Source organism: Pseudomonas sp. PAMC 29040 (genome assembly GCF_003994535.1).
Classification (GTDB): Bacteria; Pseudomonadota; Gammaproteobacteria; order Pseudomonadales; family Pseudomonadaceae; genus Aquipseudomonas; species Aquipseudomonas paraversuta.
The window spans coordinates 227583-342476 of sequence record NZ_RZAA01000004.1 but is presented as its reverse complement, the minus strand read 5'-3'; the positions used below and the strand labels follow the sequence as shown (position 1 = coordinate 342476).

The window sequence follows — 114894 nt, the reverse complement described above, 5'->3', positions numbered from 1 at the left end:
GACAGCGGCCAACGAAGACGTTCATCAAGGAGCAACAAATCAACGTCAGGGTAAATCTGGGGGAGAGTCGAGTTGACTCAATCCGTGTGACCGGCAGCCGTGCCGGAAAGTTCGATAAGAATAATGGCTGTCTTGTTATGGAGTAAGGCCGCTTTTCGACAATCTCTGTTACCGCTTCGGCAATAGTCGAAAGCCGAACCAGGCGCCACAGTTATACCGCGGCAGGCGTTGTTAACCCGGTTGATAACCCATCCGCCAGCTGATGGCCGTGCTCGCTTCCAGCAGCCGCTTGGCTGCGGGGCCGTTTTCATCGGCATGGAACAGCGACGCCGGCCCGACCACGGTCAGTACGCCAGCCACATGACCGGTGGCATCAAACACCGGTGCCGATAATGCATCGACCCCGGGCATCAGCAAGCCATGGACAAAATGCAATCCCCGTTCACGGATCTGTACACCGGTTGCGGCGTAGGTTTCAGGTTTTTTCAGCGGATGAATTTTATCGGTTTGCAACTCCAGCTCGCGCAATGTGGCGGTTTCCCGGTCAGGCAGAAAGGCATTGAACACCAGCCCCGTGGACGAACTCAGCAGGGGCAGCACCGAACCCAGTTTGGTCACCACCGTGACTGCGCGAACCGCGGCTTCAATATGCACCACGGTTGCCCCCTGATTGCCCCACACCGCCAGAAAGCAGGTTTCATTCAAGTCATCGCGCAGTTCGGCCATGGGCAGGGCGGCGACTTTCAGCACATCCATGCTGTTGAGTGCGGCCAGCCCCACACGTAACGCCTCACGCCCCAGTCCGTAATGATTGGTGGCTGCATTCTGCTCGGCAAAACCACTGGCGATTAATGCCTGCAAGTAGCGATGCACCTTGCTCGCCGGCATTTGCACGTGCTCGGCCAGACGCGACAGGGAAGTGGAAGGTGACAGCTCGGCCAGGGCCTTGAGGATGTCAGTGCCGACTTCGGCGGAGCGCACTTTCTGTTTGCCAGTGCTGTCGTTACTGCTGCGTGGCTTTTCCATGGGCTGCTGGGATCTCGGGACGAATGGGCGTCTTTATAGCTTGACGCTTAATACCAATCAAATTACGTTATGCGTAATTGAATTACGATAAAAATAACGCAGCGACGCGCAAGCTGTTTTCGGGCCGGGCGCAGTCAGCTGTATTCTCCACACTGGAGGCGCCATGAACCTCGACTCGTCTTTGTCCGATCTCGTGTATCAATCCGGGTTTGGCAATGAATTCAGCAGCGAAGCATTGCCCGGCGCGTTGCCGGTCGGCCAGAACTCCCCGCAACAAGTCCCCTACGGCCTGTACACCGAGTTGTTGTCGGGTACCGCGTTCACCATGGCGCGCAGCGAATCGCGCCGCACCTGGATGTACCGGATCAAGCCATCAGCCAACCACCCGGCATTCGTCAAGCTCGGGCGGCAACTGGGCGGCGGCGGATTGGGGCCGGTAACCCCCAATCGCCTGCGCTGGAACCCGCTGCCAATCCCGGATGAGGCCACAGACTTCATTGACGGCCTGGTGGCTATGGCGGCCAATGGCGCTGCGGACAAACCTGCGGGTATCAGCATTTACAGCTACTGCGCGAACACCTCGATGCGGCGCGTGTTTTTCAATGCCGACGGTGAATTGCTGCTGGTGCCCGAGCAGGGCCGTCTACGGATTGCGACCGAGTTGGGGGTGCTGGAGCTTGAGCCTCTGGAGATTGCCGTGATCCCCCGTGGCCTCAAGTTCCGTGTTGAACTGCTCGACCCGCAAGCCCGTGGCTACGTGGCCGAAAACCATGGTGCGCCGCTGCGCCTGCCGGATCTGGGCCCCATTGGCAGCAATGGCCTGGCCAATCCCAGGGATTTTCTGGCCCCGGTGGCCCACTACGAACATAACGGGCAACCGACCCCTCTGGTGCAAAAATTCCTCGGTGAGCTGTGGGGTTGCGAGCTGGATCACTCGCCACTCAACGTGGTCGCCTGGCATGGCAATAACGTGCCGTACAAATATGACCTGCGGCGCTTCAACACCATTGGCACCGTCAGCTTCGATCATCCCGACCCCTCGATCTTCACGGTATTGACCTCGCCCACCAGCGTGCCGGGTCTGGCCAACCTCGACTTCGTGATCTTCCCGCCGCGCTGGATGGTGGCTGAAAACACCTTCCGGCCGCCATGGTTCCACCGCAACCTGATGAACGAGTTCATGGGCCTGATCCAGGGCAGTTACGACGCCAAGGCCGAGGGGTTCCTGCCCGGCGGTGCTTCGCTGCACAGCTGCATGAGCGCCCATGGCCCGGACGCCGAAACCTGTACCAACGCCATTGCAGCAGAGCTGCAACCGAGCAAAATCGATAACACCATGGCCTTTATGTTTGAGACCAGCCAAGTGTTGCGCCCCAGCCGGTTCGCCCTTGAATGCCCGCAGTTGCAATCCAGTTACGACGCTTGCTGGGCTTCGCTGCCCACAACCTTCAACCCGAATCGGAGATAAACATGACCCAGTCCACATTTACCCGCAGCTGGATCGCCTCCGCCAACGGCCACAGTGATTTCCCGTTGCAAAACTTGCCCATGGGGATCTTCAGCCTTAATGGCTCGGCGCCCCGTAGCGGTATCGCCATCGGCGAGCACATTTTTGATCTTGAGGCGGCGCTGGCTGCCGGTTTGTTTGAAGGTCAGGCCAAGGTCGCGGTGGAAGCCTCGCTGGGCGGCGCCTTGAATACCTATTTTGCGTTGGGCCGCAGTGCCCGGGTAGCCCTGCGCGAACGCTTGCTGGAGCTGCTGGGCGAGGGCAGCACCCTGCGGGGCAAGATCGAAGCCCAGGGTGCGAAACTGCTACCGCTGGCGGCGGATTGCCAATTACACCTGCCGGCCAAAATCGGTGACTACACCGATTTTTATGTCGGCATCGAACACGCGAAAAACGTCGGCAAACTGTTTCGCCCTGACAATCCTTTGCTGCCCAACTACAAGTACGTGCCAATCGGCTACCACGGCCGCGCTTCCACCATTCGCGCATCGGGTGCCGAGGTGCGTCGTCCTAAAGGACAAACCTTGCCCGCCGGTCAGACCGAGCCGACTTTTGGGCCCTGTGCACGTCTGGATTACGAACTGGAACTGGGTATCTGGATTGGCCAGGGCAATGACCTGGGGGATGCCATCCCGGTCAGCGAAGCGGGCGAACACATTGCCGGTTTCTGCCTGCTCAACGACTGGTCGGCGCGTGATATCCAGGCCTGGGAATACCAGCCGCTGGGGCCGTTCCTGTCCAAAAGCTTCATCACCAGCATTTCCCCGTGGGTGGTGACGGCCGAAGCGCTGGAGCCGTTCCGCCGCGCGCAGCCGGCCCGTCCTGAAGGCGACCCGCAGCCCCTGGCGTACTTGCTCGATCCCAAGGATCAGGGCCAGGGCGCGTTGGACATCGAGCTCGAAGTGCTACTGCTGACCCAGGGGATGCGTGAACAAAATCTGCCGGCCCATCGACTGGGCTTGAGCAACAGTCTGAACATGTACTGGACTGCCGCGCAGCTGGTGGCTCACCACAGTGTCAACGGTTGCCAGCTGCAGTCGGGCGACCTGTTCGGTTCGGGCACCCTGTCGGGCCCTGACCGCTCGCAACTGGGCAGCCTGCTGGAAATCACCGAGGGCGGTAAACACCCGATCGAACTGGCGTCGGGCGAGGTTCGCAAGTTCCTTGAGGACGGCGACGAAATCATCCTGCGTGCCCGTTGCACCCGTGAAGGGTATGCCTCCATCGGTTTTGGCGAATGCCGGGGCAAGGTCGTCGCTGCGCGCTAAAGGAGCGAGCCATGCAACTCTTTACCTACTACCGCTCGACCTCGTCCTACCGGGTGAGGATCGCGCTGGCGCTCAAAGGTCTGGATTATCAGGCGGTGCCGGTCAACCTGATTGCCGCTGGCGGCGGCGAGCACCGCCAGCCGGCGTATCTGGCGATCAATCCCCAAGGCCGGGTACCGGCCTTGCGTACGGAGGAGGGCAGGGTGCTGACCCAGTCCCCGGCGATTATCGAATACCTCGAGGAGCGGTATCCGCAGGTGGCGTTGCTGTCCGAAGATCTGGACACCCGTGCCCGCGAACGTGCGGTGGCAGCCCTGGTGGCCTGTGATATTCATCCGCTGCACAACGCCAGCGTGCTCAATCAACTGCGCCAGACGGGGCAGACCGAAGAGCAGGTCATGCAATGGATAGGTCACTGGGTCAGCCAGGGCCTGGCGGCCATTGAACAACTGATTGGCGATAGCGGCTATTGCTTCGGCCCGGAGCCCGGGCTGGCGGATGTGTACCTGATCCCGCAGCTGTATGCGGCTGAGCGCTTCAAGGTATCGCTGGTGCCATACCCGCGGATCGCCCGGGTTGCGGCATTGGCAGAGCAGCACCCCGCGTTTGTCGCTGCACACCCCGCGCGGCAACCGGATACACCCGCCTAGCGGCACACAAGACAATGGCCGGGCCGGGGTTCAGACGCACAAACTGTAGCCCCGGCAGGTTATGTCTGAAACCCTGAAAACAGCTCAGACTTATTCCTGCGCACTTCAACGATTTTTCTGGCGCCACCTATACTGGCGTTTACCTTTTATCGTTCGAGGGCTGGTTAATGTTTGCTCTCATGCAAAGTGCTCATGTGGAGTCGTTGCACCTCAGTGTCGATCCTGTCACCGGGCTCAAGGCAGTGATTGCCATTCATAGCAGTCGTCTGGGCCCCGCCCTGGGTGGCTGCCGTTATCTGGCGTATCCCAACGATGAAAGTGCAGTCAACGATGCCATCCGCCTGGCCCAGGACATGAGCTATAAAGCGGCGCTGGCCGGTTTGGCGGTGGGCGGCGCCAAGGCAGTCGTCATGCGGGCGGCCCATGTCGAAAGTCGCGCGGCGCTGTTTGAAGCATTCGGTCGCTGTGTCGAGCAACTCGATGGACGCTATATCACCGCGATCGACAGCGGCACCTCTACCGCCGATATGGATTGCATTGCCCAGAGCACCCGCCACGTAACCAGTACCACTGCGGCAGGCGACCCGTCACCGCATACGGCGATGGGGGTGTTTGCCGGTATTCGCAGCACTGCGTCGTCGCGTCTGGGCAGTGACAACCTGGAAGGGTTGCGGGTTGCCGTGCAGGGGCTGGGCAAGGTCGGTTACGCCCTGGCCGAGCAACTGCATGCGGCAGGTGCCGAGTTGCTGGTGTGCGATACCGATCCCGGTAAAGTTCGCCTGGCCATGGATCAGCTTGGCGCCCATCCGGTTGCCTGTGAAGCCTTGCTCAGCACCCCCTGTGACATTCTTGCACCCTGCGGCCTGGGCGGCGTGCTGAACTGGCACAGCGTGGCGCAACTGCGTTGCTCGGCAGTGGCCGGCTGTGCGAACAACCAGCTGACCAACCTGCAAGTTGCCGATCAGCTCGAACGTCGGGGGATATTGTATGCGCCTGACTATGTGATCAATTCAGGCGGTCTGATTTACATGGCGCTGACCCATGAAGGGGCGACCCCCGAGGCCATTAACCAGCAGTTGTTGCGTATCAGTCAGCGCCTGACGGGCATCTACGCCCACGCCCAGGCCGAGAAGCGTTCACCGGCACGGGTTTCCGATGAGCTGGCGCAGCGGTTGTTGTACCCCAAAAGCACTGCGACCTCATCGTAGGCGCAGGCTTGCCCAGGAAGCTGATCAAGCCGAACAGCCAGACCTTCAGGCCATTGCCAGCAATCGAGCATCCACCGGCTGCTCCAGCAGGTTGCTTGCCTGACAGGATTGATCAGCGGCCAAAAAACGGGTCTCGAATGCGACCAGCCCGGCATGCTGGTTGTGCAGGGCCTGGATCTGATCCAGCACTGACTGTTTTTTGTCGGTGATGGCGTTTCGCACCACATCCCATGGCAGTGCCTGCCCGTGGTGCTCATCAAGAATCGCCAGCATTTCCTTCAGTTTGAAGCCCAGTTGCTGGGCGCACTTTATGAACATCAGCCGCTCGACACTCTGCTCGCTGTAGACGCGATAGTTGCCACGGCGCTGCGGCGGCGGCAACAGGCCGATGTCTTCATAGTGACGAATGCTTTTGATGGTGGTGCCCGATCGTTGGGCGGCTTTGCCGATGTACATGAAAAGTCCTTTTTAATGGCCGCCCGCATATTGGAGCCTTACCTGGCAGCGAGTTTGCGGATTTGCCCGAGCCAAATGTCCCGCTGCCTGGCGGTTGAATCCAGAATCGGGCCGAATGTCAGGGTCACGAGGGGTTTTATGCCACAAAAGGCCAGAGTGGTCCTGCGCATTTGATGCAATGCCGGCATGCAGTACACCCATTTGTAATACCAGGGCGGGGTGTCCATGGTCACCAGCAGACAGGCGCTGCGTCCTGACAACAGTTTCTCTGGAAAAGCTTTGCCCTTGCGGTAGCTAAAGGCGAAGCCGGGTAGCAGGATGCGCTCGAGAAAGCCTTTGAGCAAAGCCGGAACCCCGCCCCACCAGACCGGAAACACCAGTACCAGATGCTCCGCCCAGGTGATGTCAGCCTGGGCCTTGAGCAAGTCCGGCTCCAGCGGCTGGATCTGTTTATAACCCTCGTGCAGCACCGGATCGAAACACAGGGCTGCGAGATGCAACACGCGGACATCCTGACCGGCGCCAATGGCCGTTTCGACATAGCGCTCGGCCAGGGCTGCACAAAAACTGTCGGTAGAGGGATGTCCCAGAATTACCAGTACTCGCTTGCTCATCATTACACCAACCTGAAAGACGGCCTTTCAGGATAGGGTCTGCCCCAAGGGGGAGAGTCAAGCGAGGGCTCGGTGCTGTTACTCGCTTTCGACCAGCAACTCGGACAGGGCGTCCGGCTGGCTCTTGAAGGCCTTGGCAAACACATCGCGGTTTTTCGCCATGTAAATGCCGGCTTCTTCGACCTGCTGCTCGCTCAGCGACGGCACGGCTTTTTGCAATACTTCAGCCAGCAACTCTGCAAGTTCCAGCATTTTGTCATGACGGTCAGCTTCGGCTTTATCCATGAACAAACGCTCCAGATCTCGGCTGCTGCGGTATACCACTTCGACGGCCATTTACCACCTCATATGCCTTCACGTAAATTATCTAGCGATTACTGTATTTATATACAGCTAAAAGAATAAGCCAATCCCCGGGATTTGAATAGCGGCTTTTTTACTCTAGCCGCAATTGGTGTGCGCAGCGGGCATCCGAGGTGTCTAATAGCCGGCCGCCACCATCTCACTGGGGATGCCTGGCCTTATTTCTGCATGCAGAAAGGGCCATGTACATGCGGATGATCCGTTCGAGTCGATTCAAGGAGCTGCATCGTGAGAGTTAACAAAGCTGAAAAGCTACGTCGCCAGGTTCATGAACTGGCCGAATCGATGGGCAATCTGTTCGTCGAGACCTTCCACTATATGGCGTTGTTTGCCATTGGCGCAGTCACTGCCTGGGCGGCGGTGATGGAGTTTTTGCAGATGGTGGAGAAGGGCAATATCTCCATCGATGACATTCTGCTGCTGTTCATCTACCTCGAACTGGGCGCCATGGTCGGAATTTATTTCAAGACCAACCACATGCCGGTACGTTTCCTGATTTACGTGGCGATTACGGCCTTGACCCGCTTGCTGATCTCCAACGTCTCCCATCACAACCCGCCGGACATGGGTGTGGTGTACCTGACCGGAGCGATCTTGTTGCTGGCGCTGGCGATTCTGGTGGTGCGCTATGCATCGTCGCAGTTCCCGTCGGTGAAAATAGAGAACCCCCGGCGCAAGACCGGTGCAGGTTCAGGTGAACACCCGGAAGTGGAGAAGGGCGAGTTGTAGACGCTGTGTAAATTTGTCTCCTGCAGATTTGCGTCTCGGCAGTTTCTTGAAAGCATAAAAAAGGGCGGGCTTACCGAAGTAAGCCCGCCCTTTTTAGTACGCTCTGGGCGCTGAATCAGCTGATTTTATCGAGTTCTTTTTCTTTCTCCAAAAACTCTTCTTCAAGCAAATCATCAGCAGTCTGTTTTGGCTCTTTTTCTTCAAAGCCTTCAACGGCCAGTTTAGGGGTGTGTTTGCCACGCAGCTTGCCGAAAAGGTGCTCCAGCTTGTGCTCCAGTTTTGTCGCGGCACCTTCTACCGCTTCTGTCAGGGAATCAGCGTCGTGGGAAACGAGAAATGGCTGGTGTCCTTTAGGTCGTGCCTCCATTTTGCAACGTTTGTCTTTAGTACCTGACTTGCCACCGTTTTCATCGCTGACATGCACGATGACTCGAGTCAGGTCTTCCAAATGACGTTCGAGCGTAACTTCAACTGTCGCTGTTACCCAGTTCTGGGTACGTACGTCAACGGCGATGTTCTTATCGGAAAAGACTTCAGTTTGCATAATTCTTCCCTTATATAGCGTGCTCGTGTGAGGTCTGACGGCCTCGTGTATTCAAAGGTTCCTCGTCATCGCTCAGTTACAGTGTTTGGGCCGATGAACAAATATTTCAAGCACTATTTTCCGCAAGTCTCGCCAGCCATGACCGGCGTCAGTCTTTGATGAGACGGACAAGCCCGCGTGTGCAGGCTATGGTCGATTTATATCAAAATGCGACGACGGCTCGCCGGCTCAGATTATGTAGAACAGCATCAGGCTGCAGGAGCGAGCTTGCTCGCGAACGGTCTGCAATCATGGCTAAAAGCTCGCTCCTGCAGGGGCTGGCTCAGGTTCCGGGTTCAATCGACACCCGTAGCTGCAGGCCGTCATCTATTTTTGCATCTGATAATGTTTATCATTAGTATCGCTTTCCTTTCGACCTGTATACCGATCCCCCACCCATGACCTCTCCCGATCTCAATGAAGGCCCCGGCAGTGACACGCGTCATGGACGAGCGCATTTTCTGCAGGTGTTTTTATCTCAGCGGTTACAAATGGAAGCCCTGGTGAGCCGCCGTGTCGGATGCCGGGCTACGGCGGCCGATCTGGTTCAGGACTTGTTCCTGCGGTTTTGGCGCCGGCCCCTGGTACAGGTCGAAGAACTCAGCACTTATTTACTGCGCAGCGCCGGAAATATCGCCATCGACCATCTGCGCAGCGAAGGGGCTCGCGGGCGGATCAATCAGCACTGGCAGCCCGAGTCGGACGCCCGCAGCTGCGAGCCCCAGGCAGCACTGGAGGCGGGCAATGACTTGCGCCAGGTCGAGGCCGCCTTGCGCAGCCTGCCCGAGCGCACCCGGCATATATTTTTGCTCAACCGGATTCACGGTCGTACCTATGCCGATATCGCCAGGGTCATGGGACTGTCTCAAAGTGCCGTCGAAAAACACATGATGCGTGCCCTGGAGGCCTGCAAGGCCAGTTTGCGTGAGCCGCCAGCAGGGACCTCGTTGTGATCAATCGTCCGGATATTGCGGTCACTGCCGAACAGGAGCGCACCGCGCTGGCGTGGCTCAGTGTGTTGCACGATCAGCCCGACAGCGGTGATCAGGCCACCTTCAGCCGTTGGCTGCTGGCCGATCCCGCCCACGCCGAGGCGTACTCCCGGGCGCAAGTGATATGGGAGCTGAGCGAAGTGGCGGGCAGTACTTTGGCGGCCGAAGAGGCGCAGGTGTTGCAAGGTTACTTGTCGGCGATCAAGGCTTCCCGGCGCAGCAGAATCAAGCACTGGTCCAGTGGGCTGGCGGTTGCTGCGTGCCTGTTGTTGACGGTCGGGGTGTTCGCGGGCTGGCAGCCGATACGCTGGCTCGATAATCTTGGCGCCGATTACGTCAGCGCGCCGGGGCAGGTACGCACCGTGACCCTGGCCGATCAGTCACGGGTCACCCTGGATGCCGACAGTGCCATTGCGGTGAATTTCAGCGCTGGTGAGCGGCATGTGGAGTTGCGGCGCGGGGTTGCGTTTTTCCACGTTACCCATACCGGCGAACCCTTTGTGGTGGATGCCAGTGGTGGCGAAGCGCGAGTACTGGGCACTGAGTTTGAAGTACGGCTGCAGCCTGCCGGGGTGCAAGTTACCGTGTTATCCGGCCGGGTCGGGGTCAAGGCGGGCGAGCACGCGCCACAGCAGATTCTTGCGGCTGACCAGCAAGTGGCCTATGCCGACGGTGCTGTGAGCGACGCGGTGCAACAGGTCGACAGTCAGGCCCGACTGGCGTGGCGCAGCGGCTCGCTGAGCTACTACAAGACGCCGCTGGCCGATGTGGTGGCCGATCTGAGGCGCTACTACCCCGGGCAAATCCTGTTGCTCAATAGCCAGTTGGGCACACGCCGCATCAGCGCCAGCTTCCCCACTCAGGACCCGCAAGCAGTGCTTGCCTCCCTGCAAGGCGTGCTCGGGTTTGAACAGCACACCTTGTTCGGGCGGGTGATTGTGCTGCGTTGAGTTTCATACATGTTGATTGATCGTGGGAGCTGTCTTGCCAGCTCCCACAGGATTTTTTTCAATCAAGGGGTGAGGTAAACCCCGGGGCCATCCGTGTAGTGCTTGAAAATGCGAAAAATTCGCATTCCGTATCAGGTTGGCACACAGGTCATGAGCATGAAGTCCACGTCAGCGGCAGGCGGTTCGGTTAAACAGTGGTTGAGCGTTTCGGCTTTGATGGCCGGTCTGGTGTTAACGCCTTTGTCTGTCGCCATGGCAGCCGGTGCCACTGTGCAGCAAACCGGTGCTCTGTTTGATTTCAATCTGCCGGCCGAGCCGTTGCCCCGGGCCCTCAGCGACTTCAGCCGGCTGACCGGCCTCAGCGTGGTCTACACCGACGAAGCACCCTTCGGCCTGCAAGCCCCGGCGGTCGAAGGGCGCATGGGTGCCGAGCAGGCCTTGCAGCAGTTGCTCGCGCAGTCGGGCTTGAATGCACGGCGCACCGATGCCAGCACCTTTGCCCTCGAACCCCGACCCGAGGCCGGCGCCCTGAACCTGGGGGCCACCAGCATCACCTCCCAGGCCGTCAGTGACACCAGCTATCAGCCTCCGGCCAGTACCTCGGTGATGCGTGGCACGGGCACGTCGATGGAGATTCCGCAGACCATCAACGTGGTCGCCGCCCAGGTCATTCGCGACCAGGTGCCGCGCAATCTGGATGACGCGCTGAACAATATCAGCGGCATCACCCAGGGCAACACGCTGGGCGGGACCCAGGACTCGGTAATGAAACGTGGCTTTGGCGACAACCGCGACGGCTCGATCATGCGTGATGGCATGCCGCTGGTGCAGGGCCGGGCGCTGAATGCCGCCACCGAGCGGGTCGAAGTGCTCAAGGGGCCGGCGTCCTTGCTCTACGGAATCCAGGACCCGGGCGGGGTGGTCAACGTGGTCAGCAAAAAGCCGCAACTGCAGCAGTACAACGCACTGACGGTAAAAGGCTCCAGCTATGGTGCCGGCAAAAACGGCAGTGGCGGGACACTGGACAGCACCGGACCGCTGGGGGATTCCGGGCTGGCCTACCGGATGATCATCGATCATGAAGATGAAGATTACTGGCGCAACTTTGGCCTGCACCGCGAGACCTTGATCGCCCCTTCGCTGGCCTGGTATGGCGACAACACCCAGGTGCTGCTGGCCTACGAACATCGCGAGTTTCTGACCCCCTTTGACCGGGGCACGGCGATCAACCCGGCCACCAATCATCCGCTGGATATCCCGGCCACGCGCCGCCTCGATGAACCCTTCAACAACATGCAGGGGCGCTCGGACCTGTATCGCCTTGAAGTCGATCACGACCTCAATGACGACTGGAAAGCCCATTTCGGCTACAGCTGGAACCGCGAAACCTACGACGCCAGCCAGGTCCGGGTGACTGCCGTCGACCCGGCCAGCGGTACCCTGACCCGCAAAATGGATGGCACCCAGGGCGCCATCACCACCGACCGCTTCACCACTGCCAGCCTGCAAGGCAAGGTTCAGGTTGCGGGCATGCAGCATGATCTGGTGTTCGGGGTGGATGACGAGTACCGCAAAATCTATCGTGCGGATCTGATTCGGCAGAACAGCCAATACCCGTTCAGCTATCTCGACCCGGTATATGGTCGCGAAGTGGCGGGCACCACGGTCAGCGCCAGTGACAGCAACCAGACCGACTTGCTGCGCAGCGATTCATTGTTCGCCCAGGACTCCATCCACCTGACCGATAAATGGATTCTGGTGGCAGGCGGCCGTTTCCAGAAGTACGACCAGCTCGCGGGCAAGGGCATCCCGTTCAAGGCCAACACCGATACCAACGGCGTCAAATGGATACCGCGGGCGGGTCTGGTCTATCAATACAGCGATGAATTGTCGTTCTACGGCAGCTACACCGAATCGTTCAAGCCCAACTCCAGCATCGCTCCCCTGACCGGCGGCGTGGTGCTGGATTCGGCCATCGCCCCGGAGCAGGCCAAGTCCTGGGAACTGGGGGCCAAACTGGATATTCCGGGGCGCATCACCGCCAGCGCGGCGCTGTTCGACATCAAAAAGCGCAACGTTCTGGTATCCACCACCGTGGGTGATGACACGTTGTACTCGACGGCAGGCCAGGTCAGCTCCCGCGGCCTGGAACTGGATGTCAGCGGTCAGTTGAGCGAACAGTGGAGCCTGATCGGCAGCTATGCCTACACCGATGCCGAAGTCACCAAGGACGCCACCTACCAGGGCATGCGCTTGCAGAACGTGGCTAAAAACAGCGGCTCGCTATCGGCGGTCTATGACTTTGGCAACATTGTTGGCGGCGACAAATTGCGGGTCGGTGCCGGAGCGCGCTATGTGGGTGAGCGTGCAGGCGACGCCCTGAACGATTTCGACCTGCCGTCCTACACCGTGGCCGATGCCTTTGCCACCTACGACACCCAGCTCGAAGGGCAAAAGCTCAAAGTGCAGCTCAACGTCAAAAACCTCTTCGACCGGGTTTACTACACCTCGGCGGCGAGCCGGATGTTTGTCTCCATGGGCGATGCGCGGCAAGTGAGCGTATCCACCACCCTGGAGTTCTGACCCGCCCCCGCCCCCTGTAGGAGCGAGCTTGCCTCGCGAGCTCTTCAGCAATCTCGCAGGCAGCCCCGCCCCCTGTAGGAGCGAGCTTGCCTCGCGAGTTCTTCAGCAATCTCGCAGGCAGCCCCGCCCCCTGTAGGAGCGAGCTTGCCTCGCGATCTCTTCAGCGATCTTGCAGGCAGCCCCGCCCCCTGTAGGAACGAGCTTGCCTCGCGAGCTCTTCAGCAATCTCGCAGGCAGCCCCGCCCCCTGTAGGAGCGAGCTTGCCTCGCGAGCTCTTCAGCAATCTCGCAGGCAGCCACGCCCCCTGTAGGAGCGAGCTTGTCTCGCGAGCTCTTCAGCAATCTCGCAGATAGCCCACAGCTCGCGAGGCAAGCTCGCTCCTACAGGTTAATTTGGTTGATGTTGTGGCTTTCAAGGCCTGAACGCCGCCCGATACTCCCCCGGCGTCCCCCCCAGGGTCTGTTTGAACCGGTTGGCGAAGTGGCTGGCGCTGGCAAAGCCGCAGGCCAGTGCAATGTCACCCAGCCCTATCGCGCTGTTGCGCAGCAAATCCCGGGCGCGAGCCAGGCGGCGCGCCAGCAGATACTGGTGAGGCGGCACGCCGAAACTCTGGCGAAACATGCGGGCAAAGTGGTAAGGCGACAATGCGCAGTGCGCGGCCAGTTGGCCAATGTTCAACGGCTCGGCCAGCTGCTGCTCAATCATGTCCACCAACTGGCGTCGTTGATACGCCGCCAGCCCGCCCTTGAGTTGCAGCCCGCTGCGTATCCCCACCTGACTGAGCAACGCATGATCGAGCAACTCGCTGGCCAGGCTGCTGGTGAGCAGGCGTTCGCCGGGTTCGCTCCAGTTCAGCTGGATCAACTGATGAAAGCGCCGGGTTTGTTGTTCGTCATCGAAAAAGGTGATTTCGCGCAGTTGCAGCTCGCGAGGTTCGCGGTCGAGCAATGTCACGCAACCCAGGGCGAATTGCTCCTGGCTGACATACACATGGGCCAGGCGAATGGCGCCATTGATCACCCAGGCCGACTGATGATCGGCAGGCAGCACGCAGAGTTTGCCCGGCGCACCCGTTGCCCCCGGCTGCTCCCGGCGAAAGGTCCCGGTGCCGCCCGAGATGTAGCACGACAGGGTGTGGTGAGTCGGCGCCTGATAGTCGCGGGCATCGTGATGGTTGGTCCACAAGGCTGCGGCCATACCGTCACCGAGCTCGGCACTGTGCTCCAGACGGGCATTGGGCGAGCGGCTCATGGATTGAAAAACTTGCAGGGTATCGAATGCAGACATGGTGATTACTCCAACCCTTCGCATCCTACTCCGTCGCATCAGCGCTGCCAGCCCCGGGGCCACAAAAGCGCAAGAATCTGCAAGTGCGCCCCGGCATTGCATCGCAGACTGCAAGCCATCTCCAGGAGCTTGCCATGAACCTATCCCTGTACTTGTTGACCGTGTTGATCTGGGGCACGACCTGGATCGCCCTCAAACTGCAATTGGGGGTGGTGGCCATACCGGTGTCCATCGTCTATCGCTTTGGCCTGGCGGCACTGGTGCTGTTCGCGGTGTTGTTGCTGACGCGTCGGCTGCAAACCATGAACCGGCGCGGGCATCTGATTTGCCTGGCGCAGGGCCTGTGTCTGTTCTGCGTCAACTTCATGTGCTTTTTGACCGCCAGTCAGTGGCTGACCACAGGCTTGATCGCCGTGGTGTTTTCCACCGCCACGCTGTGGAACGCGCTGAACGCGCGGATCTTCTTCAAGCAGAAAATCGCCCGCAACGTAATCGCCGGAGGTGCACTGGGGTTGTTCGGGTTGGGGCTGCTGTTCTGGCCGGAGTTGAGCGGGCATACCGCGACCCCGCAGATCCTGCTGGGGCTGGGGCTGGCATTGATCGGCACCCTGTGTTTTTCGGCGGGCAACATGCTGTCGAGCCTGCAGCAAAAAGCCGGGCTCAAACCGCTGACCACTAACGCCTGGGGCATGCTCTATGGCGCCGGCATGCTGGCGCTGTACTGCGCCTTCAGCGGCATTGCGTTCACCATGGAATGGAACACCCGTTACATCGGCTCGTTGTTGTACCTGGTGATCCCGGGTTCGGTGATAGGTTTCACCGCCTACCTGACCCTGGTCGGGCGCATGGGCCCGGAGCGGGCAGCGTACTGCACGGTATTGTTTCCGCTGGTGGCACTCAATGTGTCGGCGTTTGCCGAGGGCTACCAGTGGACAGCCCCGGCACTGGCCGGTCTGGTACTGGTGATGCTGGGCAACGTGCTGGTGTTTCGCAAACCCCGGGTGGTACCTATGGCCGCAAAACTGGCCTGAACCTCGAACACCGCCCCCCTGTAGGAGCGAGCTTGCTCGCGAGCTGTTCCAAAAGCTCGCGAGCAAGCTCGCTCCTACAGGATCAGATCAGGATCAGATCAATGCCGTATCAGCCTTTAAAGACCTGCGGGTTCACCAGATCCTGCGGGCGTTCGCCCAGCAGGGCACTGCGCAGGTTGTCCAGGGCACGATTGGCCATGGCTTCCCGGGTTTCATGGGTCGCCGAGCCGATGTGCGGCAAGGTCACGGCGTTTTTCAACGCAAACAACGGTGACTCTGCCAGCGGCTCTTTCTCATACACATCCAGTCCCGCGCCGCGAATTGTACCGTTTTGCAGGGCTTCGATCAGCGCCGGTTCATCCACCACCGGACCACGGGAGATATTCACCAGAATTGCACTTTTCTTCATCAGCCCCAGCTCGCGCCGGCTGATCAGGTGTCTGGTTTTTTCGCTCAGCGGTACCACCAGGCACACGAAATCGGCTTCGGCCAGCAACTGGTCCAGGCTGCGGAACTGCGCCCCCAGCTCTTGCTCGACGGCAGTCTTGCGGCTGTTGCCGCTGTAGAGGATGGGCATGTTGAACCCCAGGCGACCACGACGGGCGATGGCCGCGCCGATATTGCCCATGCCCACAATGCCCAGGGTCTTGCCATGTACGTCGCTGCCAAACAACGCAGGCGGCACGCTGGCCTGCCATTGCCCGGCCTTGGTCCATGCATCCAGTTCCGCCACCCGGCGGGCGCTGCTCATGATCAGGGTGAAACCCAGGTCAGCGGTGCTTTCGGTGAGCACGTCCGGGGTGTTGGTCAGCATGATCCCGCGTTCGTTGAAGTAGTCGACATCGTAGTTGTCGTAGCCCACCGATACGCTGGAGACCACTTCCAGTTGCCTGGCGTTCTCCAGTTGCTTGCGCCCCAGCTTGCGGCCCACGCCGATCAAACCGTGGGCGTGGGGCAGGGCTTCATCGAACTGGGCATTGAGATCGCCCAGCTTGGGATCGGGCACGATGACGTTGAAATCCTGTTGCAGGCGCTCGACCATCCGGGGGGTGACACGGCTGAAGGCAAGTACGGTTTTCTTGGTGCTGGAAAGGCTCATCTGAACAAGACTCATCGGCTGTCGGGAATGTAAGCACGCTAACATTCCCGCCGTTCATCCGCCAATACCTGAAGGTTTCAACTGTCAGCTATAGGTCGCCAGCTCAGTCTGATGGGCTGCCAGAATCTCCGGCAACGACCCGCGCATGTACTCCACCCAGGTTTTGATCTTCGCATCCAGGTACTGGCGCGAGGGGTAGATGGCGTACAGGTTCAGCTCCTGGGAACGGTACTTGGGCAGCATGCGCACCAGGGTGCCGTTGCGCAGACCTTCGATGGCCGCATACACCGGCAAAATGCCGACGCCCATGCCGCTGGTAATGGCGGTTTTCATCGCATCGGCCGAGTTGACCAGAAACGGCGAGGAGTTGATCAAGACCATCTCCTGACCTTCCGGCCCTTCGAATACCCATTTATCCAGCGCGATCACCGGGCTTACCAGGCGCAGGCAGGCGTGGTTGAGCAGGTCGCCGGGCTTGTCCGCGGTGCCATTGGTTTTCACGTAGCCGGGGGAGGCGCAGACGATGCTGTAGGTGATGCCCAGACGTTGCGAAACAAACCCGGAATCCGGCAGCTCGCTGGCGAGCACGATGGACACGTCGTAGCCCTCGTTGAGCAAGTCCGGCACGCGGTTGGCCAGGGTCAGGTCGAAGGTCACATCAGGATGGGTCTTGCGATAGCGGGCGATGGCGTCGATCACATAGTGCTGACCGATGCCGGTCATGGTGTGCACCTTGAGCTGGCCGGCCGGGCGCGAGTGGGCGTCACTGGCCTCGGCTTCGGCTTCTTCGACATAGGCCAGGATCTGCTCGCAGCGCAACAAATAACGTTTGCCGGCTTCGGTCAGGGCGATGCGTCGGGTGGTGCGGTTGAGCAGGCGGGTTTGCAGGTGGGCCTCAAGGTTGGAGACCGCGCGCGAGACGTTGGCCGTGGTGGTATCCAGCATGGCAGCCGCGGCGGTGAAACTTCCGGCTTCGGCTACGCAACTGAAGGCGCGCATGTTTTGCAAAGTGTCCATGGAGTGCTCTCAAGTAGGGGCAACGACAACAAGCAGCGACAAATTGTGACACGAAGTTTCAGCGTTTACTGGCCGGTTTGCATAAGACCAACGGATTATCCCAAGAATGGTAATAAAGATTCACATTAATGCCAGCTTATCGCTGCACCTGCCAGAGCCTAGAATTGTGTTCTTCAGTTTTATCCCTCCTTTCTCCCTCAGGTATTTGCAGCAGTGCAACGTCGCATCAGCAGAGAGCTTAAAGCCCTCAGTGTTCTGGCTTTATCGTTGGCATTAAACGGCTGCATCAGCTTCGGTGGTATCGGTCCAAAAGACACGATGCTCGCCGCTAATACTCTGGTCACCGACGAGGCCATTGAAAACGCCGCGCAAGACGCCAACTGGCCCAAGGCTCAATGGTGGCACGCTTATGGCGACCCGCAACTGGATGCCTGGATCAGCCTTGCAGTGCAGGGTAGTCCAACCATGGCCATGGCTGCCGCCCGTGTGCGTCAGGCCCGGGCCATGGCCGGGATCGCCGAGTCGGCGCAGTCGCTGCAGATCAATGGCGACTCGACGCTCAAACGCCACAACTGGCCGTCTGACCAATTCTATGGCCCCGGTGAGCTGGACAATTCCACCACCTGGGACAACAACGCGGCATTGGGCTTCAGTTTTTCCCTCGACCTGTGGGGCCGCGACAGCAACACCACCGAACAGGCCGTGGACATGGCGCACATGAGCGTCGCCGAAGCGCGCCAGGCGCAACTTGAATTGCAGAACAACGTGATTCGCGCCTATATCCAGTTGTCCCTGCACTTTGCCCAGCTCGACATCATCGAGTCGACCCTGCATCAGCAAGAGCAGATCCTCGATCTGGCGCAAAAGCGTCTGGACGGCGGCATCGGCACGCATTTCGAAGTCAGCCAGGCGCAAGCCCCGCTGCCCGAAATCCATCGCCAGATCGACGCCCGGGAAGAAGAAATCGCCCTCACCCGCAACCAGCTGGCCGCCCTGGCGGGCAAAGGCCCGGGGGAGGGTGCTCGTCTCAAGCGGCCGGTGCTGGCACTCAATACCGCACTCAAACTGCCTTCCAGGCTGCCGGCCGAACTGCTGGGCCAGCGTCCGGACGTGGTGGCCAGCCGCTGGGAAGTGGCGGCCCAGGCCCGTGGCATTGACGTGGCCCATGCCGACTTCTATCCCAACGTCGACCTGGTGGCCAGTCTTGGCTTCATGGCCACCGGTGGCGGCGCCCTGGAGTTTCTGAGCGCGAAAAAACTCAACTACAACGTCGGCCCGGCGATTTCGCTGCCGATCTTGGATGGCGGCCGCCTGCGCTCGCAACTGGGTGTGGCTGCCAGCGGTTATGACATGGCCACAGCCAAGTACAACCAGACCCTGGTCACTGCGCTCAAGGGCATTTCCGATCAGTTGATCAAGCGCGAGTCCATGGACAAGCAGCAGGTGTTCGCCGCCGAGTCGGTTGCGGCAGCACAGAAAACCTATGACATCGCCATGCTTGCCTATCAGCGCGGCCTCACCGACTACCTCAACGTTCTCAACGCGCAAACCCTGCTGTTCCGTCAGCAGCAAGTGCAGCAGCAGGTCCAGGCCGCACGCCTGGTTGCCCATGCCGAGTTGGTGACAGCGCTGGGTGGCGGCCTTGGTGCCGGCAGCGATGTGCCGAAACAAGATCGTTACGTGCCCGACAAACCGCCAGCTGTCATGGCGCCGTTTGTACATTGATGCTCAACCCCGAGAGCCTGTAAATGAACCACTTGCCCGCCCCGGTACGCTGGCTGTATTCCCTGGAATGGCGCCGTGGCTTCTATGACTGGGCGCGCAGCGATGGCGTGACCTGGGTGCACATTTTCAAAGTATTGGTCGCGGCCTTTTTGACCCTGTGGCTGGCCATGCGCCTTGAGCTGCCACAGCCACGCACCGCGATGATCACCGTATTTATCGTGATGCAACCGCAAAGTGGCCAGGTGTTCGCCAAAAGTTTTTACCGGTTTTTGGGCACCCTGACCGGCTCGGCGGTGATGGTCGCGCTGATCGCTTTGTTCGCTCAGAACACCGTGTTGTTCCTTGGCTCGCTGGCGATCTGGGTCGGCATCTGCTCGGCCGGTGCGGCCCGTTGCCGTAACTTCCGGGCCTATGGTTTTGTCCTGGCCGGTTACACCGCAGCGATGGTCGGCCTGCCCGCACTGGCCCATCCCGATGGCGCCTTTATGGCCGCGGTCTGGCGAGTGCTGGAAATCTCCCTGGGCATCCTCTGTTCTACGGTGGTCAGTGCTGCGATCTTGCCCAAGACCGCAGGCGCGGCCATGCATGACGCGCTGTACAAACGCTTTGGGGTCTTCGCCGGTTTTGTGGCTGAAGGCCTGCGGGGGCAGTCCTCGCAAGAGGAGTATGAAGCCAGCAACGTGCGTTTTATCGCCGAGAGTGTTGGCCTGGAAGGCATGCGCAGCGTAACGGTGTTTGAAGACCCGCACATGCGTCGTCGCAGTGGCCGTTTGAGTCGTTTGAACAGTGAGTTCATGGCCATCACCACCCGCTTCAATGCTCTGCACCAATTGCTTGCGCGTCTTCGTAGCCGCGGTGTGGTGCAAGTGGTATCGGCCATCGAGCCGGAACTGGAATTGCTCGCGCAGTTGCTCGAGACCTACGCCGGGCGCTCGTTGACGGACAAGGACGCGGTGCTGCTGGCCGAGCAGCTGGAGACATTCAAGGCCGGCCTGCCGGGGCATGTGCGTGCACTGCGGGTGAGCTTCCTTGAAACCGATCCGGGCCCTTCGGATTTCCTGGACTTCAACACGGCCTATGAACTGTTGTTCCGCTTTGTTGACGACCTGCACAACTACGCACAGACCCACGCCTCGCTGGTTGATCACACCCACGAGCGGGAGCGTTGGGACCAACCCTTCATCTCGCAAACCAACTGGTGGTCGGCGGCCGCCTCGGGGATTCGGGCAGCGTTCATTCTGGTGGTGCTCGGCACCTACTGGGTGATGACGGCCTGGCCCAGCGGCGCCACCATGACCCTGATTGCCGCTGCTACCGTGGGGTTGTCCGCAGCCACCCCCAACCCCAAACGCATGGCGTTCCAGATGGCCTGCGGCACCTTTATCGGTGCGTTGGTGGGCTTTGTCGAAATGTTCTTCGTGCTGCCCCGCATCGACGGTTTCCCGCTGTTGTGCCTGGTACTGGCGCCGGTGATCATATTTGGCTCGTTCCTCACCTCGCGGGCCAAATACGCCGGGGTTGGCCTGGGCTTGCTGATCTTTTTCAGTACCGGCTCGGTTCCGGACAACCTGACGATCTACAACCCGTACCAGTTCATCAATGACTACATCGCGATGGTGCTGGGCATGCTGGTCTGCGCGGCAGCGGGGGCGATCATTCTGCCGCCCAACAGCCGCTGGTTATGGAGCCGTCTGGAGCAGGACCTGCGCGAGCAGGTGGTGTACGCCATCAGCGGCAAGTTGCGCGGTCTGGGTTCCAGCCTGGAAAGCCGTACCCGCGACCTGATGCACCAGGCCTATGGTCTGGCTGCCGGTCAGCCCAAGGTGCAGCGCCAATTGTTGCGCTGGATGTTTGTGGTGCTGGAAGTCGGCCACGCGATCATCGAGTTGCGCAAGGAGCAGGCAATTCTGCCTGTGCATCCGGCCTACGCCGAGTCTCAGCCATGGCGGCAGGCCATCCGGGTGATGGGCCGGGCGCTGGTGCGTCTGTTCATCGCGCCCAGTAACAGCAACCTTGAACGTGCACTGATTGCGGTTGATCACGCCATCGGCCGGGTTCAGGCCACCGATGAACCGTTCGCCCGTAACTTTGATACCTCGGCGCTGGTCCGGGTGCAGAGCTACCTGCATTTTATCCGTACCTCTCTGCTTGATCCGCAATCGCCGCTGGCGGCCTACGCCCGGCCGCAAGGAACTGAACATGCCTCGTGAAATCGCCTTCCACGGCGTCTACATGCCCAGTATGACCCTGATGTTTTTTATCGCGGCGGGGTTGGCATGGGGCTTTGACCGACTGATTTCCGGTTACGACCTGTACCGCTTCTTCTGGCACCCGGCGCTGCTGCGCCTGAGCCTGTTTGCTTGTCTTTTTGGCGCCATGGCGCTCACTGTTTACCGTTGAGACCGATCCGATGAAAAAGTTTTTCAGCCTGCTTGCCACCTTGCTGGTTCTGGCCCTTGCCATATGGATCGGCCGCACCCTCTGGGAGCATTACATGAATACCCCCTGGACCCGTGATGGTCGGGTGCGGGCCGACATTATCAACGTTGCTGCCGACGTTAACGGCTACGTGGTCGGGGTACCGGTCAAGGACAACCAGTTGGTGAAAAAGGGCGACGTTCTGCTGGAAATCGACCCCGAGCACTACCAGATCATGGTCAAGCAGGCGCAATCGCTGGTGGCGTCCCGCAAGGCCACCTGGGAGATGCGCAAGGTCAATGCCCATCGCCGGGCAGACATGGACAGCATGGTGATCTCCCGCGAGAACCGCGACGACGCCAGCAACATCGCCGACTCGGCCCTGGCCGATTACCAGCACGCCCTGGCCCAGCTGGACGCGGCGCAACTGGACCTCAAGCGGACCAAGGTACTGGCTACGGTGGACGGTTACGTGACCAACCTCAATGTGCATCGCGGTGACTATGCGCGGGTCGGCGATCCGAAAATGGCGGTGATCGACATGGACTCGTTCTGGGTTTATGGCTTCTTCGAAGAAACCAAACTGCCGCACATTCGCGTGGGCGACAAAGCCGACCTGCAGATGATGAGCGGCGAAGTATTGAAGGGCCATGTTGAAAGCATTTCCCGGGGCATCTACGACCGCGACAACCCCGAGAGCCGGGAGCTGGTGGCCGACGTTAACCCTACATTCAACTGGGTGCGCCTGGCGCAGCGGGTACCGGTGCGGATCCACATCGACGAAATCCCCGACGGCTTCCTGCTGGCAGCGGGCACCACCTGCACGGTGATCGTGCAGCAGGATGCAGCAGCGCAATAATGTTTTTTTGTGGGAGCTGGCTTGCCAGCTCCCACAGGGCCTGCCCGGGGTATCAATCCGCGCTGAAGGTCTCATGCAAATGGCGCCACAGCACCTTGGCACTGGCGTCCTTTTCAAACACCACGGTGGCGCGTCGATCGGTACGGTTGCCGTTGTGTTCCTCTTGCAACTCGCGGTAGCTGACCACCGCGCCGTCCCCATACAGGGCGATGCCCTTGAAGTCACTCAGGGTGATCTTCAGCCCCGGACGGGCACCGCGCAGCTGTTCAAACAGCGCCTCTACAGCGTTCGCATCCAGCTCTTTGCCGCTGGGCGTGATCATCGAAAACTGCTCTGAAAAACGCCCGAGCAAGGTGGGCAGCACCCCAGGCTCAAGTCCGGAAAACCAGCCTTCAATCTCGACGTGGGTTTCGGTTACAAGGTCGAAGTAGCGCGAATAGTCAGTCATCAATTTCTCTTCGGTCAGGGTGCCAGCAACGCCAGCACGCGTGGGGTATTGAGGCGTAACACTGCAAACAGCGGCAACAGGGTCAACGCGGCGCCGATGGCAAAGCATAGGGCAAAGGCGCGGGGCGTCGAGGTGAGCGCGGTCAAAGCCGCGAACAGGCCCATCATCAACGCCGGGCCGAGCAGAAAACTCAACTGCCGGTTGATATTCCACAGCGCGCTGGCATGGCCCATGCGCTGGGCACTGACATCAATAAACGCGGTGTTTTGCGCGGTACTGCTGCACAGGCTGCCGCCAAAGCCCATGAGTCCGTACAGCGCCATCGTCTGCCATGTGCTTGATGCATCCACCTGGATCAACAGCGCAATACCCGCTGCCTGGGCCGTCATGCCTAGCAGGAGCAGGGGTTTTGGCCCGAGGTGATTGAATTGATAGCGGCTCAGGCTAATGCCCAGGGCCGAGGCCAGTGCCCACGGCAGCATCAGGGCCCCGGTCTGCGCGGGGCTTAAACCCGATTGGTGAAAATACAAAATACTCACCAACTGGGTGCCGATAAAAATCCCGGGGATGAACAGATAAGTGAGCATCGCCACCCGCAACAACGGGCTTTTCAGCAAGCCCCCCATGCTCCGGGCTCCGGTTGCCAGGCTGTGGTAATTCAGCGTCGGGCGTGGGGTCGGGGGCGACTCTGATTTGAGCCAGCAGCCGGCCAGCAACAGCGCCAGTAACGCCAGCGGCAAGTTGGCATAAAACACCCAGCGCCATGACCATGCCTCCACGATCCGCCCACCCAGGGTCGGCGACAGCGCGGGCACCAACAACGCCACCAGCAAAATCACCGAGGTCAGGCGAGCCCGTTCGCGTACGGGGAAATGCCGATAGACCATGGCCTGGCCGACCGGAATCAATAACCCGCCGCCCAGCCCCTGCAGCAGGCGCCAGCCAATCAGCGCCTCAATCGAGCCTGCCTGCGCCACGCCCCATGACGCCAGGCTGAACAGCAAGAGCGAGGCCATGATCAGGCGCTTTTCGCCAAACACTGCCGCCAGCCACACGCCGGGGATGATGACCAGGGTCAGGCCGAGCATGTAGGCATTGCCGACCCAGCCCAGCTGGCTGACCGAAGCCTGCAGTTGCTGGCTGATGTCGGGGTAGGCAATGGCGGCGGCGAACATGTTCAGCAGATCCAGTGCGTAGCCCAGTAAATACACCAGGGCGATTTTGTTGCGATAGGCCATGACCGGCTCCTTGATTGCGCCGGGCACAGTAGGCTGCTTTTGCGATTGGAGGAACGGCGTCCGGGCTGCTAGATTGTCAAAATTATTTTGACAATGGGCGGTATTCAGCATGGTCAGTCTCGATCGATTCGACACCTTCAAAGCTGTGGTCGAAGCCGGTTCCCTGACCGCCGCCGCCGATTTGCTGGGCCAGACCCGCGCGGTGGTGAGCTTTAATATCAAGCGGCTGGAGGCCGAGCTGGGGGTGACTCTGCTGACGCGCAACACCCGGCGGCTGGCGCTGACCGAGGCCGGCGAGCGTTTTTATCTGCACTGCCTGAGCATGCTGGAAGCCGCGCAACTGGCGATAGACGAAGCCCGCAGCGAACACACCGAGCTCAAGGGCACATTACGCATTACCACCACTGTGGAATATGCACTGGCCAAGGTGGTGCCGGCGCTGGAGCTGTTTCGCGACCTGCACCGCGATCTCAAGGTGCAGTTGTCCACTTCATCGACCCACGCAGACTTGATCTCCGAGCGTTTTGACGTGGCCCTGCGGCTCGGCCGGGTGGTGGACTCCAGCCATCGGGCCGTGCAATTGAGTACTTTCGCTATTCTGCCCGTGGCCTCACCGGCATTTGTCGCCAGCGTGGCGCCCATCGACTCCGTGCATGCCCTTGAGCAGACCCCGTGGCTGGAGCACGGGCGGGTCGGGGAGTTGAGTATCAGCCATGTCGGCCATGCAGCGACTCAGGCCTATCAACCCAACCCCGCCAGGGCGCGGATCAAGGCCGACAATTCCTCGGTGTTACGTGCCTTTGCCCTGACCGGGCAGGGCGTGGCGATCCTGCCCGACTGGCTGATCGAAGACGACTTGCGCACCGGCCGCCTGATTCACCTGCTGCCTGAATGGCAACTGACCCGCCAGGGGGTGTACGCCCTGTACCCCGATACCCGCCATCTGCCGCTCAAAGTGCGGGTGTTTATCGATTTCATGAAACACCAGAGCTAAAAAACGGCAGGCGCGAGCCTCTAAAGCTCGCTCCTACAGGTGACAGTTCTTCAGTTCCCGGTATTTAACCCGAACCGCTTCATGAGGATTTTTTGCAGCAGGCAGCCCGGCAGCAACGCGGCCAGCAGCGGCAGGGCACGGCTGCCATTGCCGCAACGCAATAGCGCCGGCGGCCTGGTTTTTTGCGTGGCGTTGAACACCGCTTCGGCAAGCGCTGCCACCGGCGTCGGCTTGTCTTGTGAAGCCCTGGCGCGAGCGCGGATACCTTCACGCATCGGCCACCAGGGCGAATCCTGGGCAATCAGCACTTCAGCCTCGGCGCAGGCATTGCTGGCGAACGAGGTATCGATGGCGCCGGGCTGTACTTCCAGCACGCGAATGCCAAAGGGTGCCAGTTCCATGCGCAGGGCATCGCTCAGGGCGTGCACGGCGGCTTTCGAGGCGCAGTAGGCTCCGGCAAACGGAGTGACCAGCACCCCGGAAACGCTGCCTATGTTCACCACCAGTCCGTTGTTGCGGCGCAATGCCGGAAACAGGGCACGGGTGACGCCGACCACGGAAAAAACATTGGTTTCAAACTGGCGCTGCATGCCCTCGACGCCGGCATCGAGCACCGGACCCATGGCGCCATAACCGGCGTTGTTGATCAGCATGTCCAGACCGCCATCGGCCAGACGTTCGGCCAGGAGCGCCAGCGCTGGCGGATCATTCACATCCAGTTGCACCGCGTTAAACCCGGCCGTGGCCAGTCGGGCCACATCTTGCGGTTTGCGGGCACAGGCCCAGACCTCATGGCCGGCCTTGTGGAAGACATCGGCCAGCGCGCGGCCAATGCCACTGGAACAACCGGTGATCAAGACACGGGGCATCAAAAAATCCTTAGTTGGAAAAGCTGCCTTGCAGGCGCTCTGCGCGAAATTCCAGGGTCTGCGGGCGATAGCCGGCGCGCAAGGTCGGCATGGGCAAACAGTCATGCCAGCTCGCAGCGCCTTGCAGCTCGCCGGGTCCGCGATAGCGCGGGGCAGTGTAGAGGTTGTCGGCGAGGTTGACGGTATCGCCCGGAGCATAGGCCGCGATACGCCAGCTCAGCTCGATCAGCGGTACGTCATTGCCATTGCGCAGGGTAACAGAGAGGGGGCGGTCAGCCGGGCATTCGCCGGGGGCATAAGTAATGCGCAGCTCAAGCCGTGCCAGTTGCCGGGCTTCGCGGTTGTCCAGCCACGCCACTGAGGCTGCCACCAGACCCAGGCCGATCACTGCCGCCAGCGACACCGGCAAGGCCTTGGACGGATAGCGCAGCAGCAGGATGAGCCAGGTGAAGATCAGTAAAACGCCGATAAGCATGACGCTCGCCTTGACTGAAGATGAGCTGTCAGCATGAGGGGTGAAGCGCGCGGCATCAAGCACGATGCCGCTCTGCGGCACTTGTAATCGCTGCCGCAGGCTGCGAGGTCTTTTGTTCGCCGCAGAGCCGAAAGCAAGGGTCTGCGGCAGCGACTACTGGGTGATGGTCTTGATCGACACGCCACGGCCCACTGGCGTCGAGCGTCCGTATACATCTTCAAAGCGCTCGATGTCGTCTTCGCCCAGATAGCTGCCGGACTGCACTTCGATGATTTCCAGGGCGATTTTCCCCGGGTTGCGCAGGCGGTGGACCGAGGCAATCGGGATATAGGTCGACTGGTTTTCGGTGAGCAGGAACACGTTCTCGTCGCAGGTCACCTCTGCCGTGCCCGAAACCACGATCCAGTGCTCGGCGCGGTGGTGGTGCATTTGCAGCGACAGGCAGGCGCCGGGCTTGACCGAAATATGTTTGACCTGGAACCGCCCGCCCATGTCCACCGAGTCATAGGAACCCCACGGACGATAGACCTCGCAATGGTTCTGGGTTTCGCTGCGGCCTTGTTTGTTCAGGGTGTTGACCATCTGTTTGACCCCCTGAACCTTGTCCTTGTGGGCGATCATCATTGCGTCCTTGGTTTCCACCACCACAATGCTGTCCAGACCGATCACCGATACCAGTTTGCCGTTGCCGTGGATCATGCAGTTGGTACTGTCCTGAATGACCACATCGCCCTTGCAGACGTTGCCGTTGACGTCTTTTTCATTGACGTCCCACAGCGATGACCAGCAGCCCACGTCACTCCAGCCTGCGGTCAGCGGGACAACACAGGCGCGCAGGGTTTTTTCCATCACGGCATAGTCGATGGAGTTGTCCGGGCAGCAGGCGAAGGTGGCGTCGTCGATGTCGATGGTGTCGACATCCTGCTGGCTGCGCTCCAGGGTCAGCACACAGGTGTCATAGATATCCGGCTCATGCTGTTTGAGCTCTTCGAGAAAGCGGCTGGCGCGGAACAGAAACATGCCGCTGTTCCAGAAATAGCCGCCGCTTTTGACAAACTCGGCAGCGCGTTTGGCATCAGGTTTTTCGACGAAGGATGCGACCCGGCTGACGCCTTCGGGCAGTAAGCCGTCGGCTGCGGACTTGATATAGCCGTAGCCGGTTTCAGGCTTGAGGGCCGGCACGCCGAACAACACCATTTCGCCGCGCTCGGCGGCCACGGTGGCCAGGGCCAGCGCCCGTTGCAGGGCTTTCTGGTCTTCCAGTACGTGGTCGGCGGGCAGCACCAGCATCAGCTCGTCGCGGCCTTCATTGATCAGCATCATCGCCGTCAACGCCACGGCGGGCGCGGTGTTGCGCCCGAAAGGTTCCATGAGGATGCGCTGGGTCTCGAGCCTGCGGTTGGCCAATTGCTCATTGAGGATAAAACGGTGGTCTTTGTTGCACACCACGATCGGCGCCTGCATGCCTTCGAATACCAGGCGTTCGAGGGTTTGCTGGAACAGGGTCTGCTCGCCGGTCAGGGCCAGAAACTGCTTGGGAAACTGCTTGCGCGACAAAGGCCACAGACGCGAACCACTACCACCAGAAAGAATTACCGGAATCATGTTGTCTCTCCAAATCTGAAAAAGGTTTTCCCCGTAGGAGCGAGCTTGCCTCGCGATTTTTTGATTGTTGAAACAACATCAAAAGATCGCGAACAAGCTCACTCCTACAGACAAGGGCAGGCTTTTAGCGGGTCGAAACCGGGCGCTTTACCCAAGTCGGCGAGACGCTGGCGCCGCTGCCGATGACGTACAGCACGGCGGCTTCACCGCGTTCCAGGGCTACAGGCTTGAGATCGGTGATTTTTTGCTCGCCATCGAACAGCGCAAAGCTGACCTTGACCGGGTTGATCTCGCGCTCGCCCCGGCCCTTGGCGGCCACGGCCTTGACCACCTCGGTCTTGCCGTCTGCGGTTTTCAGGGTCAGGGTTTTATCGGTGAGGTTCTGCACCCGCACCAGGGACTTCTGTTTGTTCTTGAACGGTGGTTCTTCAATCAATTGCGGCTGGCCGCTGGCGCTGTTGACCAGGGTGTAATAGTGATCGGCGGCCAGTTGCACCGACAGGTTCTGACTGCCGACTTTGGCGCTGTAATCACCCTGGGGCATAAAGCTGAACTCGCTGCTGCCCTGGGCGGGCACGTCGTCGAGGGCGGTGTTGCCCACGGTGGCACTGACTTGCTGGGGGCTGGCGTTGAAAATACGCACAAAGCTCGAGCCCTTCGGCGCAACCGGGCCGTAGAGGGCGGCATCACCGCCGGCCAAGGCTTGCATTGAGAGCAGGCTCATGCCCGCAACCAGCGCGAGGGATTTGGCGAGACGACGTGGAGCAGGTGTAAACGGCATGGCTTTGAATGACATCAGTAGTACCTCTCTTTCAGTTTTGCGCCCGGTCGGGCGTCTCGGATTCAGCAGTGTTCTGTGCGACTTGCGGTTGGCGGCCGGTGGCCTGTTTCAGACTCGCGACCCACTGCGGGTCGGCGTCGCCAATCTCGTTGTCCACCGGCAGGTAACGCTCGGGGAATTCCCAGATCAGCACCTGGGGCGGGCTGTTTTTGAACCCATCGCTCTGCAGGTAAGCAAGCATCGGCAGGATCGGCCCGTGGCCGTCTGTGGAGTCATTGATCACATCACTGCGCAGCGCCTGTTTCAGGGCGCCGACAAAGTTCCAGTTGGGGTTGGCGCTGTAGCTGGTACCCACCAGCGTCACCGGCACTTCGCTGTCGGTGAACAATGAATCTTCGCTGTCAGCAGCCGATTCGGCGGGGCGGGTGCTGCGTTTTTCCAGGGGTTCGGACGGCGGCAGCAGGTTGCTGAACAACGGGTCCAGTGGCAGGAACCGCTCCAGGTCGCCGTTGTGTTGCACAACTTTTTGCGCCTGGGTCACAAACTGTTGCGGGCTGCCGCTGAGGGGGAATTGCTCGGCAATCGAAGCCCCCAGTTGTTGGGCCGCAATCAGTGCGCCGTCCGGCGTCCAGTGCGTGTCGGTACGCAAGAACACCTGGGCCCCGGCCTGCTTGGCCTGTTGCAGCGGGCCCAGCAGGTCTGGCGCCAGCACCTTGCTGGCGGCCAGGCGGGCATGGAAGTCACGGTACAGATCGGCATAAATGGCGGCCGGGCGCTGCTCACCCATATGTTCGGGATACAGGCGCACCTTGGTCGGCACCACGGCCATTACCAGTTTGATCCCGCGTTCCTCGAGGGTCCGGCGCACGCCCTCAACCAGGGCATAGTTGTCTGCCACGTGCTGCTCGGCATCGGGCCACGGCTTGAACTCCTCGTCGCTGTACAGCCATTGATCGCGGCCCAGCACCACGCCGGGGCGACCTTCGTTGAACAGGGTGAAATCCAGTGCTGCCCAGAGGTTGGTGCCCAGACGCTTGATCGGGAATTCATCGTCGTAACGGGTTTCGACGGCTTTGCTCCAGCGACCGTTGAGTACGGTGTCTTTGTCGGTGGTGTTGAAACCGATGAAGCTGCGCGTGGCCAGCAGCCCCAGGCCCACCAGCAGGCCGCAGAAGAAGGTGACGTAGAGGATGCGTAAAGTCCGGTTCATGGTCGGCTCCCCTTAGAACTGGAAGTAGAGGAACGGCGAAAAGCTTTGCGCCGAAAGTTTGAGAATCGAGGCGATGAACAGCAGCACGATCAGGCTGCGCATGGCGTAGCGCGGCCAGTCAGCGACCCAGTACGGCGGTTGCACAGTGGCCTCGGTGCCCTGGGTATAACCGGGCAGGTGCAGGCTGCCCGGCACATCGCCGGGGACGGCCTTGATCAGGCCCGGTTGCGCGGTGGCAGGGCCGTCGGCGTCTGTTTTACCGGCTGTTTTTGGCGTGTTGTACAGGTCGCGCAGGCCGAAAAAGGCCAGGGTCAGGTAGGCAACGATCAGGGTGGCAACCTGCAGGCCGGTGAGGTTGGCGCTGTTGAGTTCCGACAGTGACCACTGGCCGAAGCTGAACATGGCGCCATACATGCGAGCGGCGACGTGCAGGTTTTCGGAGCGGAAAATCACCCAGCCCAGCACCACGATGAAGAAGGTCAGTACCCAGCGGATCGGGTTCAGGGCCCGGGGATTGGTGTTCAGGCCCAGGGCTTTTTCCAGCGCCAGCCACAGCCCGTGCCAGGCCCCCCACAGGATGTAGGTGATGTTGGCGCCGTGCCACAAACCGCCGAGCAGCATGGTCAGGAACAGGTTGCGGTAGGTGGTCAGCGTGCCTTTGCGATTGCCGCCCAGGGTGATGTACAGGTAATCACGCAGCCAGGTGGACAGGCTGATGTGCCAGCGGCGCCAGAACTCGGTGATCGACTGGCTGATGTAGGGCTGCTTGAAGTTTTCCATAAAACGGAAACCCATCATCAAGCCCAGGCCGATCGCCATGTCGCTGTAACCGGAGAAGTCGAAATACAGTTGCGCGGTGTACGCCAGCGCGCCGAGCCAGGCATCACCGGTGGTCGGGTCCTGCAGGGCAAAACAGTGATCGGCGACCACTGCCAGGGTGTCGGCGATGAACACCTTCTTGATAAAGCCCTGCATGAACCGCGTGGCGCCCTCGCTGAATTTATCCAGGGTGTGGGTGCGGTTGTTGAACTGGTCGGCCAGGTCGCGAAAGCGCAGCACGGGACCGGCAATCAGGTGCGGGAAGATCGCCACAAAGGCGGCAAAGTCGATGAGGTTGCGGGTAGCGGGGGTGTCACCGCGGTACACGTCGATGATGTAGCTGATGGACTCGAAGATGTAGAACGAGATCCCTATGGGCAGCAGTACGTTGGTCAGGATAAACGGGTCGAGGCCGACCGAACTCATCATGGCGTTGATGCTGTCGACGCCAAAGTTGGCGTACTTGAAGTAGCCCAGAATCGCCAGGTCGACCACTACCCCGAGCAACAGCCAGCGCTGGGCAGGTTTGGTGCGCACCCCGGCGGCCCCGACTTTGAGGCCGATCCAGTAGTTCCAGAGGGTGACGGCGATAAACAGTGCCAGGAAATCCACCCGCCACCAGGCGTAGAACCCATAGCTGGCGAGCAGCAGCAACAGATTGCGATAGCGTTGCCCGCTCAAGTAATACAGCGCCAGAAATACTGGCAAGAACATAAACAGGAACACATTGGATGAAAAAACCATCCTGACTTCTCCGTGTTGACCAACAGTAAAGGGCCAGGCCCCCCCAAACCCCCCATGAAAAACTCGGGGGGGTAAATCGATGCAATCCCTTCTTCCCGTCTGCAGGAGCGCGCTTGCTCGCGATCTTTTGATCTTTTGATCTTTTGATCTCGAAGAGCTCGCGAGCAAGCTCGCTCCTACAGAAGGGTCAGGGTGGTGGGCTATTTGCCTTTTTCGTGGGCCGGGTCGTAGACCCTGGTCAAGTCACCACCCAGGCGAAAGGTCTTGAACGGTTGCATGCCGCGTTTCATTTCAATCACCTGCGGGGTGCAGGTGTAGAGGGTGCAGAACGGTTCGAGCCAGGCGAATTTGGCGTCGACTTTCAAGTCGGTCATGTCCTGCTTCTTGTCGTTCTTTTGTTCGAACTCATCCGGGTTCTTGACCCCGCTGAGCACGCGCTCGCCCAAGCGTTTCAGGGCCCCGTTGTTTTCGTTGCGCAGGTCCACGCCATTGACCAGGGCAAAGCTGGCGATCATCGACAGGGGCGGCAGGGCGTAGTTGTGATAGGCCAGGGCGCGTTGCTGGCGCTTGAGTTCGTTGGGCAAAAAGCCCTGGGCGTCGACTTGACTGGCGCCGACCCTGAACTCTTTCACCGACCAGTCGAACAGGTCGCGACGATTGGTGGCGATGGCGGTGGCCATCACTGACCAGGCCGACCAGTACGAGTGGTTATTGGTTTTTTCCAGCGGCAGGTTGTCCCAGTCGCTGACCACCTGATCCGCCATTTTGCTGAACCAGGCCTCGATCACCTGCGCCTGCTGTGGATGCCGGGCCAGGGGCTGCGAACTGGAGAATTTCAGGCGGATATAAGACGAGGCCATGCTGCCCAGCGCCCATTTGCGCATCGACTTGCCGGTGTGATTGAAGTCTTTGCTCATCAGCGCATCGGCCTCGGCCCAGGCAGTGAGCCAGTTCAGCGTGCATTCAAGCTGTTGCGGGCGACCGTCACGCATGAACTGCATCACCTTTTTACTGGTACTGCGTTCCAGGGTGGTGATGCCGGAGGTGGCGTCGCGGAAGGCTTTTTCCGAGTCGACATTAAGTGTCGAGCGGGCCTTGTCCGAGCCTTCGTATTTGCTGCGAAATTCCAGCTTGCCGGTATACGGCTGCGGCATGGTCCCGCAGTCGTTTTTGAAATCGCCGGTTTTAAAGGCTTCCACCGGGGCGTAATAACCCTGGGGCGGGCGCAGTGCTCCGGCGGCGTTGGCGGTGCTGGCAAACATCGCCAGCCCGAGAAGGGCGGGGGTCAGTAATGAACGTAGTGTGATCGGTGCAGTTGGCATCAGATACCTCATCGTCCGGCCTGCGCGTCGGGATGCGCAGGGGAGGGGAATACGTTGCGTTTGCAGAGTCGGGCCTCGACTTTCTGCGGCTCGGCCCCGGCTTGCGGGCCCTCGATTTCAATGGCCAGCAAGTTCTGGCTGGCCCAGTCTTCGTCAGTGCGCAGCTCGAAGGCGAAATGCCCGTCGGTGTCGGAAGTGGTCGGCTTGTCGATTTTCAGATTCTCGTGGCGTCCGTTCATGTACCAGAGGGTGGCTTGCAAGGTTTTCACCGACGGATCGGCGAAGTGGATGTCGATTTGGTGATTGGCGTTGCGCAGGTCCAGGTTGCGGCTATTGACCAGCATCTGGTTCGCGCCGGGCTTGAGCGTGGTGCTGTTGCTCAGGAGCGCGGGCTTGCCTTGGCAACCGTTGTCGAGCAGGGCCAGCATTTGCCGGTAGGTGACCTCCTGATCGAGGCGATACAGCGGCGAGAACTCCCAGATCAGCACCTTGGGCGGGGTTTTCTGGAATTCTTCGCTGCCCAGGTACTGCAGCATCGAGCCTTCAAGGCCGCCACCGGGGAAGGCGACGTTGAGCACGTCGGCACCGATGTACTGCTCCAGAAAGCCCGAGAAGTTGTAGTTCTTACCGCTGTGGCTGGTACCCACCAGGGTGATCTGCGGGTTGCCCGAATCACCGAACAGGTCGCCGTCAGCGGCTTCGCCCCTGGGCGCGGTGCTGAACTGGTCCATGTACTGCACGGCATAGCTGGTGCCGCATAACTGGCCGGCCATGTTGTGCAGGGTGCCGGTCTTGCCCATGCGCCCGGAGATTCTGGTTTCGAATTCGCGCCGGGGAATATCGGCGAAAGCGGGGATTTTTTTCACCGTGTCGGCAACGATTCTGGCGGTGCGTTCGGCGCCGTAGGGTGTCCAGTGCTGGTCGCCGCGGAAGTAGAAATCGTGGGCCTGTCTTTCGTTGGTCAAAGGCGACAGGTCAGGCACGTGGTAGCCCATTTTGGCGAAGCGCCCGAGCATGGCCTGGTAGTTTTTCAGGGCCTTGTCGTAGTCGTAGCGGTCACGCTCGGCAGGCATCAGTTTGTTGCGGTTGACCAGCCCGCGGGTCGGTTGATACACCACCACCAGTTCCACACCTTTGCTTTTGAACGCATCGTGCAGTTGCTGCATGCGTCGGTAGCCGGCAGGGGTGGTATCGAATTCGGTGCGCAGGTCTTCCTGGGTGCGGAACAGCCAGTCGCCTTCAGCCTGCACCAGGGTGGTGAAGTTTTGCTGGTAGCGGGTGGTGTAGTTTTTCGCATCGTGGGCTTGGGGGCACAGGTTGCAGCAGGGTTCTGCGTTGAACGCCGGGGCTTGAATCTCATCTGCCTGCACGCCGGCACTGACAGCGAGGATGGCGGCGGTCAGGCCCGACAAGCTTAGAAATTTGATCATTTTGGGGGGCATAACAGTCATCCTCAGTCGCGCATTTCGGTCTGGCGTTCAACGGGGTCGATCAGCACGGCTTTTTGCTGGCGCACCAGCAGGTCGAGAATCTCGCTCTGACGCTCACCCAGAATGCCGTTGAAGCTGATGCCGCTGGATTTGCTCGGGGCCAGCATCGATACCCGATACAGCTCGATGCTCAGGGGCGAGTCGATACTCAGCGGGCCGCTGCCGTTACCGGCCAGTTCGCCGCCCACCAGGATCAGTGACACCTGGGTGTCGAACGGGTCGAGGTCGATATCGCGATCGGTATCGGTCAAATCCTTGATGTGGCCGTAGATGCCGGTCAGGCCGTTGGCCAGGGCGATGTTTTCGTACAGCCGGATATTCACGCTGTTGCGCACCCGGATTCCGTGGCGACGGTTGTTGATCACCTTGTTGCCCCACAGCAGGTTGTCGCCGCTCTCGTACAGGGTGATGCCGTCGGTGTGGTTCTGGAAAATCTGGTTGTCGGCAATCAGGTTGTTGGAACTGTTGCGGTCGATCACCAGGCCCGACAACTTGTTGTCATGGCTGCGGTTGTTGAAGATGAAGCTGTCGTTCACCTCGCGGGAAATGATGATCCCGTGCTTGCGCTGGGTCCCGAATACATCGTTGTCGGCGATGATCAGCCCGCGGGAACGGTCATGGGGGTCGATGCCGTAGACGATGTTGTCGCGGTAGGTGTTGCCCTTGACTACAAAGTCGCGGGTTTCATAGCAGTAGAAGCCGTACCACATGTCCGAGAATTCGGAGCCCAGGATCCAGCCGGTGGGCTCATCGCGCTTGACCACCTTGGCCATGTTGGGTGTGTACTGAGAAATACTCACCCCGTACGACTTGCTGTTGGCGTAGCCGAAGCTGGCCATTGTGCTGTTGACGATATAAGTCTCGGTGCCACCCCAGGCCAGCAGGAACGGGCGAAACTCTTTGGCATCACGGAAGGTCGCCGGGCCGTTGGCCTTTTCGCGCCAGCCGGTAACCTTGGTGTCGCGTACGAACAGCTGGCCGTCGTTGACCATGAACGCACCGGCTTCTTCGGACAGGCGCAGCTCCCTGGTGCTGCTGTCGATGTCCAGAATGCCCTTGTGCCCGACCACGATCGGCAAGCGTGCCAGGTACACCCCCGGTGCGGTTTCGCTGAAGTATTTTTTCGGCAGGCGGCGGGCCAGATCCTTGAGGTTTACATAGCCGTCGTCGATGAAAATTGCCTGGGGGATACCGCCCTGGCGCACCACCCATTCGGCCATCTTGTTGTCGCCGCCGATGAAATCCTTGAGGGCGTTTTCCTGCATCATGCGGCGCACGCTGACCTTGCCGGCGGTGCTGCGCACTATCTTGGCCGCAACTGCTTCGGCGGTGTAGCCGCTGATGTCGGGCAGTGCCGGTTTGGCTATTTCCAGCGGCGCACTGGGGGCAGTACGCACGGTATAGGTCCTGGCCTGTTGCAGCTCTTTGGCCAGGCCCGGGCGCAGTGGCTCGACATTGCCAAAGGCGACTGAACTTGCCAGCAGCAGGGCGCCGGCCAGCAGGCTGATTGCGCCTTTATTGGCAGGATGGTTCATCTCTCGCACTCCCGTTGGCGTGGTCATCAGAAGCGCCAGATCACGTCGACAAACGCGCGGTGCATGTATGAGTCGACGCTTTTGCCGTAGGCATCGCCGGGCTTGAATACACCGCCGCGAAAGCGCACCAGCGCCGAAGGTTCATCGATGGACTGGCTGAGGGCGGCCGGCAGCAGGCCTTGTTTGAAGTACTTGGTGACCACCAGATCCATTTCCTGACCGAGGTCGTTTTTGCCGTCGACCAGCGGCAGCGAGGTGCTGGAGAGCAGGCCGCTGGTGGGGTCTTCGCTGTTTTCTACGGCATTGATACCGTTGCTGCCCACCGGTTTGCTGGCGTCGACGCGCCAGAACTTGTGATAGACCAGGCTGGCGTCGTAGTCCTCGCGCAACTGCCACGAGGTGAACAGGCTGGCGCTCTGGATGTTCTGCATCTCGCCACGGAAGGCTTCGCCGAAACGGTGGACCCGCGAGCGGGTGCCGGTGAAGCTGGAGCGGTTGCTCTCAAGCCCGGTCTGCTGGTAGTCGGCGCTGGCCCGGGAGTAGGCAGCGCCCACTTGCCAGTTCGGATCCAGGCGCAAACGTACCCCCAGGTCGGTGGCCCAGCCGTCGACGTCGTCACTGGTTTTGGCGCCGGCGAGGGTGCGTCCGTCGACCGTCGAGGTGGCCAGGGTGTCGCGCTTGCCGGTCATGCCGGTGACGCTGGCCCAGTAATTGACGGTGTTGCTGTTGCGGTAGTTGTAGGCGTCGCTGTTGGCCTCGATACCGAGCCAGGTCAGGTCGCCGTTACGGGTTTTATCCAGGGCGTCGACTTCTGCGCCTTCGTGTTTGAGCTTGCCGTCGTCGTGGCTGTGGTGGGCGCGGACGCCGACCCATTGGCCGGGCTGCCATTGCGCCGAAATGTCGCCGTACAGGTGCAACCGGTCCTGATCGTCCGGGGCCAGTTCGCTGAGGTCGGTGCGGTACTCGCTGAAGCGCTGGGCAGCACCGAGGTTGGCCTTGAGCAGGGTGGTGTCGAAGGTCCAGTTCAGGGCTTCGATATTGGTATCGCGCCACATGCCGTCATCGTTGTGCAGGCGCTGGCGTCCGAGTTTGAGCTGCTCGCCGGGGTAAGCGGTGAAGCCTTTGTAGCCGATCCAGAATTCGCGCAAAGCCAGATAGCTTTTGTCCGGTTGGCGCGCGTCATTGCCGCTGCTCGATTGCTCTTGATCGGACTGCTGCAGGGTATCGGTTTCAATAATGTCGCTGGAGGTCACGGCCTGGCCCATGGCGTAGGCGCTCCAGTTACCGCGCTCGCCATATACCCAGGGGCGCAGGTCCAGACCCACGCCGTTGACGTCGCCTCCCTCGCGGGTGCCCAGGTCGCGGTCGTCTTCGGACTGGGCGGTGACTTTCAGGTCCAGCCCGAAATTCTGCTCGTCGGTCAGGGCGGCCAGGGTCGGACACGACCACAGCAGGGCGAAAGACAGACCAATGCCGGCTTTCACAAAGGGATTCAGGGTCATAGGGCTTCCTCGCCGTTTTCTTGTTCCAGCGACTGCACGGCCAGGGCGTTCTGGCTCAGGCTGGCACGCAGCGCTTGTTCTTTTTGCAGCAGGCGCCGGGCTTGTGCGCGCTGCTCTACGGGTAACTGCTCGTCGAGTTGCGCGGCCAGTTCGTTGCCCTGCGGGGTGTCCTGGACTAAGGCCAACTGGCTGAATACATAGGCATTGAGTAGGTTGGGGCGGGTGCCCTTGCCCTGGGAGAACAGCTGGGCGATGGCGAAGTCGGCGCTGTTCTGGCCGTTGCGGGCGGCCTTGAGCAAATGATCGAGGGCTTTTTGCGGGTAGACCTGGCCCAGGTAGCCCCGGCGGTAGATCTGCCCCAGGTAGTAATCGGCGGCCACTTCTTTATCCACTGCCTGCAGGAAATGCGCCTCGGCTTTTGCCGCGTCCGGGGTCAGCCACTTGCCGTCGTAGTACAGCTTGCCCAGCAACAGTTCGGCTCGCGGCTGGTCTGCGGCCCGGCCGTTGTCCAGGTACTCCTGCAATTGCGCGACATCGCCTTGTTCCGGGAAGTCGTAGAGCAGTTGCGCGAGGCTGACCCAGGACGCCGGGTAAACCGGTGCGATGTTCTCCAGCAACGACTTGGCCGTGTCCGGGTCGGGAGTGCCAAAGGCGGTCAGCACCCGGGCGACCCCGTCGACCCGCTGGGCTGATGCCGTGCCACGGCTGTAAGCGTTTTGCAGTTGCTTGAGCAGGTGTGCCTGTTGCTCGGTTTTGCCTTGTTTCTGATAAACCGTGGCCAGCTCGACGTAGCAGCTGTCATTGCTGGCCAGCGCCTGCTTGCAGATGGATTCGACTTGATCCAGATGCTGGTCGTAGGTGTCCTGGATGCGATAGAGGGCAATTTGTGCCAGGCCCGCCTGGGGATAGCCGGCCGCGAGCCACTGGCTGATTTGTTGTTGCGGGTTGACCTCGGGGAAGCTCTGCGGGTGCTGCAAATACAGCATGGCCAAAGGCGTGAGGCTGCTGGCGTCGCCGCTGGCAAAGGCTTGCTTGAGCAAGGTTTGCGCTTCGTGCAGTTCGGCTTCGCTGGCGCCTGGCTTGGCTGCCAGCAAGCGACCCAGACGCGCCTTGGCCCGGGGCGAAGTTTTCGCCGCTGCCCGGTAGGTGGCTTCGGCTTTTTTCAATTGCCCGGCGTCGCGGCTTTGCATCCAGATATCGGCCAGGCCTACCTGGGCCTCGGTGTAGCCCAGGTCTGCCAGCACTTGGTAGTTCTGTTGCGCGGTGGCGATATCGCCGCGCTTGAGCGCTTCATTGGCCAGGCGTTGATCGGGCAGGCCGGAACAGCCGGCCAGGGCGATGGCCAGCAGACATAGCGCGGTAATCTTGTGGGAGCTGGCTTGCCAGCGATACGGTCCATGGGGTTGGCCTGCAACACCGGGGGGATGCAATCGCTGGCAAGCCAGCTCCCACAGCTGATTGGGGGTAGGGTTTGTCATGGTTAAAGACCCGCGGCCATGGCTTTGTCGATCAGCCAGTTCAGCGACGGCCCCCGGTCGCTGCTGACCTCAACCGGGCGGCCGGTGAGGGCGCTGTCGAGCGGGGCGTCCGGCTTGATTTGCACGCGGATGTCCGAGGACAGGTTGTCGCTGTCCAGGCTGGTGCTGCTGATGATCTTGCCGCTGCGCACGGCGTCTTCACCGGCCACCTGGAAGTTGACCCGGGTGCCGGGCAGTACGTTGCCAAACTGGCGATAGCTGAAGCGTGCTGCCACGTCGGCTTCACTGTTGCGCGGTACCAGTTTGAAAATCACGTCGCCCTTGCTGGCGTACTGGCCGTTGGCGACCAGTTGCTCGGCAACCACGCAGTCACAAGGCGAGGTCAGAGTGCCGGTCATTTGCTTGCCGAACAGGGTTTCGATGTTTTCGGGTTGCAGCTGGTTTTCGTCCAGATGGCCCTTGAGCACATCGAGCATGCTGGTGCTGAAGGTGGCCAGGGGCGCGCCGTTGGCCGCCAGCTGGTCATCCTTGATCAGGCTTTGCACGGTGCCGTCGCGGGGCATGGTGATGTTCAGGCCCTGCACGCTGACCAGTGCCGACTGGGCTTGGGTCACGAAGTACAGGCCGTAGACCGATTTGGCCACGAAGCCGAAGGCCAGCAGGCCGACGACAAAAATCCCGGCGCTGAAGGTGACGGCTTTGAACCGCCCGAATGGGCTCATGCCGCTGCCACCGTCCTTGACCTTGCGCGCCTTGGTGAAGTTGTCGCGTTGCAGGGTGGCCAGGACTTCGCCCATGGTCACGATGTCGCCGCTCAGGTGCGAGGTGATGAGGTGGCGCAAGGTGGCAATGTCTTGCAGGTCGAGGTTCTGGAACTGGCAGCCGACGCGACCGGTCTGGCGGTCTGCGTTGCGCACCAGCAGGTCGACGTCCATCGTCAGGCCCAGGTTGTCGATCACAAACTGTAAGCGCCCCTTGATCAGGTCGCCGGCCTTGAAGGTCTGGTTGGCGGCGTTGAAGCTCAGGCCCCCGGCCGAGAGGTCAATCAGCTTGACCTCCATCGGCGTACGATCGGCGCCGGAAAAGTGCAGCCTGGCCGGGATTTTGACCCGCGCATGCTGACGCTGGGCTTCAGATTCGTGGACAACGTTGGCGTTTACTTGAGTGTTCATAAGGTCTTGTTCCTGGTTAATTCGATCGAAGCGGTTCAGACCATCAGCAACAGCACGGCGACAAAGATGCTGCCGGCGGAGAAGGTCATGGTCCGGGACGACCAGGTGTTGAACCAACGTTGAAAGCTGGCCAGATCACGGGTCAATTTGGTGTCCTGACGGGTCCAGGATTGCTGGTCGAGGCGGAAGAACACGTAGATCTTCACCAGGGCGCCAACGATCTGGTTGTAATAAAGAATCAGCGGGTAGGCCGGGCCGATCCGGTGCCCGGAGCAGGCGAGTAACAGGGTCAGAATCAGGCGGGTGAAACCGATCCACAGCAGGTAGGCGATGAGAAAGCTGATGCCGTATCGGGCCGTGGCGATCAGCGCTGCGGTCAGGCCCAGCAAAGAGGTCCACATCGATACCCGCTGGTCGAACAGCACCAGGCTGGTGAACAGGCCCAGGCGTTTGACCCCCAGGCCCAGGGCCCGGGCGTTCTGGCGCAGGTTGTTGCCGTACCAGCGAAACATCAGTTTGCGGCTGGCCTTGATAAAGCTTTTTTCCGGCGGGTGTTCCACGGTGTAGATGGCGGCGTCCGGCACGTAGAAGGTGTCGTAACCCAGGCGCATCAGGCTGAACCAGCTGGACTTGTCATCGCCGGTCAAAAACTTGAAGCGGCCCAGGCGCCAGTGCTGCAGCGAGTCGCTTTCCACATCGGCGATAAAGGCCGGGTCGGTGACTACATTGGCGCGGAATACCGACATGCGCCCGGTCATGGTCAGTACGCGTTTGGACAGGGCCATGGAGCACATGTTGATATGGCGCTGGGCGAAGCGCAGCTTGTGCCATTCGCTCATGATGTAGCCGCCGCGCACTTCACAGAATTCGTTGGTGGTGAGGCCGCCGACATTGCCGAACAGCTGAAACCAGGGCACGGTTTTGCGTACTACGCCGGGGGCGAGCACGGTGTCGCCGTCAATCACTGCAACCACTGCGCGGTCATCCGGCAGATGACGGGAGATGGCGCGAAAACCAAAGGCCAGGCCATCGCGCTTGCCGGTGCCGGCGATGCGTACGAAGTCCAGTTTGACCCGGGCTGGCGGGTTGAGGCGTTGCCACATGCTTTTGACCAGCAACTCATCGGACATCTCGACCAGCGAGCAGACGATGGTGGTGGGCAGGCCGCAGTTGATCGCTTCACGAATCACCGAGCTGTACACCTGGGCGGTGGTCAGGGCGTCGATGCGAAAACTGGTGACCATCAGGAACACGTGGGAGGGGTCGGCAGACGTGCTCAGCTTGCGCACTTTGCGCCGCAGGTGCGGGTACACCACATATAAAAACAGCATGCCGCGCAGGAAGTGCGTGGCACCCATTGAGTAGCGCCAGATACCCACGGCGCCAATCAGGAAAATAAAGTTTTTCGACTCGGCGTCGAAGATCGATGTCGGCAGCGCCAGGGCGAGACCCATCAACAGTGTCAGGTAAAACAGCCAACCGGCGGCCTGGAGAAGGCCGTTTTTAAGCCTGGGCATGATCAGTATCCGTTTGGGTTCTGCGCGGCCCCGCAGGAGCGAGCGAGCTCGCTCCTGCGGGGGGATATCGGTTTGTTACCAGCAGATGCCTTCAGTGCGGCCGGTTACGCTGGTGGCCCGGGACATGAAGCCCACCAGGTCGATCACTTGTTTGCCGTGGGGGGCGTTTTGCGCCAGGGCGCGGAATTTTTCGTCGCGGTTACCCAGGATGATCAGGTCGCTGTTGTTGATCACTGCGTCAAAATCCGAGTTGAGCAGGGACGAGACGTGGGGGATTTTCGATTCGATGTAGTCTTTGTTCGAACCATGAACACGGGCGTATTCGACGTTGGTGTCGTAGATGCTCAACTCGAACCCCTTGCCGATCAGCATTTCGGCCAGTTCAACCAGCGGGCTTTCACGCAGGTCATCGGTACCGGCCTTGAAGCTCAGACCGAGCAGGGCGACTTTGCGTTTGTCGTGGCTGGCGACGATGTCGAAGGCGTTCTGTACTTGTGATTCGTTGCTGCGCATCAGTGAGTTGAGCAACGGTGCTGCAACGTCCAGGGAGCCGGCACGGAAGGTCAGTGCACGGACATCCTTGGGCAGGCACGAGCCGCCGAAGGCAAAGCCGGGGCGCATGTAGTACTGCGAGAGGTTGAGGGTTTTGTCCTGGCACACCACGTCCATCACTTCGCGGCCATCCACGCCGACTGCTTTGGCGATGTTGCCGATTTCGTTGGCGAAGGTCACTTTGGTGGCGTGCCACACGTTGCAGGTGTACTTGATCATCTCGGCCACTTCGATGTCCTTGCGGATAATCGGCGCGTCGAGTTCTTCGTACAGTGCCTGCAGCACATCCCCGGAGGCGGTGTCGAGTTCGCCGATCACGGTCATTGGTGGCTGGTCGTAGTCGGCGATGGCGGTGCTTTCACGCAGGAACTCAGGGTTTACTGCGACCCCGAAGTCGATACCGGCTTTTTTGCCCGAGCATTGCTCAAGGATCGGGATCACGACATTTTTCACGGTGCCCGGCAATACGGTGCTGCGTACCACGATGGTATGGCGCGAGGTTTTGTCACGCAGCACCGCGCCGATTTCACGGCACACCGCTTCGATGTAGTTGAGTTCCAGGTCGCCGTTTTTCTTGCTGGGCGTGCCGACGCAAATCATCGACAGATCGCTTTCACGAATCGCCGAGGCAAAATGGGTAGTACCGCGCAGGCGGCCGGTCCGGATGCCCCGGGCCAGCAGTTCGCCCAGGCCGGGTTCAACGATGGGCGACTTGCCGAGGTTGATCAGGTCGATTTTATCCTGGGAAATATCCACTCCGATAACTTCGTGGCCACGTGCAGAGAGGCAACCGGCGCACACGGCACCGACGTAACCCAAACCAAATATGCTAATGCGCATCGCGTATACCTCTGTCATCTAAAGTGTGGGCGAGCCAGGAATTACGGCGAATAAAGTCCGCAACGCCAGGAATCGGCATTGTTAATGTTCAAACTTTTTTAAGTTGTGCGAATGGCAGTCAACTGATGATTTACTGCAAGGCGTGCCGGGTGAAGGGGGCAGCCGTGTATTGTCGATGATCGTCTGTAAATCGTTGGTTTTTAAACGATTTAATGCCGCTCGTGATGAGGGTTGACGCTCATCTTTATCATGCTTACTTCAGTCGTATATACCTTCGAAGTTGGAGCCTTGGTTGTAAGTCATATCCTACAATCCTTGTAATAAATGTTACGGGTTCTCTGAGCGGCGCTTATGGACATAGTTCCAATCCGTTGATCGCGTTTTCTCGGAATATGAACATTCACGAAAAAGATGGCACTGGTCTCATATTGATGGCACTTGAGGTTTGGCCCTTTAATTACGGGTGGTTAGTTGTGGCTAATAGTTAAGTGCCATTACCGGACAAAAAACAGGGTGCCATTACGAAAAAAATTCACCGTTGTCGAGTGAATTTAAGTTCATGGAGCACAGAGACAGGATTTTTACAGCGCGACGCATGCTCTGTGGGGCAGAGCTGCGTCATAAGGGCGGGGGTTACTCGGGGGCGTGATCACGCAAGAAGACCAGCAGGTCAGGTTTTGACTGCTCGGCACTGTAGCGATAGCCCTGCTCATCGAACTGCTTGAGCAGTTCCGGGTTATTGATCCGCTCCTTGATCACAAAGCGGCTCATCATGCCCCGGGCTTTTTTCGCATAGAAGCTGATGATTTTGTGCTGACCGTTTTTCAGGTCCTTGAATTCGGTGTTGATGATGCGCGCGTTCAGGGCCGGTTTTTTGACCGCCGAGAAGTATTCGTTGGACGCCAGGTTGAGCAGCACGTCATCGCCCTGTTCGGCCAGAGCCTCGTTCAGCCATTCACTGATGCGCGTGCCCCAGAACGCGTAAAGATCCTTGCCCCGGGCATTGGCCAGCTTGGTGCCCATTTCCAGGCGGTACGGCATCATCAGGTCCAGTGGGCGCAGCAGGCCGTACAGGCCCGAGAGCATGCGCAGATGAGTCTGGGCGTAGTCAAAGTCGGCTTCACTGAAGTCCACGGCGTTGAGGCCGGTGTACACGTCGCCCTTGAAGGCCAGCAGCGCCTGCTTGGCGTTTTCCGGGGTGAAGGCCGGTGTCCAGCTACCGAAACGGGCGGCGTTGAGGCCCGACAGCTTGTCGGATAGATGCATCAGTTCGCCAATCTGTTGCGGGCTCAGCTCGCGCAATTGCTCGATCAACTCCTGGGAGTGGTCCAGGTATTGCGGCAGAGTGAACCGCGCAGTGGCCGGCGGCGTCTGGTAATCGAGGGTTTTGGCGGGTGAAATCACCATCAGCATGGGGTCGTCTCCTTTTAGCGTCGGGCGATTCTAGGCGCTGGCGGGTTTTGACTCCACCTATGGTGGTGATAGAAAGCCCTCGTCGCTGACAAGGTACGAGGTTGCAACAAGGGCCGAAGCAGCCTCAGCAAATCCTTTCGCAACCTCGTGCCTCGTCAGGGACTACGGTGCGGTTATAGTGCTGGCAGTTATTTAAAGGGGAACTGATCCGTGCGCATTGCTCTTTTTTTCTGCGCCTGGCTGCTGGGTTCGGGGGCTGTCGCCGCAACCAATGAACCCGCGACGCTGGACCGCAGCACCTGGCCCGAACAATTGCTCAGCCCGGCTTTGTTCGATGTGGCCTCGCGTGCCGAAATCCTGACCTTCGCCCGTGAATTGCTGACCAGCGAGGCACTTGATGACGACGCCCTGAAGCAGCGCCTGAATCTGAAAATCATCAACATCGACGAGATTGATAGCGTTCGGCGCAGGATGTGGCTGCGGCTGCTGGCCAATTATGATTTTGCCCAGCAAAGCTGCGACCAGGACGCATCGTTTTGTTATTACGTCGACGACATGGCCAGTTTGCGTGAGCAGGCCGGCAAGTTCGAAGTCGCCGATGATTCGTTTTATGCCGCCTGGGCCGGGCCGAGTCGCGAGTTTCACCGGCGCTATCTGGATGAGCAATTGCGCCTGGCGGCACTGTTCCCGCAAATCAGCAGCGAAATCGGTCTGTTTGGCGATCAGGAATTCAACGGCGACGAGATGAATGACCGGCTGTTCATGCTGACCTTTGACAGCGGTCCGACACAGTTGCCGGGCAACACGGACTGGTTGACCGACTATCTGCGCAAGCAGTCCATCAGTGCCACTTTCTTTGTCTTGGGCAACGGTCTGCAAGGGCGACTCGATAAAAGCTCGGAAGCGGCAGTGCAAGCGCTGTACAAGGGGCAATGCGTGGGCGTGCAGGGCTGGGAGTATCGTTCCCATAGCCATTGGCAAGACTGGCAGGGTTCGATCTTGCGCAGTGTGGCGTTGGTCAGGCAAGTGGTGCCGCAGAACTACGTTCCCCTGTTTCGTCCGCCTTATGGGCAGCGTCGGGCGGACAGCACCGGGTTCTTTGGGGCACAAGGCTTGAAAGTGGCGCTATGGGACATTGATTCCCGGGACCTGGCTGCCAGCCTGACCGCCGAACAGTCGGCGCAACGGGTGTTGAGCCTGATGCTGCTGTGGCGCCATGGGGTTATTGTCTTTCACGATACCCAGGACAAGGTGCGCAGTGCAGTGCCCTGGCTATTGAAGGCGACGGCGCAGAGCGGGCTTGGCTGGGAGGATTGCGCGAAGGCTATGTAGGAGCGAGCTTTTCAAACAGCTCGTTCCTGCGGGGCCGGGGTAACAAAAGATTACATATAGACCTCTGACTCTAGCTGCGCTTCGGGCATCCGCCAAGGCTATTCGTCAGTCTGAAAAATAAATTCCTTATTCGTTAAAAATCCTTTTTTTTGTCACACGTTTAGGAGTATTACGAAGACAGACCGCCGAAACCTGCACCACAGGTGGCGTCTTCCAGGACCCATCGGGAAGGGTATTCATCTGAACGCATCAGATGAGTTCGGCAGTCACTTCGAGGCGCAGCACTGTTGAGGTATTGCGTCGAATGGCTCCCACAAAGGTGACCGAGTATGGATGATCACGGACGCACTCCTTCTTCCAACCAGCCAATCCTTTATGTGCTCGATACCAATGTTCTGATTCATGATCCAAACGCATTGCTTAACTTCGAGGAACACCACGTCACCATCCCGATGACGGTGCTCGAAGAGCTCGACAAACTCAAAACCGGCAAATTACTGGTGGCTGCGGAGTGTCGCCAGGCGATACGTCTGATTGATCAGACACTGGGCGCGTCTTCTCCCGAAGACGTCGAGTTGGGCGTACCTATTCTGCGGGGCAAAAGCGGTCCCAAAGGCTTTTTATCGATTCTGATGAACAAGCGCCGGGAGCCCAACGCGCTGCTGCCTGAAAACCTCAACGACAACATCATCATCAACCAGCTGATCGATCTGCATACCCGTGACCCTGCGCGGCGTGTGGTGCTGGTGACCAAAGACATCAACATGCGCCTCAAGGCCCGGGCGTGCGGGATCGCCTCCGAGGACTACAGCACTGACCAGCTGGTTGACGACGTGGCGCTGCTGCCCCGTGGCTATCACACCATGACGGGCTCGTTCTGGGACCGGGTCAGCAAAGTCGAAACCCGTCAGGGCCATGGCCGTACCTGGCATCAGGTGCAGTTGATCGACAACCTGCCGGCCGTGCATATCAACGAGTTCATCATTGATGAACAGGGTTTTGTCGGCTGGATCAAAGAGATCCGCAAGGACCACCTGCTGATTCTCGACCTGCATCAGGAGCCGCTGCTGCATCAGGAAGCGTGGGGGCTCAAACCGCGGGATATCTATCAGGCGCTGGCGCTGTTTGCCTTGCTTGATCCGGACATTCATCTGGTCAACCTGTCGGGTGCGGCGGGTTCGGGGAAAACCATTCTGGCGCTGGCCGCCGCCATCGAACAAACCATGGTCAGCAAGCGCTACCGGCGCATTATCTGTACCCGCAGCGTGCAAGGGCTGGATCAGGAAATCGGCTTCTTGCCGGGCACCGAAGCCGAGAAAATGGAACCCTGGCTGGGGGCCATCACCGATAACCTTGAAGCCTTGCATATGGAGGACGAAAACACCCATGGCAGCGTTGATTACATCCTGAGCAAGGTGCCATTGCAGTTCAAATCCCTGAACTACATCCGTGGCCGCAGCTTCCAGCAAAGCCTGATCCTGATTGACGAGTGCCAGAACCTGACACCGCACCAGATGAAAACCATCATCACCCGTGCGGGCGCAGGTTCGAAAGTGGTGTGCCTGGGCAACCTGGCACAGATCGATACGCCTTACCTGTCGGCCACCAGTTCGGGGCTGACCTACCTGACGGAGCGTTTCAAGGACTTCCCCAACGGTGTGCACATCGCCCTGCAAGGGGTACCGCGTTCGATTCTGGCCGAGTACGCCGAATCTCACCTCTGAGTTAACCCGGCAATAAACCTGCAGGAGCGAGTTTGCTCGCGAGCTTTTAAACAGCTCGCGAGCAAGCTCGCTCCTGCTTCAGTAGCCTGAGGTAAGCTTGCTCGGCTTACGCGCTGTTGCAGTGTGTTGTTCGGGTTCAGGCATGCAGCGCTCCCAGGAGTTGGCCAAGACAGGAGAGTCGGGTGTTATTGCGTAATATCGATTTGAATTTGTTGGTGGTGCTCGATGCGCTGCTGACTGAAAAACATGTGACGCGTACCGGAGTCCGTTTGCATTTGAGTCAGCCCGCCATCAGCCACTCGCTGAATAAACTCAGGGTGTTGCTCGATGATCCGTTGCTGATTCGCCAGGGCAACGAGGTGGTGCTCAGTGCGTTGGCGCAAAACCTTCAGGCGCCACTCAAGGAGATCCTGGGGCAGATTGAAACCTTGCTCGGCCAGTCCATCGACTTTGTGCCGGCAGACTCGCAACGTACCTTGCGCATAGCCATGTCCGATTACGGGGCCGCGATCGTGCTGCCAAAATTGCTGGTGCAACTCAGGGCGCAGGCGCCGGGCACCTCGCTGGTGGTAATCCAGGACAGCCGCCTTGGCATGCTTGAGCAAGTGGGGCAGGGCAGGATCGACCTGGCCATCGGTGTGTTTCCCGCTCCGGGGGCGGATATCTGCACTGAGGTGCTGTTTGAAGAAACCTTTACCTGCCTGCTCGACCGCCGTTCTCTGCCTGAAAATGGTGTGCTTGATCTGGACAGCTACCTGGCGCGCCCGCACCTGCTGGTGTCGATGGACGGCAACACCCGGGGAGAGGTCGATAACGTCCTGCGGGCCCGGGGTTTAAAACGTCGGGTGGCGGTCAACGTGCCTCATTGGGGCACGGCCCCCGGGATGATTGCCGATACCGACCTGATCCTCACCGTGGCCACCCGCACCCTGACCAACGTGCCGTTTGGCGACACCCTGGTGGCAATGGCGCCGCCGCTGACGGTTGCCCCGTTCAACTATGTGCAGGCCTGGCATAACCGTTTTAACCAGGACCCGGCCCATCGCTGGTTGCGCGAACTGGTCAGGCAGGTGAGTGCCTGATCCTCTGATCTCCCGATCTTTCGATCTCCTGTTCTCCTGTTCTCCCGATCTCCCGATCTCCCGATCTCCCGATCTTTCGATCTTTCGATCTTTCGATCTTTCGATCTTTCGATCTTTCGATCTGTAGGAGCGAGCTTGCTCGCGAGCTTTTGATCTTGAAGAGCTCGCGAGCAAGCTCGCTCCTACAGTTTTGGCAGTTTTGGCAGTTTTGGCAGTTTTGGCAGTTGGGGTAGTTTTGGCAGTTTTGGCATTTGGGGCAGTGTTGGCATTTGGAGCAGTTTTGGTGGCTAAGGCAGTTGAGACAGTTGAATCATTCCGTCAGCCCCGTGAGGCGATGACAAACCCCGCCAGCACTACGCTCACCCCGAGTATTTTCTGCAGGCCCGGAGTGTTCTTTGGCAGTCCGAGCAAGCCGAAGTAATCAATCACCAGGGAAATAATCAACTGGCCCAGCACCACTGCCATGATGAAATTGAGTGCACCCAGGCGCGGTACGCTGATCAGCGCGACGGTGATGTAGAACACGCCGGCCAGGCCGCCGAGCCAGATCCACCAGGGGCCGCTCAGCAAGGCGCCAAGGTGGGGGCGCGGGACTTTGACGATAAGCATCACCAGCGCAATGGCGACACTGCTGACCAGCAATGAAATGACGGTGGCCCAGAATGGATGTCCCAGCGTCATCCCCAGCCGGGCATTGCTGGCGGCCTGCAAGGGCACCGCAACGCCCGCCAGCAGGCTCAGGGCAATGGCAATAAATAGTGGCATGAGTACGGTCTCCAAAGTTTCAACCGTTGTACGGCCAAGACGCGCAGGTGGCCAATTCGATGTTCTGATGCGCGGTATTCGCGGGGTCGATGGCCTTGAGCCGGGCCCCGGGTTTACAATCGCGGCTCCCCTCTGGAGTACTCCCCTGTGCTGACTCATCTGGATTCCCAAGGCCGCGCGAACATGGTCGATGTCACCGATAAAGCCGTGACATCCCGTGAAGCGACGGCACAAGCGGTGGTGCGCATGCGCCCTGAAACCCTGGCAATGATCGTCAGCGGCGGTCACCCCAAGGGCGATGTTTTTGCCGTGGCGCGGATCGCCGGAATCCAGGCCGCGAAAAAAACCTCGGATTTGATCCCGTTGTGCCATCCGCTGATGCTCACCAGCGTCAAGGTTGAACTCAGTGCCCAGGGCAGCGATGCAGTACTGATCGTGGCGCGCTGCAAACTGTCGGGGCAGACCGGCGTCGAGATGGAGGCCCTGACCGCCGCCAGCGTCGCGGCCCTGACTATTTATGACATGTGCAAGGCTGTCGACCGCGGCATGAGCATCGAAAGCGTACGCGTGCTTGAAAAGCTCGGTGGCAAGAGCGGGCACTTTCAGGCTGATGCCTCATGAAACTAAAGGTGATGTTCTTTGCCCGTTACCGCGAAGCCCTGGGGCTGGATGGCGAAGCTGTCGAAGGTTCGTTCACCTCCATTGAGCAGTTACGCGGGCACCTGGTGCAGCGGGGCGGAGCCTGGCAAGTATTGGCCGAGCCCAACCTGATGTGCGCGCGCAATGAAGAGCTGTGCAAGCCTGACGAGCCCTTGGCGGACGGCGACGAAGTGGCGTTTTTCCCGCCCGTGACAGGAGGCTGAAGATGACGGTTCGGGTGCAAGCGGCAGCCTTTGATCCGGGGGCGCAGGTCAATGCGCTGCACGCGGCCAACCTGGGGGTGGGCGCGGTGGTGAGTTTTGTCGGCTATGTGCGCGACTTCAACGACGGGCGCGATGTGGCGGGGATGTTTCTGGAGCACTATCCGGGTATGACCGAAAAAGCCCTGGACAAGATCGTCCTGGAGGCCGAACAACGCTGGCCGCTACTCAGGCTTGAAGTGCTGCACCGGGTTGGCGCGCTTGAACCGGGGGAGCCGATAGTCTTTGTCGGTGTTGCCAGCGCCCATCGTCAGGCCGCATTCGATGCCTGCGCCTTTGTCATGGACTACCTGAAAACCCGGGCACCGTTCTGGAAGAAAGAACAGACCGGCGATGGACCGCGTTGGGTCGAAGGTCGCGTGAGCGATGAGGAAGCAGCGGACCGCTGGAAGAAATAATACCCCTTGGGAGCGAGCTTGCTCACGAGCCGTTAAAAGCTCGCGAGCCAGCTCGCCCCAGAGGGAGATGATCAGGCCGTTACAGTCGGATCATGGGGCTTGCGCACGGCCCGTACTACAGGTCGCAGCAATTCAGTCGGCGGTGTTTCGCAGCTGATTTTTTTGCCCAGCAAGGCTTCGATCGACGGCAACTGATAGGAGTCGTCTTCACCGGCAAAACTGATCGAGACGCCGCTGGCGCCCGCCCGGCCAGTACGGCCAATGCGGTGCACGTAGTCGTCCGGCACTTCGGGCAGGGTGAAGTTGATTACGTGACTGATACCGTCGATGTGAATCCCGCGTCCTGCCACATCGGTGGCCACCAGTACGCGGATCTTGCCTTCGCGGAAACCTTCGAGGGTCTTGATGCGTTTGTGCTGCGGCACGTCACCCGACAGTTGCGCGGCGTTGATGCCGTCACGCACCAGGCGTTCTTCGATGCGGCGCACTTCATCCTTGCGGTTGGCGAAGACGATGACCCGCTCCCAACCGTTGTCGTTCACCAGGTTGAACAGCAACTTGTACTTGTCTGCCCCGGCAACCGCGTAAACGTGTTGCTCCACCATGTCGCTGGCGACGTTGAGCGCTTCGATTTCGACAATGGCCGGGTCGGTGGTCCATTGCTTGGCCAGGTTCATCACGTCCTCGGTAAAGGTCGCAGAGAACAGCAGCGTCTGGCGCTCGGCTTTCGGTGGGGTCTGGCGAATGATCTGGCGGACTTGCGGGATAAAACCCATATCAAGCATGCGGTCGGCTTCGTCGAGCACCATGACTTCGACCATGTCCAGATGCACTTCGCCGCGCTGGTTGAAGTCCAGCAGACGGCCCGGGGTGGCTACCAGAATGTCGCAATGGCGGGCTTCGAGCTGTTTCAGCTGCTTGTCGAAGTCCATGCCGCCGACGAATGTCATGACATTGAGGTCGGTGTACTTGGTCAGGTCGGCTGCGTCTTTGGCGATTTGCACCACCAGCTCGCGGGTCGGCGCAATGATCAGTGCGCGCGGCTCGCCCATGTAGCGTTCTTTGGGCGGCGGGGTCTGGGTCAGCTGGCTGATGATCGAAATCAGGAACGCGGCAGTTTTGCCGGTACCGGTCTGGGCGCGACCGATGGCGTCACGGCCGCTGAGGGTATAGCCCAGTACGCCAGCCTGAATCGGGGTGCAGTACGGAAAACCCAGGTCTTGAATGGCGTGCATCAGCTCCGGGGCGAGCTTGAAGTCGTGAAAACGGACTTTGCCTTCTTGTGGCTCGACCACGAAGTCTTCGAGTTTCCAGGGAGTGACCGGCGGCTTGGGGGCCGCTTCACGCCGTGGTTTTGCAACTTTGGGTTGTTCGATCTGAACCGGTTCAGGAGCGGGCTGTACGTCGGGAGTGTCCACCGAGGCTTGAGCAGGGGCAGAGCGGCCAGGCTGTTGCGCGTCGGTGCGCGGGCTGGTGGTGCTCGAAGGTGTCACTGAAGCTGATGCGAGTGGCTCAGCCTCGCTTTTACCGAATATTTTTTTGAGTGCTTTGAGCACGGTCATCTCATCAGTTGGTTAAGGAGTGTACGCCGGGCAGTGTAATGCAAGTCGCGTGCTCGGCGTAGTGAACGACAGGATGTTTCGGTTTTAGCCCAGATGTTTGGCCAGCCAGGCACCGATGTCGCTGATCTCTTTGGGTAACACTTCATGACCCATTGGGTATTCCTGCCATGTTACGGCCACACCCGCAGCCTTCAATCGCTCATAGGCCGTGCGGCCCATGGCGTTTTGCACCACTTCGTCGTACTGGCCATGCAGGCACAGGGCCGGGATCCGTTGCTGACTGGCGGATAACGGCAGCACGTCAGTGAAGGTCGGGGCATAGGTGGAGAGGGCAAGTACGCCACCCAGTGCACCTTCATATCTCACATAGGCGGTGTGATAGACCACGGCGCCGCCCTGGGAAAATCCGGCGAGGAAAATCCGGCTGGCGTCTATTCCGGCCCTTTTCTGATCTTCGATCAAGCTGAGGACGGTTGCCGCGGACTCTTCCAGCTCTTCTTCGCTGATGGAACGCGCCGGGCTCATGGCCTTGATGTCGTACCAGCTGGGCATGGCATAACCGCCATTGATCGTCACCGCGCGGGTGGGGGCCTGGGGCAAAACAAAGCGGGTGGTCAATAACTTCTCTTGCAGCATCTCGGCCACCGGCATGAAGTCATAACGGTCGGCGCCCAGGCCGTGGAGCCAGATAACACAGGCATCTGCAGGCTTTTGGGGCTGGATAAACAGGGGTTCGGTCATGGCTGCTCCATCGTTGTGCGTGCGCGCGGCTTGGGTGCGCGGCAAAGGTGCGTGTTCGTCAGGAAATTACAGAAGATGTCGCCTGCTTGAACGTTTTATCAGCAAATGCGACCTGAAATGTTCAAGGCTTCAGAGTGGTACGCGCTTTGCTATGTGGACAGGGACGTTAATGCGTTCACCTTCGGCGGTAACACTAACAGGCTACTGCCGATGGAGGGACAGCAAAAGCCCGAGGTTGAAGTTAGACATGGAATTCAACAGCTCAAGGGAGCGCTTCGGTTCGAAGGCTGGTGCGATATACCCATCGCTCAAGGCTTATGCCGCGTGACCCAATAAAAAGCCGACACGGGTCAACATCGCCTCACAAGGGGGCGGCGGGTCTTGTTCAAACACAACAAAAGCAGTACTTGGAGGTTTGAATGAAGCAGTTGAAATCCACCCTGGCTTTGGCCACCGCAGCCATCGTGTTGAGCGTTAGCGGTTTTGCTCACGCAGGCGCGACGCTCGATGGCGTTAAAAAGAAGGGTTTTGTGCAGTGTGGCGTCAGCGATGGTTTGCCGGGTTTTTCGGTGCCTGACAAAGACGGCAAGATTCTGGGGATCGATGCCGACATCTGCCGTGCAGTGGCCGCCGCCGTGTTTGGCGATGCAACCAAGGTCAAGTTCAGCCAGTTGAACGCCAAGGAGCGTTTCACCGCGCTGCAATCGGGCGAAGTCGATGTGCTGTCGCGCAACACCACCTGGACCAGCTCCCGTGACGCGGGCATGGGCATGGTGTTTGCCGGGGTTACCTATTACGACGGCGTCGGCTTTCTGGTCAATAACAAGCTGGGGGTAAAAAGTGCCAAGGAACTGGACGGTGCAACCATTTGCATCCAGGCCGGTACTACCACTGAGCTCAACGTGTCGGATTACTTCCGGGCCAATAACCTGAAATACACTCCGATCACCTTCGACACCTCCGACGAAAGCGCCAAGTCGCTGGAAAGCGGGCGTTGCGACGTGCTGACCTCCGACAAGTCGCAGCTATATGCACAGCGCAGCAAGCTGGCGAACCCGAATGACTACGTGGTGTTGCCGGAAACCATCTCCAAGGAGCCCCTGGGCCCTGTGGTTCGCAAGGGTGACGAGGACTGGTTCAGCATCGTCAAGTGGACCCTGTTCGCCATGCTCAACGCTGAAGAAGCCGGCATCACCTCGAAAAACGTCCTGGCTGAAGCCAAATCCACCAAGAACCCCGATGTTGCCCGCTTGCTGGGTGCTGACGGCGAATATGGCAAAGACCTGAAACTGCCAAAAGACTGGGTGGTGCAGATCGTCAGCCAGGTCGGCAACTACGGCGAAGTGTTTGAGAAAAACCTCGGCAAAAGCACTCCTCTGGCCATCGACCGCGGGCTGAATGCCTTGTGGAACAACGGCGGCATCCAATACGCACCACCTGTGCGCTGATGGACCTGTCACCCGGTGGGCCAACCACCGGGTGACGTTCTGATCCATTTTTTCAGGGGCACTTCATGCAGACTAAAGTCGGCGCACCCAAGCCGAGGCTCAGCCTCAGCGATCCACGTGTGCGTGCGTGGTTATTTCAGATCATCACCGTCGCGTTGGTGGTCTTCATGGGCTGGTATCTGTTCAACAATACCCAGACCAACTTGCAACACCGGGGTATCACTTCGGGTTTTGACTTTCTTGAGCGCAGTGCCGGGTTTGGTATTGCGCAGCATCTGATTGATTACACCGAGTCGGACAGTTATGCCCGGGTGTTCGTGATCGGCCTGCTGAACACGCTGCTGGTGTCGGTAATAGGTGTGATCCTGGCGACCATCCTCGGCTTTATCATCGGTATTGCCAGGTTGTCTCCCAACTGGATGATCAACAAGCTGGCGACGGTTTACGTCGAGGTGTTCCGCAATATCCCGCCTTTGCTGCAAATCCTGTTCTGGTACTTCGCGGTCTTCCTGACCATGCCGGGGCCACGTAACAGCCATAACTTTGCTGACACTTTCTATATGAGCAGCCGTGGCCTGAACATGCCTGCGGCCATTGGCACCGACGGGTTCTGGCCGTTTGTGGTCAGCGTGCTGCTGGCGATTTTGGCAGTGGTGCTTATGGCACGCTGGGCCAACAAGCGGTTTGAAGCGACCGGTGTGCCGTTCCACAAGTTCTGGGCCGGGCTGGGCCTGCTGCTGGTGATCCCGGGGTTGTGCATGCTGATCTTTGGCTCGCCGGTGCACTGGGAAATGCCGCAGCTCAAGGGCTTCAACTTTGTCGGTGGCTGGGTGCTGATTCCGGAGCTGCTAGCGCTGACCATCGCGTTGACTGTTTACACGGCGGCGTTCATTGCCGAAATCGTGCGCTCGGGGATCAAGTCGGTCAGCCATGGCCAGACCGAAGCGGCGCGCTCGCTGGGCCTGCGCCCCGGGCCGACGCTGCGTAAGGTGATCATTCCCCAGGCGCTGCGGGTAATCATCCCGCCGCTCACCAGCCAATACCTCAACCTGGTGAAAAACTCGTCGCTGGCGGCAGGTATCGGTTATCCGGAAATGGTTTCACTGTTTGCCGGTACGGTGCTTAACCAGACCGGGCAAGCGATTGAAGTCATCGCCATCACCATGAGCGTTTACCTGGCCATCAGCATCAGTATTTCGCTGCTGATGAATTGGTACAACACGCGCATTGCGCTGATCGAGCGATGAGGACGGGACTATGACAACTCATGTTTTCAAACCCGACATGCCGCCGCCGGGTAACCGCATCGGCATCGTCGCCTGGGCCCGGGCCAATCTGTTTTCCAGTTGGCTCAACACCTTGCTTACGCTGTTTGCCTTTTACCTGATCTGGTTGATCGTGCCGCCGCTCCTGAGCTGGGCGATCTTTGACGCCAATTGGGTGGGCACGACCCGGGCCGACTGCACCAAGGACGGCGCCTGCTGGGTCTTCATTCAGCAGCGCTTCGGCCAGTTCATGTACGGCTATTACCCCCGCGACCTGCGCTGGAGGGTCGATCTGACGGTGTGGTTGGCCGTGATCGGTGTGGCGCCGTTGTTTATCTCGCGCTTCAAGCACAAGGCGATCTACGGCCTGGGCTTTTTGGTGCTGTACCCGGTGCTGGCTTACAGCCTGCTGCATGGCGGTTACTGGGGGCTGAGCAACGTGGCCACCAGCCAGTGGGGCGGCCTGATGCTGACCCTGGTAATTGCCACGGTCGGCATCGCGGGTGCTTTGCCGCTGGGGATTTTGCTGGCGCTGGGAAGACGCTCGGACATGCCGGCCATTCGCGTGGTGTGCGTGACGTTCATCGAGTTCTGGCGCGGCGTGCCATTGATCACCGTGCTGTTCATGTCTTCAGTGATGTTGCCGCTGTTTCTGCCCGAAGGCATGAACTTCGACAAACTGCTGCGGGCCTTGATTGGCGTGATCCTGTTCCAGTCGGCCTATGTCGCGGAAGTGGTGCGTGGTGGTTTGCAGGCCATTCCCAAGGGGCAATACGAAGCCGCCGCCGCGATGGGGCTGGGTTACTGGCGCAGCATGGGGCTGGTCATTCTGCCCCAGGCCTTGAAGCTGGTGATCCCCGGCATCGTCAACACCTTTATCGCCCTGTTCAAGGACACCAGCCTGGTGATCATCATCGGTCTGTTCGACCTGCTCAACAGCGTCAAACAGGCTGCTGCCGACCCGACCTGGCTGGGTATGGCCACCGAAGGCTATGTGTTTGCGGCGTTGGTGTTCTGGATTTTCTGTTTTGGTATGTCCCGCTACTCCATGCATCTGGAGCGCAAGCTGGACACTGGCCACAAGCGTTAGGTAGGAGTGCGACATGAGTGAAGCAATCAAGAAACCTGCGAGCCCTGAAGGCATTATTCAAATGCAGGGCGTCAATAAATGGTACGGCCAGTTCCACGTGCTCAAGGACATCAACCTTAACGTGCAACCCGGGGAGCGGATTGTATTGTGCGGGCCTTCCGGTTCCGGCAAATCGACCACTATCCGTTGCCTGAACCGCCTCGAAGAGCACCAGCAAGGGCGCATCGTGGTTGATGGGGTTGAGCTGACCAACGATATCAAGCAGATCGAAACGGTGCGCCGTGAGGTTGGCATGGTGTTTCAGCACTTCAACTTGTTCCCGCACCTGACCATCCTGCAGAACTGCACGCTGGCGCCGATGTGGGTGCGCAAGATGCCCAAGCGCCAGGCCGAAGAGATCGCCATGCATTATCTGGAGCGGGTACGGATTCCGGAGCAGGCGCACAAGTTTCCGGGGCAGTTGTCCGGTGGTCAGCAGCAGCGGGTAGCGATTGCCCGGGCGTTGTGCATGAAGCCTAAAATCATGTTGTTCGATGAGCCGACTTCAGCCCTCGATCCGGAGATGGTCAAGGAGGTGCTGGATACCATGATCGGCCTGGCCGAAGACGGCATGACCATGCTCTGCGTGACCCATGAAATGGGCTTTGCCCGTACCGTGGCTAACCGCGTGATCTTTATGGACAAGGGTGAAATCGTCGAGCAGGCAGCTCCGAACGACTTCTTCGACAACCCGCAAAATGACCGGACCAAATTGTTCCTGAATCAGATTCTGCATTAACCGCACCCCCCTGTAGGAGCGAGCTTGCTCGCGAGCTCTTCCGCGCCCCGGTAAACAGCTCGCTCCTACAGTTTTGTTGCGTCAGGCATCCCCCGTCTCCCGCAGAAAATGACCGGACCAAAATGTTCCTGAATCAGATTCTGCATTAACCGCACCCCTCCCCGTAGGAGCAAGCTTGCTCGCGAGTTTTTCCGCTCCCCGCCAAGGCTTTTGCAGACCTTTTAGCCCGTGGTCGATTGCCCTTGCGCAGGGGGCTGACTACCATGTTGGGCAACTCATCAGAGGACTGTGCTGACAGGCGTACCGCATGTCAGACACTTCCCGCTATCAAGTCATGGCGCTCTGCCGGACTTCTTGACTGCCCAACACCGGAGATCCCATGCCGCGCAATGCCTCGCCATCGATAAACAATACCGAACCGGTGCGTCATCTGGATGATCTGGAGGAGTTGCTGATCGATGCCGAAGCCGACGACGAGCAAGTACAGCAAGCACCAGTGGCGGTGTTACGTCCCTGGCTGCTGCTGTTGGGTCTGGTGCTGGTGGCGTTGAACCTGCGTCCGGCGTTGTCGAGCATGGCGCCTTTGCTCTCACAAGTGTCTACCAGCCTGGGCCTGTCTGCTGCCCAGGCGGGCTTGTTGACCACCTTGCCAGTGCTTTGTCTGGGTGTGTTTGCGCCTCTGGCGCCGATTCTGGCCCGGCGCTTCGGTACTGAGCGGGTGGTGCTGGGTATTTTGCTGACGCTGGGCGGCGGGATTGTCCTGCGCAGCTACCTGGGGGAAGTCGGCCTGTTTGCCGGAAGTATTCTGGCGGGCGCCAGTATCGGTGTGATCGGTGTGTTGTTGCCCGGCATCATCAAGCGCGATTTTGCCGGACATGCCGGGACGATAATGGGGGTCTACACCATGGCCTTGTGCCTGGGGGCTGCCCTGGCGGCGGGTGCAACCGTGCCGTTGAGCAATTATCTGAACGACAGCTGGGCGCTGGGGCTGGGATTTTGGGCGTTACCTGCGCTGGTGGCGGCCATTTTCTGGCTGCCCCAGGCCGGCAAGCGCCAGGGGGCGCACAAGGTGGCCTATCGGGTGAGTGGCCTGATACGTGACCCGCTGGCCTGGCAAGTGACGCTGTACATGGGTTTGCAGTCTTCTCTGTCCTACATCGTTTTTGGCTGGCTGCCTTCGATTCTGATGGGCCGTGGCCTGACCCCGACCCAGGCCGGGCTGGTGATGTCGGGTTCAGTCATTGTGCAACTGATCACGGCGCTGAGCGCTCCCTGGCTGGCGACGCGGGGCAAGGACCAGCGCCTGGCAATCGTATTGATGATGAGCATGACCCTGGCTGGCCTGTTTGGCTGTCTGTATGCACCGCTGGATGGCTTGTGGGGCTGGGCGATTGTGCTGGGTCTGGGGCAGGGCGGTGCATTCAGCCTGGCGTTGACCTTGATCGTGCTGCGCTCGCGCGATGCCCATGTGGCGGCCAATCTGTCGGGCATGGCCCAGGGGATCGGCTATACGGTGGCATCCATGGGGCCGTTGGCGGTGGGTGTGGTGCATGAAATGACCGGTGGCTGGAGTGCCGTGGGCTGGATTTTCGGGGTGATCGGCATCATCGCCATCGCCGCCGGGCTCGGGGCAGGGCGGGCGCTGTATGTGAATGCGCTGAGTGAAAAGATTTGAAGCCATAGTGTTTCGGCTCCTTGCAGATTATCTTTTGTAGACCCCTGAACCCCGCGGATCCTGCCATGAGCCAAGACCACCAAGCGTTGATTACTCGCTTCTATCAAGCTTTCCAGCGGCTGGATGCTGAGGCAATTAGTGCCTGTTACACCGAAGATGTATTGTTCAGCGACCCGGTGTTTGGTGAGTTGCGCGGTCGTCGTGCCAGCGATATGTGGCGCATGCTGACCTCGCGGGCCAAGGATTTCAGCCTGACCTTCGATCAGGTGCAGGCAGATGCCCAACGTGGCAGTGCGCATTGGGTAGCCACTTATAGGTTTATCCCGACCGGGTTTACCGTTATCAACGATATTCAGGCGCGCTTTGTGTTTCGCGACGGAAAAATCTGCGAGCACCACGATCAGTTCGACCTGTGGCGCTGGTCGCGTCAGGCGCTGGGTACCAAGGGTTTGTTGCTGGGCTGGACGCCACTGGTGAAAAATGCCATTCGGGCTCAGGCGCGCAAAGGGCTCGAAGCCTTTGAGGCCAGTCGTTGAAGGTGAGTTCCAGACCCTGGTTTGTGTACCTGGTGCGGGCTGCTAACGGCTCGCTGTATTGCGGGATCAGTGATGATCCGGTGCGTCGTTTTGCCAAACATCAAAGTGGCAAGGGCGCGCGTTTTTTTGCTTCAAGCCCTGCCGTTGCCCTGGTCTATACCGAGTCCTGGCCCGATAAAGGTGAAGCGCTGCGTCAGGAACGACTGATCAAAAAGCTCAAAAAGAGTGCCAAGGAATGCCTGGTGCATAGCCAGGCAGGGCAGTTTGATTAAGTGCGTTATGCTGCTGGCTTACTCTTTTGCGGCGGATAACTGAATGTCAGATTTGATTCTTCATCACTACGCGGCTTCCCCTTTCGCACAAAAGGCCCGCCTTCTACTGGGCTTCAAAGGGCTGTCCTGGCATTCGGTACATGTCCCGCCCATGATGCCCAAACCCGATCTGACGGCGCTGAGCGGTGGCTATCGCAAGACTCCGGTATTGCAGGTGGGGGCGGATGTCTACTGCGACACGGCTTTGATTGCGCGCCGGCTGGAGCAGGAGAAATCGATCCCCGCCTTGTTTCCTCTCGGTCAGGAAATGGTGGTCAGTGCCTTTGCTGCGTGGGCTGACTCGGTGGTGTTTCAACATGCGGTGAGCCTGGTGTTCCAGCCGGAGTCTGCCGCGGTACGGTTTGCCAAAATGCCCCCGGACATGCTCAAGGCGTTCGTGGCCGATCGCGCGGCATTGTTCAGCGGTGGCAGCGCCACCCGCATTCCCGCCGAACAGGCGGTATTGCAATGGCCGGTGATCATGGGCCGGCTCGAGCAGCAGTTGCAACACGAGCAGGGCGACTACCTGTTCGGTGAGCCCTCGATTGCCGACTTCGCGCTGGCGCACTCGCTGTGGTTCCTTAAAGCCACGCCGGTGACTGCACCTCTGGTTGATGCTTATCCGGCCGTTGCGGCCTGGTTGCAGCGAGTTCTGGACTTCGGCCAGGGCACACCGATTGAAATCACCGCCGAGCAGGCGCTGGCGATTGCCAAAGGCGTTGAGCCGGTTGCCTTGCCTGAGTTCGATTCGGCTTTTGGCTTCAGCAAGGGCCAGCGGGTTACGGTTGCGGCAACCGACTACGGGGTTGACCCGGTAGCGGGCGAGCTGGTCCATATCGGCGCAGAAGAGCTGGTAGTGCGTCGCGAAGACCCACGAACCGGAGTGGTGCATGTGCACTTTCCGCGGATCGGGTTTCGGATTGAGGCGGTGGGTCAATAAGCACGGGGCGCTTGAATCGCTGGCAAGCCAGCTCCCACAAAAGCAGCAGTGGTAATCGGTTTGCCTGGATTGCATCGCTGGCAAGCCAGCTCCCACAAAAGTAGCAGTGGTAATCGGTTTGCCTGGATTGCATCGCTGGCAAGCCAGCTCCCACAAAAGCAGCAGTGGTAATCGGTTTGCCTGGATTGCATCGCTGGCAAGCCAGCTCCCACAAAAACAGTAGTGGTAATCGGTTTGCCTGGATTGCATCGCTGGCAAGCCAGCTCCCACAAAAGTAGCAGTGGTAATCGGTTTGCCTGAATTGCATCGCTGGCTTGCCAGCGATTAGATTCGGGAAATTACGGTTTTGCTGAGCAGCAGGGTTATTTCAACGCGGCCATTATCGCATCCGGGTTGAAGTCCCTGAGCAGTGTGCCGTTCACGTCCAGAATCGGAATTCCACGTCCGCCCAGTGCCTCATAGGCCTGGCGGGCGGCGGCATCCTTGTCTATATCAAACTCTTGATACGGGATGCCTTTCTGATCCAGAAAGCGCCGGGTGGCCTTGCAGTAGCCACACCACTCGGTGGAGTACAGCACCACCCGGGCACTGGCCCGGGTTTGCTCGGGCACCGCCGCCGAGGGGGCAAGCACTCGCTCGATCTTGCCCCAGTTCTGAAAGATGACCACCACCACCAGAACAAACAGGACCTTCTTCAAGATGCCGTTGAGCATTACTTGTTGCGCTTGAGCTGGTCGAGCAATTGGGTGGGCAGGCCTTTGATGACCAGGGTTCCGGCTTCTTCGTCGAATTCGATCTTGGAGCCCAGCAGATGGGCCTCAAAGCTGATGGACAGGCCCTCGGCACGTCCGGTGAAGCGCCGGAACTGGTTCAGGGTGCGTTTATCTGCCGGGATCTCCGGGGACAGACCGTAGTCCTTGTTGCGGATATGGTCGTAGAAGGCTTTCGGGCGCTCTTCGTCGATCAGTTCGGACAACTCGACCAGGCCCATGGGTTCACCGATCTTGGCCTGGCTGCTGGCGTAATCCACCAGAGTCTTGGTTTTTTCCCGGGCCGACTCTTCAGGCAGGTCTTCGCTTTCGACGAAGTCGCTGAACGCCTTGAGCAGGGTGCGGGTTTCGCCGGGGCCGTCGACGCCTTCCTGACAGCCGATAAAGTCGCGGAAATACTCCGAGACTTTCTTGCCGTTCTTGCCCTTGATAAACGATATGTACTGCTTGGACTGCTTGTTGTTCTGCCACTCGGAAATATTGATCCGTGCGGCCAGATGCAACTGGCCCAGATCCAGATGCCGCGAAGGGGTGACGTCCAGTTCCGAGTTCACCGCCACGCCGTCGCTGTGGTGCAGCAGGGCGATAGCCAGGTAGTCAGTCATGCCTTGCTGGTAGTGGGCGAACAGCACGTGGCCACCCACCGACAGGTTGGATTCTTCCATCAGCTTTTGCAGGTGCTCCACAGCCACGCGGCTGAAGGCGGTGAAGTCCGTGCCGCCTTCCAGGTATTCCTTGAGCCAGCCACTGAACGGGTGGGCTCCGGACTCGGCGTGGAAAAAGCCCCAGGCTTTGCCTTGCTTGGCGTTATAGCTCTCGTTGAGGTCCGCGAGCATGTTCTCGATGGCTTGGGACTCGGCCAGTTCAGAGTCGCGAGCGTGGAGAACAGCGGGCGTACCGTCGGGTTTTTTCTCAATTAAATGGACGATGCAATGACGGATCGGCATGGGTTTCTCGGCGAGTAATGAGAGGACAGGGTGCGCACCCCGCAAAGGCGTCAAGTGTACCCCACCTGAGCGCCGGGTCGGGGTTTGGGGCGCTTGAGACGGGTGTTGACGGTTTTTTTACGGTTTTAAGCCTATAAAGCTGACCAAATGGCTAGGTAGAGGCGGATATTTCGCTGTCTCTGTGCTAGTTTTGCCCGGTCTTGCGCTCGGAAACGGCGCAATGCATGCATTCAGCATGTGTCAGGTCGAACCAAACCCCGTTTTAGCTATCTACATCCGCGATTCGTCGTGAAAGCTGGCGGGTGTGCCAGACCCTTGAGATCTGGCTCGATGGCTGACATTGCACTCTGCAAACCAAATGAATTTGATAGGGAAGGAACATCTCAATGGCTATTACTAAAGACCAACTGATTGCCGATATCGCTGAAGCTATCGACGCGCCAAAAACTACCGCGCGTAACGCTCTGGACCAACTGGCCCAGATCGTTGCTGATCAATTGGAAAATGGCGGCGAAATCACTCTGCCAGGTATTGGCAAACTGAAAGTGACCGAGCGTCCTGCCCGCACTGGCCGTAACCCTTCGACTGGCGCTGCCATCGAAATCGCCGCCAAAAAAGTTATCAAGCTCGTTGTGGCCAAAGGCCTGACTGACGCTGTTAACAAGTAAGACTGTTTTAAAAAAGCCGCGCTTCGAATCACTTCGAAGCGCGGCTTTTTTTTGGGCGCAAACCCTGAAAACACCGTCTTCCCTTGTAGGAGCGAGCTTGTCTCGCGATCTTTTGATTTTGTAAAAGATCGCGAGACAAGCTCGCTCCTGCGGGGTTACAGGGTGCTTACTTCCAGTTCTTTTCGCGCCACATTTGCTGCTGGTCCTTGTCATGGAACGTCCAGGCTACAAAGCGGCTCTGCTTGTTACCCTGGGACATGTCGACGACCTGGCTTTCACGGGCACCGGCTTTTTTCAGCGCGGTCTGGATTGCCGGCAGGTTGGACGCCTTGGACACCAGTACGCTGAACCACAGGATCTGACGGGCCACATGCACGCTTTCGCGGATCAGTTGGGTCACAAAGCGCTGCTCGCCGCCTTCACACCACAATTCGGCCGCCTGGCCACCAAAGTTCAGAACCGGCAGCTTGCGCTTGGGATCTGCCTTGCCCAGTGCGCGCCATTTACGCTCACTGCCGCGTGTAGCTTCGTCCAGGGAGGCGTGGAACGGCGGGTTGCACATGGTCAGGTCGAAACGCTCAGTGCTCTCCAGCAGGTCCAGCAGGATCTTCTGCGGGTTAGGTTGCAGGCGCAGGCTGATGGCTTTGTTAAGACCGTTGGACTGTACAATCGCCTTGGCCGCTTTGACTGCAGTCGGATCGACTTCAGTACCCAGGAACTGCCAGCGGTACTCGCTATGGCCGATCAGCGGGTAGACGCAGTTGGCGCCCATGCCGATGTCCAGCACGCGAACGTTCTGCCCGCGGGGGATTTCGCCGTCGTTCATGCTGGCCAGCAGGTCGGCCAGGAAGTGCACGTAGTCGGCGCGTCCCGGCACCGGCGGGCACAGGTAGTCGGCCGGGATGTCCCAGTGGGCAATGCCGTAGAACGCCTTGAGCAGGGCGCGGTTGAACACGCGTACCGCGGTCGGGTTGGCAAAGTCGATGCTCTCTTTGCCGTACGGGTTGATGATGACGAATTCGGCCAGTTCAGGGCAGACCGAAATCAGTTGCGGGAAGTCGTAACGGCCCTGGTGACGGTTGCGCGGGTGCAGGCTGGGCTTGACGCGCGGCTCGGCCGGTTTGGCCTCGGCAGCGGACTTGGGCTTGTGGCGTGTGGCTTTGGAAGTGCGTGGGGTCGTCATGTTCAATTCATTCCACAAAAGCAATCGCGGGCAAGGCCGCCCCAGCAGGGTTGAACCCTGCGGGAGCGGCCTTGCCCGCGATCAGGTGCGCAGCGTTATTACAGGCTGGAAATCCGCGCGTGCTGTTCTGCCAGTTTGCTCAAGGCCTGTTCGGCTTCGGCCAACTTGGCACGTTCTTTCTCGATGACTTCGGCCGGAGCCTTGTCAACGAATGCGGCGTTCGACAACTTGCCGCCAACGCGGGCAACTTCGCCGTGCAAGCGCTGGATTTCCTTGTCCAGGCGCGCCAACTCTGCATCTTTGTCGATCAGGCCGGCCATTGGCACCAGCACTTCCATCTCGCCAACCAGAGCGGTGGCGGACAGCGGTGCTTCGGCGCCGTCTTGCAGCACGGTGATGGATTCGAGTTTAGCCAGCTTTTTGAGCAGGGCGTCGTTCTCGGTCAAACGGCGCTGATCTTCGCTGCTGACGTTTTTCAGGTACAGCTGCAAAGGCTTGCCAGGACCGATGTTCATCTCGCCACGGATATTGCGCGTGCCGAGCATCAGGCCCTTGAGCCATTCGATATCATCTTCGGCAGCCTGGTCGATGCGGGCTTCATTCGCCACCGGCCATGGTTGCAGCATGATGGTCTTGCCTTCGACACCGGCCAGCGGCGCGATGCGCTGCCAGATTTCTTCGGTGATGAACGGCATGAACGGGTGTGCCAGGCGCAAGGCCACTTCCAGTACCCGCACCAGGGTGCGACGCGTGCCGCGCTGGCGTTCAACCGGAGCGTTTTCGTCCCACAGCACAGGCTTGGACAGTTCCAGGTACCAGTCGCAGTACTGGTTCCAGATGAACTCGTACAGGGCTTGAGCGGCGAGGTCGAAGCGGAACTGGTCGAGGTGACGGGTCACTTCGGCTTCGGTGCGCTGCAGCTGCGAGATGATCCAGCGGTCAGCCAGCGACAGTTCGTAGGCTTCGCCGTTCTGGCCGCAGTCTTCGCCCTTGTCCAGCACGTAGCGCGCGGCGTTCCAGATCTTGTTGCAGAAGTTGCGATAGCCTTCAACGCGGCCCATGTCGAACTTGATGTCGCGACCGGTGGATGCCAGCGAACAGAAAGTGAAGCGCAGGGCGTCGGTGCCGTAGCTGGCGATGCCGTCAGCGAATTCGTCACGGGTCTGTTTTTCGATCTTCTTCAGCAGTTTTGGCTGCATCAGGCCGGTGGTGCGTTTGGCCACCAGGTCTTCGAGCTCGATGCCGTCGATGATGTCCAGCGGGTCCAGGACGTTGCCCTTGGACTTGGACATCTTCTGGCCCTGACCGTCACGTACCAGGCCGTGTACATACACGGTCTTGAACGGAACTTGCGGGGTGCCGTCTTCATTTTTCACCAGGTGCATGGTGAGCATGATCATCCGGGCAACCCAGAAGAAAATGATGTCGAAGCCGGTAACCAGCACGTCAGTTGAGTGGAAGGTTTTCAGCGCGTCGGTTTTTTCCGGCCAGCCCAGGGTGGAGAACGTCCACAGACCCGAACTGAACCAGGTGTCGAGCACGTCGTTGTCCTGTTGCAGCGCAACATCCGGGCCCAGGTTGTTCTTGGCCCGGACTTCGGCTTCGTCGCGGCCTACATAGACCTTGCCCGACTCGTCGTACCAGGCCGGAATCCGGTGGCCCCACCACAGCTGACGGCTGATGCACCAGTCCTGGATGTCGCGCATCCACGAGAAGTACATGTTTTCGTACTGCTTGGGTACGAACGCGATGCGGCCATCTTCAACGGCGGCAATGGCCGGTTCAGCCAACGGCTTGGTCGATACGTACCACTGATCGGTCAGCCACGGCTCGATGATGGTGCCCGAGCGGTCGCCCTTCGGTACTTTCAGCGCGTGATCGTCGACGCTCACCAGCAGGCCTGCGGCCTCGAAATCGGCGACGATTTGCTTGCGCGCTTCGAAGCGGTCCAGACCGGCGTACTTGGCCGGCAGGGTGCCGTCGATGGTTTCGTTCAGTTTGCCGTCGAGGTTGAACACCTGGGCGGCAGGCAGTACCACCGCGTTTTTGTCGAAAATGTTCAGCAGCGGCAGGTTGTGGCGCTTGCCGACTTCGTAGTCGTTGAAGTCGTGGGCCGGCGTGATTTTCACACAGCCAGTGCCGAATTCAGGATCGCAGTAATCGTCAGCAATGATCGGGATGCGACGGCCAACCAGTGGCAGCTCGACGAATTTGCCGATCAGGGCCTTGTAGCGTTCGTCTTCCGGGTTTACCGCAACGGCAGCATCGCCGAGCATGGTTTCCGGACGGGTGGTTGCAACTACCAGGTAGTCCAGGCCTTCAGCGGTTTTGGCGCCATCAGCCAGCGGGTAGCGCAGGTTCCACAGGAAACCTTTCTCGTCGTGGTTTTCCACTTCAAGGTCGGAAATGGCGGTGTGCAGCTTGGTGTCCCAGTTGACCAGGCGCTTGCCGCGATAGATCAGGCCGTCTTCGTGCAGGCGCACAAAGGCTTCCTTCACGGCTTCGGACAGACCGTCGTCCATGGTGAAGCGTTCGCGGCTCCAGTCTACGGACGAGCCAAGGCGACGAATCTGACGGCTGATGTTGCCGCCGGACTGATCTTTCCATTCCCAGATCTTGTCCAGGAACTTCTCGCGGCCCAGGTCGTGGCGGTTCAGACCTTGTGCTTCGATCTGACGCTCAACCAGCATCTGGGTAGCGATACCCGCGTGGTCGGTGCCCGGCTGCCACAGGGTGTTGCGACCCTGCATGCGGCGGAAACGGATCAGGGCGTCCATGATCGCGTTGTTGAAGCCGTGGCCCATATGCAGGCTGCCGGTGACGTTCGGCGGCGGAATCATGATGGTGTACGGGTCGCCCGCGCCTTGCGGGGCGAAATAATTCTGTTCTTCCCAGGTTTTGTACCAGGAAGTTTCAATGGCGTGCGGCTGGTAGGTCTTATCCATGCGCGGCGGGACCCTATTGGCATTAATTCAGGAAAGCCGGCAAGTATAGCGGGGCGGGAGGCAGAGGGCGAGTTGTGCAGGGAACCTATTGCTTCTGCGGGAACGCTGCAGGGTAAAACCTGTGGGAGCTGGCAAGTCAGCTCCCACAGGAGCGGCATGTGCTACATAGCCGATCAGCTCTGATGCTGGGCGAGCAAGCGCTCCATATGTGCATCGAGGCGGCGTTTGATTTCGGTTTCGATGTGCGGGGCGAAGTCGTTGATCACGTCTTGCATGATCGCTTGCGCCGCAGTGCGCAGCTCTTTGTCCAGATGAACCAGCAGTGCGTCCGGCGCTTTTTCGGCTTTGGGGGCTGGCGCTATGCCGGCCAGCGGTATTTGCGCAGGTTCGGGCTCTTCGCTGATCACTTCAGAGAGCAACGGAATTTGCGCTTCTTCGCCACCCACCATTTCAGTCAGCAGGGGAGGTTGCAGATCTTCATCTCCCAGCAGCTGGCGAATGGATTCAAGATCATCGAGCAGGTGTGCGGCTTTTTGCGGCGAATTGGAGGTGTCCATCGTGTGCTCAGAGTCGTTGTAGCTTGTGGTCTTGCAGAGGATAGCCCTGTTCACGGTAGAAGCGGAAACTCTCCCGTGCGGCCAGTCGGACGGCGGGGTCTTCGACCACGACTTCAGCCACGCGGGCGAAGCGTTTGAAGAATTCGGGGACTTTAAGGTCCAGGTTGATCAGTAAATCCTGATGGCTGGCTGGTGCCTCGCCCAGGCCCATCAGTATCACGCCATCGGGCTGGTCTTCAGCGTTGCTGTGGGGGACGAAGCTTTCGCCCTTGAAGCGCCACAGACGCTCATCCAGATCCTGGCGTTGCGCTGCATCGCTGCAGTGCAGGTACACCCGGTGCCCGAGGCGCCAGGCTTTGTCCGCGAGTTTGCAGGCAAAATCCAGGCGTGCCGAAGGGTCGGCGCTGGGAAGGATATAAAAGTCGACTTTGCTTAATTCTGGGGTCATTGCAATTCCTGAATCGGGGCCGCGCCGCTATTAATAAGCAGCGCAGCCTTCGATTGTCAGCTTCAAGCGTTGGCGCGATCCAGCAGGTACTGAGTCAGCAGTGGCACAGGGCGGCCGCTGGCGCCCTTGTCCTTGCCGCCGCTGACCCATGCGGTACCGGCGATGTCCAGGTGCGCCCAGTGGAAGGCCTTGGCAAAGCGCGACAGGAAGCAGCCGGCAGTGATGGCGCCGGCTTTAGGGCCGCCGATGTTGGCCATGTCGGCAAACGGGCTGTCCAGTTGTTCCTGGTACTCGTCGAACAACGGCAGCTGCCAGGCGCGATCGTCGGCTTGCTTGCCGGCTTCCAGTAGCTGGCCGATCAGTTCGTCGTTGTTGCCCATCAGGCCCGAGGTGTGAGCACCCAGTGCAACCATGCAGGCGCCGGTCAGGGTGGCGATGTCGATCACGGCCTGGGGCTTGAAGCGTTCGGCGTAGGTCAGGGCATCGCACAGCACCAGACGGCCTTCGGCGTCGGTATTGAGGATTTCCACGGTTTGCCCGCTCATGGTGGTCACGATGTCGCCCGGACGAGCCGCGCCGCCGCTTGGCATGTTTTCGGCGCAGGCCAGAATGCACACCAGGTTGATCGGCAGTTTCAGCTCGAGCACGGCGCGCAGGGTGCCGAACACGCTGGCAGCACCGCCCATGTCGTACTTCATTTCATCCATGCCGGCACCCGGCTTGAGGCTGATGCCGCCGGTGTCGAAGGTGATGCCCTTGCCGACCAGTACAAACGGCTTCTCGGATTTCTTGCCGCCCGAGTAGTTCATCACGATCAGGCGTGGCGGCTGGTCGCTGCCCTGGCCGACAGCGTAGAACGCGCCCATGCCCAGGTCCTTGATTTTTTTCTCGTCAAGGATCTCTACTTTCAGGCCTTTGTGTTCCTTGCCCAGCTCTTTGGCCTGTTCGGCCAGGAAAGTCGGGTGGCAGATGTTGGGCGGCAGGTTGCCCAGATCGCGGGTGAACGCCATGCCGCTGGCAATGGCCTGGGCGTGGGTCACGCCACGCTGAACTTCAGCCTGTGCGGCCTTGATGGTCAGCAGGGTGATTTTTTTCAGGGCGCGGGGTTCTGCTTTCTGGCTTTTGAAACGGTCGAAGCTGTACTCGCCGTCGGCCAGGGTTTCTGCCAGCAGGCGGGTTTTACCGTAGCTGTCGCGACCCTTGACCACCAGTTCGTCGAGCGCCAGCACGGCATCACTGCCGCCCAGGCCTTTGAGTACGTTAAGTGCGGTGCTGATGATTTTGCGGAACGGACGGTCGCCCAGTTCTTCATCCTTGCCGGTGCCCAGCAACAAAACGCGTTCGGCTTTCAGGTTCGTCAGGCTGTGCAGCAGCAGGCTCTGGCCGGTTTTGCCGGTGATGTCGCCACGCTTGAGTACGGCGCTGATGGCGCCGCCGGTGAGTTCGTCAATGGCCTTGGCGGTGTGGTCGAGCTTGCGGCCTTCACCGATGGCGACCACGAGAGTGGCCGTTTTCAACGTTTCTGGGCTGACGCTTTTTACAACCAGTTCCATGTCCGGGTCCCTGAATCAAATGGTCAACGTGCGCACAAACGGCAGTGTTTGCTTGCCTGATAAATGAGGCGCCTCACCTGTGATCCAGGCGGGCGTCAAGGCAGGCAGTTTGAACCCCGTCAGTCGGGCCTGACAACCCTCGCTTGCGCGCATATTGCAGCTTTGAATACTTGGGTGAGCAAGCGCAGTGACAGGCGGGGTCATTCACAGGATAATGCGCAATCTTTTTCAATGGCCCGGCTCATCCATTTGAGCCTGTGTCGACTGGTTATGTCGCTTGTTTGGCCGCCTTAGCCTGACGACCCTGGAGTGTCTGGTTTGATCGTCTTCCGTTATCTGTCCCGCGAAGTCCTGCTTACATTGAGCGCTGTCAGCGCTGTGCTGCTGGTCATCATCATGAGCGGTCGTTTCATCAAATACCTGGCCCAGGCTGCATCCGGGGCTATGGATCCGAGCTCGTTGTTCTTGATCATGGGCTTTCGTCTTCCGGGCTTTATGCAGCTGATTCTGCCTTTGGGGCTGTTTCTGGGCATTTTGCTGGCATACGGGCGCATGTATCTCGAAAGCGAGATGACTGTGCTGTCGGCCACCGGTATGAGTCAGCAGCGCTTGCTGGGCATTACCATGGTGCCGGCTGTCATCGTCGCCCTGATTGTGGCCTGGTTGAGCCTGAGTCTGGCCCCGCAAGGCGCCAATCAGTTTCAGCTGCTGCTGAACAAGCAAGATGCGCTGACCGAATTCGACACGCTGGAGCCGGGCCGCTTTCAGGCATTGAATGACGGTTCGCGGGTCACTTATACCGAACAGTTGACCAATGACCGGACCCACCTGAACGGGGTGTTCATTACGCAGAAGCCCGCGGCTCAGAACGGCAAGGATCGTGGCATTACCGTGCTGGTGGCAGAGAAGGGGCGTCAGGAAGTGCGTGCCGACGGCAGTCGCTGGCTGATTCTGGATAACGGTTACCGTTATGACGGTAACCCGGGGCAGGCCGACTACCGTGCCATTCAGTACGACACCTATGGTGTGTTGCTGCCCAAGCCTGATGTCAGCGATGAAGTGACCGACCGCGATGCGATGCCGACCATGGATCTTGTCGGTAACCCGGATATTCGTGCGCAAGCCGAACTGCAATGGCGTTTTTCCATGCCGCTGCTGGTCTTTATCGTGACGCTGATCGCGGTTCCGCTGTCTCGCGTCAATCCGCGTCAGGGGCGCTTCCTCAAGCTGTTACCAGCCATTCTTCTTTATATGGCGTATGTGACCGCTTTGATTCTGGTCCGCGGTGCCCTGGAAAAAGGCAAGATTTCACCGGCGCTCGGTTTGTGGTGGGTGCATGGCCTGTTCCTGATCATTGGTCTGTTGTTGTTTTACTGGGAGCCTTTGCGCTTGAAACTGGCGAATCGCCGTAGCGTGAAGGAGATGGCCCGTGGTTAAGCTCGATCGCTATATTGGTAAAAGTGTGTTCCTGGCGATCCTAGCGGTAACCGGGATCATTCTGGGGCTGGCGTCGCTGTTCGCGTTTATCGATGAGGTAAAGAGCGTCTCCGATACCTACACGATCATGGACGTTTTCAGTTTTGTCATGCTGACAGCGCCGCGCCGCATGTATGAAATGTTGCCGATAGCGGCGCTGATCGGCTGCCTGATTGGTCTGGGCAGTCTTGCGAGCAACAGCGAACTGACGATCATGCGTGCGGCCGGTGTGTCCACCGGGCGTATTGTCTGGGCGGTCATGAAGCCAATGCTGGTGCTGGTGCTGGCCGGCATCCTGATCGGCGAGTATGTCGCCCCGGCAACTGAAACCGTTGCCCAGGCCAACCGTGCACTGGCCCAGGGTGGCGGTGACGCACAAAGCTCCAAGCATGGTCTGTGGCATCGCCAGGGTGATGAGTTCATCCATATCAACGCTGTTCAACCAAACGGCATGCTGTTGGGCGTAACCCGCTACCGGTTTGATAAAGAACGTCATCTGCTGTCGGCGAGTTTCGCCAAGAAGGCCCAGTTCGACCAGGATCAATGGCTGTTGAGCGATATTGCAACCACGGTTTTCCATGAGCGCAGCACTGAAGTCATCAAGGTGCCTGAAGAGCGTTGGGATGTTTCGTTGAGTCCGCAGTTGCTCAATACCGTGGTCATGGCTCCGGATGCGCTGTCCATCAGCGGCCTGTGGAATTATATCCACTACCTGAAAGATCAAGGTCTGAACAACGGTCGTTACTGGTTGGCATTTTGGGTGAAAGTGCTGCAGCCACTGGTTACGGCGGCGCTGGTATTGATGGCCATCTCCTTTATTTTCGGGCCGTTGCGTTCCGTAACCCTGGGGCAACGCGTGTTTACCGGTGTATTGGTGGGCTTTGCTTTCAAAATCGCGCAAGACTTGCTGGGGCCGGCCAGTCTGGTGTTTGGCTTCTCACCGCTGTTTGCGGTACTGCTGCCGGCCGGTATTTGTGCGCTGGCCGGTATCTGGCTGTTGCGCCGGGCACGTTGATGAACTGCTCTTGATGCAATCAAAAGCCTCTATCACGCGATAGGGGCTTTTTTGTGCGGGGCTATTGGCCTGCGGACGTGACGCTTGGCGCGCGGATCAGGTACAATTCCCGGCTATTTTTCGGCGGGCAGTCTGCCTGCGACTTTTTTTGAGTGTTGACCCGTGAGTGATTTGAGTCATATCCGCAATTTCTCCATCATCGCCCACATTGACCATGGCAAGTCGACGCTGGCCGATCGTTTTATTCAGATGTGCGGCGGCCTCGCCGAGCGCGAAATGGAAGCCCAGGTTCTGGACTCCATGGACCTCGAGCGCGAGCGCGGGATCACCATCAAAGCCCACAGCGTCACCCTGTATTACACGGCCAAAGACGGCAAAACCTATCAGCTGAACTTCATTGATACCCCGGGCCACGTTGACTTCACCTACGAAGTCAGCCGGTCTCTGGCGGCGTGTGAAGGTGCGTTGCTGGTGGTCGATGCCGGGCAGGGCGTAGAAGCCCAGTCCGTAGCCAACTGTTACACCGCCATCGAGCAGGGCCTTGAGGTTATGCCGGTCTTGAACAAGATCGACTTGCCCCAGGCCGATCCTGATCGCGTCAGGGATGAAATCGAAAAAATCATTGGTATCGATGCCACTGATGCCGTGACATGCAGCGCCAAAACCGGCCTGGGCGTCGACGAAGTGCTTGAGCGCCTGGTGCAGACCATTCCTGCGCCGACCGGCAACTACGAAGATCCGCTGCAAGCGTTGATCATCGACTCCTGGTTCGACAACTACCTGGGCGTTGTGTCCCTGGTTCGCGTGCGCCACGGCCGCGTGAAAAAGGGCGACAAGATCCTGGTCAAGTCCACCGGCAAGGTGCATCTGGTCGACAGCGTGGGTGTGTTCAACCCCAAGCACACCGCGACCACTGATCTGAAAGCCGGTGAAGTAGGCTTCATCATCGCCGGTATCAAGGACATTCACGGTGCGCCAGTGGGCGACACCCTGACCTTGAGCTCCACCCCGGATGTTGACGTACTGCCAGGTTTCAAGCGGATTCAGCCGCAGGTCTACGCGGGCTTGTTCCCGGTCAGCTCTGACGACTTCGAAGATTTCCGCGAGGCCCTGCAAAAGCTCACGCTGAACGACTCGTCGCTGCAGTACACCCCGGAAAGCTCCGACGCCCTGGGCTTCGGCTTCCGTTGCGGGTTCCTCGGCATGCTGCACATGGAGATCATCCAGGAGCGCCTTGAGCGCGAATACGACCTGGACCTGATCACCACGGCACCTACCGTAATTTTTGAGCTGCTGCTGAAGACCGGTGAAACCATTTATGTGGATAACCCGTCCAAGTTGCCGGACGTGTCCTCCATTGAAGACATTCGCGAACCTATCGTTCGTGCCAATATCCTTGTGCCTCAAGAGCACCTGGGTAACGTCATTACCCTGTGCATTGAAAAGCGCGGCGTTCAGCATGACATGCTGTTCCTCGGCTCCCAGGTGCAGGTAACTTACGATTTGCCGATGAACGAAGTGGTTCTGGACTTCTTCGACCGTCTCAAATCCACCAGTCGCGGCTATGCTTCGCTCGACTACCATTTTGACCGTTATCAATCGGCCAACCTGGTCAAGCTTGATGTCTTGATCAACGGCGAGAAGGTTGACGCACTGGCTCTGATCGTTCACCGCGACAACGCTCATTACAAAGGGCGTGCGCTGACCGAGAAGATGAAAGAGCTGATTCCGCGTCAGATGTTCGATGTGGCAATTCAGGCTGCCATTGGTGGCCAAATCATTGCGCGCTCGTCTGTTAAAGCGCTCAGAAAAAACGTACTGGCCAAATGCTACGGTGGTGACGTTAGCCGTAAGCGCAAGCTGTTGGAAAAGCAGAAAGCCGGTAAAAAACGCATGAAGCAAGTGGGTAACGTGGAAATTCCACAAGAAGCCTTCCTTGCAGTGCTCAGGTTGGATAGCTAGGTCCTATGTCACTAAATTTCCCGCTGTTGCTGGTCATTGCTGTTGCCGTGTGCGGTTTGCTGGCGCTGCTCGATTTGGTCTTCCTGGCACCTCGCCGGCGCAAGGCCATTGCCAACTATCAAGCCAGTGTTACACCGGCTGATGCGCAGGTAATCGAAAAGCTCAACAAGGAACCGTTGCTGGTTGAATACGGCAAATCGTTCTTCCCTGTGTTGTTCATCGTGCTGGTATTGCGTTCGTTTCTGGTTGAGCCGTTCCAGATTCCGTCCGGCTCGATGAAGCCAACCCTGGATGTGGGCGATTTCATCTTGGTGAACAAATTTTCCTACGGGATCCGCTTGCCGGTTCTCGATACGAAAATCATCGAGGTGGGTGATCCGAAGCGGGGCGATGTGATGGTGTTTCGCTACCCTAGCGATCCGACGGTCAACTACATCAAGCGTGTAGTCGGCCTGCCGGGCGACAAGATTCGCTACACCAGCGACAAGCATTTGTACGTCAACGATCAACTGGTTGCCGAGCAACTGGTGGGAACGGAGCCGGGCACCCTGGGCAGCGCGGAGCTCTACAAAGAGAAGCTGGGCGAAGTCGAGCACATGATCCGCAAGGAAATGAGCCGTTATCGCGCGCCGCCTGACAAGGAGTGGACGGTTCCGGCCGGTCACTACTTCATGATGGGTGACAACCGCGACAACTCGAACGACAGCCGTTACTGGGATGATCCGAACATTCCCAAAGACGAACTGGGCATGGTTCCCGACAAGAATATCGTCGGCAAGGCCTTCGCTGTCTGGATGAGCTGGCCGGAACCCAAGACAAGCAACCTGCCGAACTTCTCGCGGGTTGGATTGATCAAGTAGCCAAGACGGCGCTGTTAATAACAGCGCCGAATGCTTTTCAGGCGTCCGAATAAATTCGGAGGTCAGCGGTTCTTAAGGTCGTCATGCCGCTTCAGGCATGCCGGCCAACAGTATTCAGGATGTGGATTTGAACAAAGCGTTAAGTGTGACGGCGGCGAACAGCCTGTTCCCTGTCCATTTGCTATGCGATAAACGAGCATCACTGATCCCTAATATCGGTCCGGTGGTGACATTCGGCCACGAACTCAGCGTGGGTAAATCGTGAGTTTTTCTTTAGAGCGTTTAGAGCGTCAGCTCGGCTATACCTTCAAAGACCAGGAGCTGATGATTCTGGCCCTGACACACCGCAGTTTCGCGGGGCGCAATAACGAGCGTCTCGAGTTTCTGGGGGATGCCATTCTTAATTTTGTAGCCGGCGAAGCGCTGTTTGACCGCTTTCCGCTGGCCCGGGAAGGCCAGCTGTCGCGCTTGCGTGCCCGCCTGGTAAAAGGTGAAACCCTGGCCGTCCTGGCCCGTGGTTTTGAACTGGGCGAGTATCTGCGCCTGGGCTCGGGTGAGCTCAAGAGCGGTGGTTTTCGCCGTGAGTCGATTCTGGCCGATGCCCTCGAAGCGCTGATTGGCGCCATTTACCTGGATGCGGGCATGGATGCCGCCCGTGACCGCGTACTGGCCTGGCTTGCCAGCGAGTTCGAGACCCTGACCCTGGTCGACACCAACAAAGATCCAAAGACCCGCCTGCAAGAGTTCTTGCAGTCACGTGCCTGTGATCTGCCACGTTACGAAGTGGTAGATATCCAGGGCGAACCGCATTGCCGCACATTCTTCGTTGAGTGCGAAATTGCCCTATTGAATGAAAAAAGCCGGGGTCAGGGTGTGAGCCGTCGTATTGCCGAACAGGTAGCGGCCGCCGCAGCACTGATAGCCCTTGGCGTGGAGAATGGCCATGACTGATTCAACTGCAACACGCTGTGGCTATGTCGCCATTGTTGGTCGACCAAACGTGGGTAAATCCACACTGCTGAACCACATTCTGGGTCAAAAGCTGGCGATCACTTCGCGCAAGCCACAGACCACCCGCCACAACATGCTGGGGATCAAGACCGAAGGCAACGTGCAAGCGGTCTATGTCGATACCCCAGGCATGCACAAAGGTGGCGAGAAAGCCCTGAACCGCTACATGAACAAAACTGCATCGGCTGCGTTGAAAGACGTTGATGTGGTGATTTTTGTCGTTGATCGCACCAAGTGGACCGACGAAGACCAGATGGTCCTCGAGCGTGTCCAGTACGTGACCGGTCCTTTGATCGTGGCCCTGAACAAGACCGATCGCATTGAAGACAAAGCCGAGCTGATGCCGCATCTGAGCTGGCTGCAGGAACAACTGCCGAACGCCCAGATCATTCCGATCTCCGCTCAGCATGGTCACAACCTTGAAGCCCTTGAGCGTGTGATTGCCGATCATCTGCCGGAGAACGAGCACTTCTTCCCGGAAGACCAGATCACTGACCGCAGCAGCCGCTTCCTGGCCGCAGAGCTGGTACGTGAGAAAATCATGCGCCAGATGGGTGCCGAACTGCCGTACCAGATCACTGTCGAGATCGAAGAGTTCAAGCAGCAGGGCAAAACCCTGCACATCCACGCATTGATTCTGGTTGAGCGTGATGGCCAGAAGAAAATCATCATTGGCGACAAGGGCGAGCGTATCAAGCGCATCGGCACCGAAGCGCGCAAGGATATGGAACTGCTGTTCGACTCCAAAGTCATGCTTAACCTGTGGGTTAAAGTGAAAGGCGGCTGGTCCGACGACGAACGCGCCCTGCGTTCCCTGGGCTACGGCGACCTGTAACAGGCTGTAATCTGCGGCGCGACAATCGCTGGCAAGCCAGCTCCCACAAAGACTTGTGTGGGCTGGCAGCTCAGCTCTCACAAGGTCAGTTCAAGACTTGTGGGTTGGCAGGTCAGCTCCCACTAGATCAGTTCAAGACTGGTGTGGGCTGGCAGCTCAGCTCTCACTAGATAGGTTCAAGACTTGTGTGGGTTGGCAGCTCAGCTCCCACAAGACCGGTTCAAGACTTGTGTGGGTTGGCAGGTCAGCTCCCACAAGGTCAGTTCAAGACTTGTGTGGGTTGGCAGCTCAGCTCCCACTAGATAGGTTCAAGACTTGTGTGGGCTGGCAGGTCAGCTCTCACAAGATAGGTTCAAGACTTGTGTGGGCTGGCAGGTCAGCTCCCACAAGGTCAGTTCAAGACTTGTGTGGGCTGGCAGGTCAGCTCCCACAAGACAGGTTCAAGGCTTGTGTGGGTTGGCAGGTCAGCTCCCACAAGATCAGTTCAAGACTTGTGTGGGCTGGCAGGTCAGCTCCCACAAGACAGGTTCAAGGCTTGTGTGGGTTGGCAGGTCAGCTCCCACAAGATCAGTTCAAGACTTGTGGGCTGGCAGGTCAGCTTTCACAAGGTCAGTTCAAGACTTGTGTGGGTTGGCAGGTCAGCTCCCACAAGACCGGTTCAAGACCTGTGGGAGCTGGCTTGCCAGCGATGGCTCCCTGGAAGTCGTCCAGGGTTTTCAGGATTAAAACTGTCCATGTCCAGCAAAACCCCCATCCCGCAACTCGCTTACGTCCTGCACAGTCGCCCCTATCGTGAAACCAGTGCCCTGGTGGATTTCCTCACGCCCCAAGGCCGGCTGCGGGCGGTGCTGCGCAGTGCGCGCGGAAAGGCCGGGACTCTGGCGCGGCCCTTTGTCCCGCTGGAGATCGAGTTTCGTGGGCGTGGCGAGCTGAAAAACGTCGGACGCATGGAAAGCGCCGGTATTTCAACCTGGCTCAATGGCGAAGCGCTGTTCAGCGGTCTCTACCTTAATGAGCTGCTGATTCGCCTGTTACCTGCTGAAGATCCGCATCCCTCTATCTTTGATCATTACGCGGCGACCTTGTTGGCGCTGGCTGAAGGCCGGCCGCTGGAGCCTTTGCTGCGGGCCTTTGAATGGCGTTTGCTGGATGACCTGGGCTACGGCTTCTCATTGTCGCTCGATATCCATGGCGAGCCGGTGCAGGCAGACGGCCTGTATCGGTTGCAGGTGGATGCCGGGCTGGAGAGGGTATGGCTGCAGCAGCCCGGGCTGTTCCATGGCGAGCAATTGCACGCCATGGCTGAGGCTGACTGGAGTGCACCGGGGGCATTGCTGGCAGCCAAGCGCCTGATGCGCCAGGCATTGGCGGTGCATCTGGCAGGCAAGCCGCTGGCCAGTCGTGAGTTGTTTCGCAAGCCCTGAATAGACCGGTATGCTGTGCGCCGAATCTTCAACTCTTCAGGAGAGCCCTCGTGACTACCAGTAACCGCATTCTTCTCGGCGTGAATATCGACCACGTAGCCACGCTGCGCCAGGCGCGCGGCACCCGTTACCCTGATCCGGTCAAGGCTGCCCTGGACGCAGAAGAGGCGGGCGCTGACGGCATCACCGTGCACTTGCGCGAAGACCGCCGGCACATCCAGGAGCGTGATGTACTGCTGCTCAAGGATGTACTGCAAACGCGCATGAACTTCGAAATGGGCGTCACCGAAGAAATGATGGTATTTGCCGAGCGCATTCGCCCGGCCCATGTCTGTCTGGTGCCCGAGACCCGTCAGGAACTGACTACTGAAGGTGGTCTGGACGTTGCCGGGCAAGAAGCGCGGATCAAGGCTGCCGTCGAGCGTCTGGCGAAAATCGGTTGTGAAGTCTCGTTGTTTATCGATGCCGATGAGCGGCAGATTGCGGCTTCAAAACGCGTCGGTGCCCCTGCTGTCGAGTTGCACACCGGGCGTTATGCCGATGCGCAAACCCCGATCGAAGTGGCCGAAGAGTTGCAGCGGGTGGCTGATGGCGTGGCATTTGGCCTGGCGCAAGGGCTGATCGTTAATGCCGGTCATGGCCTGCACTACCACAACGTTGAAGCGGTGGCGGCGATCAAGGGCATCAATGAGCTGAACATTGGCCATGCCTTGGTGGCACACGCTCTGTTCGTTGGCTTCAAGTCGGCAGTGGCCGAGATGAAGGCACTGATTCTGGCGGCGGCAAAGGCTTAAACCCGGTCACGGCTCGACGGGTATTGGCGGTGCTGGCTTAAAGCTGCGGCTCTTCTTTAGGCTTGGTCTTGTTGATACCCGGTATGTGCAGCTTGCCGTCAGCGGCCTGGTCGCCCTCAAGCTGTGGCTGTGTGGCCCATGTCAGGATGTCGTAGTAACGACGGATGTTGGCCACAAAGTGCACGGGCTCGCCGCCCCGGGCGTAGCCATAGCGGGTTTTGCTGTACCACTGCTTCTGCGCAAGGCGAGGCAGCATTTTTTTCACGTCCAGCCACTTGTTCGGGTTCAGGCCTTCTTTCTTGGCCAGCTTTCTCGCGTCATCCAGGTGACCGCCGCCAACGTTGTAGGCCGCCAGTGCAAACCAGGTGCGATCGGGCTCTTCGATATCGTCGTCCAGTTCGCTCTTGATCAGTGCCAGGTACTTGGCACCGCCCATGATGCTTTGCTGCGCGTCCAGGCGGTTGGACACGCCCATGGCTTGTGCAGTGTTCTGGGTCAGCATCATCAGGCCGCGAACGCCGGTTTTGGAGGTGACGGTGGGCTGCCACAAGGATTCCTGATAGCCCATGGCTGCCAGCAGGCGCCAGTCGACCTGTTCCTTTTTGGCCGCATCCTTGAAGAACTTTTCGTATTTGGGCAGGCGCTGCTGCAGATGCTGGGCGAAGGTATAGGCGCCGACGTAACCCAGTACGTCGACGTGGCCGTAGTAACGGTCCTTCAAGCGTTGCAGGGTGCCGTTCTTTTCGACCTTGTCCAGGTAGGCGTTGATCTCGTTGAGCAGGCTGTTGTCTTCACCGGCCATTACCGCCCAGCGCTGGCTGCGGGCATCACCCAGGTCAAAGGCCACGCGAACGTTGGGGAAGTACACCTGGTTCATTGCCACTTCGTTGGAGTCGACCAGGGTCAGGTCTATCTGCCCTTCATCGACCATGCGCAACAGGTCGACGACTTCGACAGCGTCGGACTCTTCGTATTCGATTCCGGGATATTGCTTCTTGAGTTCGGCAAGTTGCTCGGCGTGGGAGCTGCCTTTAAGCACCATGATGCGTTTGCCCACCAGATCGGCGGCATTGGTGGGGCGCGACTGACCGTTGCGGTAGATGATCTGGGGCGTGACTTCAAGGTACGGGTGAGAGAACTTGGCTTGCTGCAGGCGTTTCTCGCTGCTGACCAGACCGGCAGCAGCTAAAGCGGGACCGTCAGGTTTACCCAGCTGTATGAAGATGTCGTCCAGGTTGTCGGCTGTTTCGATCTTCAGTTCGACGCCCAGATCGTCGGCAAAGCGCTTCACCAGCTCGTATTCGAAGCCGGTTTCGCCGTTGCGATCTTCGAAGTAGGTGGCCGGGCTGTTACGGGTGATCACCCGCAGTACCCCATCCTCCTTTACGCGCTCAAGGGTACTGGGTTTTTCAACGCAGGCACCGAGCATCAGGAAGAGTCCGGTTACGAGTAGCCATCTGGCTCCACGCTGGCGGAATGCAGTTAGAGAAAACATTCGCGCAGTATACGCAAAGCAGCACGGGTGCCATATCTCGACAATTTACGGTCATTCTGATAACAGCTGCCAAAAACGACAAAACCCTTATGGAATGGGGTGTCGGGGGCTGTTTAAAGATCATGACCGCCCATCCACAAACGCTCTGATAGCTATAAAGAATAAGGCTTTGGTCGGTTAACGGCCTTTGGCGCACGTCAGGTGTGCCGTTTCGGGTGCCGTTAGCGCCGGTTTAGGCTAGAATGCCGGGCCTCAAAGCATACCCCTCCCGAGGCTGTCCCGAAGATGTTGATCCTGCGCGGCGCTCCTGCCCTTTCTGCCTTTCGCCACAGCAAACTCCTTGCACAACTGAGCCTGAAGGTTCCGGCTGTCACTGGTTTGTATGCTGAATTCGCCCACTTCGCCGATGTTACCGGTGAGCTGACCAGCGATGAACAGCAGGTCCTGGCTCGTCTCTTGAAGTACGGCCCTAGTGTGCCGGTCCAAGAGCCCAGTGGCCGACTGTTCCTGGTGTTGCCGCGGTTCGGCACCATTTCCCCTTGGTCGAGTAAGGCCAGCGACATTGCCCGTAACTGTGGCCTGGCTAAAGTCCAGCGCCTGGAGCGTGGCATTGCGTTTTACGTGGCCGGTCAGTTCAGCGACGCTGATGCAGAGCTGATTGCAGCGGCACTGCATGACCGCATGACGCAAATCGTGCTGGGCAACCTTGAGCAGGCTTGCGGTCTGTTCAGCCATGCCGAGCCCAAGCCGCTGACGGCGATTGACGTGCTGGGCGGCGGTCGCGCCGCGCTGGAAAAAGCCAACGTCGAGCTGGGCCTGGCTCTGGCTGAAGACGAAATCGATTACCTGGTCAATGCGTTCAACGGTCTTGGCCGCAACCCGCACGACATCGAACTGATGATGTTCGCCCAGGCCAACTCCGAGCATTGCCGTCACAAGATCTTCAATGCCAGCTGGGACATTGACGGCCAAAGCCAGGATAAAAGCCTGTTTGGCATGATCAAGAACACCTACGTGATGCACAGCGAAGGTGTGTTGTCGGCTTATAAGGACAACGCTTCGGTCATCGTCGGCAGCGTTGCAGGGCGTTTCTTCCCGGACCCTGAAACCCGCCAGTACGGCGCGGTGCAGGAGCCGGTGCATATTTTGATGAAGGTTGAGACCCACAACCACCCGACCGCCATTGCCCCGTTCCCGGGCGCGGCGACCGGCTCCGGTGGCGAGATCCGTGACGAAGGTGCTACCGGTCGTGGCGCCAAGCCAAAGGCCGGCCTCACCGGCTTCACCGTATCCAACCTGCAAATCCCGGGCTTTGAACAGCCATGGGAAGTGCCGTACGGCAAACCCGAGCGCATCGTTACCGCGCTGGACATCATGATCGAAGGCCCGCTGGGCGGCGCCGCGTTCAACAACGAATTCGGCCGTCCGGCCCTGACCGGTTACTTCCGTACCTTCGAGCAGTCGATCACGACTCCCCGTGGCGAAGAAGTGCGCGGTTACCACAAGCCAATCATGTTGGCCGGCGGCATGGGCAACATCCGCGCCGAACACGTACAGAAAGCCGAAATCACCGTTGGCTCCAAGCTGATCGTGCTGGGCGGCCCGGCAATGCTGATCGGCCTGGGTGGCGGTGCAGCTTCCTCCATGGCCACCGGCGCGAGCTCGGCCGATCTGGACTTCGCTTCGGTACAGCGCGAAAACCCGGAAATGGAACGCCGTTGCCAAGAGGTCATCGACCGTTGCTGGCAACTGGGCGACAAAAACCCCATCAGCTTCATCCACGACGTGGGCGCGGGCGGTCTGTCCAATGCCTTCCCGGAACTGGTCAACGACGGTGAGCGTGGCGGTCGTTTCGAACTGCGCAATATTCCCAACGACGAGCCGGGCATGGCTCCGCACGAAATCTGGAGCAACGAATCCCAGGAACGCTATGTAATGGCGGTGGGCGTTGCCGATTTCGAGCGCTTCAAAGCGATCTGCGAACGTGAGCGTTGCCCGTTTGCCGTGGTCGGTGAAGCCACTGCCGAACCGCAGCTGACGGTTACCGATAGCCACTTCGGCAACAACCCGGTGGACATGCCACTGGAAGTGTTGCTGGGCAAGGCACCGCGCATGCACCGTTCGGCCGTCCGTGAAGCCGAACTGGGGGATGACTTCGATCCGTCCACGCTGGCCATCGGCGAGTGTGTCGAGCGCGTACTGCATCACCCGGCCGTGGCCAGCAAAAGCTTCCTGATCACCATCGGCGACCGGACCATTACCGGCCTGGTAGCCCGTGACCAGATGGTAGGTCCGTGGCAAGTGCCGGTTGCTGACGTTGCGGTCACCGCCACCAGCTTTGACGTATACACCGGTGAAGCCATGGCCATGGGCGAGCGTACTCCGCTGGCACTGCTGGATGCTCCGGCATCGGGCCGTATGGCCATCGGCGAAACCCTGACCAACATCGCGGCTTCGCGGATCGGCAAGATCAGCGACATCAAACTGTCGGCCAACTGGATGTCAGCGGCGGGTCACCCCGGCGAAGACGCCCGTCTGTACGACACCGTAAAAGCGGTCGGCATGGAGCTGTGCCCTGAGCTGGGCATCACCATTCCAGTGGGCAAAGACTCGATGTCGATGCAAACCCGCTGGAGCGAAGAGGGCACTGACAAGACTGTCACCTCGCCGCTGTCGCTGGTAGTAACCGGTTTTGCTCCGGTGCTCGATGTGCGTCAGACCATGACCCCTGTGCTGCGCATGGACAAGGGCCTGACCGATCTGATCCTGATCGACCTGGGCCGTGGCCAGAACCGCATGGGCGCCTCGATCCTGGCCCAGACTTACGGCAAGCTCGGTAAACACGCCCCGGACGTGGATGACGCAGAAGACCTCAAGGCCTTCTTCGCCGTGATCCAGGGCTTGAATGCCGATGGCCACCTGCTGGCTTACCATGACCGTTCCGACGGTGGTTTGCTGACCAGCGTGATGGAAATGGCGTTCGCCGGTCACTGCGGTGTCAACCTGGCACTCGACGGCCTGGCTGAAACCGCTGCCGACATTCCGGCCATCCTGTTCAACGAAGAGTTGGGTGCGGTGGTTCAGGTGCGTCAGGACTCTACTGCTGACGTACTCGCACAATTCAGCGCCGCCGGCCTGGGTGAGTGCGTGTCGGTAATCGGTCAACCGCGCAATTGTGCAGACGTCACGATCACCTTCAATGGCGAGACCGTTTTCGCCGGTCAGCGCCCTCTGCTGCAACGTCAGTGGGCTGAAACCAGCTACCAGATCCAGCGTATGCGTGACAACGCAGACTGCGCCCAGCAAGAGTTCGACGTGCTGCTGGAAGAAGACAATCCGGGCCTGAGCGTTCAGCTGAGCTTTGATGTCAACGCCAACATCAGTGCGCCGTATATCAAGAAAGGCATTCGCCCACAGGTTGCCGTACTGCGCGAGCAGGGCGTCAACGGCCAGGTTGAAATGGCGGCGGCGTTTGACCGTGCCGGTTTCAACGCGGTCGATGTGCACATGAGCGACATTCTGGCCGGCCGTGTCGACCTCAATGACTTCAAGGGCATGGTTGCGTGCGGTGGCTTCTCCTACGGTGACGTACTGGGTGCCGGTGAAGGCTGGGCCAAGTCGGCCCTGTTCAACGCCCGTGCACGTGATGCGTTCCAGGGCTTCTTCGAACGTACCGACAGCTTCACCCTGGGTGTTTGCAACGGTTGCCAGATGATGTCCAACCTCAGCGAACTGGTACCGGGCAGCGAGTTCTGGCCGCACTTTGTGCGTAACCGTTCCGAGCAGTTCGAAGCCCGGGTGGCAATGGTTCAGGTACAGGAGTCGAACTCGATCTTCCTGCAGGGTATGGCCGGTTCGCGCATGCCAATCGCCATCGCCCACGGTGAAGGCCATGCCGAGTTCGCCAGCCCTGAAGCCCTGCTGCAAGCCGATCTGTCGGGTTGCGTGGCACTGCGCTTCGTCGACAACCACGGCAAGGTTACCGAGAGCTACCCGGCCAACCCGAACGGCTCGCCGCGCGGGATTACCGGTCTCACCAGCCGTGACGGCCGTGTGACTATCATGATGCCGCACCCGGAGCGGGTATTCCGCGCCGTGCAGAACTCGTGGCGTCCTGAAGAGTGGAACGAAGATGCGCCTTGGTTGCGCATGTTCCGTAACGCGCGCGTGTGGGTCGACTAAGGGCATGTACAAGCTCAGCTTCTTCGTTCCTCCAAGCCACGTCGAAGTGGTCAAGGATGCTGTATTCGCTGCCGGTGGCGGACGGATCGGCAACTATGACCACTGCGCCTGGCAGGTATTGGGCCAGGGCCAGTTTTGCGCGCTGGACGGCAGTCAGCCGTTTATCGGGCAAACCGGTCAGGTCGAATATGTCGGGGAATGGAAAGTTGAGCTGGTCGTTGCCGATGATCTGATCCATGGGGTGGTGGCTGCGCTCAAGCACAGTCACCCCTATGAGACGCCCGCTTATGAAGTGTGGCGACTGGCGGACTTGTAACCCCCAAACACCAACCTGTAGGAGCGAGCTTGCCTCGCGATGCAAACAATGCGCGGTTTCTGAGAAAACGCATTGAGACCATCGTGAGGCAAGCTCGCTCCTACAGTTCGTTCAGCGTGCGTGATCTGGCCTGATCAATCGCGCCAGCGCTTCGCTCAATCCCTGCGCCTGTTCCCCCACCAATACATGCCAAACGCCATCGGCGTGCTGGCTGATGCCCTGGCTTCCCAGTGCCTTGAGCTGGCTCTGCGACAACGAACGCTGGTCTCCCAGCTTGATCCGCAAGCGGGTGAGCGCTACGCACTCGACGTGCAATACATTGCTGCTGCCGCCCAGCGCGCCCAGCCATTTGTTGGCGGCCTCGTGCCCGACCTCGTGCGCCGGTTCCACCGCAGGGGCTTGAGCCTTGCTGACGGCGGGCGAACGGCTGACCCGGGTTAGCGCCAAACGTATTTCATCGGCAATGCTGTCGGCCATCGGCCCGACCACTACTTGCAGGCTGCCCGCGCGGCCGGGACGCATCACCCCCATGGCGCCCAGCGCCTTGAGTTCGCTGTCCTGAGCCTTGTTGCGATCGGCCAGCTCCAGGCGCAGGCGCGTGGTGCAGGCGCCGACGGTGAGCAGATTGTCCGGGCCACCCAGCGCCTGGATATAGCCTTCGGCCCGCTGGTTCTCGGTGAGGTCGGCGGTTTCTGCCACCGGGTTGTCTTCACGGCCCGGGGTTTTGAGTTTGAAGCGGCGGATGCAGTAATCAAACACCAGGTAATAAATGGCGAAGTAGACCAGCCCGACGGGAAAGATCATCCAGCCATTGGTGGACTTGCCCCAGCCCAGCAGCATGTCGATGGCACCACCGGAAAAGGTGAAGCCCAAATGGATATTCAGCAGGTTGGTGATGGCCATCGACAGCCCGGTCAGCAACGCATGCAACAGATAGAGGAAGGGCGCGAGGAACATGAAAGCAAATTCGATGGGTTCGGTGACGCCGGTCAAAAACGCGGTCAGCGCCAGTGACAGGAAAATCCCGCCCATCAGTTTGCGCCGCTCCGGCAACGCATTGCGGTACATCGCCAGGCACGCAGCCGGCAGGCCAAACATCATCACCGGGAACATGCCGGTCATGAATTGGCCGCCCTTGGGGTCGCCCGCGAAGTATCGGGTCAGGTCGCCGGTCACCACTTGCCCGGCATCGGTGGTAAAGCTGCCGAACACGAACCACGCCATATTGTTAAGGATATGGTGCAGCCCGGTGACGATCAGGATGCGGTTCAACACGCCAAAAATGAACGCCCCCAGGCTGCCGCTTTCGAGCAGCAACACACCCAGGCTATTGATGCCTTCCTGAATCGGTGGCCAGATCAGGCCGAACAGGGCCCCCAGGGCTACGGCGGCAAACCCGGTGACGATCGGCACAAAACGCCGGCCGCCAAAAAACGCCAGGTATTCCGGCAGTTTGATGTCCTTGAAGCGGTTGTACAGCGCCCCGGCCATCAGGCCGCTGACGATCCCGGCGAGCATGCCCATGTTGATATGGGGGTCCAGGGCCTTGAGGGTCGAGATCAGCACCAGATAACCGATGGCCCCGGCCAGGCCCGCAGTACCGTTGTTGTCGCGGGCAAAACCCACGGCAATGCCGATGGCGAAGATCAGCGCCAGGTTGGCGAAAATCGTGTTGCCGGCATCGTGGATGATTGCGATGTTGAGCAAGTCGGTGTCGCCCAGCCGCAGTAGCAGCCCGGCAATGGGCAAAATCGCAATCGGCAGCATCAACGCCCGGCCAAGCCGCTGCAGACCTTCGATGAAGTATTGATACATGAGAAATTCTCCGTCGTTGTTTTTGTTGTTGTCAGTCGGAAAGCGGCCAGTACTGATGACAGGCCTCGCGTACAGATTTTGCGTTGCTCATGTTCAGCAGTTTCTGGCTCAGTGTTTGACACATTCCGGCGTCCAGCTGGCGGACCCTGGCCTTGATTTCACCGATTTGCAGCGGGCTGACCGACAGCTCGCGAACCCCCAGGCCGATCAGCACCGGGGTGGCCAGAGGGTCGCTGGCCAGTGCACCGCACACGCCTACCCAGCGTCCGTGCTTTGCCGCACCGGCACAGGTATGGGCGATCAGGCGCAGCAGCGCCGGATGCAGGGCATCGACCCGTGAGGCCAACCCTGCATGGTCGCGGTCCATGGCCAGGGTGTACTGCGACAGGTCGTTGGTGCCGATGGACAGAAAGTCCGCGTGCTCGGCCAATTGTTCTGCCATCAGGGCCGCTGCCGGCACTTCAATCATCACCCCCAGTTCCGGGCGCTGGCTCAGGCCCATTTCACCGCGCAAGGCCTCCAGGCGACGGCGGATATGCAGCAGCTCGTCGACCTCGGTGATCATTGGCAACAAGATGCGGCAGCGTTGTACCGGGCTGACCTGCAGCAGGGCGCGCAGTTGCTGATCGAGGATGTGCGGATGCATCTGTGCCAGGCGGATGCCGCGCAGGCCCAATACCGGATTGGCTTCGGCGGGCAGCGGCAGATAATCAAGTTGCTTGTCGCCGCCCACATCAATGGTGCGAATGATCACCGGCTTGTCACCCATCGCATCGACCACGCCCTGGTAGGCCGCAATCTGCTCCTGTTCATTGGGAGCAGTGCTGCGATCGACAAACAGGAACTCGGTACGCAGCAGTCCGACGCCATCTGCGCCATTGGCATGGGCGCCGGCCGCTTCGTGGCTGGAGGCAACGTTGGCGGCAATTTCGATCTGCAGCCCGTCACCGGTCACTGCCGGTTCGTGGGCGTGCAATTGCTGCCGGGCAAAGCGTTGCTGACGGGCGAGAATGCTGTTTTGCACCTGTTCGATGCGTTCGGCGCCGGGGCTCAGTTCCAGGCGGGCGCTGTCGGCGTCGAGAATCACCTGTTGTCCGGCCGGCAAGTCCAGCAACCCTGAGCCCAGGGCCACCAGGCAAGGCAGGCCTTTGCCCCGGGCCAGAATCGCGACATGGGAGGTGGCCCCCCCTGCGGCCATGCATAAACCGGCAACTTGCTGCGCGCTGAGCATCAGCAGGTCGGAAGGGGTCAGCTCGTGTGCGGCAACAATGGCTCCGGGCGGCACCTGGCACTGGGCACTTTCCCCCAGTAATGCTCTGAGAACCCGTTGTTGCAGGTCGTGCAAGTCGTTGGAGCGTTCAGCCAGCAGGGTATTGCCCAGTTGCTGCAGAATCGCGCATTGCTGCTCGATCGCATCACTCCAGGCGTGGGCCGCATTGCGGCCCTGGGCGATGGCGCCGTGGCTGGCCTGCAGCAGCTCGCTGTCTTCGAGCAAGGCCAGGTGAGTGTCGAAAATGGCTTCTTCGTCGAGGTTACCCTCGGCCCGGGCCTGGATCAGGGTCAGGCGGATCTCGGCGCGCACCTGCTCCAGCGCCGAATGCAGCGCCTGCATTTGCTCCTCGGGGAGGTGATTGCCGAGGTCGGGTGGCAGTTGCACGGTGCTTAAAAAATACAGCGCACCACTGGCCAGGCCGGGGGCCGCACTCACTCCGTTCAATTGTCCTTCTTGATTGATGGGGCGAGCGACGGCCGGCAGCACTTTCAGCGTGGCGGCGGCCGGTCTGACCTGATCTTTGGCCAGTGCGGCCAGAATGGCCTGCAGCGCGGCGTCGGCATCCTCGCCGGCACAGCTGACTTGAACTTCATCGTGCTCGCTGATGCCCAGGGCCAGCAGCCGGACAATACTGTCGCACGGAGCCGAATTGGCGCCGATGTGCAGCCGGCAAGTGCTTTTGAAACCCAGTGCTGTTTGCCGTATCAGCGCAGCCGGACGTGCATGCAGGCCACCGTGGTGAGTTATGCGCACGCTGCCTTGGGCCTGCCCCTGAGAACTGTCGGTCGCGGTAACGGCGGCTTCGATCTGGCGCGCCGCTATCTGCAGCAGTGGCTCGCCGGCCACGGCGGTGTCGTGTTGCAGCAGTTGCAGCGCGAACCGATCGCCATTGGTCAGCACCAGCAGGCTGATCAGGCTGGTGCAGCGCTGGGCGATGTAATCGGGGTCGAAGCGTACCAGCGGCTGGCCGTTGCTGATCTGCTCGCCGTTTTCCACCAGCAGTTGAAAACCTTCGCCCTGTAGATCAAAGGTGTCCAGCCCCACATGCAAAAGCACCTCGGCGCCATTATCGGCACGCAGGGTCAGGGCATGGGCGGTCTTGGCCACGTGCACGATCACCCCGTCACAGGGCGCATACAAACAGTCGTTCAATGGGTCGATGGCAATCCCGTCGCCCATTACGCCGCTGGAAAATACTTCATCCGGCACCAGGGCGAGTTTGATGATCGGCCCGCTGAGCGGCGCACTGAGGGTGAGCTTTTTATTATTGTGCATGGCGCGATACTCATTAAACCTGCGGGGGAAGACAACTCAGTGGGTACGGGTCACTTTGCTCAGGAACCGTGGCTGATCCGGGTCCAGCCCCCGGGCCTCGGCCAGACCGGCAGCCATCACGTAGAAACTTTGAATGGCCAGGATCGGGTCCAGATCCGGGTGTGCCGCCTGGCTCAACGTCAGGTCGCGCTCGGCCACATCATCCGGGGCCGCCAGCAGCACCCGGGCGCCGCGCTGGCGCATGTCACGGGCCAGGGTCAGCAAGCCCGCCTGCTCCACACCCCGAGGGGCGAAAATCAGCAGCGGGTAGTCTTCTTCGATCAGGGCCATCGGGCCGTGGCGCACTTCGGCACTGCTGAAGGCTTCGGCCTGCAGGGTCGAGGTTTCCTTGAATTTGAGCGCGGCTTCCTGGGCGATGGCAAAGCCCGCGCCCCGGCCGATCACCAGCAATCGCTGGGCATCGCGCAAGGTCTCGATGGCTTTGCTCCAGTCCTGGGTGCAGGCGTCGCGCAAGTCGGCGGGCAGCAGGTGGCCGGCTTCGAGCAGGGCTTTATCATTGGCCCAGTGCGCAACCAGGCGGGCACCGGCACTCAAGGTGGCGATAAAGCTTTTAGTGGCTGCGACGCTGATTTCGGCGCCGGCACACAAGGGCAAGCTGTAGGCGCAGGCGGCTTCCAGTGGTGTGTTTTCGGCATTCACCAGCGCCACGCTCAGCGCCCCGCGTTCACGCAACAGGCTCAGGCTGTCGATGATGTCGGGGCTCTGGCCGGACTGGGAAAAGGCAAATACCGCCTGGCCCTGCACCCGCAGCGGGGACTGGCGCAAGGTCACCACTGACATCGGCAACGACGCCACGGGCACGCCCACATGCTGCATGGTCAGGTAGGCAAAGTAACTGGCGGCATGGTCGGAGCTGCCACGGGCCAGGGTCATGGCTACGTCGGGCGGGCTGGCCCGCAGGTCGCGGGCAAGGTCGATCAGGCGCGACTCCAGGTTGAACAGTTGACGTTCGACCGCTTCGCTCGCGGACCGGGCCTCTTCCAGCATTTTTGACGGCTTGTTAGAAGACAAGTGCTTCCCCTTCGACCATGACAGCGGTGAGATTCAATGAACGGTCCAGGCGCACGCAGTCGGCCCAGCTACCGGGCTGCAAACGCCCGCGTTCGGTAATGCCGAGGTAGTCGGCCGGGTACTGCGACAGGCGTTGCGAGGCTTCGGCCAGTGGCAGGCCGATTTTCACCAGGTTGCGCAGTGCCTGATCCATGGTCAGCGTGCTGCCCGCCAGCGTGCCGTCTGCCAGGCGTACGCCGCCCAGGCATTTGGTGACGGTGTGGCTGCCCAGTTGGTATTCGCCATCGGGCATGCCGGTGGCTGCAGTGGAGTCGGTGACGCAATACAGGCACGGAATCGCACGCAAGGCTGCGCGAATGGCGCCGGGATGCACGTGGAGCAAGTCGGGGATCAGTTCGGCAAAACGCGCATGGGCCAGGGCGGCACCCAGAATGCCGGGCTCGCGGTGATGCAGCGGGCTCATGGCGTTATACAAATGGGTGAAGCTGGTGGCGCCCGCATCCAGTGCGGCCACGCCTTCTTCATAACTGCCCAGGGTATGCCCCAGCTGCATGCGAATGCCCCGGGCGCTCAGGGCGCCGATCAATTCGATATGGCCGGCGATTTCAGGGGCGATGGTGATGACTTTGATCGGCGCCAGACTCAGGTAGTCCTCGACTTCGGCCATCAGCGCGGTATGGGCGAAGTTGGGTTGAGCGCCGAGTTTGCCGGGGTTGATAAACGGGCCTTCGAGATGCACCCCCAGTACCCGCGCGCAGCCGGCCGGCCGTTGCTGACAAAACTCGCCGAGGGCACCGAGCACGCGGCTGATCTCGTGATTCGGCGCGGTCATGGTGGTGGCCAGCATTGCCGTAGTGCCGAAGCGCAAGTGGGTGCGGGCGATGGTGTCGAAGGCCGGTGCGCCTTGCATGATGTCTTTGCCGCCGCCGCCGTGCACATGCAGGTCGATAAAACCGGGCAGCAGGTAAGGCAAGTCGTTGTCGGCCGGGTCACAAGGGCTGCCCTGGATGCCGAGGACTTTGCCGTTCTCGTGCAGCAGGCGGCCGCGGACCCAGCCTTGGGGCGTGAGGATGTTGTCTTCGGACATGTACAGCCCTCCGGGGGTGTTGTCGGGTCAGCGGCGCAGTTCGGCCACAAAATCGTAGAAATCGTTACGGCAGTAGGTATCGGTGACTTCGATGGGGGTGTTGTCTTCGAGGTAGCCGACCCGGGTCATCAGCAGCATGGCGGCCCCGGGTTCGATCCCCACCAGGGCGGCAAACTCTGCGCTGGCGTTGATCGCCTGAATATGTTGCAGGGCGCGGACCACCGGTTTGCCGATGCTGTCCAGATACTCGTAGAGCGAGTCGCCAAGCACCTGCGGCTGCGGGATCAGGGAAGCGGGCAGGGCGCTCATTTCGATGGCCATGACCGTGTCATCGGCTTTGCGCAGGCGCTTGAGGCGCGCGACTTTATCCGTGGGGGACAGCGCCAGGCGGATCAGCTCTTCATGGGTCGGCTGGGTGATTTCCCGCTGTAACCACTGAGAGCTAGGTACGAAGCCCTTGAGCCGGAGCATTTCGCTGAAACTGGACAGCCGCGACAAGGGTTGCTCAAGGCGCGGGGTGATGAAGGTTCCGGAGCCCTGGCTGCGGCGGATCAGGCCTTGTTCGAAGAGAATTTCCAGGGCTTTGCGGGCCGTGACGCGAGACAGGCCCAGTTGTTCGCTCAGGCTGCGCTCCGAAGGCAGCGCCTGCTCGGCTTTCCAGACCCCGGCATGGATCGCGGACTCCAGGTTGCGGGCCAGTTGCAGGTACAACGGCGTGGCCAGACGGTCATCCGGGCGCAGGTCGGCGAGGGTGGTCATAGGGCTGTTCATGGTGGTGGATCCGATGCGGTTATTGGAGTTTTGTCGCCCGGTAATGGCGCGAAAGTAATACCACTTCAATACCAAGTCAACGCATGCACAGGCGTGTTTTCCGCCGAAAACAGGGTGTTTGGCCGTTGTGATTTTATTTGGTGTTTAAGTGGTATTAGGAGTGCGCTGAAGGCGCCGAGATGCTGCGGGCCCGTTCGGGCCCGGCGACAGGTAAAGGTATTAGGAGTAGGCGGGAGGGTGTAACGGGGACAAAAGGTAATTTATTTTTGCTTAAGGCCGGATTTCAACCAGGGTGCCGTCCTTGACCAGGTTCCAGACTTCACGCATTTCGTAGTTTTTCATCGCGATACAGCCATCGGTCCAGTCCAGGGTATGGAACAGCTCTTCGGGATTCTCTTCGGAGTCCGGCGTACCGTGGATCATGATCATCGATCCGGGGTTCAGACCTTGGCGCCGGGCTTGGGCCGCGTCACTGACGTTGGGGTAGTTGATATGCATCGCCAGGTTGAACTTGTCGCTTTTTTTGCGCCAGTCGACCCAGTAAAGGCCCTCCGGGGTGCGTTTGTCGCCCTCTTGTAGTTTTGGCCCCTTGGGTTGTTTGCCCAATGAAATGCGGTAGCTCTTGATCGGTTTGCCATCGCTGATCAGCTGCAGTTTGCGGGCCGACTTGAGCACCAGGATTTTTTCGATTTTTTGCCCGGCTTTGATCGTCTGTGTTGACTGGGCCGGTTTGAGGACCTGATTTTTATCGACGGGTTTGCCATTCACGGTAATGACAACGGAAGCTTGGCAAGTAACAGCAAACGACAGGCAGAGGGCAGCGAGCAACCAACGCATTAGAGGGATATTCCTGAATTACACGGCAAACAACATTATTGTTGGGGTTTGGTCAGGCCGGCCAGAGGCGCCACGGCCTCGCTGCGTACCGGGTAGAGGTTACCCGGGCGGTCGGCGAAAAAGCATTCTAAGGTACGGCTGACCGTGCGAAAAGCCAGCTCTGACCAAGGGATGTCGGCTTCATCGAAAAGCCGCACCTCAAGGCTTTCTTCACCTGCGGCAAAGTCCGGGGTCAGCAGCTCGGCGCGGTAGAACACATGTACCTGGTTGATGTGGGGTACATCGATCAGGGTATAGATAGCCAGGTTTTCGACCTTGGCACAGGCTTCCTCGAGGGTTTCGCGGCGAGCGGCCTGTTCAACGGTCTCGCCGTTTTCCATAAAGCCGGCAGGCAGTGTCCAGTACCCTTTGCGCGGCTCGATGGCGCGTCGGCACAGCAGCACCTGAGTGCCCCAGGTGGGCAGGCACCCGGCAACAATATTGGGGTTCTGATAATGAATGGTCTGGCAGTGGTCGCAGACATAGCGCAGGCGCGAATCGCCTTGCGGGATATGCTGGCTGACAGAATGACCGCACTGGCTGCAAAATTTCATGCTGGGTTCTCTGATAAGGCGCTTATCTTGAGGCTGAGTCGGGCTGGCGGCAAGTGCCGCGGTGGTTGCTGCGACACTGCGGGGCTTGGGTGCCCGGTGCGATTTGGTGCATGATGCCCGATAAGTGACGGATCGAGATGACCTATGCTGGACGAGCTGCTTGGCCGTGTGAGCCGCTATACCCCACGGACTCTGGAAACAGATCGGCATTTTCCCGAGGCGGCAGTATTGCTGCCGGTGACGCGCAGTGCTGAACCCGAACTGATTCTGACCCTGCGTGCCAGCGGGCTGTCGACCCATGGTGGTGAGGTGGCTTTCCCAGGCGGGCGGCGCGATCCTGAAGACCCGGATCTGATCTTTACCGCTCTGCGTGAGGCCGAGGAAGAGATCGGCCTGCCGCCGGGCCTGGTGGAGGTGATCGGTCCCCTCAGCCCCTTGATCTCGTTGCACGGTATTCGCGTAACCCCCTATGTTGGACTGGTACCTGACTACGTTGAGTATCTGGCCAACGATGCCGAGATCGCTGCGGTGTTCAGCGTGCCGCTGGAGTTCTTCCGCCAGGACCCGCGCGAGCATACCCACCGCATCGATTACCAGGGCCGCAGCTGGTATGTGCCGAGTTACCGTTTTGGCGTGTACAAGATCTGGGGGCTGACGGCGATCATGATCGTCGAGCTGATGAACCTGCTCTACGACGACGTCAATATCAGCCTGCATACTCCGCCTGAACGCTTTATCAATATTTAGAGCTGTCAGCAGACAGCCGCTCAGCCTTGAGGACACTCCCATGAAATATCGCTTGGGCGACTCGCTCGTCGAAACCCATCCCGACAGCTGGACGGCCCCCAACGCCACCCTGATCGGCAAGGTACGGCTGCAAGAGGGTGCCAGCGTCTGGTTTAACGCTGTGTTGCGTGGCGACAACGAACTGATCCTGATCGGTAAAAACAGCAACGTGCAGGATGGCGCCGTCATGCACACCGACATGGGCTACCCATTGACCCTGGGCACCGGTGTGACCATTGGCCATAACGCCATGCTGCATGGCTGCACTGTGGGTGACTACAGCCTGATCGGTATCAACGCAGTGATCCTCAATGGCGCAAAAATCGGCAAGCATTGCATCATCGGTGCCAATTCGCTGATCGGTGAGGGCAAGGAAATCCCCGATGGTTCGCTGGTCATGGGCTCGCCCGGCAAAGTGGTGCGCGACCTCACCGACGAGCAGAAAAAAATGCTGGAAGCCAGTGCGGCGCACTATGTGCACAACGGCCAGCGTTATGCCCGTGACTTGCAGGTGCAAGAATAATGAGTGATACAGAACGCCCGGTGGCCTCACCCTGCGTGAATATTTGCGCGCTGGACGACGATGATCTGTGCACCGGCTGCCAGCGTTCGGTGGCCGAAATTACCCGTTGGAGCCGCATGACCAATCCAGAGCGCCGTGAGGTGCTGGCGTTGTGTCATGAACGCGCGAAATCCAGTGGCATGGTGTGGACGGTGGGCAGCCTGTAGTCCCTGCCGCAGGCTGCGATATACCCTGTGGGCGCTGGCTTGCCCGGGATGCAGGCAATGGGCACTTCGAGGCTGACTGCGGGGCTGTAAATCCCCGGCAAGCCGGCTCCCGCGGTCGAACTGTCCAGCCTCGGTGTACACGCTACAAAATCAGGCATGACTCAAGTACCCTGTGCGCCTTATTCAGAGGTATCACCAGGTCCCATGTTGTTTCTAATCGCTTATATCGCCAGCGTCGTGCTGATCAACTACGCGTTTTCGACGGCGCCGCACCTCGATATCATCTGGTCGGCCTGGGGCGGGCTGGTGTTCGTGCTGCGGGACATGGTGCAAATCCGCTTCGGCCACGGCGCCATTCTGGCCATGCTGGCGGCGCTGGTGCTGTCGTACGTCACCTCTGATCCCTCTATTGCCCTGGCCAGCGCTACCGCGTTCGCTGTATCGGAGTGTATTGACTGGCTGGTGTTCTCCATCACCAAGCGCCCGTTGCATGACCGGTTGTGGATCAGCTCTGCGCTGAGCATCCCCCTCGATACCTTTATCTTTTTCGGCATGATCGACGCCTTTACCCCGGGCGTGATCCTCACTGCCATGGCCTCCAAGTTCGCCGGTGTCACCTGCGTATGGCTGGCCATGGCCTGGCGTCTGCGCAAAGCCGCTGAGCGCTCGCGGATCATGTAAAATGCCGGCCTTTCTTCCCAGCAGGCGCAAGCGTTGCGAGCGCCTTCGATGATTTGCTTCCTTGAGGACCTGAAATGACCCGTATCGGAACTCCACTGTCGCCTACCGCGACCCGCGTAATGTTGTGTGGCTGCGGCGAGCTAGGCAAGGAAGTCGTCATCGAATTGCAGCGTCTGGGGGTCGAAGTCATCGCTGTCGATCGCTACGCCAACGCCCCGGCCATGCAGGTGGCGCACCGTAGCCACGTGATCAACATGCTGGATGGTGCTGCCCTGCGTGCCGTGATCGAGCTGGAAAAGCCGCATTTTATCGTTCCGGAAATCGAAGCCATCGCCACCGCGACCCTGGTCGAGCTGGAAGCTGAAGGCTTTACCGTGATCCCTACGGCCCGTGCGACCTCGCTGACCATGAACCGCGAAGGCATTCGCCGTCTGGCGGCTGAAGAGCTGGACCTGCCAACTTCGCCGTACCACTTTGCCGACACCTTCGAGGATTACAGCAAAGCGGTGCAGGATCTCGGTTTCCCGTGTGTGGTCAAGCCGGTCATGAGCTCGTCGGGTAAAGGCCAGAGCCTGCTGCGCAGTGCCGACGATGTGAAAACCGCCTGGGACTACGCTCAGGAAGGCGGACGGGCGGGCAAGGGCCGGGTCATCATCGAGGGCTTTATCGACTTCGATTACGAAATCACCTTGCTCACCGTACGCCATATCGGCGGCACCACGTTCTGCGCCCCGGTTGGTCACCGCCAGGAGAAGGGCGATTACCAGGAATCCTGGCAGCCCCAGGCCATGAGCCCGATTGCACTGGCTGAGTCTGAGCGTGTGGCCAAGGCCGTTACCGAGGCGCTGGGTGGTCGTGGTCTGTTTGGAGTCGAGCTGTTCATCAAGGGCGATCAAGTGTGGTTCAGCGAAGTTTCGCCGCGCCCCCATGACACAGGTCTGGTGACCCTGATTTCGCAGGATTTGTCGCAGTTCGCGCTGCATGCGCGGGCGATTCTGGGGTTGCCGATCCCGTTGATCCGTCAGTTCGGACCCTCGGCTTCGGCAGTGATTCTGGTGGAAGGGCAGTCGACCCGCACCGCGTTCTCCAACCTGGGAGCGGCCCTGAGCGAGCCGGATACCGCCTTGCGTCTGTTCGGCAAGCCCGAGGTCAATGGCCAGCGCCGCATGGGCGTGGCACTGGCCCGGGATGAGTCGATTGAAGCGGCACGGGCCAAAGCGACCCGTTCGTCCAAGGCGGTTGTCGTAGAGCTATAACCCCCCCCCCCGCAACAACCTGCTGTAGGAGCGAGCTTGCTCGCGAGCTTTTTGCACAGTTCGCTCCTACAGGTTTAGATGACCTTGTTCAGGTCTGCCTCTCTGGTTTCCTTCAAGCACAGTACAGCGATCAGGCTGAGTACCGCTGCGCCTGATACATAGCCGCCAACCCAGCTCAGACCGCCCATGCTCACCAGTTTCTGGGCGAAGAACGGTGCGGCCGAGGCGCCGACAATGCCCCCCAGGTTGTAGGCCGCCGATGCGCCGGTATAGCGCACGCGGGTGGGAAACAGTTCAGGCAGCAGGGCTCCCATCGGAGCAAAGGTCACCCCCATCAAGAACAGCTCGATGCACAGAAACAGTGCCACCCCCCAGGTCGTGCCATGGGTGAGCAATGGCTCCATCAGAAACCCGGACAAAACTGCCAGTATGCCGCCGACAATCAATACCGGTTTACGTCCGTAACGGTCGCTGGCCAGGGCTGACAGTGGGGTGGCCGCGGCCATGAACAGCACGGCAAAGCACAGCAGGCCGAGGAACGTTTCGCGGGTGTAGCCCAATGTCGAAACGCCATAGCTGAGTGAAAATACGGTCGAGATGTAGAACAGTGCATAACACACCACCATCGACGCAGCGCCCAGCAGCATGGGTGCCCAGTACTGGCTGAAGAGCTCGACGATCGGCATCTTCACCCGTTCGTGCTGGGCTACGGCCTTGGCGAAGACCGGTGTTTCTTCCAGTTTGAGACGCACATACAGGCCGACCATCACCAGGGCGGCACTCAGCAGGAACGGGATGCGCCAGCCCCAGGAGCGGAACTGTTCATCACTCAGGGTCAAGGCCAGTGCCAGAAACAGGCCGTTGGCTGCGAGAAAACCAATCGACGGACCCAGTTGCGGAAACATGCCGAACCAGGCGCGCTTGCCTTTGGGGGCGTTTTCGGTGGCCAGCAAAGCTGCGCCGCCCCATTCCCCGCCGAGCCCAAGCCCTTGGCCAAAGCGCAGCACGCAGAGCAGGATCGGTGCCCAGGCGCCAATGGTGGCGTAGCCCGGCAGGACGCCGATCAGGGTGGTACACACCCCCATCAACAGCAGGGAAGCGACGAGGGTGGACTTGCGTCCTACCCGGTCACCGAAATGGCCAAACAGAAATGAACCCAGCGGGCGTGCGAGAAAGGCTATGCCGAAGGTCAGGAACGCCGACAGCATCTGTGCTGTGCCGGATGTCTGCGGGAAAAAGACCGGGCCGATAACCAGCGCGGCGGCGGTGGCATACACATAAAAGTCGTAGAACTCGATGGCGGTGCCAATAAAGCTGGCTGTAGCGACACGGGCTGTGGAGTTGGCCGGCTTCTCGGGCGAGGCTTCGCTGTAGGTGGTGCTGGTGGTCATGCGCATATCCCTGACAGTTATAAGCTCGTTGACCTTTATCAGCCTTGGCGGCGGACAGGGCAGAGCGTTTTTTTATGGTCGTTTGGCCAGTGGGGGCAAATGCCAGTCAGTCAGGCGAGCGCAGTCTCAAGCAGGGAGATAAACCGGTGGGAACTGCTCAGCCAGCTCCCACTGAAGATATGCGGTGTTTTAATCGACTGGCTTTACCCCGCAAGCGGGGTGTAAGCGGAAATGATTATAGGGAGGCCTGTTCGAATGTAACAAGACCTTACGCGGCGATTAAACCGCGGGTTTGACGCTGTTGTGCCAGATCAGTACGCGGCTGACGCGGTTTTCTTCGGTTTCGAGAATTTCCAGGCGATAGCGGCCGATCTTCAGGCAAACAGTGGTTTCGGGAATGGTTTCCAGTGCTTCGGTGACCAGCCCGTTAAGGGTTTTCGGACCGTCGCAAGGCAGGTGCCAGCCCAGGGCCTTGTTCAGTTCGCGGACCGAGACTGCGCCATCAACCACAAAGCGTCCGTCGGGCAGGGGATCGATCAGCGGGTTATCGATGTTTTGCTCGTCCTCGAACTCACTGACGATCTCTTCGAGGATGTCTTCCAGGGTCACGATTCCCAGTACTTCTCCGTACTCATCGACCACGACGCCCAGTCGGCGTTGTTGCTTGTGGAAGTTGAGCAGCTGCAGCTGCAGGGGCGTGCTTTCAGGAACGAAGTAGGGCTCGGTGCAGACGGCCAGCAGCGCTTCCTTGGTGAGGCTGGCATCCGTCAGCAGGTGCTGGACGTGGCGGGTATTGAGGATGGCTTCGACCTGATTGATGTCGTTATGAAACACCGGCAGGCGTGTGCGCTTGGTCTGGCGCAGTTGCTCGATCAGATCTTCGATGGAGTCGTCGAGGTTCAGGCCTTCGACTTCGCTGCGCGGGATCAGGATGTCGTTGACCGTGATGTTGTCCAGCGCATGGATGCCGGAGAGCAGTTGCGGCCGGCTGGCGGAGAGTTCGTCGTCTTGCTGGGCAGGTGTGTGGCGCGTCTGCGGCACCTCGGCACGAAGGACCTTCCTGTTGTTTGTGCCCCATAGAAAACCGGCGAACAGCCCGGCTGCTGCGATCAAAAATGCCAGAACTGCCAGCATCGGCCCGGGGGGCAAGCTATCCATAATCATCGCCCGTCAGATATGCAGAATGTATTCACGAACCAGCTTGCTGCCAAAGTAGGCCAGCATCAGCAGGCAGAAACCGGCAAACGTCCAGCGTATGGCTTTGTGTCCGCGCCAGCCGAGGTGGTGACGCCCCAGCAGAAGTACGCTGAATACGATCCATGCCAGGCAGGCCAGCAAGGTTTTATGGACCAGATGCTGGGCAAACAGATTGCCCAAAAACATCCAGCCGGAGATCAATGACAGTGACAGCAGCGACCAGCCGGCCCACAGGAAGCCGAACAGCAGGCTTTCCATGGTTTGCAGGGGCGGGAAGTTCTTGATCAGGCCTTTGGGGTGCTTGTTCTTGAGCTGGTAGTTCTGCAGGGTCAGCAGCAACGCCTGAAACACCGCGATGGTGAACATGCCATAGGCCAGGAGCGATAACAGGATGTGGGCGAGGATGCCGGGTTCTTCATCTATTACCTGAACCGTACCGGGCGGGGCGAACTGCGACAGCAGCACCGTGAGCATTCCCAGCGGGTATAGAAGCAGCAACAGGTTCTCGACGGGGATCCGCACACATGCCACCAGCGTTACGCCAATGACTGCTGCGGCAATCAGGCTGGCAGCACTGAAGAAGTCCAGTTCAAGACCCGCCGGGGTCATCAGGTGGGTGAACAGGCTCATGGCGTGGGCGATTACGGCGAGAATGCCGAGTGTCACCAACAGGCGTTTGTTCGCCTTTGCGCCTTGGCGCAGGCAAGTGCCTTGATAGAGGGTCGCAGCGGCATATAGACAGGCGGCGGCGAGGCTGGGTAGCAAACTCGGTGACAAGGGGAGCATAAATCCTGTTAGGCAAGCCCGAAAGGGCTGAGTTTGGCATACAACCGCCCATGCACGAAAGACTACATAAGCCGACGGCAAGGTGTCGTATGCGGCCAGTCTTCGCTATAATCCGCGACCTGCCCACGCCGCAGGCTCGCCGAGCATCAGTTTTACACGGGCTGGGCCGCAATAACCCCGGTCTACTTTGGGCCTGAAAGGATCGCGCATGTTTGAAAATTTAACCGATCGTCTCTCGCAGACGCTGCGCCATGTTACCGGCAAGGCCAAGCTGACCGAGGACAACATCAAAGACACCCTGCGTGAAGTGCGCATGGCGTTGCTGGAAGCCGACGTGGCTTTGCCAGTGGTCAAGGACTTCGTCAACGCGGTCAAAGAGCGCGCTGTCGGCACTGAAGTGTCGCGCAGCCTGACGCCGGGCCAGGCGTTTGTGAAGATCGTCCAGGCCGAGCTTGAAAGCCTGATGGGTGCTGCCAACGAGGACCTGGTCCTCAATGTCACGCCGCCTGCAGTAGTTTTGATGGCCGGTTTGCAAGGTGCGGGTAAAACCACCACCGCCGGCAAGCTGGCGCGCTTCCTTAAAGAGCGCAAAAAGAAAACAGTGATGGTGGTCTCGGTCGACGTTTATCGTCCTGCGGCAATCAAGCAGCTGGAAACACTGGCGGCGGAAGTGGGGGTTACGTTCTTCCCGTCCGATATCAGCCAGAAGCCGGTGGCCATCGCGCTGGCGGCCATTGCTGAAGCCAAGCTCAAGTTCATTGATGTAGTCATTGTCGATACCGCGGGTCGTTTGCATATCGACGCCGAGATGATGACCGAAATCCAGGAACTGCACGGCGCCGTCAAGCCGGCAGAAACCCTGTTTGTGGTCGACGCCATGACCGGCCAGGATGCCGCCAATACGGCCAAGGCCTTTGGCGATGCGCTGCCGCTGACCGGTGTGATCCTGACCAAGGTTGACGGCGATGCCCGTGGCGGTGCGGCATTGTCCGTGCGCTCGATCACCGGCAAGCCGATCAAGTTCATCGGTATGGGTGAGAAGAGCGACGCTCTGGAACCGTTCCACCCGGATCGTATCGCTTCGCGCATTCTGGGCATGGGCGACGTGCTCAGCCTTATCGAACAGGCCGAACAGACCCTCGATAAAGACAAAGCCGACAAGCTGGCGAAGAAACTCAAGAAAGGTAAGGGCTTCGATCTCGAAGACTTCCGCGATCAGCTGCAACAGATGAAGAACATGGGCGGCCTTGGCGGCCTCATGGACAAGCTGCCGAACATGGGTGGCGTGAATCTGGCGCAAATGGGCAACGCCCAGGGCGCGGCAGAAAAGCAGTTCAAGCAAATGGAAGCCATCATCAACTCCATGACTCCGGCCGAGCGCCGTGACCCTGACCTGATCAGTGGTTCGCGCAAACGTCGTATTGCCATGGGTTCCGGCACCCAGGTGCAGGACATCGGTCGCTTGATCAAGCAGCACAAGCAGATGCAGAAAATGATGAAGAAGTTCTCCGCAAAAGGCGGAATGGCCAAAATGATGCGCGGCATGGGCTCCATGATGCCTGGTGGCGGCATGCCGAAAATGTAAATTACCTGCCTGAGCGCTTGCGCTTGGGCGACTCGCAGTGATGCGAGATACCCGGCAAACCCGCACGTGCGGGAGCCGACCTGTCGCCATTCGTGGCGGCCTTATAGCAAATCTTTATGGCATGTCGACTAGGCGCCAGAAAAAGACATTTGCAAAAGTCCGGATATTCCTTAGAATATGCGGCCTTTCGGGCACCTATGCCCGCTGTGCATTTAGATTTGCAGCACCGACTACAGGAACGATGTTCACATGCTAACAATCCGTCTTGCCCTTGGCGGCTCCAAAAAGCGCCCGTTTTACCACTTGACCGTTACCGATAGCCGTAACCCACGTGACGGTTCCCACAAGGAACAAATTGGCTTCTTCAACCCGGTTGCCCGTGGTCAGGAAGTTCGTTTCTCCATTAAAGAAGACCGCCTCGCCTACTGGTTGGGTGTTGGTGCACAAATGTCTGAGCGCGTTGCTCAGCTTGTGAAAGAAAACGCTAAGGCTGCGGCCTGAGCAATATGAGCGTGACGCCTGATCTTGCTGATGATTTGATCGTTATCGGCAAAATTTATTCAATTCACGGCGTTCGCGGCGAAGTGAAGGTTTATTCCTTTACGGATCCAATTGATAACCTGTTGGACTACAAAAAGCTGACGCTTCGGCGCGGTAATGAAGTACGACAGGCAGAGCTGGTCAGTGGCCGTTCTCATAACGGCAAGTTTCTGGTCGTGAAGCTCAAAGGTCTTGATGATCGTGACGAAGCTGGTCTTCTGCGCGAATTCGAGATCTGCGTGCCACGCAACCTGTTTCCTGAACTGACCGATGGCGAGTACTACTGGTACCAGCTGCAGGGTCTTAAAGTGACCAACCTCGAAGGGCAATTGCTCGGCAAGGTTGTTGATCTGATGGAAACTGGCTCGAACGATGTCATGGAAGTCAAACCTTGCCCAGGCAGCCTGGATGATCGTGATCGCTTGTTGCCCTATACAGAGCAATGTGTGTTGAGCATCGACCTGGAAGCTGGCGAGATGAAGGTGGATTGGGATGCGGACTTCTAAGCGTGGCTAAATTGCGCGTAGAAGTGATCAGTTTGTTTCCCGAAATGTTTTCCGCCATCAGCGACTACGGCATCACTAGTCGTGCGGTGAAACAAGGGCTGTTGCAGCTCACCTGTTGGAACCCGCGTGACTACACAACGGACCGGCATCACACTGTGGACGATCGCCCATTTGGCGGTGGTCCGGGCATGGTGATGAAGATCAAGCCTCTGGAAGATGCACTGGTTCAGGCCAGAGAAGCAGCCGGAGAGGCGGCGAAGGTAATTTACCTGTCGCCCCAAGGCCGTCAACTTAATCAGTCGGCGGTACGCGAACTGGCGAATGAGGAAGCATTAATCCTCATTGCAGGTCGCTATGAAGGCATTGACGAGCGTTTTATAGATGCTTATGTCGATGAAGAGTGGTCGATTGGTGACTATGTACTTTCCGGTGGCGAGCTGCCGGCGATGGTTCTGATTGATGCGGTTACACGACTGCTGCCTGGAGCTTTAGGGCATGCGGACTCCGCGGAGGAAGATTCCTTCACGGATGGTTTGCTGGATTGCCCGCACTACACCCGACCGGAGGTGTATGCGGATCAGCGTGTTCCCGACGTATTGCTTAGTGGCAATCATGCACATATCCGGCGTTGGCGTTTACAGCAGTCCCTTGGGCGGACCTTTGAACGACGCGCCGATCTTCTGGAAAGCCGCTCGCTTTCTGGAGAAGAGAAGAAGCTGCTCGAGGAATATATCCGCGAGCGGGACGATAGTTAACAACGTATCGATGGTAGATCAGACGATCTACCTTAGGAGCACAGCATGACTAACAAAATCATCCTTGCACTCGAAGCAGAGCAGATGACTAAAGAGATCCCTCCTTTTGCCCCGGGCGACACCATTGTCGTTCAGGTGAAAGTGAAGGAAGGCGATCGTTCGCGTCTGCAAGCTTTCGAAGGTGTAGTGATTGCCAAGCGTAACCGTGGCGTGAACAGTGCTTTCACTGTTCGTAAAATCTCCAACGGTGTTGGCGTAGAGCGTACTTTCCAGACCTACAGCCCGCAAATCGACAGCATGGCAGTCAAGCGTCGCGGTGACGTTCGTAAAGCCAAGCTGTACTACCTGCGTGACCTGTCCGGTAAAGCAGCTCGCATCAAGGAAAAACTGGCTTAAGTCCAGCTTCCCGATGCAGAAAAAAGCAGCCTTCGGGCTGCTTTTTTGTGCCTGAAATTTGTCAGTTTTTTGTTTGGTTGCAGGTAGTAAAATCATGGCTTCGCGTGAGCAAGAGATTCAACGTCGTACCGAATTGTCCGTAACCCGTATTACTAAAGCGGTATTCCCGTCCACCACCAATCATCACAACACCTTGTTCGGCGGCACTGCACTGGCCTGGATGGACGAGGTCTCGTTTATCGCCGCGACCCGTTTCTGCCGTTTGCCGCTGGTGACTGTGTCCACCGACCGGATCGACTTCAACCACCCGATTGCGGCCGGCTGCATAGTCGAGCTGATCGGGCGTGTGGTTAAAGTCGGCAATACCAGCCTCAAGGTTGAGGTTGAGGTGTATGTCGAAAGCATGAGCTGTGATGGTCGCGAGCTGGCGATCCAGGGCCTGTTCAGCTTTGTTGCCATTGATGATGACAAGCGCCCGGTACCGGTATTGCCAGGCTTTGCCCGGCAAGGCGAGTAATAACCAACACAGGTTGGAGCCAGCCTGGCTCCAACAGGCTAGGCGTCCTGCCTGATCAAGGCCAATAGCGTCCAGCCGGCTCCCGGCTTCAAATCGCTGTCTGGCGTCACCACATGCACCCAACTGTTGTGGTCGCGGGCAAACAGCAGTGTGGCGCGCTCGCCATGCAGGGCCTGGTAATCCTCCCAAGTGAAGTTTTCAGTCAGCTGAGTGCTGTATATCTCGGCACCGTTGTGCAGTTCACTGGCCAGTTGGGTATAGGTCAGGACCGGGTTGCCCAGTGATTGCCCGCGATGCTCATGACTGGCGCGATGTTTGTCGGTGCGGCGGATTTCCTGACCACTGGCCAATGTATACAGGCGCCTGGGGCCAAATTCATGGCGAAAGCGGATTGCGGCCAGGGTATTGAGCTCACCCGATGGCGACAGCGCAAGCAGGTGCCCGAGGCCCACCAGGTCCAGATGCACCTCGGCGTGTTGCGAGGCCGGGTTGCCAAAGTAGGTCGGCAGGTTCTCCATGCGCGCTGCGCGGATATTTTCCCAGTTGGAGTCGGTCAGCAATACGCGACTGCCCAGTTGTTGCAGGGCTTTGCCAATGGCCCGGGCCGGACCGTTGGCGCCGACGATCAGAAAGCCGCTGGGGGCTGGCTCGGCGACCTTGAGCAGGCGTGCCAGGGGGCGAGCAGTAGCACTCTGCAGCACAACGGTGCCAATGATCACGGCAAACGTCAGTGGCACCAGCAACAGCGCCCCTTCATGTCCGGCCTGATCCAGGCGAATTGCAAAAATGGCCGACACCGCCGCCGCAACAATGCCCCGCGGTGCGATCCAGGCCAGTAGCGTGCGCTCACGCCAGTTGAGTTTTGAGCCGAAAGTCGATAGCAGTACGTTCAGCGGGCGAGCAATGAATTGAATGATCAGCAGCAACACCAGCACCACGGGCCCCAGCGCGATCATGGCATGTAGGTCCAGGCGTGCCGCCAGCAAAATGAACAGGCCCGAAATCAGGAAAATACTCAGGTTTTCCTTGAAGTGCAGAATGTTGCGTACATCAACGCCCTTCATATTGGCCATCCATATGCCCATCAGCGTGACGGCCATCAGTCCAGACTCATGCATCACCGTATTGGAGGCAATGAATATGGCCAGCACTGTCGCCAGTGTGGCCAGGCTGTGCAGGTATTCGGGCAGCCATTGCCGGCGCAGGATATGCCCCATGACCCAGCCGCCCACGATGCCAAACAGGCTGCCGCACACAATCACTCCGCCAAAGGTCAGCAGGCTGTGGCTCAGGCCTTCGCCTGAAGCGCGGGTAATGATGAAGCTGTACACCACCACTGCCAGTAATGCGCCAATGGGGTCGATGACAATGCCTTCCCAGCGCAGGATATTGGCGATCGATGCCTTGGGTCGCACCACGCGCAGCATGGGCACAATCACCGTTGGCCCGGTAACCAGTGTCAGGGTGCCGAACAGCAGCGCCAGCAGCCAGTCAAAGCCCAGCAGCCAATGCGTGGCCAGGGTAATCACCGCCCAGGTCGAGAGGGCCCCGATGGTAACCAGGCGGCGCACTACGCTGCCTATTTCGCCCCATTCGGACAGGTGCAGGGTCAGGCTGCCTTCAAACAGGATCAGCGCCACTGACAGCGAAACCAGAGGCATCAGCAGAGGGCCGAACAGCTCTTGCGGATCAAGCCAGCCCAGAACGGGCCCTACGAGAATCCCGGTCAGGAGCAAAAACAGGATGGCTGGTAGTTTCAGGCGCCAGGCCAGCCACTGAGAGCCCAGGGCGGCGATGCCGATTCCTCCCAACGCCAGCAGAATCTGTTGTTCATTCATAAGGGGCTCCTGTGAGAACCTGTGGTTTATGGCATCAGCCGGCCATGAAAGACTAGCGGCCACTTTTGCAGTTCACTTTTTATTTATGCGCGGCCTGCGGGCTGCGCTTTTCGAGCGCCAATGCCTGCTATAGACAATCCACTTATCGACCGTTTCCTGGATGCCCTGTGGCTGGAAAAGGGGCTGTCGGACAACACCCGTGACGCTTATCGCAGCGATTTGGCGTTATTCAATGGCTGGTTGCAGGAGCGCGGTCTTGAGCTGGCCGGTGCCGGCCGCGAGCTGATTCTGGATCACTTGGCATGGCGTCTGGAGCAGGGTTACAAGCCTCGCTCCACAGCGCGTTTTCTTTCCGGAGCCCGTGGCTTCTATCGCTATTTATTGCGCGAAAAGCTGATTGCAGTCGATCCGACCTTGCAGGTCGATATGCCGCAGTTGGGCAGGCCGCTGCCCAAGTCCCTGTCAGAGGCGGATGTCGAGGCGTTGCTCGCCGCCCCGGATCTGGCAGAAGCCATTGGTCAGCGTGACCGGGCGATGCTCGAGGTGCTTTATGCCTGCGGCCTGCGGGTTACCGAGTTGATCAGCCTGACTCTGGAGCAGGTCAACCTGCGTCAAGGGGTGTTGCGGGTAATGGGCAAGGGCAGCAAGGAGCGGCTGGTGCCAATGGGGGAGGAGGCGATTGTCTGGGTTGAGCGCTACATGCGCGATGCCCGCCATGAGCTGCTGAACGGCCGCCCCAGCGATGTCATGTTCCCCAGTCAGCGCGGTGAGCAAATGACCCGTCAGACCTTCTGGCACCGTATCAAGCATCAGGCTCAAGTGGCCGGGATCGACAAATCCCTGTCGCCCCACACCTTGCGTCACGCCTTCGCGACCCACTTGCTCAACCATGGTGCCGATTTGCGGGTGGTGCAGATGCTGCTGGGCCATAGTGATCTGTCCACCACCCAGATTTACACCCATGTGGCGCGTGCCCGCCTGCAAGAAATGCATGCCCTTCATCACCCCCGGGGCTGAGCTGTTTATAGATGCTTGCGTCGGCTGGAGTCGGCCACGCAAGCCAACTGTGGTAGGCTTTGCCGGTTAATAAAGCGCGCCGCCGGAATCCTTTTTTTCAGATCGTGATTTTCCGGTTTGGCCGCTTGTCCGCCCTCAGGAGTTCCCATGCGCGTGACCCGAATTTTTGCCGCCGCAGCCATTGCGTTGGTCAGTACCTTTTCTTTTGCCGATAGCGGTGCCGAACAAGCGATTCGCAAGAGCCTGGAAACGCTGCAACTGGATGTTCCGGTCGAGAGCATCAGCGCCAGCCCAATGGCCGGCCTGTACGAAGTCAAGCTCAAGGGCAGTCGCGTGCTGTATGCCAGTGCCGATGGACAGTTCATCGTCCAGGGCTATATGTTTCAGCTCAAGGACGGCAAGCCGGTCAATCTGACCGAGCAGGCCGAACGCATTGGCGTCGCCAAGTTGATCAATGGTATCCCGGTGGCAGAAACCGTGGTTTACCCGGCAATCGGTGAAACCAAGTCGCATATCACGGTCTTTACCGACACCACTTGTCCGTACTGCCACAAATTGCACGCCGAAATCCCTGAACTGAACAAAATGGGGATTGAAGTGCGCTATGTTGCTTTCCCGCGTCAGGGCCTTGGCTCGCCGGGTGACAAGCAACTGCAGGCGGTCTGGTGTTCCACGGACAAGAAAGCTGCCATGGACAAGATGACGGATGGCAAGACGGTAGAGGCGCCTAAATGTGCCAATCCGGTTGCCAAACAGTTCGCCATGGGCCAGTCCATTGGTGTAAATGGTACGCCGGCGATTGTTTTGGCAGATGGCCAGGTCATTCCGGGCTATCAGCCTGCTGCGCAGGTTGGCAAGCTGGCACTCAGTGTTAAATAATCCTGCATCGTCACGGTAAGCCTTTGACGATCATGGCGGGGCGGTTCAGTGGCCCGGCTATTAATAGAGAACCGTGGCAATCCACGGTTGTTTTCCACGGCCGACCTTGAGTCGGCCGTTTTATGGGGAGTTCAGCGTGAATCCGGTCAAAGTAGGTATCTGTGGGCTCGGGACCGTCGGTGGCGGCACCTTCAACGTACTAAAGCGTAACGCCGAGGAGATTGCCCGCCGTGCCGGGCGTGGTATCCAGGTTGCGCAAATTGCCATGCGTACGCCAAACCCTCAGTGCGACATTACCGGTACCCCCATTACCAACGATGTATTCGCTGTTGCGACCAACCCTGAGATCGACATCGTTATCGAGCTGATTGGTGGTTACACCATCGCTCGCGAACTCGTACTCCTGGCCATCGAAAACGGCAAGCACGTGGTTACTGCCAACAAGGCGCTGATTGCGGTTCACGGCAACGAAATTTTTGCCCGGGCACAAGAGAAGGGCGTGATCGTTGCGTTCGAAGCGGCAGTTGCTGGCGGGATTCCGGTGATCAAGGCCATCCGTGAAGGCCTGTCGGCCAACCGCATCAACTGGGTTGCGGGCATCATCAACGGTACGGGCAACTTTATCCTCACCGAGATGCGTGAGAAGGGCCGCACCTTTGAAGACGTGCTGACTGAAGCCCAGGCCCTGGGTTACGCCGAAGCCGATCCGACGTTTGACGTCGAAGGCATCGACGCCGCACACAAATTGACGATTCTGGCTTCGATTGCGTTCGGCATCCCGCTGCAATTCGACAAGGCCTACACCGAAGGCATCACCAAGCTGACCACGGCTGACGTGAATTACGCCGAGGCGCTGGGCTATCGCATCAAGCACCTGGGTGTGGCACGCAGTACTGCCAGCGGTATCGAGTTGCGGGTGCACCCGACACTGATCCCGGCTGACCGTTTGCTTGCCAACGTCAACGGTGTAATGAACGCAGTCATGGTCAATGGTGACGCAGCAGGCTCAACCCTGTTCTACGGCGCCGGCGCCGGCATGGAGCCAACCGCTTCGTCGGTGGTGGCAGACTTGGTGGACGTGGTGCGTGCGATGACCTCCGATCCCGAGAATCGCGTCCCGCACCTGGCCTTCCAGCCGGATTCGCTGTCCGATCACCCGATTCTGCCAATCGAAGCCTGCGAAAGCGCTTATTACCTGCGCATCCAGGCCAAGGACCATCCGGGCGTACTGGCCCAGGTGGCCAGCATCTTGTCGGAGCGCGGGATCAACATCGAATCGATCATGCAGAAAGAAGTTGAAGAACATGACGGTCTGGTGCCGATGATTCTGCTGACCCACCGTGTGCTCGAGCAGCACATGAACGATGCGATCGCAGCGCTTGAAGCACTGCAGGGCGTTGTGGGTCCGGTGGTTCGCATCCGCGTTGAGCATCTTATTTAATTAAGCAGCGGCAAGCGCCAGGCTGCAGGCTGCAAGTCAAGCCAATGCGCTTTTACTTGCAGCTTGTCGCCAGACAGCTTGCCGCTCAAACCGAAGGTTTGAAACCATGCGCTATATCAGCACCCGTGGCCAGGCACCGGCCCTGAACTTTGAAGATGTCCTGCTGGCCGGTCTGGCCAGCGACGGCGGTTTGTACGTACCGGAAAACCTGCCGCGCTTTACCCAGGAAGAAATCGCTTCCTGGGCCGGCCTGCCGTATCACGAACTGGCTTTTCGGGTCATGCGCCCGTTTGTCACCGGCAGCATTCCTGACGCCGATTTCAAAAAGATTCTCGAAGAGACCTACGGCGCGTTTTCCCACGCAGCTGTAGCACCACTGCGCCAGCTCAATGGCAACGAGTGGGTCCTGGAGCTGTTCCATGGTCCTACGCTGGCGTTCAAGGACTTTGCCCTGCAACTGCTCGGACGCTTGCTCGACTATGTGCTGGAAAAACGTGGCGAGCGCGTGGTTATTGTCGGCGCTACTTCCGGAGACACCGGGTCTGCGGCCATTGAAGGCTGCAAGCACTGCGAAAACGTCGACATCTTTATCCTGCACCCCAACAACCGGGTGTCCGAGGTACAGCGTCGCCAGATGACCACGCTGTTCGGCGACAACATCCACAACATCGCCATCGAAGGCAACTTCGATGACTGCCAGGAGATGGTCAAGGCCAGCTTTGCCGATCAGGACTTCCTCAAGGGCACACGCCTGGTGGCAGTGAACTCGATCAACTGGGCGCGGATCATGGCCCAGATCGTTTACTACTTCCACGCAGCCCTGCAACTGGGCGGCCCGCACCGCTCGGTTTCGTTCTCGGTGCCTACCGGTAACTTCGGCGATATTTTTGCCGGCTACCTGGCGCGCAACATGGGTTTGCCGATCAATCAGTTGATCGTTGCCACCAACCGTAACGACATTCTGCACCGCTTCATGAGCGGCAATCAGTACGCCAAGGACACCCTGCACGCGACCCTGTCGCCGTCGATGGACATCATGGTGTCCTCCAACTTCGAACGCCTGCTGTTCGATCTGCACGGCCGTAATGGCGCGGCGGTTGCGGGTCTGATGGAAGCCTTCAAGCAAACCGGCAACTTCAGCGTTGAAGATGATCGCTGGACCGAAGCGCGTCGTTTGTTCGATTCGCTGGCAGTCGATGATGAGCAAACCTGCGAAACCATCGCCCAGGTGTTTGCCGAAACTGGCGAAGTGCTGGACCCGCATACCGCTATCGGGGTCAAGGCCGCCCGTGAGTGCCGTCGCAGCCTGGATATTCCGATGGTTATTCTGGGCACTGCGCATCCGGTCAAGTTTCCTGATGCGGTAGAAAAGGCCGGTGTCGGGAAGGCGCTTGAGCTACCAGCGCATCTTGCTGATCTGTTTGCGCGGGAAGAGCGCTACACCGTTCTGGCCAATGACTTGAAAGCCGTACAAGCTTTTGTCAGCCAGCATGGCAATCGCGGCAAGCCACTCTAAGTCTTGCGTATGTTGAAGCCCGTCATTTGACGGGCTTTTTTATTTGTGGCCGATAACGTGCTGCCGGCCCGGTCTGCCACCAAGAAGTTTCCTGTCGGTATTTAGGAATCATCCGATGTTTATTGCTGGCCATCCGCTCTAGAGTCGACTCCCCTGCGCCAAGTACGCGTTATGCTCCAAAGGCCCATGATGCGCTCCCTGAAAGTTTTGATTGTTGACGACAACCCTTTCCAGCTGATGTCGTTGCATCAGATGTTGAATGCCTATCACATATTCGATGTCCTGGCGGCTGACAACCTAGAGTCTGCCCGGGGCTCTCTGGCCAGGCGCGGGGCTATCGATGTGGCCATTTGTGATTTGTATCTGGAAGCCACCGACGCACTGCAGCTGATCCATGAAATGTCCGCCAAACCTGAGGCGCCGGCACTGATTTTTGTCGGCGGGGCCGAGTCCCATGTCCTGGAAAGTGCGGTAAGCACAGCCCGCAAGGATGGTCTCAGGGTGTTGGGATATTTGCCCAAGCCGGTGACTGTAACCGGCTTGGGGCTTTTGCTGGACTCCTATCAGCAGAGCCGCGCAGTGGCTGGGGCTTGATAGTGCGAATTGATTGCATATGCCGGGGAACCTTTCCCGCAGGCGCTATGTCAGATTCAGCATCAACAGGATCAAGCTTATTGCTCCGATGCTTGTAGCCTGTTGAGTGGGTCTTCATGACCTTGTTAAATCCCGGGTTGTCTCCCCACTGCCCGGGATTTTTTTTGTGCTTTTTTTGTCATTGCCCCTGGCCGTCCCGGGGTTCTGGCAGTCGCCGGTGTGGCCGGCCCCGGGGCATATCCCCGCCGGGGCGTGCAGTCCCTCATGGCCGATCAGCCAGTATGGCGTTGACTCTGCGAATGACTTCGCGCCCTTCAGGGGTATTGGTACAGCCGATGTAAATGGGCTGGTAGGCGGGGGCACCGAGGATGCGGTAGAAAATCAGCGACTCAGGATTGAGCCCTTGTTGTCTTGCCTTGGATTGAATCTCCGGCCAATAGCCCAGCAGTGCCTGAACCCGGCCGGCACTCTGCATGTGCAGCAAACTGCCCAGCGGATCGTTGCCGTAGTGGATGAAGAGCTGGTGTTTGCGGCCCTGTGACACTTGAGCATCAATCCATGGTCCGTAGCTGCGCTTGGCGATGACGCCGAGCTTCAAGGTTTGAGCGTCGAGCATGGCCGTCAGGTCTACCGCCTTGTCGCGGACAAAGGGCTCAATCAGTTTTTGATCTTCGCGTCGAATCACCAGGCCATTGCCATGCAAGCCGATGACCGGGCTGGAATAGACAATTGAGTGGGCGCGCCTGGGGTTCCATACCAGTGCCGGGTCGCAGGCCAGCGAAGCTTCTTCGAGCATCCGAATGGCCCGGGCCCGATTGACCGGCAAGATGACGTGCTGATATTGCGGCATGCCTGTCATCAATGCGGGCATCAGCTGGTCAATCAGCCCCTGACCTTTTTGCGGGCCATCGCGCACCGTCAATGGCGGCAGATCGCGCATCAACCAGATGAGCTTTGGTGCCGCCAGAGTCTCTGGGGGCCAGGCAAGCAATGCCAGCGTGACCAGACCTGCGCAAATGCCGCGCCACTTTGAGTGCCGGGTCATGGTGCTGATCTTTTCCCGTAGCAACTAACAATCACCGGTCAAATGGCACCTGCCAGCTTGAGCTCAGCGATGGCTGCAGCGTCGTAGCCCAAACCGCTCAGCACTTCATGATTGTGTGCACCCAGCTCCGGGCCCACCCAGTCGGCGGAACCCGGGGTCTCGGATAGCCGCGGTACGATCCCCGGCATCTTGAAGTCTTTACCGTCAGGCAGTTTGGCTTGCAGAAACATTTCACGGGCCAGAAATTGCGGGTCGGTGAACATGTCTTCTGCCGAAAAAATGCGACTGGCCGGGACCTGGGCAGAGCTCAGTTGCTCGAGCACGGTCTGCAGCGGCAATGAGGCCACCCAGCGATCAATCACGCCGTACAGCTCGTCACGGCGGGCGTCGCGTCCGTCGTTGCCGGCAAGTTCAGGGTCATTGGCCAGGTCATCTCGGCCGATGATGAGCATGAACCGTTTGAAGATGGCATCGCCGTTGGCGCCAATTTGTACGTGCTTGCCGTCCTGGCTGGTGTGGATCGAGGAGGGGGTAATGCCGGGCATGATATTGCCGGTGCGCTCGCGAATAAAACCGAACACATCGAACTCGGGCACCATGCTTTCCATCATTGCGAAAATCGCCTCGTACAGTGCGACGTCAACCACTTGCCCCTGGCCGCCGTTAACCTCGCGATGACGCAACGCCATCAGGGCGCCAATCACACCCCACAGCGCGGCAATCGAGTCACCAATGGAAATGCCGGTACGTACCGGAGGGCGATCCTCAAAGCCGGTGATATACCGCAGCCCGCCCATGGATTCACCGACGGCACCAAACCCCGGCTGGTCTTTCATCGGCCCTGTCTGGCCAAAGCCCGAGAGGCGCACCATCACCAGCTTCGGGTTCAGGGCATGCAGTACATCCCAGCCCAGGCCGAGTTTTTCCAGAACCCCGGGGCGGAAGTTCTCGATCAGGATATCGGCGTCTGCCAGCAATGCCTTGAGCACGTTGAGGCCGTCAGGATGCTTGAGGTTCAAGGTCAGGGATTTTTTGTTGCGGGCCTGGACGAACCACCACAACGAGGTACCTTCGTACAGCTTGCGCCATTTGCGCAGCGGATCACCGCCGTCGGGGGATTCAACCTTGATCACCTGGGCGCCAAATTCGGCGCAGATGCGCGACGCAAAAGGCCCCGCTATCAGGGTACCCAGTTCGACGACTTTGAGGCCTGAAAGGGGTTTGGTGGCGAGTGGCATGGGTAGTCCTTGTCCAGGGCGAGCGAGTAGAGCCTTTTAACATAGGTGGCAGCACCTGTCTTATCTGTGCGTTTAGCCCTCTTGCACAAGCGTGCCCTTACA

General features: G+C 59.3%; 103 protein-coding genes and 1 pseudogene. 55 read left to right on the top strand and 49 right to left on the bottom strand.

From position 1 onward, the window contains the following. Positions 1–231: 231 nt before the first annotated feature. Positions 232–1026, bottom strand: coding sequence for an IclR family transcriptional regulator (locus tag WG29040_RS09320; RefSeq protein WP_003439978.1), 795 nt, complete (start codon positions 1024–1026; stop codon positions 232–234). A gap of 163 nt (positions 1027–1189) precedes the next feature. Here WG29040_RS09320 and hmgA point away from each other — a divergent pair, with 163 nt between their 5' ends. From hmgA to WG29040_RS09300, 4 genes are all read left to right on the top strand, one after another. After that, positions 1190–2494, top strand: a complete 1305-nt coding sequence (gene hmgA, locus WG29040_RS09315; RefSeq protein WP_127196052.1) for a homogentisate 1,2-dioxygenase — start codon at positions 1190–1192, stop codon at positions 2492–2494. Between the two features lie 2 nt (positions 2495–2496). After that, positions 2497–3801: a fumarylacetoacetase gene (gene fahA, locus WG29040_RS09310; RefSeq protein WP_010656024.1), complete on the top strand. Its 1305-nt coding sequence runs from the start codon at positions 2497–2499 to the stop codon at positions 3799–3801. A gap of 11 nt (positions 3802–3812) precedes the next feature. Further along, entirely contained in the window at positions 3813–4451 is a 639-nt protein-coding gene (gene maiA, locus WG29040_RS09305) for a maleylacetoacetate isomerase (protein ID WP_010656023.1), read from the top strand. Between the two features lie 167 nt (positions 4452–4618). Then, complete coding sequence (locus WG29040_RS09300) at positions 4619–5659, top strand: Glu/Leu/Phe/Val dehydrogenase dimerization domain-containing protein (protein WP_003439985.1); 1041 nt, start codon at positions 4619–4621, stop codon at positions 5657–5659. A 45-nt stretch (positions 5660–5704) separates the two neighbouring features. Here WG29040_RS09300 and WG29040_RS09295 read toward each other — a convergent pair whose 3' ends face one another. The 3 genes from WG29040_RS09295 to WG29040_RS09285 all read right to left on the bottom strand — a co-directional run bounded on the left by WG29040_RS09295 (position 5705) and on the right by WG29040_RS09285 (position 7065). Continuing rightward, on the bottom strand, positions 5705–6115 hold the full coding sequence (locus tag WG29040_RS09295) for a MerR family transcriptional regulator (protein ID WP_127196051.1): 411 nt from the start codon (positions 6113–6115) through the stop codon (positions 5705–5707). Positions 6116–6153: 38 nt separating this feature from the next. Beyond that, positions 6154–6729 carry an NAD(P)H-dependent oxidoreductase gene (locus WG29040_RS09290; RefSeq protein WP_003439987.1) on the bottom strand — a complete coding sequence of 192 codons (576 nt, stop codon included), beginning with the start codon at positions 6727–6729 and terminating at the stop codon, positions 6154–6156. A gap of 78 nt (positions 6730–6807) precedes the next feature. Then, complete coding sequence (locus WG29040_RS09285) at positions 6808–7065, bottom strand: YebG family protein (protein WP_003439988.1); 258 nt, start codon at positions 7063–7065, stop codon at positions 6808–6810. A 255-nt stretch (positions 7066–7320) separates the two neighbouring features. Between WG29040_RS09285 and WG29040_RS09280 the strand changes: the two genes are divergently transcribed. Beyond that, entirely contained in the window at positions 7321–7821 is a 501-nt protein-coding gene (locus WG29040_RS09280; protein ID WP_003439989.1) for a phosphate-starvation-inducible protein PsiE, read from the top strand. A gap of 115 nt (positions 7822–7936) precedes the next feature. On the opposite strand, the gene WG29040_RS09275 is transcribed toward WG29040_RS09280, so the two are convergent. Continuing rightward, on the bottom strand, positions 7937–8365 hold the full coding sequence (locus tag WG29040_RS09275; protein WP_003439990.1) for an HPF/RaiA family ribosome-associated protein: 429 nt from the start codon (positions 8363–8365) through the stop codon (positions 7937–7939). A 437-nt stretch (positions 8366–8802) separates the two neighbouring features. Between WG29040_RS09275 and WG29040_RS09270 the strand changes: the two genes are divergently transcribed. The 3 genes from WG29040_RS09270 (at position 8803) to WG29040_RS09260 (ending at position 12929) form a co-directional block, all read left to right on the top strand. Further along, entirely contained in the window at positions 8803–9357 is a 555-nt protein-coding gene (locus WG29040_RS09270; protein WP_127196050.1) for an RNA polymerase sigma factor, read from the top strand. Then, the gene (locus tag WG29040_RS09265; protein WP_010656019.1) at positions 9354–10346 is read left to right on the top strand and encodes a FecR family protein; all 993 of its coding nucleotides are present in this window, start codon (positions 9354–9356) and stop codon (positions 10344–10346) included. Before WG29040_RS09270 ends, WG29040_RS09265 begins: the two co-directional genes overlap by 4 nt. Before the next feature lie 156 nt (positions 10347–10502). Then, the gene (locus WG29040_RS09260) at positions 10503–12929 is read left to right on the top strand and encodes a TonB-dependent receptor (RefSeq protein WP_127196049.1); all 2427 of its coding nucleotides are present in this window, start codon (positions 10503–10505) and stop codon (positions 12927–12929) included. 411 nt (positions 12930–13340) lie between these two features. On the opposite strand, the gene WG29040_RS09255 is transcribed toward WG29040_RS09260, so the two are convergent. Then, entirely contained in the window at positions 13341–14216 is an 876-nt protein-coding gene (locus WG29040_RS09255) for a helix-turn-helix domain-containing protein (protein ID WP_127196048.1), read from the bottom strand. Positions 14217–14350: 134 nt separating this feature from the next. Here WG29040_RS09255 and WG29040_RS09250 point away from each other — a divergent pair, with 134 nt between their 5' ends. Further along, positions 14351–15247, top strand: coding sequence for a DMT family transporter (locus WG29040_RS09250; protein ID WP_003440013.1), 897 nt, complete (start codon positions 14351–14353; stop codon positions 15245–15247). A 109-nt stretch (positions 15248–15356) separates the two neighbouring features. On the opposite strand, the gene WG29040_RS09245 is transcribed toward WG29040_RS09250, so the two are convergent. After that, positions 15357–16346 carry a D-glycerate dehydrogenase gene (locus WG29040_RS09245; protein WP_003440015.1) on the bottom strand — a complete coding sequence of 330 codons (990 nt, stop codon included), beginning with the start codon at positions 16344–16346 and terminating at the stop codon, positions 15357–15359. Positions 16347–16430: 84 nt separating this feature from the next. Then, on the bottom strand, positions 16431–17363 hold the full coding sequence (locus tag WG29040_RS09240; RefSeq protein WP_003440018.1) for a LysR family transcriptional regulator: 933 nt from the start codon (positions 17361–17363) through the stop codon (positions 16431–16433). Between the two features lie 213 nt (positions 17364–17576). On the opposite strand from WG29040_RS09240, the gene WG29040_RS09235 reads away from it, so the two are divergent. From WG29040_RS09235 to WG29040_RS09220, 4 genes are read left to right on the top strand one after another with little or no spacing between them, the layout of a single operon-like run. Beyond that, a complete protein-coding gene (locus tag WG29040_RS09235) occupies positions 17577–19088 on the top strand; it encodes an efflux transporter outer membrane subunit (RefSeq protein WP_127196047.1) in 1512 nt (503 codons plus the stop codon). A gap of 23 nt (positions 19089–19111) precedes the next feature. Further along, positions 19112–21298 (top strand): FUSC family protein, encoded by a 2187-nt coding sequence (locus tag WG29040_RS09230; RefSeq protein WP_003440023.1) that lies wholly within the window; start codon positions 19112–19114, stop codon positions 21296–21298. Continuing rightward, on the top strand, positions 21288–21488 hold the full coding sequence (locus WG29040_RS09225) for a DUF1656 domain-containing protein (RefSeq protein ID WP_003440024.1): 201 nt from the start codon (positions 21288–21290) through the stop codon (positions 21486–21488). Before WG29040_RS09230 ends, WG29040_RS09225 begins: the two co-directional genes overlap by 11 nt. Positions 21489–21498: 10 nt before the next feature. Next, positions 21499–22365 (top strand): HlyD family secretion protein, encoded by an 867-nt coding sequence (locus WG29040_RS09220; protein ID WP_003440026.1) that lies wholly within the window; start codon positions 21499–21501, stop codon positions 22363–22365. Positions 22366–22417: 52 nt separating this feature from the next. On the opposite strand, the gene WG29040_RS09215 is transcribed toward WG29040_RS09220, so the two are convergent. Together WG29040_RS09215 and WG29040_RS09210 are read right to left on the bottom strand one after the other, a co-directional pair. Continuing rightward, positions 22418–22813 (bottom strand): DUF4440 domain-containing protein, encoded by a 396-nt coding sequence (locus tag WG29040_RS09215; RefSeq protein WP_010656015.1) that lies wholly within the window; start codon positions 22811–22813, stop codon positions 22418–22420. A gap of 14 nt (positions 22814–22827) precedes the next feature. Further along, positions 22828–24051, bottom strand: coding sequence for an MFS transporter (locus tag WG29040_RS09210; protein ID WP_127196046.1), 1224 nt, complete (start codon positions 24049–24051; stop codon positions 22828–22830). A 109-nt stretch (positions 24052–24160) separates the two neighbouring features. On the opposite strand from WG29040_RS09210, the gene WG29040_RS09205 reads away from it, so the two are divergent. Continuing rightward, positions 24161–25045, top strand: a complete 885-nt coding sequence (locus WG29040_RS09205) for a LysR family transcriptional regulator (protein ID WP_003440032.1) — start codon at positions 24161–24163, stop codon at positions 25043–25045. 50 nt (positions 25046–25095) lie between these two features. On the opposite strand, the gene WG29040_RS09200 is transcribed toward WG29040_RS09205, so the two are convergent. The 15 genes from WG29040_RS09200 to yaaA all read right to left on the bottom strand — a co-directional run bounded on the left by WG29040_RS09200 (position 25096) and on the right by yaaA (position 44369). Further along, entirely contained in the window at positions 25096–25914 is an 819-nt protein-coding gene (locus tag WG29040_RS09200) for an SDR family oxidoreductase (protein WP_127196045.1), read from the bottom strand. 10 nt (positions 25915–25924) lie between these two features. Further along, positions 25925–26389, bottom strand: coding sequence for a hypothetical protein (locus tag WG29040_RS09195; protein ID WP_003440059.1), 465 nt, complete (start codon positions 26387–26389; stop codon positions 25925–25927). A 153-nt stretch (positions 26390–26542) separates the two neighbouring features. Further along, complete coding sequence (locus WG29040_RS09190; RefSeq protein WP_127196044.1) at positions 26543–27994, bottom strand: mannose-1-phosphate guanylyltransferase/mannose-6-phosphate isomerase; 1452 nt, start codon at positions 27992–27994, stop codon at positions 26543–26545. Between the two features lie 124 nt (positions 27995–28118). Continuing rightward, positions 28119–28775 carry an alginate O-acetyltransferase AlgF gene (locus WG29040_RS09185; protein ID WP_037001371.1) on the bottom strand — a complete coding sequence of 219 codons (657 nt, stop codon included), beginning with the start codon at positions 28773–28775 and terminating at the stop codon, positions 28119–28121. Positions 28776–28806: 31 nt separating this feature from the next. After that, positions 28807–29985, bottom strand: a complete 1179-nt coding sequence (locus WG29040_RS09180) for an alginate O-acetyltransferase (protein ID WP_010656010.1) — start codon at positions 29983–29985, stop codon at positions 28807–28809. 12 nt (positions 29986–29997) lie between these two features. Then, complete coding sequence (locus WG29040_RS09175; RefSeq protein ID WP_003440066.1) at positions 29998–31548, bottom strand: MBOAT family protein; 1551 nt, start codon at positions 31546–31548, stop codon at positions 29998–30000. Between the two features lie 200 nt (positions 31549–31748). Then, entirely contained in the window at positions 31749–32870 is a 1122-nt protein-coding gene (locus WG29040_RS09170) for a mannuronate-specific alginate lyase (RefSeq protein WP_127196043.1), read from the bottom strand. Positions 32871–32878: 8 nt separating this feature from the next. Continuing rightward, a complete protein-coding gene (locus tag WG29040_RS09165) occupies positions 32879–34312 on the bottom strand; it encodes an alginate O-acetyltransferase (RefSeq protein WP_127196042.1) in 1434 nt (477 codons plus the stop codon). An 11-nt stretch (positions 34313–34323) separates the two neighbouring features. Then, a complete protein-coding gene (algG, locus tag WG29040_RS09160) occupies positions 34324–35895 on the bottom strand; it encodes a mannuronan 5-epimerase AlgG (protein ID WP_003440075.1) in 1572 nt (523 codons plus the stop codon). A 26-nt stretch (positions 35896–35921) separates the two neighbouring features. Beyond that, positions 35922–37397, bottom strand: coding sequence for an alginate export family protein (locus tag WG29040_RS09155; RefSeq protein WP_010656006.1), 1476 nt, complete (start codon positions 37395–37397; stop codon positions 35922–35924). Next, a complete protein-coding gene (algK, locus tag WG29040_RS09150; protein ID WP_127196041.1) occupies positions 37394–38875 on the bottom strand; it encodes an alginate biosynthesis TPR repeat lipoprotein AlgK in 1482 nt (493 codons plus the stop codon). Before algK ends, WG29040_RS09155 begins: the two co-directional genes overlap by 4 nt. A gap of 2 nt (positions 38876–38877) precedes the next feature. Beyond that, positions 38878–40047 carry an alginate biosynthesis protein Alg44 gene (locus tag WG29040_RS09145; protein WP_127196040.1) on the bottom strand — a complete coding sequence of 390 codons (1170 nt, stop codon included), beginning with the start codon at positions 40045–40047 and terminating at the stop codon, positions 38878–38880. A 35-nt stretch (positions 40048–40082) separates the two neighbouring features. Then, positions 40083–41564 (bottom strand): mannuronan synthase, encoded by a 1482-nt coding sequence (alg8, locus tag WG29040_RS09135; RefSeq protein ID WP_127196039.1) that lies wholly within the window; start codon positions 41562–41564, stop codon positions 40083–40085. A 75-nt stretch (positions 41565–41639) separates the two neighbouring features. Continuing rightward, positions 41640–42956, bottom strand: a complete 1317-nt coding sequence (locus WG29040_RS09130) for a nucleotide sugar dehydrogenase (protein ID WP_127196038.1) — start codon at positions 42954–42956, stop codon at positions 41640–41642. A gap of 633 nt (positions 42957–43589) precedes the next feature. Then, entirely contained in the window at positions 43590–44369 is a 780-nt protein-coding gene (gene yaaA / locus WG29040_RS09125) for a peroxide stress protein YaaA (RefSeq protein WP_003440096.1), read from the bottom strand. Between the two features lie 210 nt (positions 44370–44579). Between yaaA and WG29040_RS09120 the strand changes: the two genes are divergently transcribed. From WG29040_RS09120 to WG29040_RS09110, 3 genes are all read left to right on the top strand, one after another. Further along, positions 44580–45701: a polysaccharide deacetylase family protein gene (locus WG29040_RS09120; RefSeq protein WP_127196037.1), complete on the top strand. Its 1122-nt coding sequence runs from the start codon at positions 44580–44582 to the stop codon at positions 45699–45701. Positions 45702–46030: 329 nt separating this feature from the next. Then, a complete protein-coding gene (locus tag WG29040_RS09115) occupies positions 46031–47425 on the top strand; it encodes a PhoH family protein (protein WP_003440099.1) in 1395 nt (464 codons plus the stop codon). Positions 47426–47607: 182 nt separating this feature from the next. Further along, complete coding sequence (locus WG29040_RS09110; RefSeq protein WP_003440101.1) at positions 47608–48507, top strand: LysR family transcriptional regulator; 900 nt, start codon at positions 47608–47610, stop codon at positions 48505–48507. A 318-nt stretch (positions 48508–48825) separates the two neighbouring features. Here WG29040_RS09110 and WG29040_RS09105 read toward each other — a convergent pair whose 3' ends face one another. After that, positions 48826–49272, bottom strand: a complete 447-nt coding sequence (locus tag WG29040_RS09105; RefSeq protein ID WP_010655999.1) for a DMT family transporter — start codon at positions 49270–49272, stop codon at positions 48826–48828. Between the two features lie 147 nt (positions 49273–49419). On the opposite strand from WG29040_RS09105, the gene moaC reads away from it, so the two are divergent. The 3 genes from moaC to moaE are packed head-to-tail and all read left to right on the top strand — an operon-like array spanning position 49420 to position 50590. Then, positions 49420–49893 (top strand): cyclic pyranopterin monophosphate synthase MoaC, encoded by a 474-nt coding sequence (moaC, locus tag WG29040_RS09100; protein WP_010655998.1) that lies wholly within the window; start codon positions 49420–49422, stop codon positions 49891–49893. Continuing rightward, positions 49890–50135 carry a MoaD/ThiS family protein gene (locus tag WG29040_RS09095; protein WP_127196036.1) on the top strand — a complete coding sequence of 82 codons (246 nt, stop codon included), beginning with the start codon at positions 49890–49892 and terminating at the stop codon, positions 50133–50135. Before moaC ends, WG29040_RS09095 begins: the two co-directional genes overlap by 4 nt. 2 nt (positions 50136–50137) lie before the next feature. Next, positions 50138–50590, top strand: a complete 453-nt coding sequence (gene moaE / locus WG29040_RS09090) for a molybdopterin synthase catalytic subunit MoaE (protein ID WP_003440110.1) — start codon at positions 50138–50140, stop codon at positions 50588–50590. Between the two features lie 71 nt (positions 50591–50661). Here moaE and rhlB read toward each other — a convergent pair whose 3' ends face one another. Both rhlB and WG29040_RS09080 read right to left on the bottom strand, forming a co-directional pair. After that, complete coding sequence (gene rhlB, locus WG29040_RS09085) at positions 50662–52152, bottom strand: ATP-dependent RNA helicase RhlB (RefSeq protein ID WP_003440111.1); 1491 nt, start codon at positions 52150–52152, stop codon at positions 50662–50664. A gap of 84 nt (positions 52153–52236) precedes the next feature. Continuing rightward, the gene (locus WG29040_RS09080; RefSeq protein WP_003440112.1) at positions 52237–52893 is read right to left on the bottom strand and encodes an alpha/beta hydrolase; all 657 of its coding nucleotides are present in this window, start codon (positions 52891–52893) and stop codon (positions 52237–52239) included. A 419-nt stretch (positions 52894–53312) separates the two neighbouring features. Here WG29040_RS09080 and WG29040_RS09070 point away from each other — a divergent pair, with 419 nt between their 5' ends. From WG29040_RS09070 to WG29040_RS09035, 8 genes are all read left to right on the top strand, one after another. Beyond that, the gene (locus WG29040_RS09070; protein ID WP_003440115.1) at positions 53313–54341 is read left to right on the top strand and encodes an amino acid ABC transporter substrate-binding protein; all 1029 of its coding nucleotides are present in this window, start codon (positions 53313–53315) and stop codon (positions 54339–54341) included. A 65-nt stretch (positions 54342–54406) separates the two neighbouring features. Then, positions 54407–55588 (top strand): amino acid ABC transporter permease, encoded by a 1182-nt coding sequence (locus WG29040_RS09065; protein ID WP_127196035.1) that lies wholly within the window; start codon positions 54407–54409, stop codon positions 55586–55588. Between the two features lie 10 nt (positions 55589–55598). Then, positions 55599–56696 carry an amino acid ABC transporter permease gene (locus WG29040_RS09060; protein ID WP_003440119.1) on the top strand — a complete coding sequence of 366 codons (1098 nt, stop codon included), beginning with the start codon at positions 55599–55601 and terminating at the stop codon, positions 56694–56696. Positions 56697–56709: 13 nt separating this feature from the next. Continuing rightward, on the top strand, positions 56710–57474 hold the full coding sequence (locus tag WG29040_RS09055) for an amino acid ABC transporter ATP-binding protein (RefSeq protein WP_019412133.1): 765 nt from the start codon (positions 56710–56712) through the stop codon (positions 57472–57474). 379 nt (positions 57475–57853) lie between these two features. Further along, entirely contained in the window at positions 57854–59149 is a 1296-nt protein-coding gene (locus WG29040_RS09050) for a CynX/NimT family MFS transporter (RefSeq protein WP_127196034.1), read from the top strand. Positions 59150–59214: 65 nt separating this feature from the next. Continuing rightward, positions 59215–59685 carry a nuclear transport factor 2 family protein gene (locus tag WG29040_RS09045; RefSeq protein WP_127196033.1) on the top strand — a complete coding sequence of 157 codons (471 nt, stop codon included), beginning with the start codon at positions 59215–59217 and terminating at the stop codon, positions 59683–59685. Further along, positions 59682–59957 (top strand): GIY-YIG nuclease family protein, encoded by a 276-nt coding sequence (locus WG29040_RS09040; protein WP_127196032.1) that lies wholly within the window; start codon positions 59682–59684, stop codon positions 59955–59957. The genes WG29040_RS09045 and WG29040_RS09040 overlap by 4 nt, the downstream gene beginning before the upstream one ends. A 43-nt stretch (positions 59958–60000) precedes the next feature. Further along, complete coding sequence (locus tag WG29040_RS09035) at positions 60001–60936, top strand: glutathione S-transferase family protein (protein ID WP_010655995.1); 936 nt, start codon at positions 60001–60003, stop codon at positions 60934–60936. A gap of 362 nt (positions 60937–61298) precedes the next feature. On the opposite strand, the gene WG29040_RS09030 is transcribed toward WG29040_RS09035, so the two are convergent. Then, positions 61299–61649 (bottom strand): glutaredoxin family protein, encoded by a 351-nt coding sequence (locus tag WG29040_RS09030; protein ID WP_127196031.1) that lies wholly within the window; start codon positions 61647–61649, stop codon positions 61299–61301. Then, positions 61649–62653: a nucleoid-associated protein YejK gene (gene yejK / locus WG29040_RS09025; protein ID WP_003440136.1), complete on the bottom strand. Its 1005-nt coding sequence runs from the start codon at positions 62651–62653 to the stop codon at positions 61649–61651. The genes WG29040_RS09030 and yejK overlap by 1 nt, the downstream gene beginning before the upstream one ends. A 386-nt stretch (positions 62654–63039) precedes the next feature. Here yejK and WG29040_RS09020 point away from each other — a divergent pair, with 386 nt between their 5' ends. Continuing rightward, positions 63040–63321, top strand: a complete 282-nt coding sequence (locus tag WG29040_RS09020) for an HU family DNA-binding protein (RefSeq protein ID WP_003440137.1) — start codon at positions 63040–63042, stop codon at positions 63319–63321. A 166-nt stretch (positions 63322–63487) separates the two neighbouring features. Here the strand turns inward: WG29040_RS09020 and rlmF are convergent, their stop codons facing one another. The 5 genes from rlmF to WG29040_RS08995 all read right to left on the bottom strand — a co-directional run bounded on the left by rlmF (position 63488) and on the right by WG29040_RS08995 (position 70007). Further along, a complete protein-coding gene (rlmF, locus tag WG29040_RS09015; protein ID WP_003440138.1) occupies positions 63488–64504 on the bottom strand; it encodes a 23S rRNA (adenine(1618)-N(6))-methyltransferase RlmF in 1017 nt (338 codons plus the stop codon). A gap of 98 nt (positions 64505–64602) precedes the next feature. After that, positions 64603–67449 (bottom strand): valine--tRNA ligase, encoded by a 2847-nt coding sequence (locus WG29040_RS09010; RefSeq protein WP_003440140.1) that lies wholly within the window; start codon positions 67447–67449, stop codon positions 64603–64605. A gap of 173 nt (positions 67450–67622) precedes the next feature. Continuing rightward, the gene (locus WG29040_RS09005) at positions 67623–68006 is read right to left on the bottom strand and encodes a hypothetical protein (RefSeq protein ID WP_003440142.1); all 384 of its coding nucleotides are present in this window, start codon (positions 68004–68006) and stop codon (positions 67623–67625) included. Positions 68007–68013: 7 nt separating this feature from the next. Further along, positions 68014–68454, bottom strand: a complete 441-nt coding sequence (locus tag WG29040_RS09000) for a DNA polymerase III subunit chi (protein WP_003440143.1) — start codon at positions 68452–68454, stop codon at positions 68014–68016. Positions 68455–68516: 62 nt separating this feature from the next. Further along, complete coding sequence (locus WG29040_RS08995; protein ID WP_127196030.1) at positions 68517–70007, bottom strand: leucyl aminopeptidase; 1491 nt, start codon at positions 70005–70007, stop codon at positions 68517–68519. Positions 70008–70325: 318 nt separating this feature from the next. On the opposite strand from WG29040_RS08995, the gene lptF reads away from it, so the two are divergent. The 8 genes from lptF to pdxJ all read left to right on the top strand — a co-directional run bounded on the left by lptF (position 70326) and on the right by pdxJ (position 79384). Beyond that, positions 70326–71444, top strand: a complete 1119-nt coding sequence (gene lptF / locus WG29040_RS08990) for an LPS export ABC transporter permease LptF (protein WP_003440150.1) — start codon at positions 70326–70328, stop codon at positions 71442–71444. Beyond that, complete coding sequence (gene lptG, locus WG29040_RS08985; RefSeq protein ID WP_003440153.1) at positions 71437–72498, top strand: LPS export ABC transporter permease LptG; 1062 nt, start codon at positions 71437–71439, stop codon at positions 72496–72498. The genes lptF and lptG overlap by 8 nt, the downstream gene beginning before the upstream one ends. A gap of 162 nt (positions 72499–72660) precedes the next feature. Continuing rightward, the gene (lepA, locus tag WG29040_RS08980; RefSeq protein WP_029612404.1) at positions 72661–74460 is read left to right on the top strand and encodes a translation elongation factor 4; all 1800 of its coding nucleotides are present in this window, start codon (positions 72661–72663) and stop codon (positions 74458–74460) included. A gap of 5 nt (positions 74461–74465) precedes the next feature. Next, positions 74466–75320, top strand: a complete 855-nt coding sequence (gene lepB / locus WG29040_RS08975) for a signal peptidase I (RefSeq protein ID WP_010655992.1) — start codon at positions 74466–74468, stop codon at positions 75318–75320. Between the two features lie 261 nt (positions 75321–75581). Further along, complete coding sequence (rnc, locus tag WG29040_RS08970; RefSeq protein ID WP_003440162.1) at positions 75582–76271, top strand: ribonuclease III; 690 nt, start codon at positions 75582–75584, stop codon at positions 76269–76271. Then, positions 76264–77166, top strand: coding sequence for a GTPase Era (gene era, locus WG29040_RS08965; RefSeq protein WP_010655991.1), 903 nt, complete (start codon positions 76264–76266; stop codon positions 77164–77166). Before rnc ends, era begins: the two co-directional genes overlap by 8 nt. 734 nt (positions 77167–77900) lie before the next feature. After that, a complete protein-coding gene (gene recO, locus WG29040_RS08960; RefSeq protein WP_010655990.1) occupies positions 77901–78590 on the top strand; it encodes a DNA repair protein RecO in 690 nt (229 codons plus the stop codon). A 50-nt stretch (positions 78591–78640) separates the two neighbouring features. Then, a complete protein-coding gene (gene pdxJ, locus WG29040_RS08955) occupies positions 78641–79384 on the top strand; it encodes a pyridoxine 5'-phosphate synthase (RefSeq protein WP_127196029.1) in 744 nt (247 codons plus the stop codon). A 37-nt stretch (positions 79385–79421) separates the two neighbouring features. Here the strand turns inward: pdxJ and mltF are convergent, their stop codons facing one another. Beyond that, complete coding sequence (gene mltF, locus WG29040_RS08950; RefSeq protein ID WP_010655989.1) at positions 79422–80879, bottom strand: membrane-bound lytic murein transglycosylase MltF; 1458 nt, start codon at positions 80877–80879, stop codon at positions 79422–79424. A 285-nt stretch (positions 80880–81164) separates the two neighbouring features. On the opposite strand from mltF, the gene purL reads away from it, so the two are divergent. Together purL and WG29040_RS08940 are read left to right on the top strand one after the other, a co-directional pair. Then, positions 81165–85061 (top strand): phosphoribosylformylglycinamidine synthase, encoded by a 3897-nt coding sequence (purL, locus tag WG29040_RS08945; protein WP_010655988.1) that lies wholly within the window; start codon positions 81165–81167, stop codon positions 85059–85061. A gap of 4 nt (positions 85062–85065) precedes the next feature. After that, positions 85066–85377 carry a YqfO family protein gene (locus WG29040_RS08940; RefSeq protein ID WP_003440210.1) on the top strand — a complete coding sequence of 104 codons (312 nt, stop codon included), beginning with the start codon at positions 85066–85068 and terminating at the stop codon, positions 85375–85377. 111 nt (positions 85378–85488) lie between these two features. Here the strand turns inward: WG29040_RS08940 and nagE are convergent, their stop codons facing one another. The 7 genes from nagE to WG29040_RS08905 all read right to left on the bottom strand — a co-directional run bounded on the left by nagE (position 85489) and on the right by WG29040_RS08905 (position 94099). After that, a complete protein-coding gene (gene nagE / locus WG29040_RS08935) occupies positions 85489–87192 on the bottom strand; it encodes an N-acetylglucosamine-specific PTS transporter subunit IIBC (protein WP_127196028.1) in 1704 nt (567 codons plus the stop codon). A gap of 31 nt (positions 87193–87223) precedes the next feature. Then, positions 87224–89740, bottom strand: coding sequence for a phosphoenolpyruvate--protein phosphotransferase (ptsP, locus tag WG29040_RS08930; protein WP_127196027.1), 2517 nt, complete (start codon positions 89738–89740; stop codon positions 87224–87226). 36 nt (positions 89741–89776) lie between these two features. After that, a complete protein-coding gene (locus WG29040_RS08925) occupies positions 89777–90787 on the bottom strand; it encodes an SIS domain-containing protein (RefSeq protein WP_010655985.1) in 1011 nt (336 codons plus the stop codon). A gap of 13 nt (positions 90788–90800) precedes the next feature. Continuing rightward, positions 90801–91898, bottom strand: a complete 1098-nt coding sequence (gene nagA / locus WG29040_RS08920) for an N-acetylglucosamine-6-phosphate deacetylase (protein ID WP_003440214.1) — start codon at positions 91896–91898, stop codon at positions 90801–90803. Between the two features lie 27 nt (positions 91899–91925). Beyond that, a complete protein-coding gene (locus tag WG29040_RS08915; RefSeq protein WP_127196087.1) occupies positions 91926–92657 on the bottom strand; it encodes a GntR family transcriptional regulator in 732 nt (243 codons plus the stop codon). A 282-nt stretch (positions 92658–92939) separates the two neighbouring features. Further along, positions 92940–93506, bottom strand: a complete 567-nt coding sequence (locus WG29040_RS08910) for a murein L,D-transpeptidase family protein (protein WP_127196026.1) — start codon at positions 93504–93506, stop codon at positions 92940–92942. Between the two features lie 35 nt (positions 93507–93541). Continuing rightward, positions 93542–94099: an NUDIX hydrolase gene (locus WG29040_RS08905; RefSeq protein ID WP_003440217.1), complete on the bottom strand. Its 558-nt coding sequence runs from the start codon at positions 94097–94099 to the stop codon at positions 93542–93544. A gap of 144 nt (positions 94100–94243) precedes the next feature. Between WG29040_RS08905 and WG29040_RS08900 the strand changes: the two genes are divergently transcribed. The 5 genes from WG29040_RS08900 to purT all read left to right on the top strand — a co-directional run bounded on the left by WG29040_RS08900 (position 94244) and on the right by purT (position 97551). Next, entirely contained in the window at positions 94244–94846 is a 603-nt protein-coding gene (locus WG29040_RS08900) for a CoA pyrophosphatase (RefSeq protein ID WP_003440220.1), read from the top strand. Between the two features lie 40 nt (positions 94847–94886). Further along, the gene (locus tag WG29040_RS08895; protein WP_127196025.1) at positions 94887–95408 is read left to right on the top strand and encodes a gamma carbonic anhydrase family protein; all 522 of its coding nucleotides are present in this window, start codon (positions 94887–94889) and stop codon (positions 95406–95408) included. After that, positions 95408–95614, top strand: coding sequence for a DUF1289 domain-containing protein (locus WG29040_RS08890; RefSeq protein WP_003440224.1), 207 nt, complete (start codon positions 95408–95410; stop codon positions 95612–95614). Before WG29040_RS08895 ends, WG29040_RS08890 begins: the two co-directional genes overlap by 1 nt. A 204-nt stretch (positions 95615–95818) precedes the next feature. Further along, positions 95819–96295: a VUT family protein gene (locus WG29040_RS08885; RefSeq protein WP_003440227.1), complete on the top strand. Its 477-nt coding sequence runs from the start codon at positions 95819–95821 to the stop codon at positions 96293–96295. A 74-nt stretch (positions 96296–96369) separates the two neighbouring features. Next, positions 96370–97551 carry a formate-dependent phosphoribosylglycinamide formyltransferase gene (gene purT / locus WG29040_RS08880; RefSeq protein WP_003440230.1) on the top strand — a complete coding sequence of 394 codons (1182 nt, stop codon included), beginning with the start codon at positions 96370–96372 and terminating at the stop codon, positions 97549–97551. 74 nt (positions 97552–97625) lie between these two features. On the opposite strand, the gene WG29040_RS08875 is transcribed toward purT, so the two are convergent. From WG29040_RS08875 to WG29040_RS08865, 3 genes and pseudogenes are all read right to left on the bottom strand, one after another. After that, a complete protein-coding gene (locus tag WG29040_RS08875; protein ID WP_003440231.1) occupies positions 97626–98942 on the bottom strand; it encodes an MFS transporter in 1317 nt (438 codons plus the stop codon). A 279-nt stretch (positions 98943–99221) separates the two neighbouring features. Then, a pseudogene (locus tag WG29040_RS08870) lies at positions 99222–99911 on the bottom strand (transporter associated domain-containing protein); the annotation flags it as partial. 201 nt (positions 99912–100112) lie between these two features. After that, positions 100113–100925, bottom strand: coding sequence for an inner membrane protein YpjD (locus WG29040_RS08865; RefSeq protein ID WP_003440240.1), 813 nt, complete (start codon positions 100923–100925; stop codon positions 100113–100115). 208 nt (positions 100926–101133) lie between these two features. Here WG29040_RS08865 and ffh point away from each other — a divergent pair, with 208 nt between their 5' ends. The 6 genes from ffh to WG29040_RS08835 all read left to right on the top strand — a co-directional run bounded on the left by ffh (position 101134) and on the right by WG29040_RS08835 (position 105224). Next, positions 101134–102510: a signal recognition particle protein gene (gene ffh / locus WG29040_RS08860; RefSeq protein WP_003440242.1), complete on the top strand. Its 1377-nt coding sequence runs from the start codon at positions 101134–101136 to the stop codon at positions 102508–102510. 249 nt (positions 102511–102759) lie between these two features. Next, the gene (gene rpsP / locus WG29040_RS08855; RefSeq protein WP_003440261.1) at positions 102760–103011 is read left to right on the top strand and encodes a 30S ribosomal protein S16; all 252 of its coding nucleotides are present in this window, start codon (positions 102760–102762) and stop codon (positions 103009–103011) included. Positions 103012–103016: 5 nt separating this feature from the next. Next, a complete protein-coding gene (gene rimM, locus WG29040_RS08850) occupies positions 103017–103556 on the top strand; it encodes a ribosome maturation factor RimM (RefSeq protein ID WP_003440264.1) in 540 nt (179 codons plus the stop codon). Between the two features lie 2 nt (positions 103557–103558). After that, a complete protein-coding gene (gene trmD / locus WG29040_RS08845; RefSeq protein ID WP_003440270.1) occupies positions 103559–104311 on the top strand; it encodes a tRNA (guanosine(37)-N1)-methyltransferase TrmD in 753 nt (250 codons plus the stop codon). A gap of 45 nt (positions 104312–104356) precedes the next feature. Further along, on the top strand, positions 104357–104707 hold the full coding sequence (rplS, locus tag WG29040_RS08840; RefSeq protein ID WP_003440273.1) for a 50S ribosomal protein L19: 351 nt from the start codon (positions 104357–104359) through the stop codon (positions 104705–104707). 94 nt (positions 104708–104801) lie between these two features. Next, complete coding sequence (locus WG29040_RS08835) at positions 104802–105224, top strand: acyl-CoA thioesterase (protein ID WP_003440275.1); 423 nt, start codon at positions 104802–104804, stop codon at positions 105222–105224. Positions 105225–105262: 38 nt separating this feature from the next. Here the strand turns inward: WG29040_RS08835 and WG29040_RS08830 are convergent, their stop codons facing one another. Beyond that, positions 105263–107062: a sodium:proton antiporter gene (locus WG29040_RS08830; protein WP_010655981.1), complete on the bottom strand. Its 1800-nt coding sequence runs from the start codon at positions 107060–107062 to the stop codon at positions 105263–105265. 120 nt (positions 107063–107182) lie between these two features. Between WG29040_RS08830 and xerD the strand changes: the two genes are divergently transcribed. From xerD to WG29040_RS08805, 5 genes are all read left to right on the top strand, one after another. Next, positions 107183–108079: a site-specific tyrosine recombinase XerD gene (gene xerD, locus WG29040_RS08825; protein WP_003440282.1), complete on the top strand. Its 897-nt coding sequence runs from the start codon at positions 107183–107185 to the stop codon at positions 108077–108079. 147 nt (positions 108080–108226) lie between these two features. Then, entirely contained in the window at positions 108227–108958 is a 732-nt protein-coding gene (locus tag WG29040_RS08820) for a thioredoxin fold domain-containing protein (protein ID WP_003440287.1), read from the top strand. Between the two features lie 136 nt (positions 108959–109094). After that, positions 109095–110399, top strand: a complete 1305-nt coding sequence (locus WG29040_RS08815) for a homoserine dehydrogenase (protein ID WP_003440289.1) — start codon at positions 109095–109097, stop codon at positions 110397–110399. Between the two features lie 106 nt (positions 110400–110505). Further along, positions 110506–111915, top strand: a complete 1410-nt coding sequence (gene thrC / locus WG29040_RS08810; protein ID WP_003440291.1) for a threonine synthase — start codon at positions 110506–110508, stop codon at positions 111913–111915. Between the two features lie 171 nt (positions 111916–112086). Continuing rightward, complete coding sequence (locus tag WG29040_RS08805) at positions 112087–112509, top strand: response regulator (RefSeq protein WP_256681534.1); 423 nt, start codon at positions 112087–112089, stop codon at positions 112507–112509. Between the two features lie 262 nt (positions 112510–112771). Here WG29040_RS08805 and WG29040_RS08800 read toward each other — a convergent pair whose 3' ends face one another. Both WG29040_RS08800 and WG29040_RS08795 read right to left on the bottom strand, forming a co-directional pair. Further along, positions 112772–113554 carry a TIGR02285 family protein gene (locus WG29040_RS08800; RefSeq protein WP_003440294.1) on the bottom strand — a complete coding sequence of 261 codons (783 nt, stop codon included), beginning with the start codon at positions 113552–113554 and terminating at the stop codon, positions 112772–112774. Between the two features lie 38 nt (positions 113555–113592). Next, positions 113593–114792, bottom strand: a complete 1200-nt coding sequence (locus WG29040_RS08795) for a CaiB/BaiF CoA-transferase family protein (protein ID WP_003440296.1) — start codon at positions 114790–114792, stop codon at positions 113593–113595. Between the last annotated feature and the right edge of the window lie 102 nt (positions 114793–114894).

Bases quoted from the DNA above. Each gene is read 5' to 3' on its own strand.
- WG29040_RS09320 (WP_003439978.1), bottom strand. From the start codon at position 1,026: ATGGAAAAGCCACGCAGCAGTAACGACAGCACTGGCAAACAGAAAGTG.
- hmgA (WP_127196052.1), top strand. From the start codon at position 1,190: ATGAACCTCGACTCGTCTTTGTCCGATCTCGTGTATCAATCCGGGTTT.
- fahA (WP_010656024.1), top strand. From the start codon at position 2,497: ATGACCCAGTCCACATTTACCCGCAGCTGGATCGCCTCCGCCAACGGC.
- maiA (WP_010656023.1), top strand. From the start codon at position 3,813: ATGCAACTCTTTACCTACTACCGCTCGACCTCGTCCTACCGGGTGAGG.
- WG29040_RS09300 (WP_003439985.1), top strand. From the start codon at position 4,619: ATGTTTGCTCTCATGCAAAGTGCTCATGTGGAGTCGTTGCACCTCAGT.
- WG29040_RS09295 (WP_127196051.1), bottom strand. From the start codon at position 6,115: ATGTACATCGGCAAAGCCGCCCAACGATCGGGCACCACCATCAAAAGC.
- WG29040_RS09290 (WP_003439987.1), bottom strand. From the start codon at position 6,729: ATGAGCAAGCGAGTACTGGTAATTCTGGGACATCCCTCTACCGACAGT.
- WG29040_RS09285 (WP_003439988.1), bottom strand. From the start codon at position 7,065: ATGGCCGTCGAAGTGGTATACCGCAGCAGCCGAGATCTGGAGCGTTTG.
- WG29040_RS09275 (WP_003439990.1), bottom strand. From the start codon at position 8,365: ATGCAAACTGAAGTCTTTTCCGATAAGAACATCGCCGTTGACGTACGT.
- WG29040_RS09270 (WP_127196050.1), top strand. From the start codon at position 8,803: ATGACCTCTCCCGATCTCAATGAAGGCCCCGGCAGTGACACGCGTCAT.
- WG29040_RS09260 (WP_127196049.1), top strand. From the start codon at position 10,503: ATGAAGTCCACGTCAGCGGCAGGCGGTTCGGTTAAACAGTGGTTGAGC.
- WG29040_RS09255 (WP_127196048.1), bottom strand. From the start codon at position 14,216: ATGTCTGCATTCGATACCCTGCAAGTTTTTCAATCCATGAGCCGCTCG.
- WG29040_RS09250 (WP_003440013.1), top strand. From the start codon at position 14,351: ATGAACCTATCCCTGTACTTGTTGACCGTGTTGATCTGGGGCACGACC.
- WG29040_RS09245 (WP_003440015.1), bottom strand. From the start codon at position 16,346: ATGAGCCTTTCCAGCACCAAGAAAACCGTACTTGCCTTCAGCCGTGTC.
- WG29040_RS09240 (WP_003440018.1), bottom strand. From the start codon at position 17,363: ATGGACACTTTGCAAAACATGCGCGCCTTCAGTTGCGTAGCCGAAGCC.
- WG29040_RS09230 (WP_003440023.1), top strand. From the start codon at position 19,112: ATGAACCACTTGCCCGCCCCGGTACGCTGGCTGTATTCCCTGGAATGG.
- WG29040_RS09225 (WP_003440024.1), top strand. From the start codon at position 21,288: ATGCCTCGTGAAATCGCCTTCCACGGCGTCTACATGCCCAGTATGACC.
- WG29040_RS09220 (WP_003440026.1), top strand. From the start codon at position 21,499: ATGAAAAAGTTTTTCAGCCTGCTTGCCACCTTGCTGGTTCTGGCCCTT.
- WG29040_RS09215 (WP_010656015.1), bottom strand. From the start codon at position 22,813: ATGACTGACTATTCGCGCTACTTCGACCTTGTAACCGAAACCCACGTC.
- WG29040_RS09210 (WP_127196046.1), bottom strand. From the start codon at position 24,051: ATGGCCTATCGCAACAAAATCGCCCTGGTGTATTTACTGGGCTACGCA.
- WG29040_RS09205 (WP_003440032.1), top strand. From the start codon at position 24,161: ATGGTCAGTCTCGATCGATTCGACACCTTCAAAGCTGTGGTCGAAGCC.
- WG29040_RS09200 (WP_127196045.1), bottom strand. From the start codon at position 25,914: ATGCCCCGTGTCTTGATCACCGGTTGTTCCAGTGGCATTGGCCGCGCG.
- WG29040_RS09195 (WP_003440059.1), bottom strand. From the start codon at position 26,389: ATGCTTATCGGCGTTTTACTGATCTTCACCTGGCTCATCCTGCTGCTG.
- WG29040_RS09190 (WP_127196044.1), bottom strand. From the start codon at position 27,994: ATGATTCCGGTAATTCTTTCTGGTGGTAGTGGTTCGCGTCTGTGGCCT.
- WG29040_RS09185 (WP_037001371.1), bottom strand. From the start codon at position 28,775: ATGCCGTTTACACCTGCTCCACGTCGTCTCGCCAAATCCCTCGCGCTG.
- WG29040_RS09180 (WP_010656010.1), bottom strand. From the start codon at position 29,985: ATGAACCGGACTTTACGCATCCTCTACGTCACCTTCTTCTGCGGCCTG.
- WG29040_RS09175 (WP_003440066.1), bottom strand. From the start codon at position 31,548: ATGGTTTTTTCATCCAATGTGTTCCTGTTTATGTTCTTGCCAGTATTT.
- WG29040_RS09170 (WP_127196043.1), bottom strand. From the start codon at position 32,870: ATGCCAACTGCACCGATCACACTACGTTCATTACTGACCCCCGCCCTT.
- WG29040_RS09165 (WP_127196042.1), bottom strand. From the start codon at position 34,312: ATGCCCCCCAAAATGATCAAATTTCTAAGCTTGTCGGGCCTGACCGCC.
- algG (WP_003440075.1), bottom strand. From the start codon at position 35,895: ATGAACCATCCTGCCAATAAAGGCGCAATCAGCCTGCTGGCCGGCGCC.
- WG29040_RS09155 (WP_010656006.1), bottom strand. From the start codon at position 37,397: ATGACCCTGAATCCCTTTGTGAAAGCCGGCATTGGTCTGTCTTTCGCC.
- algK (WP_127196041.1), bottom strand. From the start codon at position 38,875: ATGACAAACCCTACCCCCAATCAGCTGTGGGAGCTGGCTTGCCAGCGA.
- WG29040_RS09145 (WP_127196040.1), bottom strand. From the start codon at position 40,047: ATGAACACTCAAGTAAACGCCAACGTTGTCCACGAATCTGAAGCCCAG.
- alg8 (WP_127196039.1), bottom strand. From the start codon at position 41,564: ATGCCCAGGCTTAAAAACGGCCTTCTCCAGGCCGCCGGTTGGCTGTTT.
- WG29040_RS09130 (WP_127196038.1), bottom strand. From the start codon at position 42,956: ATGCGCATTAGCATATTTGGTTTGGGTTACGTCGGTGCCGTGTGCGCC.
- yaaA (WP_003440096.1), bottom strand. From the start codon at position 44,369: ATGCTGATGGTGATTTCACCCGCCAAAACCCTCGATTACCAGACGCCG.
- WG29040_RS09115 (WP_003440099.1), top strand. From the start codon at position 46,031: ATGGATGATCACGGACGCACTCCTTCTTCCAACCAGCCAATCCTTTAT.
- WG29040_RS09105 (WP_010655999.1), bottom strand. From the start codon at position 49,272: ATGCCACTATTTATTGCCATTGCCCTGAGCCTGCTGGCGGGCGTTGCG.
- WG29040_RS09095 (WP_127196036.1), top strand. From the start codon at position 49,890: ATGAAACTAAAGGTGATGTTCTTTGCCCGTTACCGCGAAGCCCTGGGG.
- moaE (WP_003440110.1), top strand. From the start codon at position 50,138: ATGACGGTTCGGGTGCAAGCGGCAGCCTTTGATCCGGGGGCGCAGGTC.
- rhlB (WP_003440111.1), bottom strand. From the start codon at position 52,152: ATGACCGTGCTCAAAGCACTCAAAAAAATATTCGGTAAAAGCGAGGCT.
- WG29040_RS09080 (WP_003440112.1), bottom strand. From the start codon at position 52,893: ATGACCGAACCCCTGTTTATCCAGCCCCAAAAGCCTGCAGATGCCTGT.
- WG29040_RS09070 (WP_003440115.1), top strand. From the start codon at position 53,313: ATGAAGCAGTTGAAATCCACCCTGGCTTTGGCCACCGCAGCCATCGTG.
- WG29040_RS09065 (WP_127196035.1), top strand. From the start codon at position 54,407: ATGCAGACTAAAGTCGGCGCACCCAAGCCGAGGCTCAGCCTCAGCGAT.
- WG29040_RS09060 (WP_003440119.1), top strand. From the start codon at position 55,599: ATGACAACTCATGTTTTCAAACCCGACATGCCGCCGCCGGGTAACCGC.
- WG29040_RS09055 (WP_019412133.1), top strand. From the start codon at position 56,710: ATGAGTGAAGCAATCAAGAAACCTGCGAGCCCTGAAGGCATTATTCAA.
- WG29040_RS09050 (WP_127196034.1), top strand. From the start codon at position 57,854: ATGCCGCGCAATGCCTCGCCATCGATAAACAATACCGAACCGGTGCGT.
- WG29040_RS09045 (WP_127196033.1), top strand. From the start codon at position 59,215: ATGAGCCAAGACCACCAAGCGTTGATTACTCGCTTCTATCAAGCTTTC.
- WG29040_RS09035 (WP_010655995.1), top strand. From the start codon at position 60,001: ATGTCAGATTTGATTCTTCATCACTACGCGGCTTCCCCTTTCGCACAA.
- WG29040_RS09030 (WP_127196031.1), bottom strand. From the start codon at position 61,649: ATGCTCAACGGCATCTTGAAGAAGGTCCTGTTTGTTCTGGTGGTGGTG.
- yejK (WP_003440136.1), bottom strand. From the start codon at position 62,653: ATGCCGATCCGTCATTGCATCGTCCATTTAATTGAGAAAAAACCCGAC.
- WG29040_RS09020 (WP_003440137.1), top strand. From the start codon at position 63,040: ATGGCTATTACTAAAGACCAACTGATTGCCGATATCGCTGAAGCTATC.
- rlmF (WP_003440138.1), bottom strand. From the start codon at position 64,504: ATGACGACCCCACGCACTTCCAAAGCCACACGCCACAAGCCCAAGTCC.
- WG29040_RS09010 (WP_003440140.1), bottom strand. From the start codon at position 67,449: ATGGATAAGACCTACCAGCCGCACGCCATTGAAACTTCCTGGTACAAA.
- WG29040_RS09005 (WP_003440142.1), bottom strand. From the start codon at position 68,006: ATGGACACCTCCAATTCGCCGCAAAAAGCCGCACACCTGCTCGATGAT.
- WG29040_RS09000 (WP_003440143.1), bottom strand. From the start codon at position 68,454: ATGACCCCAGAATTAAGCAAAGTCGACTTTTATATCCTTCCCAGCGCC.
- WG29040_RS08995 (WP_127196030.1), bottom strand. From the start codon at position 70,007: ATGGAACTGGTTGTAAAAAGCGTCAGCCCAGAAACGTTGAAAACGGCC.
- lepB (WP_010655992.1), top strand. From the start codon at position 74,466: ATGTCACTAAATTTCCCGCTGTTGCTGGTCATTGCTGTTGCCGTGTGC.
- era (WP_010655991.1), top strand. From the start codon at position 76,264: ATGACTGATTCAACTGCAACACGCTGTGGCTATGTCGCCATTGTTGGT.
- recO (WP_010655990.1), top strand. From the start codon at position 77,901: ATGTCCAGCAAAACCCCCATCCCGCAACTCGCTTACGTCCTGCACAGT.
- mltF (WP_010655989.1), bottom strand. From the start codon at position 80,879: ATGTTTTCTCTAACTGCATTCCGCCAGCGTGGAGCCAGATGGCTACTC.
- purL (WP_010655988.1), top strand. From the start codon at position 81,165: ATGTTGATCCTGCGCGGCGCTCCTGCCCTTTCTGCCTTTCGCCACAGC.
- WG29040_RS08940 (WP_003440210.1), top strand. From the start codon at position 85,066: ATGTACAAGCTCAGCTTCTTCGTTCCTCCAAGCCACGTCGAAGTGGTC.
- nagE (WP_127196028.1), bottom strand. From the start codon at position 87,192: ATGTATCAATACTTCATCGAAGGTCTGCAGCGGCTTGGCCGGGCGTTG.
- ptsP (WP_127196027.1), bottom strand. From the start codon at position 89,740: ATGCACAATAATAAAAAGCTCACCCTCAGTGCGCCGCTCAGCGGGCCG.
- WG29040_RS08925 (WP_010655985.1), bottom strand. From the start codon at position 90,787: ATGCTGGAAGAGGCCCGGTCCGCGAGCGAAGCGGTCGAACGTCAACTG.
- nagA (WP_003440214.1), bottom strand. From the start codon at position 91,898: ATGTCCGAAGACAACATCCTCACGCCCCAAGGCTGGGTCCGCGGCCGC.
- WG29040_RS08915 (WP_127196087.1), bottom strand. From the start codon at position 92,657: ATGACCACCCTCGCCGACCTGCGCCCGGATGACCGTCTGGCCACGCCG.
- WG29040_RS08910 (WP_127196026.1), bottom strand. From the start codon at position 93,506: ATGCGTTGGTTGCTCGCTGCCCTCTGCCTGTCGTTTGCTGTTACTTGC.
- WG29040_RS08905 (WP_003440217.1), bottom strand. From the start codon at position 94,099: ATGAAATTTTGCAGCCAGTGCGGTCATTCTGTCAGCCAGCATATCCCG.
- WG29040_RS08900 (WP_003440220.1), top strand. From the start codon at position 94,244: ATGCTGGACGAGCTGCTTGGCCGTGTGAGCCGCTATACCCCACGGACT.
- WG29040_RS08895 (WP_127196025.1), top strand. From the start codon at position 94,887: ATGAAATATCGCTTGGGCGACTCGCTCGTCGAAACCCATCCCGACAGC.
- WG29040_RS08890 (WP_003440224.1), top strand. From the start codon at position 95,408: ATGAGTGATACAGAACGCCCGGTGGCCTCACCCTGCGTGAATATTTGC.
- WG29040_RS08885 (WP_003440227.1), top strand. From the start codon at position 95,819: ATGTTGTTTCTAATCGCTTATATCGCCAGCGTCGTGCTGATCAACTAC.
- purT (WP_003440230.1), top strand. From the start codon at position 96,370: ATGACCCGTATCGGAACTCCACTGTCGCCTACCGCGACCCGCGTAATG.
- WG29040_RS08875 (WP_003440231.1), bottom strand. From the start codon at position 98,942: ATGACCACCAGCACCACCTACAGCGAAGCCTCGCCCGAGAAGCCGGCC.
- WG29040_RS08865 (WP_003440240.1), bottom strand. From the start codon at position 100,925: ATGCTCCCCTTGTCACCGAGTTTGCTACCCAGCCTCGCCGCCGCCTGT.
- ffh (WP_003440242.1), top strand. From the start codon at position 101,134: ATGTTTGAAAATTTAACCGATCGTCTCTCGCAGACGCTGCGCCATGTT.
- rpsP (WP_003440261.1), top strand. From the start codon at position 102,760: ATGCTAACAATCCGTCTTGCCCTTGGCGGCTCCAAAAAGCGCCCGTTT.
- rimM (WP_003440264.1), top strand. From the start codon at position 103,017: ATGAGCGTGACGCCTGATCTTGCTGATGATTTGATCGTTATCGGCAAA.
- rplS (WP_003440273.1), top strand. From the start codon at position 104,357: ATGACTAACAAAATCATCCTTGCACTCGAAGCAGAGCAGATGACTAAA.
- WG29040_RS08835 (WP_003440275.1), top strand. From the start codon at position 104,802: ATGGCTTCGCGTGAGCAAGAGATTCAACGTCGTACCGAATTGTCCGTA.
- WG29040_RS08830 (WP_010655981.1), bottom strand. From the start codon at position 107,062: ATGAATGAACAACAGATTCTGCTGGCGTTGGGAGGAATCGGCATCGCC.
- xerD (WP_003440282.1), top strand. From the start codon at position 107,183: ATGCCTGCTATAGACAATCCACTTATCGACCGTTTCCTGGATGCCCTG.
- WG29040_RS08820 (WP_003440287.1), top strand. From the start codon at position 108,227: ATGCGCGTGACCCGAATTTTTGCCGCCGCAGCCATTGCGTTGGTCAGT.
- thrC (WP_003440291.1), top strand. From the start codon at position 110,506: ATGCGCTATATCAGCACCCGTGGCCAGGCACCGGCCCTGAACTTTGAA.
- WG29040_RS08805 (WP_256681534.1), top strand. From the start codon at position 112,087: ATGCTCCAAAGGCCCATGATGCGCTCCCTGAAAGTTTTGATTGTTGAC.
- WG29040_RS08800 (WP_003440294.1), bottom strand. From the start codon at position 113,554: ATGACCCGGCACTCAAAGTGGCGCGGCATTTGCGCAGGTCTGGTCACG.
- WG29040_RS08795 (WP_003440296.1), bottom strand. From the start codon at position 114,792: ATGCCACTCGCCACCAAACCCCTTTCAGGCCTCAAAGTCGTCGAACTG.